The sequence below is a fragment of the Pedobacter fastidiosus genome (assembly GCF_014306625.1).
In the GTDB taxonomy this organism is placed as follows: Bacteria; Bacteroidota; Bacteroidia; order Sphingobacteriales; family Sphingobacteriaceae; genus Pedobacter; species Pedobacter fastidiosus.
Window position 1 is genome coordinate 57,672 of sequence record NZ_JACRYL010000002.1, and the last position, 110,844, is coordinate 168,515.

Annotated in this window: 109 protein-coding genes and 2 riboswitches (1 of these 111 cut by a window edge); of the genes, 60 read left to right on the forward strand and 49 right to left on the reverse strand. The window is 35.1% G+C overall.

The features are described from left to right. The 10 genes from H7U22_RS02300 to H7U22_RS02345 all read left to right on the forward strand — a co-directional run. Nucleotides 1-1,650, forward strand: partial view of an alpha-L-rhamnosidase gene (locus H7U22_RS02300; protein WP_187069730.1) — the 3' portion only. 1,089 nt of this gene lie to the left of the window's left edge; the window shows 1,650 of its 2,739 coding nt (coding positions 1,090-2,739); the start codon falls outside the window, past its left edge; the stop codon is at nt 1,648-1,650. Between the two features lie 107 nt (nt 1,651-1,757). Then, nucleotides 1,758-2,423, forward strand: coding sequence for a DUF3826 domain-containing protein (locus H7U22_RS02305; protein ID WP_187069731.1), 666 nt, complete (start codon nt 1,758-1,760; stop codon nt 2,421-2,423). Nucleotides 2,424-2,565: 142 nt separating this feature from the next. After that, entirely contained in the window at nt 2,566-3,702 is a 1,137-nt protein-coding gene (locus H7U22_RS02310; RefSeq protein WP_187069732.1) for a sialidase family protein, read from the forward strand. Between the two features lie 208 nt (nt 3,703-3,910). Beyond that, the gene (locus tag H7U22_RS02315) at nt 3,911-4,204 is read left to right on the forward strand and encodes a GIY-YIG nuclease family protein (RefSeq protein ID WP_187069733.1); all 294 of its coding nucleotides are present in this window, start codon (nt 3,911-3,913) and stop codon (nt 4,202-4,204) included. Nucleotides 4,205-4,232: 28 nt separating this feature from the next. After that, entirely contained in the window at nt 4,233-5,921 is a 1,689-nt protein-coding gene (locus H7U22_RS02320) for an acetylxylan esterase (RefSeq protein ID WP_248284659.1), read from the forward strand. A gap of 155 nt (nt 5,922-6,076) precedes the next feature. Then, nucleotides 6,077-7,006, forward strand: a complete 930-nt coding sequence (locus H7U22_RS02325) for a sugar phosphate isomerase/epimerase family protein (RefSeq protein WP_187069734.1) — start codon at nt 6,077-6,079, stop codon at nt 7,004-7,006. A gap of 6 nt (nt 7,007-7,012) precedes the next feature. Then, complete coding sequence (locus H7U22_RS02330) at nt 7,013-9,595, forward strand: L-rhamnose mutarotase (protein ID WP_248284660.1); 2,583 nt, start codon at nt 7,013-7,015, stop codon at nt 9,593-9,595. Nucleotides 9,596-9,685: 90 nt separating this feature from the next. Then, nucleotides 9,686-10,771, forward strand: coding sequence for a Gfo/Idh/MocA family protein (locus H7U22_RS02335; protein WP_187069735.1), 1,086 nt, complete (start codon nt 9,686-9,688; stop codon nt 10,769-10,771). A gap of 278 nt (nt 10,772-11,049) precedes the next feature. After that, the gene (locus H7U22_RS02340; protein ID WP_187069736.1) at nt 11,050-12,639 is read left to right on the forward strand and encodes a sodium:solute symporter family transporter; all 1,590 of its coding nucleotides are present in this window, start codon (nt 11,050-11,052) and stop codon (nt 12,637-12,639) included. Nucleotides 12,640-12,720: 81 nt separating this feature from the next. Next, nucleotides 12,721-14,886 carry an alpha-L-rhamnosidase-related protein gene (locus tag H7U22_RS02345; protein WP_187069737.1) on the forward strand — a complete coding sequence of 722 codons (2,166 nt, stop codon included), beginning with the start codon at nt 12,721-12,723 and terminating at the stop codon, nt 14,884-14,886. 72 nt (nt 14,887-14,958) lie between these two features. Here the strand turns inward: H7U22_RS02345 and H7U22_RS02350 are convergent, their stop codons facing one another. Beyond that, on the reverse strand, nt 14,959-16,074 hold the full coding sequence (locus tag H7U22_RS02350; RefSeq protein ID WP_187069738.1) for a trans-sulfuration enzyme family protein: 1,116 nt from the start codon (nt 16,072-16,074) through the stop codon (nt 14,959-14,961). 123 nt (nt 16,075-16,197) lie between these two features. Between H7U22_RS02350 and H7U22_RS02355 the strand changes: the two genes are divergently transcribed. The 5 genes from H7U22_RS02355 to H7U22_RS02375 all read left to right on the forward strand — a co-directional run bounded on the left by H7U22_RS02355 (nt 16,198) and on the right by H7U22_RS02375 (nt 20,620). Then, nucleotides 16,198-16,692 (forward strand): hypothetical protein, encoded by a 495-nt coding sequence (locus tag H7U22_RS02355; RefSeq protein WP_248284661.1) that lies wholly within the window; start codon nt 16,198-16,200, stop codon nt 16,690-16,692. Between the two features lie 210 nt (nt 16,693-16,902). Beyond that, complete coding sequence (gene mqnE, locus H7U22_RS02360) at nt 16,903-18,102, forward strand: aminofutalosine synthase MqnE (RefSeq protein ID WP_187069739.1); 1,200 nt, start codon at nt 16,903-16,905, stop codon at nt 18,100-18,102. Between the two features lie 118 nt (nt 18,103-18,220). Continuing rightward, on the forward strand, nt 18,221-18,847 hold the full coding sequence (locus H7U22_RS02365) for a histidine phosphatase family protein (protein WP_187069740.1): 627 nt from the start codon (nt 18,221-18,223) through the stop codon (nt 18,845-18,847). A 209-nt stretch (nt 18,848-19,056) separates the two neighbouring features. Continuing rightward, nucleotides 19,057-19,782 (forward strand): menaquinone biosynthetic enzyme MqnA/MqnD family protein, encoded by a 726-nt coding sequence (locus tag H7U22_RS02370; protein ID WP_187069741.1) that lies wholly within the window; start codon nt 19,057-19,059, stop codon nt 19,780-19,782. A gap of 58 nt (nt 19,783-19,840) precedes the next feature. Continuing rightward, nucleotides 19,841-20,620 carry a Fic family protein gene (locus tag H7U22_RS02375; protein WP_187069742.1) on the forward strand — a complete coding sequence of 260 codons (780 nt, stop codon included), beginning with the start codon at nt 19,841-19,843 and terminating at the stop codon, nt 20,618-20,620. 81 nt (nt 20,621-20,701) lie between these two features. Here H7U22_RS02375 and H7U22_RS02380 read toward each other — a convergent pair whose 3' ends face one another. Further along, nucleotides 20,702-21,019: an HPF/RaiA family ribosome-associated protein gene (locus H7U22_RS02380; protein ID WP_248284662.1), complete on the reverse strand. Its 318-nt coding sequence runs from the start codon at nt 21,017-21,019 to the stop codon at nt 20,702-20,704. Between the two features lie 362 nt (nt 21,020-21,381). Between H7U22_RS02380 and gyrA the strand changes: the two genes are divergently transcribed. The 3 genes from gyrA (at nt 21,382) to H7U22_RS02395 (ending at nt 26,355) form a co-directional block, all read left to right on the forward strand. Beyond that, nucleotides 21,382-23,973 carry a DNA gyrase subunit A gene (gene gyrA, locus H7U22_RS02385; RefSeq protein ID WP_187069743.1) on the forward strand — a complete coding sequence of 864 codons (2,592 nt, stop codon included), beginning with the start codon at nt 21,382-21,384 and terminating at the stop codon, nt 23,971-23,973. 30 nt (nt 23,974-24,003) lie between these two features. Continuing rightward, nucleotides 24,004-25,104 (forward strand): tetratricopeptide repeat protein, encoded by a 1,101-nt coding sequence (locus H7U22_RS02390; RefSeq protein ID WP_187069744.1) that lies wholly within the window; start codon nt 24,004-24,006, stop codon nt 25,102-25,104. Between the two features lie 105 nt (nt 25,105-25,209). Next, the gene (locus H7U22_RS02395; RefSeq protein WP_187069745.1) at nt 25,210-26,355 is read left to right on the forward strand and encodes a tetratricopeptide repeat protein; all 1,146 of its coding nucleotides are present in this window, start codon (nt 25,210-25,212) and stop codon (nt 26,353-26,355) included. Between the two features lie 214 nt (nt 26,356-26,569). On the opposite strand, the gene H7U22_RS02400 is transcribed toward H7U22_RS02395, so the two are convergent. After that, nucleotides 26,570-26,827, reverse strand: a complete 258-nt coding sequence (locus tag H7U22_RS02400; protein WP_187069746.1) for a hypothetical protein — start codon at nt 26,825-26,827, stop codon at nt 26,570-26,572. Nucleotides 26,828-27,045: 218 nt separating this feature from the next. Between H7U22_RS02400 and H7U22_RS02405 the strand changes: the two genes are divergently transcribed. Continuing rightward, nucleotides 27,046-27,744, forward strand: coding sequence for an endonuclease V (locus tag H7U22_RS02405; protein WP_187069747.1), 699 nt, complete (start codon nt 27,046-27,048; stop codon nt 27,742-27,744). On the opposite strand, the gene H7U22_RS02410 is transcribed toward H7U22_RS02405, so the two are convergent. The 3 genes from H7U22_RS02410 to H7U22_RS02420 all read right to left on the reverse strand — a co-directional run bounded on the left by H7U22_RS02410 (nt 27,736) and on the right by H7U22_RS02420 (nt 30,485). Further along, the gene (locus H7U22_RS02410) at nt 27,736-28,086 is read right to left on the reverse strand and encodes a hypothetical protein (RefSeq protein WP_187069748.1); all 351 of its coding nucleotides are present in this window, start codon (nt 28,084-28,086) and stop codon (nt 27,736-27,738) included. The genes H7U22_RS02405 and H7U22_RS02410 overlap by 9 nt on opposite strands. After that, nucleotides 28,087-28,980, reverse strand: a complete 894-nt coding sequence (hemF, locus tag H7U22_RS02415; protein WP_187069749.1) for an oxygen-dependent coproporphyrinogen oxidase — start codon at nt 28,978-28,980, stop codon at nt 28,087-28,089. Nucleotides 28,981-29,255: 275 nt separating this feature from the next. Then, complete coding sequence (locus H7U22_RS02420; RefSeq protein ID WP_187069750.1) at nt 29,256-30,485, reverse strand: MFS transporter; 1,230 nt, start codon at nt 30,483-30,485, stop codon at nt 29,256-29,258. A gap of 57 nt (nt 30,486-30,542) precedes the next feature. Here H7U22_RS02420 and H7U22_RS02425 point away from each other — a divergent pair, with 57 nt between their 5' ends. Then, nucleotides 30,543-30,914, forward strand: a complete 372-nt coding sequence (locus H7U22_RS02425; RefSeq protein ID WP_187069751.1) for a hypothetical protein — start codon at nt 30,543-30,545, stop codon at nt 30,912-30,914. 50 nt (nt 30,915-30,964) lie between these two features. Here the strand turns inward: H7U22_RS02425 and H7U22_RS02430 are convergent, their stop codons facing one another. Beyond that, entirely contained in the window at nt 30,965-31,273 is a 309-nt protein-coding gene (locus H7U22_RS02430) for a phosphoribosylpyrophosphate synthetase (RefSeq protein ID WP_187069752.1), read from the reverse strand. 80 nt (nt 31,274-31,353) lie between these two features. On the opposite strand from H7U22_RS02430, the gene H7U22_RS02435 reads away from it, so the two are divergent. The 3 genes from H7U22_RS02435 (at nt 31,354) to H7U22_RS02445 (ending at nt 33,958) form a co-directional block, all read left to right on the forward strand. After that, nucleotides 31,354-31,839: a DUF4442 domain-containing protein gene (locus H7U22_RS02435; protein ID WP_187069981.1), complete on the forward strand. Its 486-nt coding sequence runs from the start codon at nt 31,354-31,356 to the stop codon at nt 31,837-31,839. A 9-nt stretch (nt 31,840-31,848) separates the two neighbouring features. Beyond that, a complete protein-coding gene (locus H7U22_RS02440) occupies nt 31,849-32,478 on the forward strand; it encodes an AlbA family DNA-binding domain-containing protein (protein WP_187069753.1) in 630 nt (209 codons plus the stop codon). A gap of 112 nt (nt 32,479-32,590) precedes the next feature. Beyond that, nucleotides 32,591-33,958, forward strand: coding sequence for an MATE family efflux transporter (locus H7U22_RS02445; RefSeq protein WP_187069754.1), 1,368 nt, complete (start codon nt 32,591-32,593; stop codon nt 33,956-33,958). Nucleotides 33,959-34,300: 342 nt separating this feature from the next. Here H7U22_RS02445 and H7U22_RS02450 read toward each other — a convergent pair whose 3' ends face one another. The 8 genes from H7U22_RS02450 to H7U22_RS02485 all read right to left on the reverse strand — a co-directional run bounded on the left by H7U22_RS02450 (nt 34,301) and on the right by H7U22_RS02485 (nt 40,588). Further along, the gene (locus H7U22_RS02450) at nt 34,301-35,038 is read right to left on the reverse strand and encodes a hypothetical protein (protein WP_187069755.1); all 738 of its coding nucleotides are present in this window, start codon (nt 35,036-35,038) and stop codon (nt 34,301-34,303) included. A 39-nt stretch (nt 35,039-35,077) separates the two neighbouring features. Beyond that, entirely contained in the window at nt 35,078-35,761 is a 684-nt protein-coding gene (locus H7U22_RS02455) for a pseudouridine synthase (protein WP_187069756.1), read from the reverse strand. A 39-nt stretch (nt 35,762-35,800) separates the two neighbouring features. Continuing rightward, nucleotides 35,801-36,703: a histone deacetylase family protein gene (locus H7U22_RS02460; protein ID WP_187069757.1), complete on the reverse strand. Its 903-nt coding sequence runs from the start codon at nt 36,701-36,703 to the stop codon at nt 35,801-35,803. Continuing rightward, nucleotides 36,703-37,563, reverse strand: a complete 861-nt coding sequence (locus tag H7U22_RS02465) for a bestrophin family protein (protein WP_187069758.1) — start codon at nt 37,561-37,563, stop codon at nt 36,703-36,705. Before H7U22_RS02465 ends, H7U22_RS02460 begins: the two co-directional genes overlap by 1 nt. 29 nt (nt 37,564-37,592) lie before the next feature. Continuing rightward, a complete protein-coding gene (kynU, locus tag H7U22_RS02470; protein ID WP_187069759.1) occupies nt 37,593-38,882 on the reverse strand; it encodes a kynureninase in 1,290 nt (429 codons plus the stop codon). A gap of 65 nt (nt 38,883-38,947) precedes the next feature. Continuing rightward, a complete protein-coding gene (locus H7U22_RS02475; RefSeq protein WP_187069760.1) occupies nt 38,948-39,436 on the reverse strand; it encodes a pyridoxamine 5'-phosphate oxidase family protein in 489 nt (162 codons plus the stop codon). 54 nt (nt 39,437-39,490) lie between these two features. Then, complete coding sequence (locus H7U22_RS02480; protein WP_187069761.1) at nt 39,491-40,096, reverse strand: DNA-3-methyladenine glycosylase; 606 nt, start codon at nt 40,094-40,096, stop codon at nt 39,491-39,493. Between the two features lie 12 nt (nt 40,097-40,108). Next, nucleotides 40,109-40,588, reverse strand: coding sequence for a GAF domain-containing protein (locus H7U22_RS02485; protein WP_187069762.1), 480 nt, complete (start codon nt 40,586-40,588; stop codon nt 40,109-40,111). Nucleotides 40,589-40,758: 170 nt separating this feature from the next. Here H7U22_RS02485 and H7U22_RS02490 point away from each other — a divergent pair, with 170 nt between their 5' ends. Further along, nucleotides 40,759-41,472, forward strand: coding sequence for a DUF3291 domain-containing protein (locus tag H7U22_RS02490; RefSeq protein ID WP_248284663.1), 714 nt, complete (start codon nt 40,759-40,761; stop codon nt 41,470-41,472). Nucleotides 41,473-41,505: 33 nt separating this feature from the next. Beyond that, nucleotides 41,506-41,757 carry a hypothetical protein gene (locus tag H7U22_RS02495; protein ID WP_187069763.1) on the forward strand — a complete coding sequence of 84 codons (252 nt, stop codon included), beginning with the start codon at nt 41,506-41,508 and terminating at the stop codon, nt 41,755-41,757. Between the two features lie 430 nt (nt 41,758-42,187). On the opposite strand, the gene H7U22_RS02500 is transcribed toward H7U22_RS02495, so the two are convergent. The 7 genes from H7U22_RS02500 to H7U22_RS02530 form a co-directional block, all read right to left on the reverse strand. After that, the gene (locus H7U22_RS02500; protein ID WP_187069764.1) at nt 42,188-42,520 is read right to left on the reverse strand and encodes a Dabb family protein; all 333 of its coding nucleotides are present in this window, start codon (nt 42,518-42,520) and stop codon (nt 42,188-42,190) included. Between the two features lie 99 nt (nt 42,521-42,619). Next, nucleotides 42,620-43,117, reverse strand: coding sequence for a YMGG-like glycine zipper-containing protein (locus H7U22_RS02505; protein WP_187069765.1), 498 nt, complete (start codon nt 43,115-43,117; stop codon nt 42,620-42,622). 140 nt (nt 43,118-43,257) lie between these two features. Then, on the reverse strand, nt 43,258-43,980 hold the full coding sequence (locus tag H7U22_RS02510; RefSeq protein WP_187069766.1) for an adenine nucleotide alpha hydrolase: 723 nt from the start codon (nt 43,978-43,980) through the stop codon (nt 43,258-43,260). Continuing rightward, the gene (locus tag H7U22_RS02515; RefSeq protein WP_187069767.1) at nt 43,970-44,656 is read right to left on the reverse strand and encodes an SIR2 family NAD-dependent protein deacylase; all 687 of its coding nucleotides are present in this window, start codon (nt 44,654-44,656) and stop codon (nt 43,970-43,972) included. Before H7U22_RS02515 ends, H7U22_RS02510 begins: the two co-directional genes overlap by 11 nt. A gap of 14 nt (nt 44,657-44,670) precedes the next feature. Then, nucleotides 44,671-45,618 (reverse strand): ABC transporter substrate-binding protein, encoded by a 948-nt coding sequence (locus tag H7U22_RS02520; RefSeq protein WP_187069768.1) that lies wholly within the window; start codon nt 45,616-45,618, stop codon nt 44,671-44,673. Between the two features lie 103 nt (nt 45,619-45,721). Beyond that, a complete protein-coding gene (locus H7U22_RS02525) occupies nt 45,722-46,312 on the reverse strand; it encodes a DUF6580 family putative transport protein (protein WP_187069769.1) in 591 nt (196 codons plus the stop codon). Nucleotides 46,313-46,411: 99 nt separating this feature from the next. Beyond that, entirely contained in the window at nt 46,412-48,274 is a 1,863-nt protein-coding gene (locus H7U22_RS02530) for a TonB-dependent receptor plug domain-containing protein (protein WP_187069770.1), read from the reverse strand. Between the two features lie 97 nt (nt 48,275-48,371). Continuing rightward, nucleotides 48,372-48,564, reverse strand: a riboswitch (cobalamin riboswitch). An 84-nt stretch (nt 48,565-48,648) separates the two neighbouring features. Between H7U22_RS02530 and H7U22_RS02535 the strand changes: the two genes are divergently transcribed. The 5 genes from H7U22_RS02535 (at nt 48,649) to H7U22_RS02555 (ending at nt 53,710) form a co-directional block, all read left to right on the forward strand. Continuing rightward, nucleotides 48,649-49,899 carry a serine hydrolase gene (locus H7U22_RS02535; protein ID WP_187069771.1) on the forward strand — a complete coding sequence of 417 codons (1,251 nt, stop codon included), beginning with the start codon at nt 48,649-48,651 and terminating at the stop codon, nt 49,897-49,899. A 168-nt stretch (nt 49,900-50,067) separates the two neighbouring features. Continuing rightward, entirely contained in the window at nt 50,068-51,855 is a 1,788-nt protein-coding gene (gene lepA / locus H7U22_RS02540) for a translation elongation factor 4 (RefSeq protein ID WP_131561396.1), read from the forward strand. A gap of 117 nt (nt 51,856-51,972) precedes the next feature. Beyond that, the gene (locus H7U22_RS02545) at nt 51,973-52,893 is read left to right on the forward strand and encodes a bifunctional 5,10-methylenetetrahydrofolate dehydrogenase/5,10-methenyltetrahydrofolate cyclohydrolase (RefSeq protein ID WP_187069772.1); all 921 of its coding nucleotides are present in this window, start codon (nt 51,973-51,975) and stop codon (nt 52,891-52,893) included. 133 nt (nt 52,894-53,026) lie between these two features. Continuing rightward, the gene (locus tag H7U22_RS02550; RefSeq protein ID WP_187069773.1) at nt 53,027-53,287 is read left to right on the forward strand and encodes a DUF6364 family protein; all 261 of its coding nucleotides are present in this window, start codon (nt 53,027-53,029) and stop codon (nt 53,285-53,287) included. Nucleotides 53,288-53,290: 3 nt separating this feature from the next. Continuing rightward, on the forward strand, nt 53,291-53,710 hold the full coding sequence (locus H7U22_RS02555) for a PIN domain-containing protein (protein WP_187069774.1): 420 nt from the start codon (nt 53,291-53,293) through the stop codon (nt 53,708-53,710). 103 nt (nt 53,711-53,813) lie between these two features. On the opposite strand, the gene H7U22_RS02560 is transcribed toward H7U22_RS02555, so the two are convergent. Then, nucleotides 53,814-54,149: a Rieske (2Fe-2S) protein gene (locus H7U22_RS02560; protein ID WP_187069775.1), complete on the reverse strand. Its 336-nt coding sequence runs from the start codon at nt 54,147-54,149 to the stop codon at nt 53,814-53,816. Between the two features lie 107 nt (nt 54,150-54,256). Here H7U22_RS02560 and H7U22_RS02565 point away from each other — a divergent pair, with 107 nt between their 5' ends. From H7U22_RS02565 to H7U22_RS02575, 3 genes are read left to right on the forward strand one after another with little or no spacing between them, the layout of a single operon-like run. Continuing rightward, the gene (locus tag H7U22_RS02565) at nt 54,257-54,880 is read left to right on the forward strand and encodes a 7-carboxy-7-deazaguanine synthase QueE (protein WP_187069776.1); all 624 of its coding nucleotides are present in this window, start codon (nt 54,257-54,259) and stop codon (nt 54,878-54,880) included. 35 nt (nt 54,881-54,915) lie between these two features. Next, entirely contained in the window at nt 54,916-56,802 is a 1,887-nt protein-coding gene (locus H7U22_RS02570) for an OmpA family protein (RefSeq protein WP_187069777.1), read from the forward strand. A gap of 2 nt (nt 56,803-56,804) precedes the next feature. Further along, nucleotides 56,805-57,221, forward strand: coding sequence for a DUF6526 family protein (locus tag H7U22_RS02575; RefSeq protein WP_187069778.1), 417 nt, complete (start codon nt 56,805-56,807; stop codon nt 57,219-57,221). On the opposite strand, the gene H7U22_RS02580 is transcribed toward H7U22_RS02575, so the two are convergent. The 3 genes from H7U22_RS02580 to recQ all read right to left on the reverse strand — a co-directional run bounded on the left by H7U22_RS02580 (nt 57,222) and on the right by recQ (nt 61,023). Next, the gene (locus tag H7U22_RS02580) at nt 57,222-57,938 is read right to left on the reverse strand and encodes a YqjF family protein (protein WP_187069779.1); all 717 of its coding nucleotides are present in this window, start codon (nt 57,936-57,938) and stop codon (nt 57,222-57,224) included. A 1-nt stretch (nt 57,939) separates the two neighbouring features. Further along, nucleotides 57,940-58,752 (reverse strand): 3-deoxy-8-phosphooctulonate synthase, encoded by an 813-nt coding sequence (kdsA, locus tag H7U22_RS02585; RefSeq protein WP_187069780.1) that lies wholly within the window; start codon nt 58,750-58,752, stop codon nt 57,940-57,942. Between the two features lie 81 nt (nt 58,753-58,833). Next, the gene (gene recQ, locus H7U22_RS02590; protein WP_187069781.1) at nt 58,834-61,023 is read right to left on the reverse strand and encodes a DNA helicase RecQ; all 2,190 of its coding nucleotides are present in this window, start codon (nt 61,021-61,023) and stop codon (nt 58,834-58,836) included. Between the two features lie 91 nt (nt 61,024-61,114). Here recQ and H7U22_RS02595 point away from each other — a divergent pair, with 91 nt between their 5' ends. Then, nucleotides 61,115-62,083 (forward strand): KpsF/GutQ family sugar-phosphate isomerase, encoded by a 969-nt coding sequence (locus H7U22_RS02595; protein ID WP_187069782.1) that lies wholly within the window; start codon nt 61,115-61,117, stop codon nt 62,081-62,083. Nucleotides 62,084-62,097: 14 nt separating this feature from the next. Beyond that, a complete protein-coding gene (locus tag H7U22_RS02600; protein WP_187069783.1) occupies nt 62,098-63,189 on the forward strand; it encodes a mannose-1-phosphate guanylyltransferase in 1,092 nt (363 codons plus the stop codon). On the opposite strand, the gene H7U22_RS02605 is transcribed toward H7U22_RS02600, so the two are convergent. Next, complete coding sequence (locus H7U22_RS02605; protein ID WP_187069784.1) at nt 63,186-63,935, reverse strand: DUF5995 family protein; 750 nt, start codon at nt 63,933-63,935, stop codon at nt 63,186-63,188. The two genes, H7U22_RS02600 and H7U22_RS02605, sit on opposite strands and share 4 nt — an antisense overlap. A gap of 66 nt (nt 63,936-64,001) precedes the next feature. Next, nucleotides 64,002-64,769: a 23S rRNA (guanosine(2251)-2'-O)-methyltransferase RlmB gene (gene rlmB / locus H7U22_RS02610; RefSeq protein WP_187069785.1), complete on the reverse strand. Its 768-nt coding sequence runs from the start codon at nt 64,767-64,769 to the stop codon at nt 64,002-64,004. 200 nt (nt 64,770-64,969) lie between these two features. Here rlmB and dnaB point away from each other — a divergent pair, with 200 nt between their 5' ends. Next, nucleotides 64,970-66,532 (forward strand): replicative DNA helicase, encoded by a 1,563-nt coding sequence (dnaB, locus tag H7U22_RS02615; RefSeq protein WP_187069786.1) that lies wholly within the window; start codon nt 64,970-64,972, stop codon nt 66,530-66,532. 74 nt (nt 66,533-66,606) lie between these two features. Here the strand turns inward: dnaB and chrA are convergent, their stop codons facing one another. Further along, a complete protein-coding gene (gene chrA, locus H7U22_RS02620) occupies nt 66,607-67,824 on the reverse strand; it encodes a chromate efflux transporter (RefSeq protein WP_187069787.1) in 1,218 nt (405 codons plus the stop codon). A gap of 28 nt (nt 67,825-67,852) precedes the next feature. Continuing rightward, nucleotides 67,853-68,188, reverse strand: a complete 336-nt coding sequence (locus H7U22_RS02625) for a tetratricopeptide repeat protein (protein WP_187069788.1) — start codon at nt 68,186-68,188, stop codon at nt 67,853-67,855. Nucleotides 68,189-68,250: 62 nt separating this feature from the next. Here H7U22_RS02625 and H7U22_RS02630 point away from each other — a divergent pair, with 62 nt between their 5' ends. From H7U22_RS02630 to H7U22_RS02650, 5 genes are all read left to right on the forward strand, one after another. After that, nucleotides 68,251-68,988, forward strand: a complete 738-nt coding sequence (locus H7U22_RS02630) for an electron transfer flavoprotein subunit beta/FixA family protein (protein WP_187069789.1) — start codon at nt 68,251-68,253, stop codon at nt 68,986-68,988. A 76-nt stretch (nt 68,989-69,064) separates the two neighbouring features. Next, nucleotides 69,065-70,033, forward strand: coding sequence for an electron transfer flavoprotein subunit alpha/FixB family protein (locus H7U22_RS02635; protein WP_187069790.1), 969 nt, complete (start codon nt 69,065-69,067; stop codon nt 70,031-70,033). A 53-nt stretch (nt 70,034-70,086) separates the two neighbouring features. Next, entirely contained in the window at nt 70,087-70,701 is a 615-nt protein-coding gene (locus tag H7U22_RS02640) for a bifunctional nuclease family protein (protein ID WP_187069791.1), read from the forward strand. A 183-nt stretch (nt 70,702-70,884) separates the two neighbouring features. Next, complete coding sequence (locus H7U22_RS02645) at nt 70,885-72,270, forward strand: nucleoside permease (RefSeq protein ID WP_187069983.1); 1,386 nt, start codon at nt 70,885-70,887, stop codon at nt 72,268-72,270. 20 nt (nt 72,271-72,290) lie between these two features. Beyond that, nucleotides 72,291-73,412 (forward strand): DUF3667 domain-containing protein, encoded by a 1,122-nt coding sequence (locus H7U22_RS02650; protein ID WP_187069792.1) that lies wholly within the window; start codon nt 72,291-72,293, stop codon nt 73,410-73,412. 67 nt (nt 73,413-73,479) lie between these two features. On the opposite strand, the gene H7U22_RS02655 is transcribed toward H7U22_RS02650, so the two are convergent. From H7U22_RS02655 to H7U22_RS02695, 9 genes are all read right to left on the reverse strand, one after another. Next, a complete protein-coding gene (locus H7U22_RS02655; protein WP_187069793.1) occupies nt 73,480-74,769 on the reverse strand; it encodes a citrate synthase in 1,290 nt (429 codons plus the stop codon). 131 nt (nt 74,770-74,900) lie between these two features. Further along, nucleotides 74,901-75,428 (reverse strand): DUF3347 domain-containing protein, encoded by a 528-nt coding sequence (locus tag H7U22_RS02660; protein WP_187069794.1) that lies wholly within the window; start codon nt 75,426-75,428, stop codon nt 74,901-74,903. Nucleotides 75,429-75,524: 96 nt separating this feature from the next. Then, on the reverse strand, nt 75,525-76,082 hold the full coding sequence (locus tag H7U22_RS02665; RefSeq protein WP_187069795.1) for a hypothetical protein: 558 nt from the start codon (nt 76,080-76,082) through the stop codon (nt 75,525-75,527). A 153-nt stretch (nt 76,083-76,235) separates the two neighbouring features. Beyond that, nucleotides 76,236-76,748 (reverse strand): outer membrane beta-barrel protein, encoded by a 513-nt coding sequence (locus H7U22_RS02670; RefSeq protein WP_187069796.1) that lies wholly within the window; start codon nt 76,746-76,748, stop codon nt 76,236-76,238. A gap of 127 nt (nt 76,749-76,875) precedes the next feature. Further along, nucleotides 76,876-77,793, reverse strand: coding sequence for a tRNA (adenosine(37)-N6)-dimethylallyltransferase MiaA (miaA, locus tag H7U22_RS02675; protein WP_187069797.1), 918 nt, complete (start codon nt 77,791-77,793; stop codon nt 76,876-76,878). A gap of 1 nt (nt 77,794) precedes the next feature. Then, nucleotides 77,795-78,592, reverse strand: a complete 798-nt coding sequence (locus H7U22_RS02680; RefSeq protein WP_187069798.1) for a hypothetical protein — start codon at nt 78,590-78,592, stop codon at nt 77,795-77,797. Between the two features lie 64 nt (nt 78,593-78,656). Beyond that, nucleotides 78,657-79,019, reverse strand: a complete 363-nt coding sequence (locus H7U22_RS02685; protein WP_187069799.1) for a hypothetical protein — start codon at nt 79,017-79,019, stop codon at nt 78,657-78,659. Nucleotides 79,020-79,076: 57 nt separating this feature from the next. Next, a complete protein-coding gene (locus H7U22_RS02690) occupies nt 79,077-80,168 on the reverse strand; it encodes an MBL fold metallo-hydrolase (protein ID WP_187069800.1) in 1,092 nt (363 codons plus the stop codon). Nucleotides 80,169-80,421: 253 nt separating this feature from the next. Then, a complete protein-coding gene (locus H7U22_RS02695; protein WP_187069801.1) occupies nt 80,422-80,961 on the reverse strand; it encodes an RNA polymerase sigma factor in 540 nt (179 codons plus the stop codon). Between the two features lie 241 nt (nt 80,962-81,202). Between H7U22_RS02695 and H7U22_RS02700 the strand changes: the two genes are divergently transcribed. Then, nucleotides 81,203-82,216, forward strand: coding sequence for a LacI family DNA-binding transcriptional regulator (locus H7U22_RS02700; protein WP_187069802.1), 1,014 nt, complete (start codon nt 81,203-81,205; stop codon nt 82,214-82,216). 20 nt (nt 82,217-82,236) lie between these two features. Here the strand turns inward: H7U22_RS02700 and H7U22_RS02705 are convergent, their stop codons facing one another. Then, nucleotides 82,237-83,178 (reverse strand): helix-turn-helix domain-containing protein, encoded by a 942-nt coding sequence (locus H7U22_RS02705; RefSeq protein WP_187069803.1) that lies wholly within the window; start codon nt 83,176-83,178, stop codon nt 82,237-82,239. A gap of 101 nt (nt 83,179-83,279) precedes the next feature. On the opposite strand from H7U22_RS02705, the gene H7U22_RS02710 reads away from it, so the two are divergent. Both H7U22_RS02710 and H7U22_RS02715 read left to right on the forward strand, forming a co-directional pair. Next, the gene (locus H7U22_RS02710) at nt 83,280-85,364 is read left to right on the forward strand and encodes a TonB-dependent receptor plug domain-containing protein (RefSeq protein ID WP_187069804.1); all 2,085 of its coding nucleotides are present in this window, start codon (nt 83,280-83,282) and stop codon (nt 85,362-85,364) included. Between the two features lie 35 nt (nt 85,365-85,399). Continuing rightward, nucleotides 85,400-86,434, forward strand: a complete 1,035-nt coding sequence (locus H7U22_RS02715; protein ID WP_187069805.1) for an HmuY family protein — start codon at nt 85,400-85,402, stop codon at nt 86,432-86,434. 205 nt (nt 86,435-86,639) lie between these two features. Here the strand turns inward: H7U22_RS02715 and H7U22_RS02720 are convergent, their stop codons facing one another. Beyond that, the gene (locus H7U22_RS02720; protein ID WP_187069806.1) at nt 86,640-87,644 is read right to left on the reverse strand and encodes a hypothetical protein; all 1,005 of its coding nucleotides are present in this window, start codon (nt 87,642-87,644) and stop codon (nt 86,640-86,642) included. A 212-nt stretch (nt 87,645-87,856) separates the two neighbouring features. Further along, a riboswitch (SAM riboswitch) is annotated at nt 87,857-87,967 on the forward strand. A 286-nt stretch (nt 87,968-88,253) separates the two neighbouring features. Here H7U22_RS02720 and H7U22_RS02725 point away from each other — a divergent pair. The 3 genes from H7U22_RS02725 to H7U22_RS02735 all read left to right on the forward strand — a co-directional run bounded on the left by H7U22_RS02725 (nt 88,254) and on the right by H7U22_RS02735 (nt 92,114). Then, nucleotides 88,254-89,570 carry an O-acetylhomoserine aminocarboxypropyltransferase/cysteine synthase family protein gene (locus tag H7U22_RS02725; RefSeq protein WP_187069807.1) on the forward strand — a complete coding sequence of 439 codons (1,317 nt, stop codon included), beginning with the start codon at nt 88,254-88,256 and terminating at the stop codon, nt 89,568-89,570. Nucleotides 89,571-89,609: 39 nt separating this feature from the next. Continuing rightward, nucleotides 89,610-90,668 carry a homoserine O-acetyltransferase family protein gene (locus H7U22_RS02730; RefSeq protein ID WP_187069808.1) on the forward strand — a complete coding sequence of 353 codons (1,059 nt, stop codon included), beginning with the start codon at nt 89,610-89,612 and terminating at the stop codon, nt 90,666-90,668. Between the two features lie 201 nt (nt 90,669-90,869). After that, entirely contained in the window at nt 90,870-92,114 is a 1,245-nt protein-coding gene (locus H7U22_RS02735) for a homoserine dehydrogenase (RefSeq protein WP_187069809.1), read from the forward strand. Nucleotides 92,115-92,187: 73 nt separating this feature from the next. On the opposite strand, the gene H7U22_RS02740 is transcribed toward H7U22_RS02735, so the two are convergent. The 3 genes from H7U22_RS02740 to H7U22_RS02750 form a co-directional block, all read right to left on the reverse strand. Continuing rightward, nucleotides 92,188-92,532 (reverse strand): hypothetical protein, encoded by a 345-nt coding sequence (locus H7U22_RS02740; RefSeq protein WP_187069810.1) that lies wholly within the window; start codon nt 92,530-92,532, stop codon nt 92,188-92,190. A gap of 2 nt (nt 92,533-92,534) precedes the next feature. Then, complete coding sequence (locus tag H7U22_RS02745; protein WP_187069811.1) at nt 92,535-93,335, reverse strand: type II toxin-antitoxin system antitoxin SocA domain-containing protein; 801 nt, start codon at nt 93,333-93,335, stop codon at nt 92,535-92,537. Between the two features lie 61 nt (nt 93,336-93,396). Beyond that, on the reverse strand, nt 93,397-94,167 hold the full coding sequence (locus tag H7U22_RS02750; RefSeq protein ID WP_187069812.1) for a queuosine precursor transporter: 771 nt from the start codon (nt 94,165-94,167) through the stop codon (nt 93,397-93,399). A gap of 173 nt (nt 94,168-94,340) precedes the next feature. Between H7U22_RS02750 and H7U22_RS02755 the strand changes: the two genes are divergently transcribed. Further along, nucleotides 94,341-95,567, forward strand: a complete 1,227-nt coding sequence (locus H7U22_RS02755) for a multidrug effflux MFS transporter (protein WP_187069813.1) — start codon at nt 94,341-94,343, stop codon at nt 95,565-95,567. 109 nt (nt 95,568-95,676) lie between these two features. Here H7U22_RS02755 and H7U22_RS02760 read toward each other — a convergent pair whose 3' ends face one another. After that, nucleotides 95,677-96,351 (reverse strand): PepSY-associated TM helix domain-containing protein, encoded by a 675-nt coding sequence (locus H7U22_RS02760; RefSeq protein ID WP_222621784.1) that lies wholly within the window; start codon nt 96,349-96,351, stop codon nt 95,677-95,679. Next, nucleotides 96,332-97,855 carry a DUF2271 domain-containing protein gene (locus tag H7U22_RS02765; protein WP_187069814.1) on the reverse strand — a complete coding sequence of 508 codons (1,524 nt, stop codon included), beginning with the start codon at nt 97,853-97,855 and terminating at the stop codon, nt 96,332-96,334. Before H7U22_RS02765 ends, H7U22_RS02760 begins: the two co-directional genes overlap by 20 nt. 339 nt (nt 97,856-98,194) lie before the next feature. Here H7U22_RS02765 and H7U22_RS02770 point away from each other — a divergent pair, with 339 nt between their 5' ends. From H7U22_RS02770 to H7U22_RS02805, 8 genes are all read left to right on the forward strand, one after another. After that, the gene (locus tag H7U22_RS02770; RefSeq protein ID WP_187069815.1) at nt 98,195-99,340 is read left to right on the forward strand and encodes a methionine aminotransferase; all 1,146 of its coding nucleotides are present in this window, start codon (nt 98,195-98,197) and stop codon (nt 99,338-99,340) included. 18 nt (nt 99,341-99,358) lie between these two features. Next, complete coding sequence (locus H7U22_RS02775; protein ID WP_187069816.1) at nt 99,359-100,162, forward strand: nitrilase family protein; 804 nt, start codon at nt 99,359-99,361, stop codon at nt 100,160-100,162. Between the two features lie 54 nt (nt 100,163-100,216). Continuing rightward, on the forward strand, nt 100,217-101,251 hold the full coding sequence (locus tag H7U22_RS02780; protein WP_187069817.1) for a N(4)-(beta-N-acetylglucosaminyl)-L-asparaginase: 1,035 nt from the start codon (nt 100,217-100,219) through the stop codon (nt 101,249-101,251). A 52-nt stretch (nt 101,252-101,303) separates the two neighbouring features. Then, nucleotides 101,304-102,170 (forward strand): YegJ family protein, encoded by an 867-nt coding sequence (locus H7U22_RS02785; protein WP_187069818.1) that lies wholly within the window; start codon nt 101,304-101,306, stop codon nt 102,168-102,170. A 9-nt stretch (nt 102,171-102,179) separates the two neighbouring features. Continuing rightward, on the forward strand, nt 102,180-103,004 hold the full coding sequence (locus H7U22_RS02790; RefSeq protein ID WP_248284664.1) for a copper homeostasis protein CutC: 825 nt from the start codon (nt 102,180-102,182) through the stop codon (nt 103,002-103,004). 185 nt (nt 103,005-103,189) lie between these two features. After that, on the forward strand, nt 103,190-103,714 hold the full coding sequence (locus H7U22_RS02795; protein WP_187069819.1) for a hypothetical protein: 525 nt from the start codon (nt 103,190-103,192) through the stop codon (nt 103,712-103,714). Between the two features lie 99 nt (nt 103,715-103,813). Then, nucleotides 103,814-104,335, forward strand: coding sequence for a zinc ribbon domain-containing protein (locus tag H7U22_RS02800; RefSeq protein ID WP_187069820.1), 522 nt, complete (start codon nt 103,814-103,816; stop codon nt 104,333-104,335). Between the two features lie 243 nt (nt 104,336-104,578). Beyond that, nucleotides 104,579-105,112: a CPBP family intramembrane glutamic endopeptidase gene (locus tag H7U22_RS02805; protein ID WP_187069821.1), complete on the forward strand. Its 534-nt coding sequence runs from the start codon at nt 104,579-104,581 to the stop codon at nt 105,110-105,112. On the opposite strand, the gene H7U22_RS02810 is transcribed toward H7U22_RS02805, so the two are convergent. From H7U22_RS02810 to H7U22_RS02820, 3 genes are all read right to left on the reverse strand, one after another. Further along, nucleotides 105,109-105,510 carry a DUF983 domain-containing protein gene (locus tag H7U22_RS02810; protein WP_187069822.1) on the reverse strand — a complete coding sequence of 134 codons (402 nt, stop codon included), beginning with the start codon at nt 105,508-105,510 and terminating at the stop codon, nt 105,109-105,111. The genes H7U22_RS02805 and H7U22_RS02810 overlap by 4 nt on opposite strands. 98 nt (nt 105,511-105,608) lie before the next feature. Next, on the reverse strand, nt 105,609-106,190 hold the full coding sequence (locus H7U22_RS02815) for a Crp/Fnr family transcriptional regulator (protein WP_187069823.1): 582 nt from the start codon (nt 106,188-106,190) through the stop codon (nt 105,609-105,611). A gap of 13 nt (nt 106,191-106,203) precedes the next feature. Beyond that, the gene (locus tag H7U22_RS02820) at nt 106,204-107,190 is read right to left on the reverse strand and encodes a D-alanine--D-alanine ligase (protein ID WP_187069824.1); all 987 of its coding nucleotides are present in this window, start codon (nt 107,188-107,190) and stop codon (nt 106,204-106,206) included. Nucleotides 107,191-107,422: 232 nt separating this feature from the next. Here H7U22_RS02820 and H7U22_RS02825 point away from each other — a divergent pair, with 232 nt between their 5' ends. From H7U22_RS02825 to H7U22_RS02840, 4 genes are read left to right on the forward strand one after another with little or no spacing between them, the layout of a single operon-like run. Continuing rightward, entirely contained in the window at nt 107,423-108,196 is a 774-nt protein-coding gene (locus H7U22_RS02825; RefSeq protein ID WP_187069825.1) for a PASTA domain-containing protein, read from the forward strand. Between the two features lie 16 nt (nt 108,197-108,212). Further along, nucleotides 108,213-109,268: an endolytic transglycosylase MltG gene (mltG, locus tag H7U22_RS02830; RefSeq protein ID WP_187069826.1), complete on the forward strand. Its 1,056-nt coding sequence runs from the start codon at nt 108,213-108,215 to the stop codon at nt 109,266-109,268. Then, nucleotides 109,268-109,675, forward strand: coding sequence for an acyl-CoA thioesterase (locus tag H7U22_RS02835; RefSeq protein WP_187069827.1), 408 nt, complete (start codon nt 109,268-109,270; stop codon nt 109,673-109,675). Before mltG ends, H7U22_RS02835 begins: the two co-directional genes overlap by 1 nt. Nucleotides 109,676-109,684: 9 nt before the next feature. Continuing rightward, nucleotides 109,685-110,674 (forward strand): YihY/virulence factor BrkB family protein, encoded by a 990-nt coding sequence (locus H7U22_RS02840; RefSeq protein ID WP_187069828.1) that lies wholly within the window; start codon nt 109,685-109,687, stop codon nt 110,672-110,674. Nucleotides 110,675-110,844: the final 170 nt, after the last annotated feature.

Here is a 110,844-nt window from a genome sequence, read left to right on the forward strand (position 1 = left end):
GATATGGGGCAAAATATGGTGGGTTGGTTGCAAATTAAAGTGAAAGGTTTGCGAGGAAAACAAATCAAAATGCGTTTTGCAGAATCGTTGCAAGCGAATGGAGAACTTTTTACGGCTAATCTTCGCAATGCAAAATGTACAGATTTATATACTTTAAAAGGTGGAGAAACCGAAACCTGGGAACCCACTTTTGCTTATCGCGGTTTCAGATATGTAGAACTTTCGGGCTACACTTACCAACCATCGGTAAATGATTTCGTTGGGAAAATGATTTACGACAACATTAAAACGGTTGGAACTTTCGAAACTTCTGATGCTTTAAGCAACCAGATTTTTAAAAATGCCTGGTGGGGCATCGCTGGGAATTATAAAGGAATTCCGATTGATTGTCCGCAACGTAACGAACGCATGCCTTGGCTTGGCGATAGAGGCGCTGTGGCTTATGGCGAAAGTTTCGTTTTTGATAATGGACGGTTTTACACAAAATGGTTGCAGGATATCAGAAACTCTCAAAAAGAAGATGGTGCCATTCCTGATGTGGCCCCAGCTTTCTGGAGGTATTACAGTGATAACATGACCTGGCCGGGAGCGATGCTTTTGGTTACGGAAATGGTTTACAAGCAAACGGGAGATGTTTCTGCGGTGCGTGATAATTATCCGGCGATGAAAAAATGGCTTTCGTATATGCAAGACCGCTACATGAAAGATTACATTTTAACAAAAGATAGTTATGGCGATTGGTGCATGCCTCCGATTACTATTGAGTTTGGTAGAGGAAAAAGTGCAGATAAAAAATATCCATCGGAACTAATTTCAACTGCTTATTATTACCATTTCACGCAGTTGATGATTCAATTTGGACAAGCAATTGGAAACCAAGAAGACGTAAAAAATTATCAGCTTTTGGGCGAAAAAATTAAGGATGCTTTCAACCAAAAATATTATAACGAAAAAGGATATTATGCCTCAAATGCTTTAACGGACAACATCATTCCGCTATATTTTGGCATGGTTGCAAAAGATAAGGTTGAGGAAGTTTTTAAAAATATTACTTATACTGTTGAGGTTACCAATAAAGGTCATTTAAGTAACGGTTTAGTGGGCATTCAATGGTTAATGCGTTGTTTGAATGATTACGGCAGACCGGATTTGGCTTATACTATTGCCACTCAAAAAACATATCCAAGTTGGGGTTATATGGTTGATAATGGCGCAACAACGATTTGGGAGTTATGGAATGGCAACACCGCCGACCCGAAAATGAACTCGCAAAACCATGTGATGATGCTGGGCGATTTATTAATCTGGTATTACGAAAATCTGGCAGGAATAAAATCAGAAAATGGTGCTTTTAAAAAGATTATCATGAAACCTGAAATGATAAACAGCTTGAATTCTGTTAATGCAAGCTACAATTCTGTTTACGGTTTAATAAAAAGCAGTTATAGCAAAACAGCAAATCAATTTAACTGGAATGTAACTATCCCACCAAATACAACGGCTTTGGTTTACATTCCTGCAAATAATAAAAGTGATGTTTCTGAAAAATTGAAATCAATAAAAGATTTAAAATTTATAAAAATGGAGAATAACAGAGCGATTTATGAGGTTGGGTCTGGAGATTATTCTTTTGTGGTGGATGGAAAATAAATATAAATAAGTCGTCATTGCGAGGCATGAAGCAATCTTTCTCGCAAATGAGATTGCTTCGGCTGATGAAAAATCAGTCTCGTAATGACGATTAAACTATTAAAAGTATGAGAAAAATATTAAAACCATTAATGTTACTAACCTTACTGCTAACCACAGTAAATGCGTTCAGTCAAATAAAGGATGTGGTTGTACCTGAAGAAATTTTAACCAAAGCAAAGGAATTCGTTTCTGCGTTAAACTTAACCGATGCAACTAAGAAAACTGCTGTCGAAACTGTTATCGCTATTCATTTAACAACTATTAGAGATTGGCACAATGAGCATCCTGCATCAACCGTTCCTGACGGAATAAATCCGGTTACAGGAAATAAATTAAGCGATTTGGATAAACAAATCATTGCCGATTCGGCGATGCCGGCAATTGTTCATCAAAATCTAATGGATGGTTTGAAGAAAAATTTATCTCCCGAACAGGTGGAAACGATTTTAGATAAATACACCATTGGTAAAGTGGAGTTTACGATGAAAGGTTATAAAGCCATCGTCCCTGATTTAACCGCTGATGAAGAGGTAAAGATTTTAGGATTTTTAAAACAAGCAAGAGAGCAGGCAGTTGATTATAAAAATATGAAACAAATTTCGGCCATTTTTGAAATTTACAAAACGAAATCAGAACAAATGCTGAACAATAATGGACGAAATTGGAGAGCGCTTTTTAGTGCTTACACTAAAAAGATAAAAGAGGAGAAAGCGAGTAAAGCGAAGCAGTAATGCATTTTATTTCGCCTTATCGTCATTGCGAGGCACGAAGCAATCTCACATCGGTAGCGATTGCATTAAGATTGCTTCGTACCTCGCATCCGATAGCTATCGGATGACGACCATTTATAGATAGTTGGTTAACACAAACTTTATGTTAAAAAGAAAAATATACATCACATTAGGACTTGTCTTCGCAGTTGCAATAACTGCCAACGCACAAGTAGAAAAATGGCAAACTGGAGTCGTGAAGCAAGAATTTCTGTACGATAAAGCACCATTTCCATCATGCCATTCTGCAACCATTGCCGAAACGCCAACAGGTTTGGTCGCCTCATTCTTTGGCGGAACAAAAGAGCGTAACCCAGATGTGGAGATTTACATCAGTCGCTTTGTAGATGGAAAATGGTTGGCGCCGGTTTCAGTAGCGAACGGCATCCAGCCTGATGGTAAGAGATTACCAACATGGAATCCTGTTTTGTATCAGGTTCCGGGAGGAGATTTGTTGCTATTCTACAAAATCGGACCAAAACCATCTGAATGGTGGGGCTTGATGAAAACTTCAAAAGATGGTGGTAAAACTTGGTCTGATGCTAAAAAATTACCCGATGGCTACATCGGTCCGGTTAAAAACAAACCGGTTTTATTAAGCAACGGAAATTTGTTTGCACCATCAAGCAGAGAGGGCGATGGTTGGAAAATTCATTTTGAGGTTACAAAAGATAATGGCAAAACCTGGAGAACAGTCGGGCCATTGCAAGAAAACGGAATTAAAGCCATTCAACCAAGTATTTTGCAATATGGAGACAGGAAACTTCAAATTTTAGCCAGAACAGCAAACAGAGCAATCGTAGAATCCTGGTCTGAAGATAACGGCGAAACTTGGTCAGCGTTAACAAAAACTTCTTTACCAAATAACAACTCCGGAACGGATGCCGTAACGATGAAAGATGGTCGCCATGTGTTGGTTTACAATCATGTTTTGCCTCCCGGTGATTTAGCCAAAGGAGCAAGAACCCCACTGAATGTTTCGGTTTCGAAAGATGGTAAAAACTGGTCTGCAGCACTAATTTTAGAAGATTCGCCAATTAGCCAATACTCTTATCCTGCAGTGATACAAACATCTGATGGTATGTTGCACTTCATTTACACCTGGAGAAGAGAAAAAATTAAACACGTGGTTGTGGACCCATCAAAACTAAAGTTGAAGAAAATTAAAAATGGTGTTTGGCCAAAGTTAAAAGGTTACACCGCTCCGGTTATTACAGAAACTAAAAGTGAAGAACCATGAGAGGAATAAGTCATTTCTTCACCTCATCGTCATCCGATAGCTATCGGATGCGAGGCATAGCTTGTCCCGACTTTTCGGGAAAGCAATCTCATTCTGCAAAGCCAGATTGCTTCAGCTCGCTCATGTCCAGCTTCGCAATGACGACCGCCATAAAGTCATTGCGAGGAGGAACGACGAAGCAATCTCTTTTTAAAATAAATTAACGGAAATGGAAAGAGGCGGATTTGCTTACATCATGACAAATAAAAATCATGCGGTTTTATATACAGGCGTAACGTCTGATTTGCGAAATAGGGTTTACGAACACATAAATAATGTTTATCCAAAAAGTTTTACCTCGAAATACAAATGTTATAAATTGGTTTACTATAATTTCTTTTGGAGCATTGAAGAGGCAATTGATGAAGAAAAAAGAATAAAAGGAGGCAGTAGGATTGCCAAGCTCAAATTGATAAATGAATTTAACCCAAATTGGAATGACCTATTTGAAACATTGGACTAGCTTTTTTAAGTCATTGAAAATAAACACGATGACGAAAATTAACCATTCGATAGAGATTGCTTCGTTTGATGAAAAATCAAACCTCGCAATGACGGATTTATCGATTCAACCCATTACCTCATCGTCATCCGATAGCTATCGGATGCGAGGTACGAAGCAATCTCATTCTACGAGGTCAGATTGCTTCAGCACTCACAAACCCGGCTTCGCAATGACGACAGCCATACCGTCATTGCGAGGCACGAAGCAATCTCATTCTACAGATTCAGATAGCTTCAGCTCGCTCAAGCCAGGCTTCGCAATGACGAGCACAGTGCTCAAGTATGTTGCAACACTATTTTTAGTTTATTTATCTTCCTCAATCAACTCATACGCCCAAACCCAAAACACTGATAATCTCTACAAAAAACCTTTAGTTGATGTTTTAAAAGAAATTCAAACCCGATTCAAGGTTCAAATTAAATATTCCGAACCGCAGGTGAAAGATAAGTGGGTAAACTATGCCGATTGGCGTTTTAGAGCAGATGTTGATGAAACCCTAACGAATGTGCTTACCCCTTTGGATATGAAAGTGAACAAAGAAAAGCTTGGGGTTTATAAGTTGAAAGAGTATGAATATTACCGATGGGAAGTTCAAGATGGCTGGGCATATTTGGATAATTTGGCCTCAAAATACAACGATAAAGCCAGTTGGGAAAAGCGTAAGGCAGAAATCAAACCTGAGTTATATCAGGCTTTAATGTTATCGCCATTACCTGCAAAACCATCATCAAAGCCAATAATTACTGCGAAAAGAATTTTCGATGGTTATTCAGTCGAAAACATTGCTCTGGAGATTTTGCCTGGCGTTTGGATTAACGGCTCACTCTATAAACCATTAAAGGCAAAAGGCAAAATACCTGTGGTTTTATCTCCTGATGGCCATTGGGAAAAGCAACGTTACCGAGCCGATTGCCAGATTCGTTGCGCAACCATCGCCCGAATGGGTGCCATGGCTTTCAGCTACGATTTATTTGCTTGGGGCGAATCGATGCTCCAATTTAAGTATGAAGACCACCGCCGTAGTTTAGCTCAAACTATTCAAACCTTAGGCGGAATCCGTATTCTGGATTATTTTTCTTCTTTAAAAGAAACCGATACAAACAGAATTGGCATCAGCGGTGGCTCAGGCGCCGGAAGTCATTGTATTTTAATGACCGCAATGGATGATAGAATTAAACTTAGCGCACCTGTGGTTGCCATGTCATCCTACTTTTATGGTGGTTGCCCATGCGAAAGTGGAATGCCAATTCATCAATGCGGAGGTGGAACAGATAATGTGGAATTGGCTGCAATGGCTGCCCCGCGGCCACAGTTGTTGGTGTCGGATGGGAGTGATTGGACGGCTCATACACCTGAACATGATTTCCCTTATCTGCAAAAAATGTATGGCTATTATGGTGTAAAGGATAGAGTGGAGAATGTTCACTTACCAGATGAAAAACATGATTTCGGTATCAATAAACGCATTGCGCTTTACGATTTTTTAATCAAGAATTTCAAGCTAAATGGTAATGCTATTAAAGATAAATCTGGAAAATATGATGAAAGTAAAGTAACAATAGAAAAAGAAAATGCTATGTATGTTTTCGGAGATAAAGGTGAGAAATTACCTAAAAATGCCGTAATGGGATTTGAAAATTTGGAGAAATTGTTTCCTTTAAATACAATTAAATAATGTTTTATTCTTGCCGTCATTCCCACGCAGGTGGGAATCTTAAAGCATAAGCAAACCTTATCATTAAGATTCTCAGTCAAGCTGAGAATGACGACCGGTCATGGTTGGTGTTTTAACGAGCTGACAAATAATCATTAAAGCAACAAAAGAAAATTATGCAATATCAAAACAGGAGAACTTTTATTACAAATACCACTTTACTTGCAGGAGCTTTGTTCATTCCGAATCAGTTGCTTATGGCATCTGAAAAGGTGAACAGGTATAAGATTGCCGTGATTGATTTGATGATTCTGAAACGTCAGAAAATTAGTGCTTTGCCATTAGCTAGAGAAATTGGGGCAGACGGTTTAGAAATAGATATGGGCGGTTTGGGGGATAGAGAAACTTTCGACAATAAACTCGCTGACCCGAAAATTCGTCAGGAGTATTTAGAAAAAGCAAAGGAATTAAACCTCGAAATCTGCTCTTTAGCGATGACGGGTTTTTATGCACAATCTTTCGCAAAACGACCAACTTACCAAAAAATGATTCAGGATTGTTTGGATACTGCAAAAGCAATGAATGTAAAAGTGGTTTTTCTTCCATTAGGTGTTCAAGGCGATTTAGTTAAAAACCCGGAATTGCGTAAGCCAATTGTAGAAAGGTTAAAAGTAGCAGGAAAAATGGCCTCGAATGCTGGTGTTGTAATCGGAATTGAAACAGCGCTGGATGCTTCAGGCGAACTTCAATTATTGAAAGATGTGGGTTCTAAAAACGTAAAAAGCTATTTCAATTTCTCCAATGCCATTAAAAATGGAAGAGATTTACACACTGAGTTGAGGATTTTGGGCAGAAAAAATATCATTCAAATCCATGCAACGAATGAAGATGGCGTTTGGTTGCAAAACGATCCAAAAATCAATTTAAACAAAGTAAAAGAAACTCTTGATGATATGGGATGGAAAGGTTGGTTAGTGGTTGAGAGAAGTAGAGATGCTACACAACCAACCAATGTGAAATACAATTTTAGTGCGAATACGAGCTACTTGAAATCAGTGTTTCAAATCGATAAATCGTCATTGCGAGGTACGAAGCAATCTCATTAGGGAATTATGAAAACCAGAAAGATGCAAAGTATAAATAAAAAGAAAATTATAATTAGTTGGTTCATGTCTCCACGAACTAAACTATTTATATCATTTTCACTTCTCGTAATTTTCTTTTCGTTATTATCATTAAAAGCAAGTGCAATAGATATTTACGTTTCAAAAAATGGTTCGGATGCTAACTTAGGTACCAAAGAAAAACCACTTGCTTCACTGCATTCAGCCATTAGAAAAGCCCGCGAATTAAGACGTTTGAATGATTCTTCGATTAAAGGAGGAATCAAAATCATCATTGAAAAAGGATTTTACCAACTTCATGAACCTATAATTCTTCGTCCAGAAGATTCAGGTACAAAAGATAGTCCGACGGAAATTATGGCTACTGAAAAAGTGATTTTAAGCGGGGGTGTAAAAATTAATGGTTGGAAAAAACTAACTGGTACAATTCCGGGATTGCCAAAAGAATCTTTAGGGAAAGTTTGGGTTGCTAACGCTCCCAACTTCCATGGAAATGATTTATTATTCCGACAGCTTTGGATTAATGGAAATAAGGCCATTCGGGCAAAAAACTACAATGGCGATGCTATGGGTAGGATTTTATCGTGGGATAATGAAAACCAAACCTGTAAAATTCCACTTCAAAAAAACGTCAATTTAGCAAATATTAAAGGGATGGAAATGCTCATTCACCAATGGTGGGCAATTGCAAATCTTCGGGTTAAATCGGTAAAAGTTAACGGAAATACTGCTGAACTCTCATTTATGCAGCCCGAAAGCAGAATTCAATCAGAACATCCTTGGCCAGCACCGTGGATTTCTGAAAAAACCGGAAATTCTGCATTCTACCTCACAAATGCTATTCAGTTTTTAAACGAGCCAGGCGAATGGTTTGAAGATTTACAACATCATAAACTTTATTATTGGCCGAAAGCTTCAGAGAATATGCTTAAGGCTGAAGCGATTGTACCTGCTTTAGAAAACCTCCTGAAAATTGAGGGAACGATTGATAATCCTGCTGCTTTTGTGCATTTTAAAGGTATTTCTTTTGAATACTCCACATGGTTGAGACCATCAAAACAAGGGCATGTTCCGCACCAGGCGGGGATGTACATGCTTGATGCTTACAAACTGGACAAAGCCGGTACTCCCGATAAACCCACTTTGGAAAATCAGGCTTGGGTCGGCCGACCGGCATCAGCTGTTGAAGTAACTTATGCGAAAAATACTTCCTTCGAATCTTGCAGTTTTATACATCTTGCCTCAACGGGATTGGATTATAAGAAAGGAACTTCAGACAATGAAATTAAAGGAAATTTATTTAAAGATATTGGTGGCTCAGCAATTTTAATCGGAACATTTTCCGATGAGGCAACAGAAGTTCATTTACCTTACAATCCATCAGATAAAAGAGAAATTTCATCCAATAATAAAATAGAAAATAACCTAATTATCGATGTAACCAATGAAGATTGGGGTGCGGTTGGCATAGGAGCGGGTTATGTTCAGGGTATTAAAATTTTGCATAACGAAATCAGCGATGTTTCTTATTCGGGCATCAGTATGGGCTGGGGTTGGACGAAATTGGAAAATGCGATGAAGAATAATACCATCAGTGCTAACAAAATCCATCACTACGGTAAACATATGTATGATGTGGCCGGGATATATACTTTATCTGCTCAGCCCGAATCTTTCATCACTGAAAACGTTGTCGATAGTATTTATAAAGCACCTTTTGCCCATCTTCCTGAGCATTGGTTTTATCTTTATACCGATGAGGGTTCATCTTCTTTTACGATAAAAAACAATTGGACACCAACGGAAAAATATCTTCAAAATGCCAATGGGCCGAATAATTTATGGGAAAATAACGGACCGAAAGTTGTCGAAAATATTAAGCAAAATGCTGGTTTAGAAAAACCTTTTCAATATTTGTTAAGGGAGAAAGCAATTTATTCCAATCGCGGAATCAATCAAGCAGAAGCTAAATCGGTGGTTTTTGAATTGGTTTTTAAGTCTGATAATCTACCGGGAAAGAATACTTTAGAAACTTTCGCTAAGGAAAATAACCTTCTGCCTAGCTCAATTTATAAGTGGAATAATCGATTGGTTATTTACACTTCCAACTTAAAAGTAGAAAGTTTGCAACAAACTTTGAAACGTTTAGATGCATCAGAAATTAAGCTTTATGATAATCTATTTTACGAATTCAACAGAGAGAAAAACTGCGGTGATAAGCCTGTAGCAGAATGGGATAATATCATTTTATCAGCCAATTTAGTTAACGATGAAAAGATGCAAAAGGAGTATTTAGATTATCATAAAACGCAGTTTGAGAAATGGCCTGAAATATCGAAAGGATTCTGTAATGCAGAATTTCAACGTTTGGCCATTTTCAAAAAGGATAGACAATTAATGTTGATTATCAGCATTCCTAAAGGAAAAAAATTAGATGATTTGAATCCAAAAACAACTTTGAATAATCCAAAAGTAGATGAATGGAATGCAATAATGAAAAAATATCAGGAAGGAATTGAAGGCACAAAACCCGATGAGGTTTGGGTGTTTTTTAAACCGATAGAGCAATAATACACTCGTCATTGCGAGGCACGAAGCAATCTCTCTAAATAGATTGCTTCGTGCCTCGCAATGACGACTTAAGAAATAAAAAATAATATCATGTTAAGATTAGGGATTTTAGGTTTAGGAGAGGGCAGAAGTACAATTTCTGCATCATTGGCGAGCAAAAAATTTAAGCTCATTCAAATTTGCGATGCCAATAAAAAGCTTTGTGAAGAACGGGCTTTGGAGTTCGATTTCGAGAACTGGACAACCAATTACGAGGATATGTTAACTAGTGATAAAATCGATATGATTGCGATTTACACTCCAGACCATTTGCATTTTGAGCACATTAAATTAGCACTCCAACATGGGAAACACGTAGTTTGTACCAAACCTTTCATCGATGATTTATCGCAAGCCAATGAACTTTTAGAGTTGGCTAAAAAATCAAGAAAAAAGATTTTTGTTGGGCAAAGTTCAAGGTTTTTTGAACCTGCCATGCGCCAAAAGAAAGATTTCGATAAAGGTTTAATCGGCGAATTAATCACGATCGAAAGTTATTATCATGCCGATCATCGCTGGTTTTTAGAAAAAGGCTGGTCGCTAAAACAATCTTTCAAATGGTTGTATGGTGGTTTAAGCCACCCAACAGATTTTATTCGCTGGTATATGCCCGATATTGAAGAAGTAATGGGTTACGGAATGCTAAGTAGCGATGGACAAAAAGCGGGACTTAAAAATCAGGATACGATGCACTTCATTTTCAAAGCAAAAGACGGCCGAATTGCAAGGGTAAGTGGCGCTTATACCGGACCAACTCAACCTTCAAGTCGCGATAGTGGCATGAGCTGCATTCTCCGCGGAACAGAGGGTGCTAGTCAAGCCGATTACCATGAATTGCGTTACTCGGTTACGACAAAAACCGGCGAAGAAAAGATTATTACCTGGGGCGATTCTACTTTGAAACATTATTTCCGTTTCGAGGGACAAAGCCATCATGCAGGGGAATATCAAAACTATTTGGATTATTTCGCTGACAGCATCAATAATAAGTTTACCGCTTATCCCGATTTAAAAGAGGGCATCGGCACAATTGCACTTTTGCAAGCCATGGATAAATCGATGGAAACAGGTTTGCCGGTAAAAATTGATGATATTTTGAAAGCCAATAACATTACAAGGGAATCGATAGGATTGTAAAATTTTGCAACTAAAACATACAACGGTCGTCATGGCGAGGTACGAAGCAATCTAATTAGAGAGATTGCTTCGTACCTCGCCATGACGGGACGCTTTAAAGGCCATAGCACAGATTCTTCGTTAAGCTCTCAACCGGCCTAACAAATTTTTGGGGATGCACTGTCAAAGCCAATGCAGAAACTTTAAAACAAAAATTTTAAGCCGGCAATTTTGTTTCTTTTGTTGTCAAAAGAAAAAAAGCCCGTCTGGCTAGGACAATTACTAACCAAATAAACCAAATGGGAAACATTGTAGAACGATTAACCAGCCTTGATTACTTCATTGTAGTCGCGTACCTCATTATTCTGATTATCATCGGGTATCGGGCTAGTTTCTCAAAGAAAAAAGGTGAAGATGAAACCTTATTCCTCGCAAATAAATCACTAAACTGGAGTAGTATTGGCTTTAATATGTGGGGCACAAATGTTGGCCCATCTATGCTGTTGGCTTTTGCAAGCATTGGTTACAGCACAGGCATTGTGGCGGTCAACTTCGATTGGTATGCCTTTATATTTCTGTTCTTATTAGCGATTGTTTTTGCTCCAAAATACCTAGCTGCAAAAGTGAGTACCATGCCCGAATTTATGGGCAATCGTTATGGCGATTCTACTCAAAATATCCTCGCTTGGTATGCCTTAGTTAAAATTTTAATATCTTGGTTATCACTAGGCTTATTTGCTGGAGGATTTTTAGTTCGCCAGATTTTAGGTATCCCAATGTGGCAATCCGTTACAGTTTTGGTCGCTTTTGCAGGTTTATTTACTTTTTTCGGCGGATTAAAAGCCATTGCAAAAGTGAACGTTTTCCAAATGATTTTATTGATTGCGGTTTCACTTTCCTTGATGCTCTTGGGCCTGCATAAAGTAGGTGGAATCTCAGCTCTGTACGCTAAAACACCCACACATTTTTGGAACTTAATTCAGCCGGCTAGCGACCCAAAATATCCCTGGTATGCAATTTTACTAGGCTATCCGGTTGCAGCGGTCGCTTTTTTCTGCACTGATCAATCTATGGTTCAATCGGTTTTAGGTGCTAAGAATTTAAAGCAAGGTCAGTTGGGTGTGAGCTTTATTGGCTGGTTAAAAATACTTTCATTGCCCTTATTTATCGGAACAGGAATTATATGCTACGTGCTTTTTCCAAACCTGAAAGACCCGAACGAGGCTTATATGACCATGGTTACTAGCTTATTTCCGCCAGGGATGAACGGTTTGGTAATTGTAGTTTTGATTGCCGTTTTAGTGGGTACCATCGGTTCCTCTTTAAATTCATTAAGTACCGTTTTTACAATGGATATTTATGTGAAGAAAATCAATCCGCAGGCGAGCAACAAACAAATTATTCGCATTGGCAGATGGGCAGTTGTTGCTGGTTGTATCTTTGCCGTTGTTGTGGTTTTGGCCATCGATAATATAAAAGGATTAAATTTATTTGATGTTTTTCAATCGGTTTTAGGTTTTATTGCACCGCCACTTTCGGTAGTATTTCTGCTAACGGTTCTTTGGAAAAGAACCACCAGAAAGGCAGTAAACTTTACACTTTCAATAGGTTCAATATTGAGCTTAGGAACCGGAGTAACCTATTTATGGATTTTACCACCCAATAAATATCCTTTCTGGCCACACTATTTAATGCTGTCGTTTTTCATTTTTGCAGGATTACTCATCATCGCAATGTTGATTTCCATATTGGATAGAACGCCGAGTATTTACACGATAAACGAGGAACATCAATCGAACATTGAGAAACCGGATAGGGCAGTTTGGATTTCGTGGATTGCACTTGCTATTGTAATGGTAGCACTTTATATATTCTTTAACGGTCACTAAAATATAATTAACCACAGATGAAAAGGATGAACACGGATAAAAATCTGTGTAAATCTGTGGTTAAACCCTTAATTAAATAATATGAAAAACTTCAAAAAAATACTTTTACTATCAATTCTTACTTGTTTTATCGCTCCAGTTTTTGCCCAAAAAGCATCATGGATTTGGTATCCGGGTGATTTCGATATTTACATGAGCAACGTGATGCAGAACCGAAGAACGGAAAGAGGCTCGTTTTTTCCAGTCTTCTGGAAAATGGATAGCCATTACGTTTTGGTCGATTTTCATAAAGAGTTCAATCTTACTCAAGCCGAAGAGGTTAAACTTTTTGTTGAGGGAACTTATAACGTTAAAATCGATGGTCAGGCGATTTCCGGTTTTCCGAAAAGCATTCAAATCCCGGCAGGAAAGCATAAATTGAGTTTGAAAGTCTATAATCAAGCGCATGTTCCCGCAATTTTTGTTCAAGGAAAAACAATTGTTTCTGATGAAACTTGGTTATCAACTTTTGAAGATAAAGAGTGGATTGATGCCAGCGGAAAAACGTCTGATAAATCGGGAACAACTTTCGTTTCAGCGGGTTCGTGGAACTTAGGCGACCCAAATAAACTACCATCGCAATTCAAATTGCCGGTAGTTCCGCAATCTGCTGTAAAAACTGACAAAGTAAATAAGGGAGCAATTTCTGATTTCGGAAAGGAAACTTTTGGATTTATAAAAGTGCATGGCTTGAAAGGCAAAGGCAGACTAAGCATTTACTATGGAGAATCGAAAGAAGAAGCTTTATCGACTGATAAATGTGAAACTCTGGATTACCTCGATATTGATTTGGCTGAGAAAAAAGATTCCATTATGCCACTTTCAAAGGCATTTAGGTATGTAAATTATCAATCGGAGGGTTCGGTATCTGCAGATTCTGTTTCCATGCTTTACGAATATGCACCTGTTACCGAACGTGGAAGTTTTAAATCGTCAGATGCGGAACTTAACAAAATCTACGATGTAGCTAAATACACTTTTCACTTAAATACCAGAGAATTTTTTATCGATGGCATAAAACGTGATCGCTGGGTTTGGAGTGGCGATGCTTATCAAAGTTATTTAATGAATTATTATTCGTTTTTTGATGCACCAACTGTGAAAAGAACTCTCCTTGCTCAACGCGGAAAAGATCCGGTTACGGCGCACATCAATACCATTATGGATTATTCGTTCTATTGGTTTTTGGGAATTTATGATTACTACAAATTTACAGGCGACGAAAAATTTGTAAAGGATATCTACCCGAGAATGCAATCATTAATGACTTACATTGATGGAAGAAAGAACAAAAACGGTTTATTAGAATGGATGCCAGGCGACTGGATTTTTATCGATTGGGCTGATAAATTAAGCAAAGATGGCGAAGTAAGTTTTGAGCAATTGTTGTACGCTAGAAGTTTAGAAACCATGACCTTATGCGCTAAACTTGCAAACGATTCGGAAAGCGCAACCAAATACGATAAGCAAGCAAAAGAATTAAAAGCGAAGATTTTTGAATTGTATTGGAACCAAAATAAAAGCGCTTTGGTTCACAGCAGAATTGATGATAAGCAAACCGATAATGTAACCCGGTACGCCAATATGTTTGGAATTTTCTTCGATTATTTTACACCTGAACAAAAGTTGGCCGTTAAAAAGAATGTACTTTTAAACGATAATATTGCGAAAATCACCACACCTTATATGCGTTTCTATGAGTTAGAGGCATTATGCGCCATGGGTGAGCAACCTTATGTCTTAAAGGAAATGAAAAGTTATTGGGGCGGAATGTTGAAACTTGGAGCAACTTCTTTTTGGGAAGAATATAATCCTGATAAAAAAGGAACAGAACATTTGGCCATGTACGGCCGACCGTTCGGAAAAAGCCTTTGCCACGCTTGGGGTGCGAGTCCGATTTATCTTTTAGGAAAATATTATTTAGGCGTTCAGCCTACAACAGCAGGTTATGAAACCTACACCATCGAACCGAATTTAGGTGGTTTAGAATGGATGGAGGGTAAAGTGCCTACAGCCAACGGAGATATTTCTGTGTATTGTAGCAAAAAAGAAATCAGAGTTTCATCTGCTACCGGGATAGGAAAATTGAGGATTAACAGTAAAACAAAACCAGTAGTCAAAGGTGCAGAAGTTAAAGAAGTTTCGAAAGGTGTTTATGAAGTTAAGATTGAAAAGGGGAAAGCTTATAATGTAAGATATTCAGGGTAATTTCAATTTTTTCATTCTTTTGTGCCTTTTGTGGTAGATGTTTTTACTACGAAAGGCACAAAAGTTTGGAGTTTAAGCAAGCGCCTGTTCTAAATCAGCAATAATATCATCAACATGCTCTAATCCAACAGAAATTCTAAGTAAATTTTTAGGTGTTTTACTATCTGGACCTTCAACAGAATATCTATGTTCTATTAGACTTTCTACACCGCCTAAACTTGTAGCTTGAGCAAATAATTGAACCTTATTTACCACCTTACTAGTGGCTTCAACATCGCCTTTAACCAAAAACGACATCATCCCACCAAAGTCCTTCATCTGTTTTTTAGCTATTTCATGCTGAGGATGGCTTTCTAAACCTGGATAAAAAACAGCTTCAACATTTGGGTGATCAACTAAGTATTGAGCAACCTTTTTTCCATTTTCGCAATGGCCTTTCATTCGGTAAGCCAGAGTTTTTATGCTTCTGCAAAGTAAAAAGCAATCAAATGGAGAAGGAACTGCGCCTCCTGTTTGCTGAACATTTTTAATCTTCTCCCATAATTCGTCTTTTTTTGCAGTAACTAAAATTCCACCTAACACATCGCTATGTCCGCCAAGATATTTTGTACTGCTGTGCATAACGATATCGGCGCCAAGCAAAATCGGGTTTTGCAGAATAGGGGAGGCAAAAGTGCTATCGCAAGCTAAAGTAATGTGGTGTGCTTTCGCAATTTTCGAAATTTCCTCAATATCCGTTACCTTTAATAATGGGTTAGAGGGTGTTTCAATCCAAATTAATTTAGTGTTTGGTTTTATAGAACCTTGTATCAGATTCAAATCAGTTTGATCGATAAAATCAAATTCTAAAGTTTCATTAAAAATGGTTAAAAGTTGTTTTTTAATACCCCAATACATATCATCAGGAGCAATTATATGGCTTCCAGGCTTTAGGGCTTGGAACAAGCTCATCCCACAATTATTACCAGAGGCAAAAGCAGCTGCATCTTCACCATATTCTAATTTTGCCACGGTGTTTTCTAAAGCAGATCGATTTGGGTTGCTTACTCTACTATACATATGTCCGCCTGGATAGCCACCATTTTCATCACGAAAAAAAGTTGTCGATAAATTTATCGGTGGAGTTACATCACCAGTTGTACTTTTAACAAGATTAGAGGCGTGAATAGCAAGGGTTTCGGGTTTCATGGTAATTTAGCTTTATTCGAATTCTTTCGTGGTGCAATTTAATAATTTGAGGCTAATTTTAAATTGTAATTTGTTTTGGCAAGATTTATGTGTTCTATTTGACGAAATTTAAATTAAACAAAAATGAAAAGATTATTTATAGATATCGCAATTGCATGTTCTACATTAGTAATGTTACAAAGTTGTAACACGGCAAAAAGAGTAACTGCAGGCGTAACCGGTAGCAGAGGTACAGTTGTTCGCGAATGGGTAGTGAGCAATGTTGCTTTAGATGGCTTACCTGATGGAGCTGTACAAGGTTTGTTCGGTGAAAAATCATACAAATGCTTTCAAGGAAGTACATGGAATTTAACCAATAGCGGCAACGGTTCTTATACTTTACCAGCTTCTAGCACTTGTGGATCTGTAATGCAGACTATTTTTTGGTCGGCAACACCGAAAGAAGAAACATTCCAATTCAAGAAAATATTCGAAGGCGATAAAGCTAAAAACGTTACAGAAGGTTATCGTTTAGTATTAACTGAACTTTCTAGCACACAGATGGTGATGAAATCTCCAATTGAGTTTGGCGGTAAAACAGCAAACATCATTTTGACTTTCGTTCCAGCTGCAAGATAATTTCATTTACCTATGAAATACAATGCGAAAGCACTTCTGAAAAGGGGTGCTTTTTTTATTGGTTAATTTGTTCAATAGTTTATTGTATCATCGGCTAGAGCGCTTAAACTAATGACAAATGATCCAATGAACTAATGAACTTTCTGTTTGTTACAAGAAAATGATTTTCAAATCGCCTCAATATTGTATTTTTGTTCAAAATAATTCAGAATGAATACAACTGAGCAAGTTGAAAAAATATTAGCTGATACTTCATTATCAACTGAACTACAAAACATAGCACACAAAGTCCTCCATAAAGAACGGATTACTTTTGATGAGGGCGTTTATCTTTACAAGCATGCAGAATTAGGTTATCTGGGTGTTTTGGCTAATTTCATCCGCGAAGAAAAGCATGGCGATAAAACTTATTTCAACAGAAATTTCCATTTAGAGCCTACAAATCTTTGCGTTTACGATTGTAAATTCTGTTCTTATTCTCGCTTAATTAAACAGAAAGAAGAGGGTTGGGCTTTAACAATGGAGCAAATGCTCGATATTGTTAAAAAATATGATGCTGAACCCGTAACCGAAGTTCACATTGTTGGCGGTGTTTTGCCACAATATGATGTCGCTTTTTATTCTGCGCTTTTTACTGCGATTAGAGCACATCGTCCTAAACTACATATTAAAGCTTTAACGCCTGTTGAATATCACTACATTTTCAAAAAAGCAAAAATTGATTATGCCACAGGCATGAAATTAATGAAAGAAGCTGGTTTGCAATCTATGCCTGGCGGTGGTGCAGAAATTTTCCATCCAGAAGTTCGTGAGCAAATTGCCAAAGATAAATGTACTGGCGAACAGTGGTTGTCGATTCATGAAGAATGGCATAAATTAGGAATGAGAAGTAATGCAACAATGCTTTATGGTCATATAGAAGAATTTCATCATCGTGTAGATCACATGGAAAAACTTCGAGAGTTACAAGACAAAACTGGTGGATTCCAAACTTTTATTCCATTAAAATTCAGAAATCAGAACAATCAAATGAGCAATGTTCCTGAATCTTCCGTTATTGAAGATTTAAGGAATTACGCCATTGCCCGTATTTACTTAGATAATTTTGATCATATTAAAGCATATTGGGCAATGATTAGTCGGGAGACTGCTCAATTATCTTTAAACTATGGTGTTGATGATATCGATGGTACGTTAGATGATACCACAAAAATTTATTCAATGGCCGGTGCTGAAGAGCAAACGCCAGCAATGAGTACCCGCGAATTGGTGAACTTAATTAAACAAGTTGGTCGAAAAGCAATAGAACGCGACACTTTATATAATGTAGTTACCGATTTTGAAAACGTTGTTTTTGAAGAAGAAAAAAAACCGCAATATTATAAGTTGCCAGTCGTCAATCAGGATTAATTTGATTTAATGATTTTTAGGATTACTGAATCTAAAATCAAATTTTATCCAAAAAAAACTAATATTCAATATTTAGCACGTGCTAAATTATCATGATAATCTTTAAAACAGTAAAATTTTGGTCAAACACATTTATATCATCCGCCACGGCGAAACGGAACTTAATAGACAAGGCATAGTACAGGGTAGAGGTATAAATTCTGACTTAAACGACACTGGCAGAGCACAGGCAGAAGCTTTTTATCAAAAATATGCAGCTATTCCTTTTGATAAAATCTATACATCTGATTTAAAACGTACCTGGCAAACGGTTCAAAAATTTATTGATTCTGGCTTACCTTGGGAAAAACTTTCTGGTTTAGATGAATTGGCTTGGGGTGTTTGGGAAGGAAAACCCAATTCAGAAAGTGCTCGAGATGCTTTTCGTGAGATGTTAAAATCTTGGGAAGATGGCGATTATTCTGCTCATTTTGAAGGTGGTGAAAGTGTTCAGGATGTTTACGAACGCTTAAAACAACCGATGGAAGTTTTATCGACAAGACCAGAAGAAAAAACCGTTTTACTCTGCATGCATGGTAGAGCAATGCGTGTTTTCCTTTGCTTGTTGTTGGGAAAACCTTTAAGCGAAATGACTGAATTTCCACACCAAAATACTGTTTTGTATAAAATGGGGTTTGAGGATGGAAAGTTTGCAGTTCTTGAATTTAACAGTGCTGTTCATTTGGATGGTTTGGTAATCGGGTAAACACCAAAATCTAACGCCTCGGTTCGTGTCTCCACCAAATGAAATAGGTTAATGGTTTGTGAGGATACGAATCATGCTAGACGGATGCATAACCAACTCGTCATTGCGAGGCACGAAGCAATCCTACTATTTTAGCTATTCGCGAGTGCTATAAGATTGCTTCATACCTCGCAATGACGGTAATATTTTGAAAAAATTATAATAACACCTTGGATAAGATTAAAATATCGGCTGTTGCTTACACCAACACCAAAGCTTTTATATACGGATTAGAACATTCGGACATCATTAATAAAATTGATTTAAGTTTAGATATCCCTTCAGATTGCGCTGCTAAAGTAATTAGTGGTCAGGCAGATATAGGTTTAATGCCAGTTGCAGCAATTCCGTTAGTACCAAACGCAAACATTGTTGCCGATTACTGTATTGGTAGCGATGGTGCCGTAAATTCGGTTTTCATTTTCAGTGATGTACCCGTTGAAGAAATTAAAACCTTGAGATTGGATTCTCATTCCAGGACTTCGAATAATCTCGCCAAGGTATTACTCAAATTTTACTGGAAACAAGATGTAGAATTTACCACAGATCTAAACGCAAAAACCGATGCTATCGTTTTAATCGGCGACAGAACTTTCGGTAAAAAGGACGATTTCGCATTTGCTTATGATATGGGAGCGGAGTGGAAAAATTTTACAGGTTTGCCATTTATGTACGCTGCCTGGGTAGCGAATAAAGAAATTTCTCAAGAATTTAAAGATGAATTCAATGAAGCTTTAAAATTTGGTTTGGAACACAGAAAAGAAGTTTTGCAAGATTTGCCTCAAACTGATAATTTCGATTTAAAAGATTATTTATATCACAAACTTCAATTCGAAGTTACAGAGGATAGAAAAAAAGCTTTGAATTTATTTTTGGCGTATATTCAGGAGTTATAAACTGAATAGCTTTTTACGAAATCTAATCTTAAATTAGCATAAAAATCTGTTTCAAAGAATGCTTAATGAACTGAAAATTACTCCTGTTGATTTACTTGAAGATTATTGCTCGCAAGTGGATGATGATTTACAGGTTAAATTTGAGAATTTAAAGGATGCAGAGATTTCAACTGAATCCTTTGACTTTTATACTTCTGTGTCAGCGATTGCGTCTTCACGTATAGAGGGAGAACAAATGGAAGTTGACAGCTATATTAAGCATAAAATGCTCAATATCGAATATCAGCCTGATTTAGTTCAAAAGCCAAATGATTTATACACGGCTTATTTGTATGCTCAACATAATGATTTGACAGATAAAAATTTTTTGAACGCCCACAAATTAATAAGCAAGCATTTATTGCCAGCAAATAAGCAAGGAGTATATCGAAAAGGCAATATGCTTGTTACGGAGCACAAAACTGGTAGAATTCAATATGAGGCGGCGCTCGGAACTGAAGTGAAAAATCTTTCTGAAATCCTATGGCATGATATTCAAACACTTTTTCAAACGAAACTTAGCTACCAACAGGTGTTTTATTTTGCATCCTTTATTCATATTGTATTTGTCAATATTCATCCCTTTGAAGATGGAAACGGCCGAGCTGGTCGATTATTGGAGAAATGGTTTTTAGCTCAAAAACTTGGATATAAAGCATGGTATCTTCAAAGTGAGCTAAATTATTATTCAAATGTCAATGAATATTACAGAAACCTAAATAGGTTGGGTATGTTTTTTGAAAAGCTTCATTATAACAAAGCAATGCCATTTTTATTGATGTTACCGAAATCACTTTGAAGATAATTTTTTTATTATCAAAAAGACAATCTCTTGTAAAGATTGTCTCTCTGTAATGCATTTAGTATAGATTCAAATAAATTAATGAGCTTTCATTTTTCCAGCTACTGTTTCCAAACTGCTTTTCAGTTTAGTTAAAGCACCGCTAATGGCTAAATCGTATGTGTTTCCCAAATTTGAAACTGCAATGGGTTCCTTGCCAGCAATTTTTGCTTCTAGTAAACATCTCTTATCATCCAAACCATCCTTACTTCCATTCTCATCAGACAGATGAACCTCTAATCGAGTAATCAAATCGCTAAATCTGCTTAATCCTTCATTAAGTTGAGTTTGAATTTTATCTTCGTATTCTTGGTGTATTGTTAAATTTTTGTCGGTGTTCAGTTGGATCGTCATCATATAAATATTTAGGTTAAATAATATGTAAAATAACAAATGGTAGCACAAAACGTTTCAATTGGAAAGTCATAATTTATAACAGGTTGATTGTTAGATTACTTATTATTATATTAATAATTCTTTTACTTTATTTAACGCCTAACCAATTATCAGTAGAAATTGATTCATTTTGAAAACCATCACGTCGCCATAAAATCGCTAAAAGCAGCCTTCATTTAATTAAAAACATTTTAGGGTTTCGGAACCTAAGTTTGAGGTTAAAACTTTTCCACAATGCCTTATTTCGGCATAATTTTGTTAAATTCGCAAGGTTATAACAATACCTTTTTAAATATCGTTTTTGATAACGAGAATAATAATTTATGGCAGAAGATTTAGAAAATCAGCAAAACGACAAAATCATTCAAATAAATATTGAAGAGCAGATGAAATCGGCCTACATTGACTATTCAATGTCGGTAATTGTATCAAGGGCTTTGCCTGATGTACGCGATGGATTGAAACCGGTGCACCGCCGTGTTTTATATGGTATGCTCGATTTAGGTGTAACAAGCAATAAGCCACACAAAAAATCTGCCCGTATTGTGGGTGAGGTTCTAGGTAAATATCACCCACATGGTGATGCATCTGTATATTTTACCATGGTTCGTATGGCTCAAGATTGGAGCTTACGTTACCCGATGGTAGATGGACAAGGAAACTTTGGCCATATTGATGGTGATTCGCCAGCTGCGATGCGTTATACTGAGGCACGTTTCTCTAAAATTGCAGAGGAAATGCTTGCCGATATCAACAAAGATACTGTAGATTTTCAGTTAAACTTTGATGATACCCTACAAGAACCAACGGTTTTACCGGCAAAAATTCCTAACCTTTTAGTTAATGGATCATCGGGTATTGCGGTTGGTATGGCCACGAATATGGCGCCACACAATTTAACCGAAGTTATTGATGGTGTTATTGGATACATCGATAATAGAGATATTACGATTGAGGAGTTGATGAAGTTTGTAAAAGCTCCAGATTTCCCTACAGGCGGTATTATTTACGGATATAATGGTGTAAAAGAGGCATTTGAAACTGGTCGTGGTCGTATTGTGATGCGTGCTAAGGCAGAGATTGAAAGTGTTAAGGATCGTGAAGTAATTATTGTTACCGAAATTCCTTACCAAGTAAATAAAGCCAACATGGTTGAGCGTACAGCTGAACTGGTTAACGAGAAAAAATTAGAAGGTATTTCCAACATTCGTGACGAATCTAATAAAGATGGTATCCGCATTGTTTACGAAATTAAACGCGATGCAAATGCCTCTATCGTTTTAAACAACCTATATAAGTACACGGCTTTACAAACATCTTTCAGTGTAAATAATATTGCATTGGTAAAAGGTCGTCCGCAAATGTTAAATCTTAAGGATTTAATCATGCATTTTGTCGATCACCGTCATGATGTGGTTGTTCGCCGCACCAAATACGAATTAGCAGAAGCCGAAAAACGTGCACATATTTTAGAAGGTTATTTAATTGCTTTAGATCATTTAGATGAAGTAATTAAATTAATTCGTGCATCAGAAACTCCAGAGGAAGCCCGCGTTGGCTTGATGGAAAAATTCGGATTGAGCGATCTTCAAGCTCGTGCGATTTTGGATATGACGCTTCGTCGTTTAACAGGACTAGAGCGTGATAAAATTAAAGAAGAATATGCTGAATTGATGAAAACTATTGAGCATTTGAAATCTATTTTAGCCGATGAAGGTTTGCGTATGCAAATCATTAAAGATGAATTAGCAGAAATCCGTCAGAAGTTTGGCGATGAACGTAGAACAACAATCGTTCACTCGGCAGAGGATATGAGCATGGAAGATTTCATCGATGATGAAGAAGTAGTGATTACAATCTCTCACGAAGGTTATGTAAAACGTACGCCAGCAACAGAATTTAGGGCGCAGGGTAGAGGTGGAAAAGGATCGAAAGGTAGTAACTCAAGAAATGAAGATTTTATTGAGCACATGCTTATTGCAACTAACCACAATTATATGTTATTCTTTACCGAGGCTGGAAGATGCTTCTGGTTAAGGGTTTACGAAATTCCGGAGGGTTCGAGAACAAGTAAGGGCAGAGCGATTCAGAACATCATTAACATACCGAAGGATGAGAAAATTAAGGCATACATTAAAGTTAAAAACCTTAAGGATCAAGAATATTTAGAGAATAACTTCATTATTATGTGTACTAAAAAGGGTACCATTAAGAAAACTTCTTTAGAATCTTATTCTCGTCCACGTGTTAATGGTATTAATGCAATTAACATTAATGATGGCGATGTATTATTAGAAGCTTGTTTGACTAACGGCGAAAGCGAAATTGTAATGGCTTTACGTTCTGGAAGAGCAATTCGTTTTAATGAGAAAACCGTTCGCCCAATGGGTAGAACCGCTACTGGAGTACGTGGTGTAAGACTTGCACATGATAAGGATGAAGTTATTGGCATGATTGCTGTAAACAATCCAGAGGTTACGGTGTTAGTTGTATCAGAAAAAGGATACGGAAAACGTACTGATATTGAAGATTATCGTGTTACAAACCGTGGCGGTAAGGGTGTAAAAACTATTAACGTAACAGAGAAAACCGGGCAATTGGTTTCTATAAAAGATGTTACTGATAGCGAAGATTTAATGATCATTAACCGTTCTGGAATTGTAATTAGAATTCCTGTATCGGCTTTAAGAGTAATGGGACGTGCAACACAAGGTGTTCGTTTAATATCTTTAAAAGGTGATGATGAAATTGCATCAGTTACTAAAATCGACCATGAAGAGGATGAAGTAGAAGAGATTGATTTAGCAGATGTTTTGGTGGTTGATGGCGAAGAGTTAGAAGCAGATCCAACTGTCGAAGCCGATGAAGCTGAGAATGAAGACGAATCAGATAATGAAAAGGAAGACGAAAATTAATCCAATAAATAGAAATAGAATAATAATTTTATGAAAAGAGTAGTTCTAAGTATAATTTTAGCAGGTGTAGTTAGCTTTGCATTTGCTCAGAAAAGTGAGATTGCAGAAGCAAAAAAGTCTTGGGGACTTTTTCAATTTTCAAATTCAAATGCATCAACAACTTTAGATAAAAAACTAGAGTCATTAAAAGCTGGTCTTGCACATACAGACAAAGCAATAGCAGATGAAAAATCTAAAATTCTGCCTGATGCTTGGTCTTACCGTGCCTTAATGGCTTCTTCAATCGCTGTATTAGATACAGTGAGCTTTGAAAATGCAGATGCAAATATTAAGATTGCTCAAGAAGCACTTGTTGAGGCGAAAAAACTTGATGTAAAAGGTACAGAAAAAGAAAATATTGCAACTTCTGAAACCAACATTGCAAATGCAGTTAGAAATGGTGGGGTAATCGCTTACAACAAAAAGGATTACAAAGCGGCATATGCTAAATTTGTTCAATCTACAGTTCTAAATCCTCAAGATACTGCAATGTATTTGAATGCAGGTATTGCGGCTAGAAACTTAAACGACTATCCAAATACCATCACTCAGTTTAAAAAGGTAATTTCTTTAAATTCTCCGCAATCAAAAGAATTGTATGCTGAATTAATAGACATTACCTTAGCAAAACAAAAAGATACAACGGCAGGGTTGGAAATTTTGAAAGAAGCAATTGCAAAATATCCTGAGAACGCAGATTTTATTAAATCTGAGACTCAGATCTATATCAATAGAGGAGATGCAGCTAAATCGGAACAAATGCTAAACGCGTTGGCTATTAAAGAGCCTACCAATCCAAATTATCAAGTTCTTTTAGGAAATATTTACTTTACACAAGCATTAAAATTACAAGCAGATCGTAATAAAATTGATGCTAAAAAAGTTAAAGAATTTAATGAAGTAACTACCAAGATGAATGGTTTATTAGATAAATCTCTACCTTATTATAAGAAGGCGGTAGAGATAGACCCTAAAAATGCAGGAGCTTTGGAAACCCTGAAAACCATTTATGCTTTCAGAAACGACACTAAAAACTACGACGAAATTAAAAAGCGTCTAGATGCATTACCTAAGGAATCACCTAAACAGTAATTGCAAATCATAAAAAAAGACCTCTGAAATTTCGGGGGTCTTTTTTTTATGTTTATTTTTACGGTATCAGTTAGTTTCAATCCTAATAGATTTCAAATTTATCCTATGCAAAATCGTTTCAAACTTTCCTTTATAATTTTAGCTTTTGTATCTTTCAATGCTATGGCCCAAAAAAGCCAGATACTCGTTGCACGTAATGCTTTAGGGAAATTACAAGCTTCTATAGCTAATAAAGAAGATGAAAAGAAGCAACTAAACATTATAACAGAAGGCTTAAAATCTGTCGAATCTGCGGAGAATGATCGAAAAACTAAGAACTGGTCAGAAACTTGGTCTATCAAAGCTTACCTAACATCTTTTGCTTCCATAATTGATACCGATCCAAATAATGCCGATAAATATTATACTACAGCGCTAGAAGCGGTTAAAAAAGCTAAAACGCTAGATAAATATGAAGATAATTCTGGTTTGATTAAGGCTTCAAACCATAATATTCTAATTAAAAAACAAGATAAAGGAACTTCTGCATATTTCAATAACGACTTTAAAGAAGCTTATGAAGATTTAAGAGAGGTGAGTGATAGCTTTCCGGCAGATACCTCTTTGGCTTTAAACACAGCTATTTGTGCCTTAAATATTCAATCGTATGATGAATCCGTTAAGTATTTTAAAAGAGCGCAAGAAAATGGGATTAGAAATCCTTCGGTTTATCAAAAGCTGGCACAAATGTATGTTGCTAAGTTTGACAATGAAACCGCAATAAAAACTTTAGAAGATGGTTTGGCTTTAAATCCATATAATCATGCTTTGACAAATGATTATATCAATCTTTTATTAGACACAGAAAATTACTCGAAAGCTACAGGACTTATTGAGAATAACCTAAAAGTTGAAAAAGGAAGTAAATTATTATATTTTCTTTACGGTTATTTACAGCAAGCAGGCGGAAATAATTCTACTGCAATTTTAGCTTACGATAAAGCTTTAGCCACAGATCAAAATTATTTTGATGCACTTTACCAAATGAGTTTGGCATATATTAATACAGCTAACGAAACGTTAAAGAAAAATGAAGTGGATAAAGCTTCAAAATATAATTCGCTAATTAACCGGGCACAATTAGCTTTGCAACGGGCAAATGAGATTAACCCGAATGATAAGAAAACAGCTCAGTTGCTAATCGATATTTACACACGTAAGAATGCTCAAGATAAAGTTCAAGAGCTTCAAAGAAAACTACAGGAATTTTAGGAGAGACAAATTGTGAAGAGAAGGAGCGATTGATTAATAATCAACTTAACATAATATTAATTATAGGACAAACTACACTTGTTAAATATAACGCTTTCTCAGTACCAATAAGTATTGCATGAATTCAATTCAAACTAAAATTATTACCCACAAAAAAAAGCATAAACAAGGTTTACGCTTTCGATAATTTATATTTGGTTAAATATTTTATAATTTACTTTCCTTTAATATCGTCTATAAAAGTCTCTATATTTTGAATGAAATTGTTTTTGCCATTATTCCAAGTTCCTGGTGAGGATAAATCATTAATAATTTCATTAACTTGATCTGATGGAACTGGATTTTCAGCTAAATTTCCTAAGTTTTTAAATTCTTTAACTAAATTATAGGAATTCATATCGCCATATCCTCGAAGATGTTTAACCTTGGCTAAAAATGAACTGAGCATTTGGATTTTTTCTAACTTTTCCATACACAAACATAAAATAAATCTTATTAATACTACAAAAATTCTTTCAATTTGCGAACTTTTTGACTTAAGTCAACAACTTATGCCAAAGGCACTTATTTTATTCCAATCGTGTTTGTTTTTTTCGTTTAATGTTAATAAAAAGAGCTTTATTTTAACCTTTCATATCAAATAAAATATCTATTTAAAACATAATATTAAATTACTTGTTCAAATTCTAAATGTACGATGACTATAATTTTCAGCAGGCCACTGCCCTCCAAATAGAACTTGCAAAACAACTTAAATTTAAGTTAGTAGAAAATGTTACAACTATTGGCGGAGCTGATATTTCCTTCAATAAAAATAGCTCAACAATGTTTGCCGGAATTGTAATTCTGAGTTATCCAGAAATGGTTTTGAAATCTTACGCTCTGGAAACTTTCGAAACGGACTTTCCTTATAAGCCCGGATTTCTGGGCTTTAAAGAAGTTCCAGCCTTATTAAAAGTTTGGGATTTAATTCCGAACAAACCAGATATTTTAGTTTTAGATGGAAATGGAATCCTTCATCCCCGAAGGATGGGCGTTGCATCACATTTCGGAATCCTTGCCAATCAGCCAACTATCGGTTGTGCAAAAAGCATCCTTTACGGTGATAATCATCTTCCTGCAAATTCTAAATATGCTACCGCTGAGATTAATAGCAATAGTGATCTTTTAGGTTTCGCCTTAAGAACAAAAGAAAAATGTAAACCTGTTTATGTTTCTGCTGGGCACTTAATTACTCAAGTACAAAGTTTAGAAATTATTAAAAATTGTATTGGAAATTATAGAATTCCTGAGCCTACAAGAAATGCTCATGAAACGGTAAATGCATTTAGACTGGGAGACCTAAAAGCTGGATATCATGAGGTTAATCAGCCCTTAACTTTATTCTGAAATTAATGTGCAGTTTTCTAAGTTCCCATCCCAAATTTCATTTCCGTTTGTCGCGATTTCAAGAAAATCCATTTTTCCATTAGTAATATCTAAACAATAAGTTAATTCATTTTTTAAACTTGGAGTGATTAGTTTCTGTTCGGCACTGATCAAAGCATTAACAAATTCTTCTTCATCAAATTCTTTCAGATAACCGAAATTAACATATAAACCTATTCCAGTAGTCTTTCTAGATTCTACAGTAATAAAATCTACGTGCGATTTCAAAAAACCAAATTTCTCTGTATTACCGTCAATCAATGTATTTAACAGCAATAATTCTTTTTCTCCCAGTTCGGCCATTTAAATCCAGTTTATTCCTTTTTTAAGTAATTGCATAGTTTTGTATTCTTCAGAATCTACTTCAGGCTGAACATTATAACCCCAATTTGCCTGAGGTGGTAAACTCATTAATATAGATTCTATTCTTCCATTAGTTTCTAATCCGAATTTTGTTCCCGAATCGTAAACCAAGTTAAATTCTACATATCGGCTTCTCCGTTGATATTGCCATTGTTTTTGAAGTTCTGTAAAATCTTTATCCCTATTTCTATCGATTAACTCGGTATAAATTGGAAGAAAAGTATCGCCTATTGTCAAAGAGAAATCCAAAATTTGTTGCCAGGATAAATTGGTATTATCTGGTTTTAATCGATCATAAAATATTCCGCCTACGCCACGGGTTTCGTTACGATGTTTTATAAAGAAATAATCATCGGCGTGTGCTTTAAATTTAGCGTAGAAATCTTCACTATGTTCGTTGCAGGCTTGTTTTAACTTGTGGTGGAAAAAGCGGGCATCGTTTTCGAAAACATAGTGTGGCGTTAAATCAATTCCTCCACCAAACCAGCGGGTTTCTTCATTCAATTCGAAATATCGAATATTCATATGAATTATTGGAACCATAGGATGATTCGGATGAATAACAATGGAAACTCCAGTTGCAAAAAAATCATCTTCGGTAACATTAAAAGCTTTTTTTATAGCTTCGGGTAACTTGCCATAAACTGCAGAAAAGTTGACACCACCCTTTTCGATTACATTACCGTTTTGCATAATCCGCGTACGGCCTCCGCCCCCACCGTCTCTCTGCCAAATTTCTTCTTCAAATTTTCCTTTCCCATCAGCAATCTCTAATCCCCTACAAATCTCATCCTGAATTTGCTGATATTTCTCCGCTACTTCTTCTTTGAACATGGTTATTGATTATTTAACTATACAAATTTAAAGCTATTCGTAGAGCAAAGCTGATTTAAGTTTAGATAGTACATTTTATTGACAGTTGAGAAAGATTTGATCAATCAAGAAGTTATTCAAAGTAATCCATCCACTAAGTTTTGACGACTTTAATAGCATTTTAGAAAAAAGTTGTCAAAGCTAAAAAAGCTCAAGGCAATTGATACATCAGGGTTTTGACAACTTTATTAGCGCCATAGAAATAAAGTTGTCAAAGTTTAAAATTCGGCGGAGTATTACTCTTCTAAATAATCTAAATCTTTATTAAAACTCTCTTTAAGTTGACTAAGCGCAAACATTGCAATTATTGTTAGCACAGCCATAACTATGAATCCGGCTGTAACATTGCTGTATTTAGCAGCTAAATATCCAAAGAGTAAATTGATTGGTATAAGTGCGCCACGAACAAAATTAGGTGCTGTAGTTGTAACTGTGGCACGAATATTCGTTCCAAACTGTTCTGCAGCAATGGTTACAAACGTAGCCCAGTAACCAACTGAAAAGCCCATAAATAAACAAATCCAGATAAAACTAGCTCCAGATAAACCATAGCTCGTTAAATACACAATTACACTAACAACGGAAAGGCAGTGAAAAATGAAAACAGTCTTTCTTCTTGATTTTAAAATTTGAGCTAAAAAACCAGTCACTACATCACCAATGGCGATACCAAAATAAGTAAACATAATTCCTTTTCCAGCATCAAGGGTTTCTGTGGCATGGAGCTCCTGACCAAATTCTCGGCAGAGTGTTACCAAAATTCCAACAACAAACCAAAGTGGAATACCGATAAGAATACAATATAAATATTTAAGTAATCTTTCTTTGCTGCTGAAAAGCATAAAAAAGTTTCCTTTTGATACTTGTTTCTGATTGGCTGCATGTTTAAATAAACCAGATTCGAAAGTGCCCACACGCAACAAAAGCAACATTAAGCCCATTCCGCCTCCAACAAAATAGGAGGTTTGCCAAGTAAAGTTTTCTGAAATAGTTGCCGCCGCCGCTGCTCCTAATAATCCGATTCCGGCAACGATCATTGTTCCATAACCACGCTTTTCTTTATCCATCGTTTCGGTAACCAGGGTTATCCCCGCTCCTAACTCTCCCGCCAATCCTACACCCGCAATAAAACGGATTAAAGCGTAGCTATTTACTGTGGTTGCAAAACCGTTCGCAATATTGGCTAAGGAATATAATAAAATAGATCCAAACAAGACTTTTATTCTCCCCATTTTATCTCCAAGAATTCCCCAAAGAAGGCCTCCAAGCAATAAACCGAACATTTGTACATTAATAATGAAGATTCCGTCAGCCTTTAAATCAGTAGCAGAGACGCCAATTTCGGTTAGACTTTTAACGCGTACAACGGAGAATAAAACAAGATCGTAGATATCTACAAAGTAGCCTAGGGCAGCTACAATTACCAAAAAAACAATATTACGATTGTTGGTTGGTTGGGGATTCATTCTTTTCTATTTGGTTTATTTGCTGAAAGTACAAATAACCACAAATAAAAAAAATAGTTGTTAAACAAAAAAGCTCCCGAATTAATCGAGAGCTCCTTAACTGCCTACATTGGAGGCATTTTTTTTGTAGTATCAGGTGGCATTTTTGTTGTCGTATCTGGCGGTGTAGTCGTTTTAGTTGTATCCGCTGGAGTTGTCATTGTAGAATCCATTTTAGTACTGTCCGTTGAGCCGGCCATGTTTTTAGATGAATTGCATGCTGAAGTGGCTATCATCAGAGAGCCAGCAAAAGCAAGACTTAAGATTATTTTTTTCATAGTTTTTTTATTGTTATCTATAATCCTAACAACCTTGTTATCATTTGGTTTTAATTTTTTTATCCAGAATTTCGAAAAATTGTTAATCGAATTGATAAACTTCGCTTCTTAATCAGCTTAAAACGCTCTAAATCATTAATGGAAATTAATAGTTTAAGCAGATTATTCATGATGAATTTTCAGTTTATTTAGCAATTCTGGCGAAACGTTTTCTGCATAAACACCATAACCATCAACTAAAACACCTTTTAAATTACCAACGGCAGATGAAATGGCATAAACTACAGAACTATCTGCGGGATCTGTCATTCCCTCAAATCGATATACTTCCTCAATTTGAAACTCTTCTGGCATTAGTAGTAAGTCTATCTCTTTACACTCCAAAGCTTCGGGTGTTAAGTTAAAATCCAAGTTATAGCCTCGGCTATCTAAATCGGCTAAAGCCGCGGTAACAGTATCGTAAACGTGCATGATTCTAATTTACTAAAATATTACTTAAACATCATCCATAAAACTTTTAAAGGTGCTAAATGTTTCTGATATTAGTAAATATGATTATATCTCAAAATACCCTTAAATGGGTAATGCGCCTTTATCCTCCACTATTTTTCCAGCGCATTTGGGTTCAGAAATTCGATAATGGTTTTAGAAGCTGTACCGTAAAACTGAGCAAAAGTTTTTTGAATAAAAACTACAATGGCTCTATTTTTGGTGGAACGATTTATGCCGCAACGGATCCTTTTTATGCTTTATTATTTGATCAACTGTTACAGCGGCAGGGCTTTAAGGTTAGGGTTTGGTTAAAAAGTGCATCGATCCAGTATTTAAAACCTGGCCGGTCTACTTTATATTTTACCATTACCATTACTGATGAGATGCTGGCGGATGCAGAAAATGCGTTGAAAACTGTGGGGAAGTTTGTAAAAGCTTATCCTATGGAAATAACCAATAAGCAGGGTGAGCTTTGCGCAACTGTTATGAATGAAGTTTATGTAAGAAACCTGCATCAAGGCGAAACGCCACGTGTTGCTTATTAATTTGAAGATATGGCGAGTATAAAGAGTTTGATTTTGCAAGGAGAGGGTGTTCGGTTGGACTTTAAAAAAACCATTACAAATACAGAGAAAATTGCAAAAAGTTTGGTAGCATTTGCCAATAACAAGGGTGGAAAATTGTTAATTGGTGTTGCAGATGATGGTTCTATAAAGGGAGTTAAATCTGAAGAGGAAGAGAAATATATGATTCTTACCTCCGCTCACCAGTTCTGTAAGCCTGCAATTGAGCCAAATTTTGAAGAGATTTATGTAGATGACAGGCTGGTGCTTGTTGTTAATATACCAGAAAGCGATACCAAACCACATTATGCTTTAGACGAACATAAAAAGTGGTGGGCTTACATTCGGATCGATGATAAAAGTGTCCTCGCCAGTCGGATTATTGTTGATGTTTTAAAACAAGACCACAAAAATAATGGTGTGCTGATCTCCTATTCTGACAATGAAAAAAAACTTCTTGAATATTTGGAGCAAAACGAAAAAATTACATTAAAAGAGTTTAGCAAACTGCTTCGGAGCTCATATAGAAAAGCCCAAAAAGTTTTGGTTAGTTTGATACTAACGAATGTAATCAAAACTCATACCTCAGAAAAAGAAGAGTATTTCACTGCTGTTAAATAAGCTTATTTAGCTTTCTAGATCCTAAATCTGAAAATAATTCTAACAATCAATCAAAATTAACTTTTGGTTAATTCTCTTTTTTGAAGGTTAAATACCCGACCTTTGCAAACTTATGTTATCTACAATTTACGCCAAATATAAACCTTACTACAAAGAAAATCTTCATCTGGCTTTGCCAATTGTGGGTTCTCAGATCGGTCATACATTAGTTCAAATGGCCGATAGTGTTATTGTTGGCCACTTTACAGATACCACTCAACTTGCTGCAGTTTCTTTAGTAAACAGCATATTTATTTTGATTTTGGTAATCGGTTTAGGGATTTCTTATGGCCTAACTCCACTTATCGCTCAGGAAAACGGAAAGCAGAACTTTGCAGAATGTGGCAAGCTTTTATCCAACAGTTTAATCATTAATATTTTAGTTGGAATTTTTCTTTATGCACTGGTGCATTTTGGCGTTTTATTGGTGATTGATCACTTAGACCAAACGCCAGCAGTAGTTAAATACGCGAAACCATATTTGGGTTTACTTTCAATTTCTATTATTCCTCTGTTAATTTTTCAAACCTTTAAACAGTTTGCAGAAGGTTTAGGCTTTACCAAGCAAGCCATGTTTGTTTCGTTATGGGGCAACTTAATTAATATAGTTTTAGGGATAATTTTTGTGAAAGGAATGTTTGGAATAAAATCTATGGGGGTTAGCGGCGTTGGATGGAGTACGCTAATCGATAGGGTTTTAATGGCAATCGCCATGAGTTTTTATGTATTAAGATCTGAGAACTTCAAAAAATATCTCGTTACATTTAAAGCCACATTTATCGATAAAGTTAGGACTATAAAAATTACAAAAATTGGAATGCCTGTGGCCATGCAATATTCCTTTGAAATAAGCGCTTTCAGTGGGGCCGCTATTTTAATTGGAACAATTGGCGCTGTAGAGCAAGCTGCACATCAAATTGCAATTAGCTTGGCCGCAATGACCTATATGATTGCCAGTGGTGTCGCATCAGCAGCTACCATTAAAACAGGTAATAACTTTGGTAAAAAGAATTTTGTCGATTTACGTCGATCAGCCATTGCAAGTTACCACGTGATCATTGTTTTTATGAGTTGTACAGCGCTAATTTTTGCTTTAGCACACAACTTAATGCCTTTTATTTATACAGAAGATTTGAATGTTGTTCCTATTGCAGCCCAATTATTAATTATAGCAGGCTTTTTTCAACTTTTTGATGGTACCCAAGTTGTGGGCTTGGGTGTATTACGTGGTTTGGGCGACGTAAACGTTCCTACTTTCATTACTTTTCTGGCCTATTGGGTAGTTGGTATTCCAGTTGGTTATTTGCTTGGTTTTAAGTTTGGACTAGGCGTAAACGGAATTTGGTATGGATTAACCTTTGGATTGCTAACAGCCTCTATTCTATTGTTTTTGAGGTTTCAGAATAAAACGAGGGCTTTGAATAATCATTCGATTATTTAATGTTTTTTTTGGAAACATAAGGTTCTGTAATTCTTTGCCGATCTCAATCCTGTTTTTCGCTAAATCCCCGATAGAAAAATCGGGGGATACCGCTTCAACCAGGTTTAGGAATCAAAAGATCCCTTTTCCCTCAGAAACGCTATTTGCCTAACCATTGTTTCTTAAGCATAAGGGCATGTGTAAACCTTATAGAACGGAAAGCCCACAGCCCTTTTTTGGGCGAGGACTTGCAGTGATAGAAGGACGAACATTAAAACAAGAACAGGAATTGCTTTCCAAATCCTTAAAAAGATAAATTGTATTTTAATTTCAAGAATAGCACTAATATATTAGCGAGTAGCACTACTGCTTTCCTCCAACATTAAAAATCAGACCAATCGTAAAAATAGAATTCCCTGCAGACATATAATCTCGATTCTTCAATCCAATATTACTGCTGGTTGTGTATTGAAGCTGGATTATTTTGCTCAGTTGCATCCGTGTAAAAAAGATTGGCTCAAAGAAAATATTGTCTTCCTTAGGCTGAACAACACCATTCAAGAAAAATCTGTCCATTTTTACATGACTAATTCTTAAAGCGGTTCCGTAATTTATAGGAAAATTAGTGCCGAAAAGCTTTAAATTATTTTTCTTTTTTGAACTGTAATTCACTTGAAGAAACGATTTTCGGTAATCAACTTCCTGCAATTGACTGCTCACCAACACATCATTTTTAAAATCTCTAAAGGTAATATCACTCCACCCCTTACCTACACCGGCATAAATTTCAATAATTCTATTGTTATCTGGACCAAAAGTATCAAAGTAACCGCCTCCTATTTCAATCAATTTATGGCTAAAATCCTTTGCTTTTCTTTCGCTGTTCATTGCCGAACCACTAAATAGAACTCCGATATGATCTGAAACTGCATAAGCACCATTAATACTGGTATTGCCTTTTAAGGAGATATGTCCGCCACCGCTAAATTCGCCTTGTTTACTTAACATTGGCGTATTGGGTACATTAGGCATGTAAACGGAAGAGCAACTGCTTATAAAAAGCACTAAAACTGGGAAAGCTAAACGTAAGGATTTATTCATAGATTTTAATATAAACACATTTTGAAGATAAAAATTGTGTTAAAGTTCCATATTCATTATTTTCATTACCCGCCTAAACTCATCGTGCAGGTCTGCTTTTAAATGTATTTTATCAGAAGTAATTGGATGGGTAAAACTCAATTCGGATGCATGGAGAAGCATAGTCGTCATGTTCCATTGTTCTAAAAAGAATTTATTCTGTTTATTACAGCCATGAGTTCTATCTCCAATAATCGGGTGTAAAATATGGCTGAAGTGTTTTCTTAATTGGTGCATCCTCCCTGTTTTGGGTGTAGCTTCAACTAAAGAATATCTAGATGTTGTGTGTTTTCCAAAAGCCACATCAACTTCTGCTCTTTGAAGCGTTCGAAAGGATGTGAAAGCTTCTTGAATGGTTCCATTTTCTTTAGTTAACGGATAATCAATATCCATAGAATCTGGAGCAAAACCTCTCAATATAGCAAGATATTTTTTATTGGTTTCTGCATTCATAAATTGCTGTTGCATAGCAGTTTCAGATACCTTATCAAAAGCAAAAAGTAATATTCCGCTTGTTTTTCTATCCAATCTATGCACAGGGCTAACGTGTTTCCCAATTTGATCTCTTAACATCTGTAATGCAAATTCAGTAGCATCTCTTGCAATTGAGGATTGGTGAACCAACAAACCATGAGGTTTATTAATGGCGACTAAATATTCATCCTGATAAATTATCTCCAACATAATCGGCGAAGATAACAATATTGTATTTGTTTTATTTCTCTAATTAAATAAATCAAAAGCAAGTCTGTAGGTATTGCAGTGTGCATCAACAATATCTTTTATATCGGTAGAATACCCACCACCCATGCTCACTTGCACTGGCAGGTTCTTGTTTTTGCAGGTTTGGAGCACAATTTTATCTCGCTCCTTGCAAGCTTGCTTAGATAATGACAGTTTCCCAAGCTTATCTGTAGCCAGCACATCTACACCAGAAAGGTAAAAGACAAAATCAGGTTGTGATTGCTCAAAAGCTTTCTTAAGATTAATTTCTAAAAGATTAAGATATTCCTCATCCTCAACACCATCATTTAATGGAACATCTAAATTTGAGATTTCCTTTCTGAAAGGAAAATTCTTATCGCCATGCATGGAAAATGTAAACACCCTAGACTCCTTTTTAAAAATTTCAGCTGTGCCATTTCCTTGATGTACATCTAAATCAACAATTAAGATTCGGCTAGCTAATTGCTTATTTAATAAATAATTAGCACAAATTGCCTGGTCATTCAATAAACAAAATCCTTCTCCCCAATTGCTCCCTGCATGATGTGTACCGCCTGCTACATTAAATGCTATTCCATTTTGTTTTGCAAAGATTGCGCATTCAATTGTTCCCTGCGTAATCCTCAACTCCCTTTCAACAAGCTGTGCGCTTAATGGGAATCCTATTCTTCTTTGTTCTTTCGGCGATAAAGTTAAATGCTTTAATTGCCCCCAATAGTTTTTATCGTGCGTTAGTAAGATTAAATCTTCATTTACAGCATCGGGACTAAACAAATTTTCTTGCTCTATAGTACCTTCATGCAAAAGTTGCTCAGGAATAAGCTCATATTTAAGCATCGGAAAACGATGCCCTTCAGGTAAAGGATGCGCATAAATGGGATGCCAGGCAATTTTAATCATTAACTCAAAATCTCCTCTACATGCTTTTCAATATTGTTGCAAATTGTATCTACTGGTAGGTCGTTAGCATCGTTTCCAAATGGATCTTCTATTTCTTCAGCTATAAGCTCCAAACTCGCTAATACATAGAGAATAAAGGGAACAATTAGCACCAAAAAATAACCCAAACTAAATACCCATCCTATAGGAATTGTTAATACATAAACGAATATAAATTTTTTAATAAAAGCGCTGTAGGAAAAAGGGATTGGAGTATTTTTAATGCGTTCACAACCTCCACAAATGTCAGTAAATTGGTTTACATCATTTGTTAGCACAATCAACTGTTCTTGAGAGAATAAGCCCCTATTTAAAAGCTCATATAACCTCGTAATCATACTGCTGGCAATTTGGTTTGGAATGTGCTTTCCGTCTTCAACCTCAATAAGAAAACTGTTTTTGCCGAAGTACTTTTTTTCTCTAAGATGCTCCTTTAACGCAAATGCATATTTTGGAATTCCATATTTAAAAAAGCGAACATCTTCTTCTGGTAGTTTTAAAGCCTTAATTTTCATTGCAAAATTGCGACTAACATTTGTAAGAGATCCCAAAAGCTTTCGTCCATCCCACCACCTATCGTATGATGTATTTGTTCTGAAAACCAGCAACATGGAAATCACAAAGCCCAAAAGACTATGCATCATTCCAACATTACTAACATAACTGCTTTTTGAAAGTTGAAAAACATTTAACTCAAGAAAAGCAACGATACCGGAGAAAACTGCTACACTAAGCATTAAAGGCCATAATTTTCTAAAAGTATCTGCCTTATGAATGTGAAATATAAAAGTGAACCAATCTTTGGGATTATAGTTGATCATATTTGAATATTGATTTTATAACTTATTGGTTAAAGAGCAAGTACTTTTTTACTCACTTCAAGTAATGCTTTTCCTGTTAGGTAAAGATCTTCGTAAGAATTATAAAGCGGGATCGGACTTAATCGAATCACATCTGGTTCTCTCCAATCACCAAGTACATGATTAGCAATCAATCCATCAAAAATTTCTTTACCTTTTTCTTTTGCAATGATGGAAAGTTGTGCGCCTCTATCTGCTGGATTTTCAGGTGTTATAATTCTGTATTGTTCAACTCCTAAATCTTTATTTACTTGATTAATAATAAATTCTAAATAGCTAGTTAAAGTAATACTTTTATTTCTTAATGGTTCTATAAAACCGGCAGACTCGAATATTTGAAGTGATGCATGGTAAAGCGCCATTGGCATAACCTGTGTGCAACTGATTTGCCAACCATCTGCTCCAGCTTCAGGAATAAATCCCTTTTCCATTTTGAAGCGTTTGTTTTCCTGATAACCCCACCATCCTGCAAAGCGATTTAAATCACTTTTAAAATGCTTTTCATGTACAAAAATCCCGCTAATGCCACCAGGACCAGAATTTTGATATTTGTAAGAACACCAACAGGCGAAATCAATGTCCCAATCGTGAAGTTTAACAGGAACGTTTCCTGCGGCGTGTGCTAAATCAAAACCAACAATAGCGCCAACTTCATGGCCCGCTTCCGTTATAGACTTCATATCAAACCATTGTCCGGTGTAATAATTAATTCCACCAAAAAGAACTAAAGCAATTTCATCACCATTTTCTTTGATTTGCGCAATGATATCTTCAGTACGAAGTGTTTCTTCACCCTCTCTTGGAAAAACCTCTATAATTGCATCTTTTGGATCGTAACCACGAAACCTTACCTGACTTTCTAGGGCATATTGATCTGACGGAAAAGCACCGCCTTCCATTATAATCTTATATCGGCTTCCTTTGGGTTGATAAAAACTAATCATCAACAAATGAAGGTTAACCGTTAAAGTATTCATTGGACAAACCTCAGCTTCTGACGCACCAACCAATGGCGCCATCAATTTTTTGAGCTCTTTATGGTAAAACATCCAAGGCTCTTTACCTTCAAACCAACCTTCTACTGCATAGTTTGCCCAGTTGTCTAACTGTCCTTTAAGTACTTCTTGCGCTACTTTAGGCTGTAAACCCAAAGAGTTACCACACAGATAGATAAAATCTTTTCCATTCGATTTTGGAAACAAAAATTGGTCTCTAAATTTGCTTAAGGAGTCATTATCATCCTGAGCCTTTGCAAAAGCTAAATTATTTTCGAAATTCATTGCCTCAATATTACAAAAAAAGCAGGTATTGTTTCCAATCCTGCTTTCTAAGAAATAATATTTATTTAGAATTTCATGGTATCGTGTTTTCCTAAATCTGGTGTATCGCCAGTAACAAGTGCTTTTAGCGTGCTAAATAAAACAACAATTTTTGATGAGGATGAATCCCAATACTCTGCTTCATCTGGAGTTACTTTAATCAAAATTAATCTAGGATCTTCAACTCCATCAGGAAACCAAGCTTTAATAAATGGAGAAAAATAAGCTTCTGTTCTCACTTTGTCATCAACTAACTCTGCTTTGCCCTTTACCGTTAAATAGGTGTTTTTAGATGGATCGCTATAAGCAAGGAGGACATTGTTCTCTTTAGATATTTCTTTTGATTTAGGAGAATATTCATTGGTGTAGAACCAAATACTGCCGTCATCTTCTATTTTGGCAGTTCCCATTGGCCTGCTCCCAAACTCATCGCTTACAGAAAATGTAGTGAACATACAAATACGAACACTTTCTGCCATCTCTTTTAAAATTGATATATTTTTCTCGTTTTTCATCTTATAAGTATTTGAATGAAAAACAGGATAAACCAGAAAATGTTTGCCGTAAACTTAAATCTTGTTTGGTTTGCTTACATATTTGTTGCCTTTTACAAAAAATCTCCATGGCAATAAAGCATGTTCTTGAGCATAAGCAATTCCTACTCGTGGCGAAATTGAAATTTCATCATCAGAAAATTTAATTGACTGATCTTCAATCCAGATTTCCGTACCATTTAAATTTTTAGCATTAAAAGATCTGTCAATCCCCAAAGCTTTTGAAGCAGAGCCAGGGCCTGATGAAATTGCACTTTTTGTAAATGGCATATTCCTGCGCTCCTCCATGATCTCTTTTCCCACTAAAGGCTCAATTGCTCTGATAAGGATGGCATGAGGCTCATCTTTAATAGAGCTAACCACGTTAAATAAATTGTGTATTCCATAACACAAATAAACATAAGCAACGCCACCCTCACTATACATAGTTTCGGTACGGCTAGTTCGTCGACCACCGTAGGCGTGAGAAGCTTTGTCCTTAACGCCAAAATAAGCCTCAGTTTCTACAATAATGCCAGCCGTAATTTGATCATCAATTTTAGTATACAAAACCTTTCCCAGCAAATTTTTCGCTAGAAAAACAGCATCTTGATTCAAATAATATTCTGGCTGTAATTTCAAAATCTTCTTAAACTAATTGTTTAATAAAAGTTTTATAACTTGCTCTAAATAAAATTGATCTGTAATATCAAAGTGGTTTAAAAACTCACTATCCACATCCAAAACCCCTATCACTTCACCATCCTTTATCAGCGGGAGAACAATCTCTGACCTTGATGCTGAAGCACATGCAATATGTCCAGGAAAAACATCAACATCAGGAACAATTAACGTTTTAGCTTCTGCCCATGAAGAACCACAAACTCCCCTGCCTTTCTTTATTCGAGTACAGGCAACTGGCCCTTGAAAGGGCGCCAATACGAGTTCTTCACCTTTTACCAAATAAAAGCCTACCCAAAACCAATTAAACTGTTCTTTCAATGCAGCGGAAACATTAGCCATGTTGGCAACAAAATCTGTCTCTCCGCTTAATAATCCTTCTATTTGAGGAATTAAGGATTCGTATTGTTGTGGTTTAGTTGCGGTTTTATTAATAACTAGATCTTCTGCCATCAGATTATACATTAAGGATATGAAGCAAAGTTAATCATCGCAATCAGATTTATGGTTTATCTCTTTCATTCAATAAAAAATTTGCAATTGCATTACACAATCCAGATTGGAAGATGAACTTTCCAACATTCTAGTATTCCATCTATAAATTGAAATCAAATTCATTAATTTTGACCAAATTAATCCCATTGAGCATGATTGTAGCTTTAACTATAACCAAATACCGTACTGCCAACATTATATTTGGATTTATTGGAATGGCAATTTTGCGTTTTCCACTATGGTTAAATAAAAAATGCTCTTTCTGGAAATTAATGGGAAGCGGAAAGGATGCTCAAGTTGATTTAGCCCCAGATTTCAAACATTGGGCTATAATTACCATTTGGGAAAATAAATCTGATTGTGATGATTTTTACAAAAATTCATTCCCAATAAAATGGTTTAGATTTTTTGGAAAAGAAGAATTTACGATATTCCTTAATCCTTTAACTAGTCATGGTTTATGGTCAGGTATAGAACCATTTAAGATAAATAAAAACTCAAAATTAACAACTGGTAAAATTGCTGTAATTACTAGAGCGGCAATAAAATTTAATAAAGTAAAAGAGTTTAGAGATAACATTAAAAGAGCAGCAGTTTCAATGAGAAATGCACCGGGTTTTATTCTTTCGGCAGGAGTAGGTGAAAATCCTTATTTTGATCAAGCTACGTTTTCCATTTGGGAAGATGCTGAAAGTATGAAAAACTACGCTTACAAATCCTTTGATCACGCTGATGTAATTAAACTCACTAGAGAACGAAAATGGTATTCTGAAGAGCTATTCGCACGATTTGAGATTATAGATTGTAGAGGAACTTTAAACGGACAAGCCATCAAAATTTAATTGATATCACTAAAACAGTAAATAAAATTATAAATGAGAGTTATAGCAGAGCTTCCGCATCCAGAATGTAAGATTACAATCTTCTCCATGAATCAAAAATATATAGTAAAATTTGAACAAGGCACTTTTGAACAAAGTTACAAATTAGCTGAAATGGATTTGAGTGGAGGAGGTGTGAATGATGTTTTCGAAATATTAGACGAGGAGTTTATCGCGACTGTTATTGAGCGATTTAAATCTATGCGATCAGACTTTACATTGGCATACAAAAGGCATCAGTTCTAGATATTTTAACTCAGTAACTAATTGATATACAGCAATAAAAACAAGCGTTCAGAATTATATTTTGATTTTTAAGATATTTTAAGCCTAAAATAATGTATTTTAATACACAGTTAATTTATATAGAGCAACATAAATATCTGATATATAAATAATTATTAAATTTAACAGAATTTAATTCTGAGTATCAAAACTGCCAAATATTATAAAGGTTTGAGGATTTTTAACCTAAATTTGAATTTTCATCCTGAGCTTGTCGAAGGATTAGCAAAGGATAAATTTAAGGCATTTCGACAAGCTCAATTTGACAAAAGTCTATAGAAAAATTGATTTATAATACAGCTTGAAAATTAAGTCATCTTCAACCCTTCTAAATTTTTGGACAGAAGATGGACTTAATATCTTAAAACCACTTAAGAAATTCCGTTTCAGTTTAAGAGATTAAAGTATCGTGAACAACTACTCTGTACCAATTTTTCGAAAACTTTTCTACCGCATCAAGATGAATTTTATCTTCTTGATAAATATTGTGTTCTTCCAAAGAATCGAAAGTTAAGGTTAGCGAATAGGTGAAAGAATTATCGGTTACTGGGCGAACTGGAGTGTTAGCGGCCAAACCATAACTTAATGTTTTTATATAAGTAATCTTTTTGAGTGCTTCGAAAAAATTGGCGAAGTCTGCTACTTCTGCTTTGGTAAGTTGGGGTTTGAGCCAGAACATTACAAAATGCTGAATCTGTCCTCTTTTAGTTGTTTCTATCTGCATGATTAATTTAAAATCTTTTAAATATATAAAACGATTTTTATTAGGCACAAAAAAAGCGGTTATGAAATCATAACCGCTTCAATAAAGGATAAAATCATATTAGTTTTTAGGTTGCACACGACCTGATTTTCTGTCTTCGCCTCTACCGATTAAATAACCGCCACCAGCTCCAACTAAACCACCAATTACGGCGCCTCTACCTTTTTTCTTATCAATTAATGCTCCGCCAACTGCACCTGCAACGCCACCGATTACCGAACCTTTAGCGGCGTCACTCCAGCCTTTTTTCTTGGCTGTAGCTTGTGTACCACCATAAGTGCTAGACGAAACTCCAGAACCTGAACTTGCGTATGATGCAGATCTTGCGCCAGATCTTCTAGCAGCAACTAAAGCAGCTTCTTGTTTAGCTTGCTCGGCTTGTTGTTGTTTAGCAATTTCTACTTTTTTAAAGCTATCTAAGCGCAAACTGTCTTTTACAGCTTTAACTGCCAATTGTTTTTCTGCTTCTTGTTGTTTTAATGCTGCTTCTTCTTTTGCTTTATTGTTACAAGCAAACATAACAGAACTTAATGCGATTACTACAAATATCTTTTTCATAACTTTAGTTTTAATTTATGAATCTTGCTTAGCTTTTGATCACCTAACCTTAGCCAAACAGGTTTCATGGGATGTGTTTTTTAGTTAATACAGATACTAAAGAAAAAATGATGCCAAAAAGTTTTAAAATTTAATTTTTTTTAAATCAAATCGGAATACCAAAAGCCTAGTTCATTATTAACATCCTCACTATTAGCACCTAAATCGCCGTTCTGGTTAGGCGTATTATATGTTCTAAATACCATCTCTCCGAGTTCAAAATTGATCTTATTTTTAAAAATCGGGCCTTCAAAGGCAAAAGTATGGAATTCTCCATTTTCTCCACATGGATCAATATCTACTGGCAAAGATTGGATTAAATCGCCGGTAATTACTTCTCCACAAATGTATTTAAGCTTCTGTTGCGCACAAACAATGATTGTTTTATAGTTCAGTTTTAAGAATTCATCAATCAGCAAGTTGGTGTTTTTGCCCCAAAGTGGAAAAATGGCTTGTAATCCAACTTCAGAAAGTTTTTCCTCCCGATATTTTCTTAAATCTTCCAAAAAGATATCGCCAAAAATAGAATGTGTAATTCCTTCCGCTTTAAATGCGGTTAACCGCTCGTACATCATTCGATCGTAAGTTTCCATATCAGGCATATCTGGAAGCCTAATTTGAATTAGTGGAATGCCAATACTTTCAGCTTGCTTTATCAATAATGACTCGCGAACACCATGCATTGAAACTCGATTGTATTTTTCAGTTACAGTGGTGATCAGATATTTAATTTCAATTTCTGGATCTTGAAGCGCATAGTGAAGTGCCAGAGTGCTATCCTTGCCACCGCTCCAGTTAAAAATACAAAGCTTTTTATTGTTCATTTAAAAGAAGTTCTTTTAAAATACGTAAACCTTCCACGGCTCTTTCTTCAATTTTGATGACATTTTTATAGCGCCTAACCTCAGGTATGACAGGGTCAATAATATATTTAGGCACTAAAGAAGGAATAAAATCGATTAAACCAGCAGCAGGATAAACTGCCAATGAGGTGCCAATAAGAACGAATAAATCGGCCTCTCTGCAGATTTCGGCTGCTATTTCTATCATCGGAACAGATTCTCCGAACCAAACAACATGCGGCCTGAGTTGAGAGCCCAATTCGCAGAGCTCTCCCATTTTTAATTCTGAACCCTTAATATCGTATGTTAAATTGGCTTTTCGATCAGATTGGGATTTAGTAATAACTCCATGCAAATGTTTTACCTGAGTAGATCCAGCTCTTTCATGAAGATCATCTATATTTTGCGTTATAATTTCTACCTCGAAATATTTTTCCAATTCCGCCAGTATTTCATGTGCTCGATTTGGCTTGGCGGCGAGAACCTGTCTTCTGCGCTCATTGTAAAACTCTTGTACCAATTCTGGATTTCGCTCCCATGCTTCTGGTGTTGCAACATCATATACATTGTAACCTTCCCAAAGTCCGTCAGAATCTCTAAAAGTTTTTAAACCACTTTCTGCGCTAATTCCTGCACCCGTTAAAACAACTAATTTCATTCTAATTATTTAGCTTACTTATTCGCAAAGACTTTCTGGTTTATATATTCTGAATAATTAACAAACTTTTTACTTATCCGTTCATCTGGCGTAAAAATTTCTGGATGAAACATGCAAGCTAAAGCCTCAATACCTTCTACCAATGTTCCAACACTTGGTTGGGTAAACATATCAAAGTCGGCTACATAAACCTGGTTATTTTTTACAGCTTCCAAATCTTTCCATCCAGGTTTTTGAATAAGGATTTCCATCTCTTCCATACTTCTAGTTACATCAAACCCACACGGAGCGACAACCAAAACTTGAGGATTGTATTTCAAAATCTTTTCCCATTGATTAACGATAGAATCTCCAGCAGGATTTGAAAGCATATCTACCCCACCGGCGGCAGCAATTTGAAACGGAATCCAATGCCCACAATTGTATATAGGTTCGATCCATTCCATTAACATAACACGTTTTAAAGGTGCTCGGTTCGCTCTCAATTTATCTAAAATATTATCAGTCGTTTTTTGAAGTCCGGCCAAGTACTTTAAAGCAACTTCTTCCTTTCCCAAAGCTTTAGCAATAGTTATTGCGCAATCAAATACATCTTGTAAATTATTTGGCGATAACGGAACTAGTTTCGGTTGCTTACTCAGTTTCATAACGGCGGTTTCCGTACAAACAGTATCGATGTTGCAGACTTCGCAAATGTCTTGAGTAAATACAATATCTGGCGAAATGCTTTCCAACAATTCATCATCAACCCAATATAAACTTTTACCCTGTGCTTTTGAAGCGGAGAATATCCGATCGATTTCTACGCTTGTATAGTTTTTCCCTTCCAAAATACACCGTACAATTTTAGGAAGGTCTGTTGCTTCTTTTGGGCATTCGAAAGTAACACCATAGAGATGTTCCTGTAAACCCATATCGTAAATCATTTTGGTGGCGGCAGGTAAAAAAGATACAACTTTCATAATGGAATATTGGCTAAAGGTGATGATGATTTAAATCTAAAGTTAAAAAAAATCCCCTTTTGAATAAACAAAAGAGGATTTAAAAATTTATTTTGATTGTAAATTACAATTTTTGCGTTTGTAATTTCAACACTGGATATTTAGCTTTTAAAATTTCAAAAGCACCAAAAAGAATTGCTCCATAAATTATCGTTCCTTCTAAAAATCTAATTTCGAAAGGAATTGCTTTTTCTAAGCACAACCAAAAACCTGCTAAATCTTGTGTGTAAGCTGGGTTTTTAAACCATACAGGGATATCGGTTACAATCCAATGGATAAAAACAATAACCAATGTTGATGAAAGTAATGTAATTGCATTGATGTTTTTCAACAATACTCTACCAACTAAAACCATTAGCGCAAATGCACCATAAACCCAGTACCAACCTTCGTATAAAAAGCCATTACTGTATTTGCTGAAAATCGTAGTAGAGAGTATAAAATCACTCAAAAATAAACTCAACAATGGAAATGCAAACGCTTTAAGATTATCTTTAAAATATGCTCCACCAAATAATGCTACAGCACCTATTGATGAAAAGTTAGCGAATTGTAAAGCATCAGAATTGAAAGTTACCAGCAAACGGAAAACCGTTAAAACCAATATCATCAATAATAATATCGCAGTACGTGGATTAAATTTTAAGTGTGACATGTTTTTTAGTATCAAGTATTTATTATCAAGTCCCAAAGGGATGCCTTTGGCATATCAAGACTTGAATTGTGTTCAAACTTATTACAAAGTTATATTTTCTTATCGTATATTAAAACTTACGCCTGTATTAAAGTTGAAACCTAAGCTGTTATAACCGATGATTTCATTATACTTTTCGTTCAAAATATTTTTAGCGTCGAAGAAAATCTTAACTCTCTTTTTTGCTAAAGCATATTCAGCATAAGCATTTAATAGTTTATAGGCTGGTAAAGTTTCTACTTTGTAAGTGCTAAAGTTACCATCGGTACGGTTTCCGAAATATCTATAATTAGCGCTAACATATAAATTTTCAGTAGCCTGAACACCAGCTGTTAATCCAAAAGTATGTTTTGGTCTGCGGAAAAGGTAGTCTGCAATTGCATTATCAACGAAGTTAAATTCATTTCCTTCTACATATGAATAATATCCATTGATGTTGAAAATACCGATTTTAACCGCTGGCTCTACTTCAAAACCTTTAGTTTTCTGACTGATCTGATTAATATATCCTGCCGGATAAGCGTAAATAATGGCATCAGTTAAATCACGTTTGAAACCTGCTACTCTTAAAGTAAATTTCTCATCCGCAAAATTGAAGTTTACCCCTGCTTCGTAATTTTGAGATTTCTCTGGTTTAAGACTCAAATTAGCGCCAAACTGACCGAAAAGCATGCTTAATGTTGGAATTTTGAATGCTGTTGACACTGTTCCAAATAATTTAACTTCTTTAATAATGTTGATGCTTGGGGTTATTGAATAAGTATAGTTTTCTCCATATTGTTCATGTTTATTATAACGACCACCAACTTCTAAATTAAATACGCTTAAATCGTGCAAGAATAATGATCCGTAAGCAGCAAAAATATTAGTTTCTGGTTTATTCGTACCTGATGTTAGTTTCATCACACGGTTATCAATTCCTACCAATAAATCTAACTTGTTTCCAAGCTTTTGATTATAAAATAAATCGATTAACGAGATTTTACCTTGGCCAACACTTGGAAAAGAAGTATGAGAATCATTTAAAGTACTTTCGTAACTGTAGTTTAAAGTAACTTTACCCGTGTTAAATTCATATTTAGCATTTGTTCCGGCAGCTACGTTTTTTAAAATGGAATAGTTATTTGCATCAGCAAAAGAACCACCATCAAAATTATAATTGCCACGGAAATAACGCACAAAAGGATTAATTGAAAAGTGTTTATCCAATTGGATTCCAAAATTCGCGTTTACACCATCACTTTTAAAACCGTCTTTATCGAATACTGTTGTGTTGCCAACTGGATTTGCTGCTTCTGATATTCCATCGGTTTTATTGTGAGTATAGTTTACGTTATAAGAAAAACCTTCTACCGCACCATTTAAACCAATTGTTCCTTTGTAGGTTTCGTAACTACCAGCACTTGCCACGCCATAAATGGTATTTCCTTTTGGTCCGCCTTTTTTAGTAATGATGTTGATTACACCTCCAACAGCATCAGATCCATAAATAGTTGATTGTCCACCTCTTAAAATCTCGATGTGATCAATTTGATCGATTGAAAATAAACGTAAGTCGAAAGCGCCACCATTTCCTGATGGGTCATTTTGAACAATTCCATCAATTAATACCACCGCATAAGCACTTCCCGCACCGCGGAAAAACACAGATTTGTTTTGCCCAGGATTACTGCTAGAACCAGCAACAATGATTCCTGCTTGCTCGCTAATTAATTCTGGAAGAGATTTACCATGACTGCGATCTAAAGTTTCTCTACTAATGATAGATACTACTTTACCGGTTTGTGATTGTTTTTGATCGTTTTTTGTTGCAGAAATTACAACGTCTTTAAGTTTTAAAGTGTCTTGAGCACTAGCCAATTGACTAATCGTTAATTGTGCAAACCCTAGGCCAGCTACAATTAAAATTCTTTTTTTGTTCATTTGATTGTGAGTTTTACCCACAGCCAACAGATTAGAAAAGGAAATGAAAATACGTAAACGTTATGTACCTCAATCCTAGCTTCAATCCCCGAAAGCTATGAAATTATACGCTAAGGCAGGTCTTCTGACTTGCTCCCGATTTTTTCTGCCTTCCCGTTTAGTTATTGAACAGTGGCATTTAGATTGAAAAATCGTTAAAGAGCTTACAGCTGCGGGACAGTTGCAGAATTACACTGCATTCCCTTTTAATCCCGATTGTAAAGTCGGGAACCAAAAGCGCTGCAAAAGTAGTAAAATAAAGGGTACTGTAAAATGGATGTTGGATTATGGCTTTATTCCGTCAAAATTTTAACTTTAAAAATCAATCCTATATCATGAAAAAATTAGTTTTCTTTCTATTTTCTTTAATTAGTTTATCGGCTATGGCTCAAAAAACAGATACGATTTTCTTGCATAAATTAATGGAATCGAAACCTGAACTTTTTCAATCCGTTCTAAACCATCCAGATAAAAACCAAGTTCAGATTTTATATACTCAAGTAAATCGCGATGCGAAAAACGTCCCTCATTTTAAAAGCTTCAGTTACAATCTTAATCCAAAACACTACTTCTATCCAGCCAGTACGGTAAAACTTGCTGCAGTAGTTTTTGCTTTAGAAAAAGTAAATCGGCTAAAATCTACTGGCTTAACGGTAAAAAGCACGATGATAACGGATAGCGCTTATAAAGGACAAACTAAAGTTTTGACCGATACTAGTGCCAAAAATGGTTTGCCATCCATTGAACATTATATCAAAAAGATTCTTTTAACCAGTGATAACGATGCTTTTAATAGATTATTCGAGTTTATTGGCCGAGCAGAAATTAATGCCAAGTTGAAAAAAGATGGTTTAAATGAGAGTAGAATCTTGAACCGGCTGGCGATCGGTGATGCTGGAGAATCAGCAAAACACACGAACCCAATCAAATTTTATAATGGAGATAAGGTGGTTTATAATCAAGAAGCGCAGTACGATCCGAAGGAATATGAATTAGATTTAACCAACTTGGTGATGGGAAAGGGTTATATGGATAGCACAGATAAATTGGTAAATAAGCCGTTCAATTTAGCGGACAAAAACGCTTTCGCTATTAACGATCAACAAAAATTGATGCAGAAGTTAATTTCTCCTGAGGCTTTTCCCCTTAAAGAAAGGTTTAATTTGACAGCAGAAGATTATGAGTTGATTTACACTTATATGAGTAAGTTCCCTACTGAAAGCGGATATCCAAAGTATGATCCAAGAGAATTTTGGGCAACTTATGCTAAGATGTTATATTATGGAAGAGAAAAGGATGTGGCATTGGACCCGAACATTAGAATATTTAATAAGTACGGCGATAGCTATGGTTTTATTATTGACAACTCTTACTTCGTTGATTTTAAAAATGGAATCGAATACTTTTTAACAGCCGTTATTCAAAGTAATGAGGATGGAATTTTTAACGATAATAAATATGAATACGATACGGTTTGTTTTCCATTTATGAAAAACTTAGGCAGAAGTATTTACGAATTAGAACTTAAAAGAAATAAAAAGTACAAACCAGATTTGAGCAAGTTTAAAATGGATTATAGAAATTAGAAAAAGGATCTATATTTTTAAGAAGACAGCCTAAAGAAATCTAAAAAATCACTGCTTCTTCTTTTCGAATCAGCATTTTAATGGTAATTATTTCAGTCTGAAAATATTGGGATTTCGATCTATTCAACATCTTACATTTTCCATTAAAAACTATATCTTTGCGCAAAGATGAAGCATATACGTAATTTTTGCATTATTGCACATATAGACCACGGAAAGAGCACTCTGGCCGATAGGTTGTTAGAATATACCGAGACGATTTCTAAGCGTGAAGCGCAGGCGCAATTGCTCGACAACATGGATTTAGAGCGTGAGAGAGGCATAACGATTAAAAGTCATGCCATACAAATGAACTACAAAGTTGGGGATATTGAATACAATTTCAACCTGATTGATACTCCAGGACACGTAGATTTTTCTTATGAAGTTTCTCGTTCTATCGCTGCTTGCGAGGGTGCTTTACTTATTGTTGATGCATCTCAAGGGATTCAGGCTCAGACGATTTCTAATTTATATTTGGCTTTAGAGCATGATTTAGAAATCATTCCAATTTTAAATAAGATGGATTTGCCTGGGGCAATGCCTGAGGAAGTTAAAGATCAGATTATTGATTTAATTGGCTGTAAAAGAGAAGATATTATTCCTGCATCTGGTAAAACCGGACTTGGGATTCCTGATATTATTCAAGCCATTGTAGATCGTGTTCCTGCACCTGTTGGCGATCCAGAAGCGCCATTACAAGCACTAATTTTCGACTCAGTTTTTAACTCTTTCAGAGGTATTATTGCTTACTATAAGGTGGTAAATGGTCAGATTAAAAAGGGAGATAAAGTTAAATTCATCAATACTGGTAAGCAATATTTAGCAGATGAAGTTGGCATTTTGAAACTAGATATGTCACCAAGGAGCGTTGTCAAAACCGGCGATGTAGGTTACATTATTTCAGGGATTAAAGAAGCTCGTGAGGTTAAGGTTGGTGATACTATAACAACTGTAGAAAGACCATCTTTAGAATCTATACAAGGTTTTGAAGAAGTTAAACCAATGGTTTTTGCAGGTATTTATCCAGTTGATACGGATGAATACGAAGAATTGCGTGAGGCAATGCACAAGCTACAACTGAATGATGCATCGATTGTTTTCGAGCCAGAAAGTTCTGCAGCTTTAGGCTTTGGTTTCCGTTGCGGATTCTTAGGTATGTTGCACATGGAAATTGTTCAGGAACGTTTAGAGCGTGAATTCGACATGACGGTTATTACAACCGTTCCCAACGTTTCTTACATTGCACACACTACAAAAGGCGATGAATTTATAGTAAATAATCCATCAGATTTGCCAGACCCAAGTAAATTGGATTCGGTAGAAGAACCTTTCATTAAGGCAAATATTATTACCAAGGCCGAATTTGTTGGTCCTGTAATGTCGCTTTGTATTCAAAAAAGAGGAACAATTATCAACCAATCTTATTTAACATCTGATAGAGTTGAATTGATTTTTGAAATGCCCATGGCTGAAATTGTATTCGATTTTTACGACAAGCTGAAAACGATTTCCAAAGGTTATGCCTCTTTTGATTACCATCAAATCGGTTACCGAAAATCGGACTTAGTTCGATTGGATTTATTATTGAACGAAGAGCCTGTTGATGCTTTATCTTCATTGATTCACAGAAGTAACGCTTACGATTTTGGAAAGAAAATTTGCGAGAAATTGAGAGAATTGATTCCGCGTCAGCAGTTTGAAATTAAAATACAGGCGTCAATCGGTGCTAAAGTTATTGCCCGTGAAACGCTTAGTGCTTTACGTAAAGACGTTACCGCTAAATGTTATGGTGGCGATATTTCGCGTAAACGTAAGTTATTGGAAAAACAGAAAAAAGGTAAAAAACGCATGCGCCAAGTTGGGAATGTAGAGATTCCACAAAGTGCATTTATGGCGGTTTTGAAATTGGATTAACCCCCTAGCCCCCTAAAGGGGGAACTCAAAACAAGTTGGAAAGGCTTGTTGCAGAACAAAGTGGTTACTAATTGGTTTTTCTTTAAAAAAAATATAAACATATTACGAGCAAGTTGTATGAACGATGGAAATTCAAGTTCCCCTTTAGGGGATTTAGGGGTACTATTAGATGGTAAATACGTATCAGAAAAAGTTAAAATTCAAATTGCAGAAGAAGCTGCAGAATTTTTGAATACAACAGGCAGAAAGCCACACTTGGTTGCCATTTTAGTGGGTAACGATGGCGGAAGCGAAACTTATGTTGCTAGCAAAATGAAAAACTGTGAAAAGGTAGGATTTAAATCTTCACTCCACAGATATGATAATACAGTAACTGAAGCTGAATTATTGGCTAAAATTGAAGAAATTAATCAAGATGCTGATGTTGATGGGTTAATTGTTCAGTTGCCTTTACCAAAACACATCGACCCAGAAAAAGTTACTGAAACGATAGATTATCGCAAAGATGTGGATGGTTTTCATCCTGTTAATTTGGGTAGAATGATGCGTAATTTGCCTTGTTTTATCCCCGCAACGCCTTATGGTATTTTATTGATGTTACAGGAATACAATATTGATACCACCGGAATGCATTGCGTTGTAGTTGGTAGAAGTAATATTGTAGGTAGCCCGATGAGTATTTTAATGGCTCGTAATGCCAATCCGGGAAACTGTACTGTAACGCTTACCCATTCACGTACAAAAGACTTAAAGGAACAGGTTTTACAGGCTGATATTATTATCGCGGCTATTGGTAAGAAGAACTTCATTACTGCTGATATGGTTAAACCTGGTGCAATTATTATTGATGTAGGTATTAATCGCGAAACTTCTACGGAAACAAAATCTGGATTTAAGCTTTATGGAGATGTTGATTTCGAAAACGTAGCGCCAAAGGCATCTTATATTACGCCTGTTCCTGGTGGCGTAGGTTTAATGACCATTGTTGGTTTGCTTAAAAATACTTTAGCATCAGCGAGAAAAGAAATTTATTCTTAAGCTACAAAATTAAAGTTTAAAGCTCATACTACAAAATACTAAAAACCAACTCAAATATTGAGTTGGTTTTTTACGTATTAATATTTTTACTTTCACGTGTAATTATTATATTTGTTTATATAATAAGAAGATAATGGATTCGAAACTAACTTTAAGCTTTAACCAAGATGTAGTTATTAAGGCTAAAAAATACGCCGCTGATAACAATATTAGCTTATCGCGTTTAATTGAGCATTTACTAACTCAGGTTACTGCCAGTGATTATAAATCATTAGAAGATTACCCTATTTCTGATTGGGTGAGCATGGTTGCAGAGGGCGAAGTAGAATATAAAAAAACTGTTAAGGCTGGGCGTAAAGCATCAAAAGATGAATTCTTTTCTTCTAAAAAGTAATTGATGAAGATATTTTTAGACGCAAATGTATTGGTTTCAGTGCTGAATAAAGAATATCCTCTTTTCACTTATTCTTCGAGAATTTTAAGTCTTGCATCGCATCCAAAATTTGATGTCTACACCTCTCCTCTTTGTTTGGCTATAGCTTTTTACTTTGCAGAAAAGAAACATAAATCGCAATTAGCGAAACAGAAAATCGATTTGCTTTGCCAGCACATTAAAATTGCTGAAAATCTCTCAAGAGGTGTTTCTGAGACACTTTCAAATAAATCTATTCATGATTTTGAAGATGGATTGGAATATTATGCAGCCGAATCTGTTGATTGTAAATGCATCATTACAGAAGATATTGAGGATTTTTATTTTTCGGATATTGAAGTGTTGAATTGCCAAGCGTTTTTTAAAAGGTATTTGTTAAATTAAATATTCCGTCAGTTGAAACTGACGGCAAAGAATTGGAAATCAATTAAACAGATTTTCAACCCTGCAAAATTTCCTTGCCGTTTACTTTTGTCAACGGATGATATTACCCCCATAGCTTACTCCACCAGCTCTCTTCAAAACCAACATATAATCCATCCTCTCGTAATTCGGTAGGATAAATATTGATGTAATCTCCCTGTCCTTCTGCTCCCCTTCCAGTTTCTAAATTGTATTCGTAACGATGAATAGGACAGATTAGATTTCCATTTTTACACCAACCACCATCAAAGTGTCCTCCAGCATGAGGACAGTAAGATTGGGTTGCAAAAATTTTATCGGCATTGTTAACTATACAAACTTGCCTACCATCTACTGTGATTGTTTTTATCGAATCAATAGTTGGAATTTGTGCTTTATTTAGAACTTTAAACCATCGCATATTGCTAAAATACGGCAAATAAATATCAGTGTTATTTCATCTTTGCATTAAATTTCGAAAGAGGAACCACTACACCATATTTTTTTAGGATATTTGCATCCTCAAAAATGAAACAAGAAATACCAGAAGACGGCACATTACTTCCTTTAATGGAAGAATTTTATACCATACAGGGCGAAGGATTTAATACAGGAAAAGCGGCTTATTTTATTCGTTTGGGTGGTTGCGATGTAGGCTGTCACTGGTGCGATGTTAAAGAGAGTTGGGATGCAAACTTGCACCCATTAACCCTCTCAGATGTAATTGTTAATAATGCTGATCGATTTCCTGGAAAGGCAGTTGTAATTACGGGCGGCGAACCGTTAATTTATAATTTAGATTATTTAACCAATAAGTTGAAGGAAAGAGGAATTTTAACATTCATTGAAACTTCAGGTGCTTATCCCCTTTCTGGTAATTGGGACTGGATTTGTTTATCACCCAAAAAATTTAAGGCTCCTCGTCCAGATATTACGCCCTTTGCAAACGAACTTAAAGTTATCGTATTTAATAAAAGTGATTTTAAATGGGCTGAGGAATACGCAGCAATGGTTTCTCCAACTTGTAAATTATACCTACAGCCCGAATGGTCTAAATCAAAAGAAATTACACCAATGATTATCGAATATGTGATGGCAAACCCTAAATGGGAGATTTCTTTACAAACGCACAAATTTTTAAATATTCCATAAATAGTTTACATTAGCTTTAACCAAATGTTAGTGTAATGAAATTTTGCTTATTCCTATTCTTTAGCGTACTGAGCATTTATTGCTTTGGCCAAAGTTCTCCTAATAAAAAAGCACAAAACTTTTTTGAAAAGGCAAATCCATCTTTACAAAAACAAAATTATGCAGAGGCGGCACAGTTTTTAGAAAATGCTGTTCAAGCTGATCCCCAATTTCAAACAGCCTTTATAATTTTAGGAGATGTTTATAGAATTTTAAAGAAATATTCTGAAGCGAAATCTTCTTATCAAAAAGCAATAGCAATTAATAAAAATGTTCAACCCGAAGTAATTTATGGATTGGCAGAAGCTGAATTTGCTACCGCAGATTACATTAAAGCCAAGCAACATTTTGGAGAGTTTTTAGCAAGCGATAAGTCTTCAGATAAAAATAGAAAGGCTAGAAAATATCTTTTGGATTGTGATTTTGCATCAGAAGCAATTAAGAAACCCGTAAAGTACACGCCAAATAACTTGGGGCAAAATGTTAATACCACTGATGCTGAATATTTCCCAGCGTTAACTGCAGATGGAGAAACATTGATTTTTACAAGACAAATAAATGGTAATGAGGATTTTTGGACCTCTCAGTTTAAAAATAATTCTTGGAATTTAGCTACTCCTCTATCTAGCAAAATTAATACAGCTAAATATAATGAGGGTGCTCAAACAATTTCTCCTGACGGCAAATATCTTTTCTTTACAGGTTGCAATCGCCCTGATGGATTAGGCCGTTGCGATATTTATGTATCCCATCGCGAAGGTAAAGATTGGGGCGAGCCTTATAATGTTGGCGCACCTGTAAATTCTGAATATTGGGAATCGCAACCAGCAATAAGTCCTGATGGGAGAACACTTTATTTTATAAGCAATAGACCTGGTGGTTCTGGAGGTTACGATATTTGGAAAAGTACCATTACTGAAGATGCAAAATGGGGACCAGCCATAAACCTTGGGCCAGAGATAAATACTGCTTACGATGAGAATACGCCTTTCTTACATGCGGATGGTAAAACCCTATATTTTTCATCTGATGGTTGGCCTGGCTTTGGAAATAAAGATATTTATTACAGCCGAATGGATGATGCAGGCAAGTGGCAAAAACCTATAAATATTGGCTATCCAATTAATTCTTTTGAAGATGAAAGTGGCTTGGTTGTAAGTGCAGATGGAAATTTGGGCTTATTCTCCTCAAACTTAAAAGATGGTTTTGGGAGTCAAGATATATATAGTTTTGGTATTCCAGAGCAAGCCAAGCCTTTAAAAATCAGTTACGTAAAGGGAATCGTTAAAGATAAGGATAGCCATAAAACAATCGAAAGTAATGTTCAAGTGATTGATTTGAAAACGAATAAAACTGTTTTCGATGATTATACTGATGCAGAGACCGGTCAGTTTTTAGCCGTTATGCCAGTTGGGAGCAATTATATGTTTAATGTTAGTGCAGAAGGTTATCTATTTTATTCTGAAAACTTTGAACTGAAAAGTGGCGATATCAATAAACCCTATCAAATTGAAGTAAGTATTGAAAAAATAAAAGCAGGAGCAAATGTTACTTTAAGAAATATCTTTTTTGATACGAATAAATACAACCTTCTTCCGGCTTCAATTAGGGAATTAGAAATTTTAATTAATTTTCTGAATGAAAACGAAAAGGTGAGCATCGAAATTCAAGGCCATACAGATAATGTTGGAGATGATAATTTAAATGAGAAACTCTCCTTAAACAGAGCAAGTGCTGTATATGAATACTTAATTAAAAACAATATAGATTCCAAAAGACTTATCTTTAAGGGCTTCGGTGAAACAAAGCCCATTGCTGATAATAAAACAGAACTGGGCAGAAAAAATAACCGAAGAACTTCTTTCATCATCACAAAAATTTAAAAATGTCGCAAAATTACAGTAACCATAAAAGATTTTATCCACTATTTCATTTCATCACCATTCCGTTAACAGTTCTTGGTCTAGTTTCAGCTATTTACACGGTTGTGTCGATTCCAAACATTGTTACAGGCCTAATTGCGCTAGCTTTTATTTTGATTCTACTTATTGCATTAATGACAAGAATGTTTTCGCTGAAGGCACAAGATAGAGCAGCAAGAGCGGAAGAAAAATTAAGGTATTTTATTTTAGCTGGAAAGGCTTTGCCGAGTGGATTAAGAATGGGACAGATTCTTGCACTTCGATTTGCTGATGATGAAGAATTAATCAGCTTGGTAGATAAAACAGTTTTAAACAATTTATCTCCAGATGAGATTAAAAAAGACATTAAAAACTGGCGAGGTGATTACCACAGGATATAATTAAAACTTCCTCCCTTTTAATACACTTATTTCGGAGCCCTCTGCAAGTATAACCGAATCTGGTTTAGTACCGGTTAAAAATCTAAAATCATTTCCGTAGTTTACACCGAAATCAACATCAATTGTAAAATCCTTAACCGGATATATTTGCCATCTAGGGTGTTCAACACCATATTCTGATGTTCGATTGGGACCAATTTTTGTATAACCCCAATAATGTTCTGTAATAAATTCCTCTTCGCTGCCAATCGGAATTTCTGTAAGTTTCGAATCTGCTGTAACAGAAAATTTATTCCAGGTTTTATTTTTCCAAAGATAATCTACTTCTATTTGATGCTCTTGCTCTACCCATAAATGTTTCATGGGTAGCGTTTGGTAATTTTCTTTGTAAATGGTATTTGCAACAAAAGTTATAGCGGGTAAAGGAACCATTTCTTTTATAAAGACAGCACCACGTTTCCATACACCATTTTGGTTATACTTAACGTAAAATCTCAAATTAACTTCTTCAAAATTAGTGTGATAAGGAATGTTGAAACCTTTTAATTTTACATTCAAAAACATAAATCCAACCAAACTAACATAATATTTCCCCTGCCAATCATCCAATTCTGTATGCGGAGGAAGATATTTTTTTAAAATTTCGGCATCAACCGCAAATTGGGCCAAAGCCAACTTACGCCATTCTGCGGTTAGAAATACTTTCGGATTTTTCAATTTATAAAATTGCTTGTCTAATTCTGATGAGCTTAGTTAATGTATCTTCTAACAAATCCAAATGCAACATATTTGCTCCATCTGATTTCGCATTTGCTGGATCTGGATGTGTTTCGATAAATAAGCCATCTGCGCCAACCGCTATTGCGGCTTTTGCAATGGTTAAAATTAATTCGGGTTTTCCTCCAGTAACACCACTAGTTTGATTTGGTTGCTGTAAAGAGTGTGTACAATCCATCACAACAGGTACACCAAAGCTTTGCATTTCTGGCAAACCACGGTAATCAACAATTAAATCTTGATAACCAAAAGTATTGCCTCTATCTGTTAAGATCACTTTGTTATTTCCTGCTTCTTTAACTTTCTCTACGGCAAATTTCATTGATCCAGCCGAAAGAAATTGCCCCTTTTTAACATTAACAACCTTTCCTGTTTCTGCTGCCGCGATTAACAAATCTGTTTGACGGCATAAAAAAGCGGGTATTTGAAGTACATCAACATAAGCAGCGGCCATTGCAGCTTCGCCACTTTCATGGATATCTGTAACGGTTGGCACATTAAACTCACGACCAATTCTTTCTAATATTCTTAATGCTTTTTCATCACCAATGCCAGTAAAAGAACTGCCTTTACTCCTATTTGCTTTGCGATAAGAACCCTTAAAAATATAAGGGATTTTAAGTTTATCAGTAATTGAAATAATCTTTTCAGCAATTCTCATGGCAATATCTTCACCTTCTATCGCACATGGACCAGCCATTAAAAAGAAATTTCCTGATTCTGTATTTTTTATTTTATCTAAATAGTTTAACATGTATAATGTATTATGGATAATGGATAATGGGAAAATAAAAAGATACATTATCCATCTTACCGATTCCATCTTCCATCAACCCTAGTTTCCTAGTTCTGACATGAATTTTATTCTCATCAATTGAATTTCTTCTCTGGTGTAATCGGTTTCGCCAAGTTCATTTAAAGCCTCATCTATCGAATCGCTTTCAGCTGCTCTAAAATAATCGAACACCTCATCCTGTCTATCATCATCGATTACTTCATCAATAAAGTAGTTGAGATTAAGTTTTGTTCCAGAGTTTACAATAGATTCTACTTCTTTTAAAATTTCCTCGTAAGTAATACCTTTCGAATCTGCGATATCTTCCAAGCCGATTTGTCTATCTATGTTTTGGATAATCGAAACCTTCATCTGCGATTTATTGGCCTGAGTTTTAATAATCAAGTCAATTGGACGCTCAATGTCATTATCATCCACATATTTCTTGATCAGCTCAATAAAAGGCGTTCCAAATTTCATCGCCTTGCCAGATCCCACACCAGAAATCTGACGGAGTTCTTCCATCGTAATCGGGTAATGCGTACACATTTCCTCTAAGGATGGATCTTGAAAAACTACAAATGGCGGAACGCTTTTTTGCTTTGCAATTTTCTTACGTAAATCTTTAAGTAGCAACAAAAGTTGATTGTCTAATGTGCCAGAGCCATGTTTTACCTCATCTTCATCATCATCGGCAACACTTTCTATTGGTTCATTTAATAAAAATTTAAGACTATAAGGGTTAATTATGAAATCTCTTCCTTGCTTAGTTAACTTTAATAAACCGTAATTATCAATATCCTTAAAGAGATAATTGTTAAGTACAGCCTGGCGAACAATTGATTTCCACATCAATTCACCATCCTCTTTACCAATTCCAAATTCTGGTACTTTACTGTGTTCGTAAGCGATGGTTTGAGCAGTTTCCAAACCTAAAAACACATTTAATAAGTGAACATCGTCAAATTTTTCGCCTGTAGTTTCAATAAACTTCAACAAGGTTGATAGATGCTGTTCTGCATCAAATTGTTTTTTAGGTTTTTTGCAATTGTCGCACATGCAATTACAACCTGTTTCGTTAAAGTTTTCGCCAAAATAATGAAGAATCTGTTTACGGCGACAAACGCCAGATTCGGCATAATCAATAACTTCTTTTAAGATTTGAGTACCAATTTCACGTTCGGAAACCGGTTTGTCTTTCATAAACTTAGCAAGCTTATCTACATCTTTTTGAGCGTAGAAAGCAATACAAACGCCTTCGCCTCCATCACGGCCAGCTCTACCAGTTTCCTGATAGTAACCTTCCATACTTTTAGGTACATCATGGTGAATTACAAAACGAACATCAGGTTTATCAATACCCATTCCAAAAGCAATTGTTGCAACAATTACCTCAGCATCTTCCATTAAGAATCGATCTTGCGTATCGGCTCTTACTTTTGGATCTAAACCCGCATGGTAAGGCAATGCACTAATTCCGTTCAGATTTAAAGCCTCAGCAACTTCCTCAACCTTTTTACGACTCAGACAATAAATTATTCCAGATTTCCCTGGATTTGATTTAATGTATTTTATAATTTCCTTGGTAATATCTCTTTTCGGACGGATTTCATAAAACAAGTTTGGTCTGTTAAATGATGATTTGAACAGCGTTGCCTCCGTCATTCCAAGATTTTTAACAATATCTTGCTGAACCTTTGGAGTTGCTGTAGCCGTTAAAGCAATAATGGGAATATTATCACCTAAACCACTAATAACCTGTCTAATCTTTCTATATTCTGGTCTAAAATCATGCCCCCATTCTGAGATACAATGCGCTTCATCAACTGCAACAAAAGAAATTTTAATTAGATTTAAAAATTCAATGTTCTCTTGTTTGGCCAAAGATTCTGGTGCTACGTAAAGTAATTTAGTATAACCACTTAAAAGGTCAGACTTAACTTGAGTAATTTCGGATTTGTTTAGAGATGAATTAAGAAAATGAGCTATACTGTCATTTCCACCAAAAGCCCTTAATTGGTCTACTTGGTTTTTCATTAAAGCAATTAACGGAGATATCACTATTGCAGTTCCTTCGCTCATTAAAGCAGGTAATTGATAGCATATAGACTTCCCTCCGCCCGTTGGCATAATAACAAAAGTGTTATTGCCTTCTAAAATATTTGTTATGATCGACTCCTGATCACCTTTGAAATTATCAAACCCGAAAAAATTTTGCAGGTTATCAAATAACGACTTTTTCACGTCCATTTTGTGTAATAAAATATGCGATGCTATTTTTGTATCCAAAATAACATAATTTTACAAGAATTTCAAGTATTAACAGACAATTTTTTTCTCTTTGAAAAGTAAAAAATCAATTATCCAATCCGCTGTGCGAACTTTAGAGCTCGAAGCAGCCGCAATTTTAAATGTTGCGAAGAACATTAACGATGATTTTGAAAAAGTGGTATCAACCATTTTACAGTGCAATGGTCGCGTTGTTGTAACAGGAATAGGTAAAAGCGCCATTATTGCACAGAAAATTGTTGCAACATTTAACTCTACGGGAACACCTGCAATATTTATGCATGCGGCTGATGCCATACACGGAGATTTGGGAATGATCCAAAAAAATGATGTGGTTATTTGTTTATCAAAAAGCGGAAATACCCCGGAAATAAAAGTGCTTACTCCTCTTTTAAAAATATCTGGTAACAAATTGATTGGCATGGTTGGAGAGCTTAATTCTTTTTTGGCTGATCAAGCAGACATGATTTTAAATACTTCAGTAGAAAAAGAAGCTTGTCCGCACAATTTAGCCCCAACAACCAGCACAACAGCGCAATTATCCATGGGCGATGCACTTGCAGTTTGTTTATTGGAGTGTAGAGACTTTAACGAATCTGACTTTGCCAAATATCATCCAGGTGGTTCATTGGGCAAGAAATTATACTTAAGAGCGAAAGATTTAGCGCTTTCTAATGAGAAACCATCTATAAGTCCCACAGCATCCGTTAAGGAAGCTTTAATTGAAATTAGCAAAAACCGTTTAGGCGCAGTTGCTGTTATTGATGCTGAGAATAGAGTTATTGGTGTAATTACCGACGGAGACATTAGAAGAATGCTCGAGAATTATTCAAATATTGAGCATTTAAAAGCTGAAGATATTATGGGCAAAAACCCAAAAAGTATTCAGTATGATGCACTTGCGGTAGATGCACTTAATTTAATTAAAGAAAATAACATTACACAGTTGTTAGTTCTAGAACAAAATACTTACTTTGGCATCATCCATTTACACGATCTTCTTAATGAGGGAATCGTGTAGTTTTAACTTATATAATGAATAAAGATTTTTATGCCTTAATTATGGCTGGTGGCGTCGGAAGTCGCTTTTGGCCGGTTAGCAGAACTGAATACCCTAAACAGTTTATTGATTTTTTCGGAGTTGGCAAAACCTTAATCCAAAGTACATACGATCGGTTTTTAGCAATCTGTCCACCAGAAAATATATTTATTGTTACCAATGAAATCTATTCGGATTTAATTAAAGAACAACTTCCTCAATTAAGCGATAATCAGATTTTAGCCGAGCCTTTAATGCGGAATACGGCTCCATGTGTTGCTTATGGAAGTTTAAAAATTTATGAGCTAAATCCTAACGCAACTATTGTTGTAGCGCCCTCTGATCATACAATTGCCAACTTGGATGGATTCATTGCCTCAATAGAGCAATCTTTAAGTGCCGCTTCAAAAAACGATTGTCTAATCACTTTAGGTATTAAGCCTAATCGCCCAGATACAGGTTACGGTTATATTCAACATACCGATTACGTTTTAAATACAGATGCTGATCTTCATAAAGTTAAAACCTTTACAGAAAAGCCAAATCTCGAACTGGCAAAATCATTTTTATCAAGCGGAGATTTTCTTTGGAATGCTGGAATTTTTATCTGGTCGGCAAAATCGATTCTAAGTGCATTTGAAAAACACTTGCCAGATATGTACGAAATTTTTAATGTCGGTCGTACAGAATTGAACGGCGATGGAGAAAAAGCATTTATTAATAACGCCTATTTTCAATGTACCAACATTTCAATAGATTTTGGAATCATGGAAAAGGCAGATAACGTATATGTTCTTCCTGCAGATTTCGGTTGGTCGGATTTAGGAACATGGGCTTCAATTTACGAAATGGCCGATAAAGATTATGTTGGTAATGCAGTTATTCCCGCAGAACAGGTAATTATGTTCGATTCATCAAACTGTATGGTAAACGTACCTAAAGATAAATTGGTAATTCTTCAAGGCTTACACGATTATATTGTGGTAGAAAACAATAATATGTTGATGATTTGTCCAAGAAATGAAGAACAGAGAGTAAAGGAATTTGTGGCTGAAGTGAAATCTCGCTTTGGAAATAAATTTATTTAGTCTTTTAAAAACTTAATAATTTCGCCAACATCGGTTGGCTCAAACGCCCTAATTGTTCTCAATAAAAAACCTTGAGAAAAATTAGGGTTTTTGATGTTATTTGCCACAATGGCAATCTTCGAATCTAAAGTATTGATATAAGGATTGTACATATTGGGCAAAACTGTAGAAAGACCAACCGCATTTACCCAAGCGGTATTTCTTGCAGTGGTAATGCTAAAATTTATTACAGATTCCTTGCTCTTATTATCGATGTATGCCAGCATTTTCATTGGCAAACAAATTTCTTCCAAATCTTTTTGAACGATGTTAATTAAGCTTCCGATAATATCATTAATAAGGTCAAAATCTTTCTTCATTAATTGAATATCCAAACCTTTGCAAGTCTCGGCAGCTGCAACACCGAGATCTAAATTAATATGAGCATTCATCCCCAAAAGAAGATGTTGAATAACAGTGTAAGGTTGAGAAGTTGCATCAAAAGCAATTTTCCAAGATGAAGTGGTTGCAGTATTTTGCGATTTACAATAATATGCGTTCAGATATCGATTGGCAAAGATTACATCGAGCTTTTCCATTCTTGCCCCGTCTACAAACATACCATCAATAATTCCTTTCTGCACCGCAATAGTCATTTTGCGATATAAACAAGCAAAATAACCTAAGCGGGATTTCTTCACTAAACTTTCATTGATAATGTCATCGAGTTTAGTAATTACTTCAGCAATGGTTTTAGCGGGGAGCATAATGATCAATTTCTAAATAAAAGTACATAAATATACTTCCTATTACGAAATTGCGGCTCAAAATTCTTACACAGTTCTTTGTCTTACAGCCTCATACAAAATAACACCTGCTGAAACCGATACATTTAAAGATTCTATTTTTCCGGCCATTGGGATTTTTGCCAAATGATCGGCAACCCGTAAAAGTTCGTTAGAAATTCCTTCATCCTCTGATCCCATTACGATAACGGTTGGCAGCGTATAGTCAGGAGCATAAATTAAGTCGTTGGTTTTTTCTGTGCAGGCTACAATTTGCAATCCACTTTCCTGTAAAAATAAACAGGTTTTATGAAGATTTGAATGTCTACAAATCGGAATACTAAATAACGCACCTGCTGACGTTTTTATGGCATCTGCATTAATTTGTGCAGCATTTTTTAAAGGAACAACAATTGCATGCACACCAACGCAGGCAGCCGTTCTGGCAATTGCGCCCATATTTCGAACATCAGTAACACTATCCAAAACCAAAATTAAGGGAACCTCTCCTTTTTCAAAAATTGTAGGAACAATGTCTTCAATATTTTGATAGGTAATTGGCGAAATTACCGCAATTACTCCTTGATGGTTTTTTTGCGACATACGGTTCAATTTTTCAACCGGAACCGAATTTAAAGGAATAAGTGTACCAATTAAAAGCGCTTTTAACTCTAGAAATAATTCACCAGCTAATCCGCGTTGCAAATAAATTGTTTCAATATCTCTCCCTGCTTTTACAGCTTCAATTACGGCTCTGATACCAAATACAAATTCATTATTTTCTTTTACGCGTTGTGGTCTTCTAAAATTATCCATGTTTTTAAATTGTTAGGCAAAAGTAATTCAAATAAATGTTTTACCCCTAATCTATCTCATCCTTATTAACATTTAATTGTTTAAAAATTTTTGTGAATTTCAAAATCCTCAAAAAATTAATCTGATTATGCATCAATTTGTTAACAAACTGCTAGGAACTTGTTAAAACAATCGGGGCAAAATTTAACTACTTTTGTTTTATGAGTAACGATAACGAACAGGGCGGAAAGAATAGCATTATATCCAGAAAAGCCAGACTTGGCAATACGGTAAGTTCTATGGGCAAATTGCCTCCACAAGCATTGGATTTGGAGGAGGCTGTTTTAGGCGCATTAATGCTTGAAAAAGATGCTCTATCTGCTGTAATCGATATTTTAAAGCCAGAAATTTTTTATCAGGAATCTCACCAGAAAATTTTTGAAGCCATCCATTTATTGTTCGAAAAATCAAAACCTGTTGATATTTTAACCGTTACAGCACAGTTAAGACAGCTTGGCACCTTGGAGATGGTTGGCGGTGCTTATTACATTACTAACTTAACAAACCGTGTTGCATCTGCAGCAAATATTGAATACCATGCAAGGATTATTTCTCAAAAATACATTCAAAGAGAATTGATCCGTATTTCTACAGATATTATTACGAATGCTTATGAAGATACAACAGATATTTTCGATTTATTAGATCACGCAGAGAAAGGATTATTTGATATCGCACAAAATAACTTGCGTCGCGATACGCAAAAAATGGACGATATTATTAAACAATCCTTAGCTACGCTGGAAGAACTTAGAACCAAAACCGATGGTTTAACTGGTGTACCGACAGGTTTTACAGGCTTGGATAGAATTACCGGAGGTTGGCAAAAACAGGATTTGGTAATTATTGCTGCTCGTCCTGCAATGGGTAAAACGGCCTTCGTACTAACCTGTGCGAGAAATGCATCTGTAGATTTTCAAAAGCCAACAGTAGTTTTCTCTTTGGAGATGTCTTCCGTTCAGTTGGTTAATCGTTTAATATCTGGCGAAGCTGAAATTGAACAGGAAAAAATTAGAAAAGGAAATTTACAAGAATGGGAATGGCAACAGATGCACAGCAAAATTGGCCGTTTAACTGAAGCCCCACTCCTAATTGATGATACACCAGCACTAAATATTTTTGAGTTTAGAGCAAAATGCAGAAGATTAAAATCTCAATACGACATTCAATTGGTTATTGTAGATTATTTGCAGTTGATGCACGGTAAAGGTGAAGGAAAAGGTGGCGGTAATCGCGAGCAGGAAATTGGTAGCATTTCAAGAGCGTTAAAATCTGTAGCCAAAGAGTTAGATGTTCCTGTTTTGGCATTATCGCAGCTGAGTCGTGCTGTAGAAAGTAGACCTGGTTTACAAGGTAAAAGGCCGATGTTATCTGATTTACGTGAATCTGGATCGATTGAGCAGGATGCCGATATGGTGCTTTTCTTATACCGTCCAGAGTATTATGGCATTACGGAAGATGAACAAGGTCGTTCTCAAGCGGGTATTGCCGAGGTTATTATTGCAAAACACCGTAACGGTGAAACTGGAATTGTACCACTTCGATTTGTTGGAAAGTTTGTTAAGTTTACCGATCTTGAAGAAGATTTTAGTGCGCCAACATCATTTGCTGCTGACAGCCCTTCTTCGGGAATGTATCCTTCTCAAGATTTTGAAAAACAAAGTAATGTAATTATACGCCCATCAAAAATGGATGATTACAACGATGAAGAACCACCGTTTTAAGACTAAAATAAAATTTAACAAAAAAGGGAAATGTGTTTTGCATTTCCCTTTTTTGTTAAGACAAAATTTACTTTTTAAAAAAGATAGCCAATAAAAATCCCAATTAAAACAATTATTGGAGGACTTACTTTGGTGAAATTTAGCAAAAGAAAAGTAGCAACCATAATGCCTAAAAACAGCCAATTAAATCCCATTGGAATAAGTAAAAGCACAAACGCAGCAATTATAAAACCTACACTTACGGCGTTAATTCCAGATAAGCTATGCCGAATTCTTGAGATTTTTTTCAAGTCATCCCAAAATGGAACAATAAATAAAACCAAAATTAAGCCAGGCAAATTAATTCCAATTACTCCGATTAGGCCTCCCAAAATTTGTCCCCAAACTCCATAACCAAAATTTTTCATGCTTAATGCACCAAGATAACTGGTAAAAGAAAATGTGGGTCCGGGAAGCGCTTGCTGCAGTGCATAACCCGATAAAAAACCCGATGCCTGTAAGTAGTGTTTCATTTGAACAAACTCTGTAAACATCAGCGGAACGAGCACTTGTCCACCACCAAAAACCAAGATTCCATTACGATAAAAATTTTCCAGCAAACGAATGGGTAAACTAAATGGCGATGTACGATTAATGATGGCGCCTACCAACGCAAACAAAAGTAAAGCACCTAAAAAGTAGATTAATTTCTTCGGGTTGATATTAGAAAATAGTTTTACTCGTAAATCTGTTTCTTCTCTTGGCGTTTCAATGGCCGAAGAAATCATTCCGCCTACTAAAATTGCAATTGGAAATACATAAGCGTTTCTGAGTACAAATGTTGCAACAACAGATCCAACAGCTAAGAAAATAGAAACTTGTGTTTTTAAAACTTTGTTGCCCAATTTATAAGCACCGTACGCCACTATTCCGAGTGCTATTGGCTGAATATACTCAAGAATATCATTAAATTTTTGTTTTTGATCTAGCAACGCATAACTAATGGCGGCAAAAGTCATGATTGCAGCCGTTGGCAAGATCCAAATGAAGAAAGTGATTATGGCTAGTTTGAGTTTTCCCACTTTCCAAGCAATACCAACTAAGGTTTGGGTAGATGCAGGCCCAGGCAACACCTGTGCTAAGGCATTTAACTCCAATAACTCTTCCTCGGAAATAAATTTACTGCTGTGAACAAAATACTTTAAAAGCAGTGCTAGATGAGCCTGTGCACCACCAAAAGAGGTAAATGTAAAGAAGACAACATTTCTTAAAAAGAGCCATTGCTTTTTTGCTGCGATAGGTTTTAGCTGCATTTAGATATAAGCCTTTAAAAGTTTGAGTTTAATCATCTTCATAATCCATTCCAGAAGCAGTATTAAAAGCACCCTGTAACTCTGAAAAAGCATGCATATCTCTTTTGTTTCTAGCCACTTCCATTCCCTTGGCATAAACCTTTATCGCCTTGTCTTTTTGATCATCTTTTTCATATAATTTACCTAAATGATAATAAGTTCCTACATAATCTGGATGTTTATCGGTTAATTGAAGGTAAAAAGAATAGGCTTTTTCTTTATCATTTTGGGCGTTATACTCTGTGGCTAAGGCATATAGTATAAACGGATCGGTTGGATCATTTTCTAAAAACTCTAATAACTTACTTAAACGGGTAGATGACATTTTATTTCCTTGCTTTTTTAATTAAATTTGCAGAAAGACCTTATATATTAAACATAATACATATGAAAATATTAGTTTGTATCAGTAACGTGCCAGACACAACGACAAAAATAACTTTTACTAACGATAATACCGAATTCAATACTGCAGGAGTACAATATATTGTAAATCCTTATGATGAAATTGCATTATCGAAAGCTATTGAGTTAACTGAAGGTGGTAAAGGTACGGTAACTGTAATTAATGTTGGCGAAGCGAGCAACGATCCAACAATAAGAAAAGCGTTAGCAATTGGTGCTGATGATGCAGTAAGAGTTAATGCAGCACCTCGTGATGCTTACTTTGTAGCCAAACAAATTGCAGAATATGCAAAGGATAAAGATTTCGATATCATTTTAACTGGTCGCGAATCAATTGATTATAATGGCAACCAAGTTGCGGCTATGGTTGGTGAGTTTTTAGACATACCATCAATTTCAATTATCAAAAAATTAACTGTTGATGGAGATTCTGCAACTTTAGAAAGAGAAATTGAAGGCGGTAAAGAAGTAGTAACGGTTTCTGGTAAATTTGTTGCAAGCTGTGCTGAAGGTGTGGCTGAACCAAAAATCCCGAATATGCGTGGAATTATGAGTGCCAGAACCAAGCCTTTAAATGTTATTGAAGCAGTTTCTATCGAAGAAGTATCCAAAGTAACCAAATATGAAACTCCTGCACCTCGCGGTCAAGTTAAATTGGTTTCTGCAGATCAAACAGAGCAATTAATTAGCTTACTACATTCAGAAGCTAAAGTGATCTAAACAGAACTTCAAGCAAGAAATAAAAATAATCAAATAGTTTACACAAGTCCTTTTTTAAGGATCTAGAAATAAATATATGTCAGTATTAGTATATGTAGAACAAGCTGAAGGTAAATTCAAGAAATCTGTTTACGAAGCTGTTTCTTATGCCAAAGCAATTGCAGATCAACAATCCACTAATTTAACAGCAATTTCTATTGGTAATGTTGCCGATAGCGAATTAAAGGAATTGGGTAAATATGGTGCATCTAAAGTTTTAAATGTAAGTACAGATCAATTAAAAACTTTTGTTAACCAAGCGTATGCAAGTGTTATTGCAAATGCAGCAGAAAAAGAATCAGCAGATGTTGTTGTTTTATCTAACTCTTTCTCTGGAAAAGGATTAGCGCCAAGAATTGCAGTAAAACTTAAAGCAGGTTTAGCAGATGGAGCTGTAGAATTGCCTACAACAGATGGTAAGTTTGCAGTTAAAAAAACAGCTTTCTCTGGTAAGGCATTTGCTATAACAGAATTAACCTCAGCAAATAAAGTTATTGCTTTAAATCCGAATGCTTTTGGCGTAAAAGAAAATGCGACTGATATTGCAATTGAAAACTTTACTGCCGATGTTAAACAATCGGATTTGGGAGCTGTTATAAAAGAAATTGTAAGAGCAACGGATAAAGTCTCTTTGCCTGATGCTGAATTAGTTGTTTCTGCAGGTAGAGGTTTAAAAGGACCAGAAAACTGGGGAATGATTGAAGAATTGGCGAATTTATTGGGCGCTGCAACAGCTTGCTCAAAACCGGTAAGTGATGCAGATTGGAGGCCACATTCTGAACACGTTGGTCAAACAGGAATCTCAATTAGTCCGAATTTATACATTGCTATTGGAATATCTGGAGCCATTCAGCATTTGGCTGGAGTGAGTTCTTCTAAAGTAATTGTAGTGATCAATAAAGATCCTGAAGCACCATTTTTTAAAGTGGCAGATTATGGTATTGTAGGCGATGCTTTTGAAGTTGTTCCTAAATTGATTGAAGCATTAAAAGCGCACAAAGCCTAAATAGCGTTAAACCTCGCGGGTTTTATAAAATTTGCTGGGTTCGAAACATTAATATGAAAAAAGTTAAATTAGACATTGTAGGATTATCTTACAGCCAAACCCAATCTGGCGCTTATGCTTTGGTATTGGGTGAAGTGAATGGCCGTAGGCGTTTACCTATTATTATTGGCGCTTTTGAGGCTCAGGCCATTGCGATAGAAATCGAAAAAATGACGCCAAGTAGGCCATTAACTCACGATTTATTTAAATCGCTAGCCGATACCTTCAACCTGAGCATTCAAGAAATTATTATTTACAACCTTGTAGATGGTGTTTTTTATGCGAAGTTAATTTGTACAGATGGCAAAAGCACGCATGAGGTTGATGCCAGAACATCCGATGCCATTGCACTCGCTGTGAGGTTTAATGCGTTAATTTATACTTACGAATTTATTTTGGCTTCTGCTGGAATCGTAATCGAAGGAAATGATTTTCTATTTTTAGAAAATATGGACAGTATTGCAAAAGAACCTGATGCGGATAGTTTGCCTACATCAACCAAACAACAAGGTTTTGGTGATTTAACATTGGAAGAATTACAACAAAAACTGCAAGAAGCAATTGCTGATGAAGCTTATGAAAAAGCGGCGAGGTTAAGAGACGAACTGAACAAGCGAGGAACTTCTTAGCAGAACGGTTTTTTTTATCTAAATCCTTAACTCTAAATGCTTTTTTAAGAAATCCTTATAGATTAAAAGCTAAAATTTAAAATGACCCAAATTGTTTAAAATAATTTGGGTTTATTTTTGAATTATGTTTTAAAATAGTTCTATATTCAGCTTTTACTTTCAAAATTCAAACAAAACTATATGATGAATGTTAAGTTTCGCTTAACCATAATGAGCTTTATGCAATTTTTTGTGTGGGGCGCTTGGCTAATTACGATTGCAAATTATTGGTTTGGAACAAAACAATGGGATGGTACTCAATTTGGTGCTATTTTCGCTACAATGGGTTTTGCATCGCTATTTATGCCAACTTTAACTGGTATTATAGCCGATAAGTGGGTTAATGCAGAAGTTTTATATGGCATACTTCATATTTTATACGCCTGTGTGTTGTTTTATTTACCGCAAGTAGAAAGCCCAAATGCTTTCTTTTGGACAATATTATTGGCAATGTGTTTTTACATGCCAACCATTTCGCTAAGTAATTCTATTTCATACACAACATTAAAGTCTGGCAATCTTGACGTAGTTAAAGATTTTCCGCCGATTAGAGTTTGGGGAACTGTAGGTTTTATTGCAGCAATGTGGATTACAAACTTAACTGGTAATAAAGCAAGCGCTTACCAATTTTATATTGCAGGTTCTGGAGCACTTTTACTGGGCTTATACGCTTTTACCTTACCGAAATGCAAACCAAGTAAATTAATTTCTGAAAAAGCTTCATTAATGCAAACCTTAGGTTTAGAAGCATTTAAACTTTTTACAGATTATAAAATGGCATTGTTCTTTATATTTTCAATGTTTTTAGGTGGGGCGTTGCAATTAACAAATGCTTATGGCGATGTGTTTTTAGATGAATTTAAGAATTTCCCTAAATATGCTGATTCATTTGTAGTTAAATATTCTACAATAATCATGTCTATCTCGCAAGTTTCTGAAACGCTGTTTATTCTGGCAATTCCATTCTTCTTAAAGCGTTTTGGCATTAAAAAAGTAATGATTATTGCTATGCTTGCATGGGTTTTTCGCTTCGGACTTTTTGCCTATGGAAATCCTTCTGGTAACTTATGGATGATTATTCTCTCTTGCGTAGTTTACGGAATGGCCTTCGATTTCTTCAACATCTCAGGTTCCTTATTTGTAGAAACTTCAACCACCGCAAAAACAAGATCATCAGCCCAAGGAATGTTTATGATGATGACAAATGGTTTCGGAGCAGTGTTTGGAAGCTTGGTTTCCGGTTGGATGATTGATAAATATTTCACAAAGTCTTTCAATACGCTTCAAGATACCTCAGTGTTTGTTGGTGCAGAACCAACTAATAATCACTTACTTGCTTTTGTAAAAAGCCAAGGTGTAAGCATTTTAAATAATGGTACCTTCGATAAAACAATACACATGAAAGACTGGCATAGCATCTGGCTATCTTTTACTATATATGCTTTGGTTATAACCGTACTCTTTGCGCTTCTATTCAAGCACAAGCATACTAGAGCTGAGGTTGAAGCTATTGAAGCCATTAGTCATTAATTATAATTTCGAAATCCCCTATGTCAGCTGGTAAATATAGAAAAGAACACAACTGCTTAAACTGCGGAGCCCATGTAGAGAAACATTATTGTAGCAATTGTGGGCAACCGAATCTAGAATTAAAAGAGAGTTTTTGGGGGTTTATCAGTCACAGTATCGGCCATTATTTCCACTTTGATAATAAATTTTTTCAAACCTTAACCCCACTTTTAACTAAACCTGGGCAGGTAACACTTGATTTTTTAGCGGGCAAAAGAGCTCGGTATATTAATCCGGTAAGCATGTACATTTTTGTTTCGATCGTTTACTTTTTGGTCGTTTATTCTCCAAAGCATTCAGCTAAACAAGATCATGAGCCGATTAAAGCTAATAAAGAGCAATCTGAGCACGTTATGGATAGTGTTAAAAAGGCATTTAAAGTTGCCGGAATGCCAAATAACGCTATAGCTAACAAGACAGTTAATTCAATTGAAAAGGCAATACAGACAACAGATTTTCAAAAACTTAGTTTTCCGCAACAAGAGCTTGAGTTACAAAAGTTAAATGTTAAAAACAATTCTTTGAAATCTGATTCTCTAGCAGAGGTCATTAATGAATTCGAAGAAATTCATAAAGAGAGAAATGATACAACGTATGCTTCATATTTGGTGAGGCAAAAGAAATTGACTCCATCTGATCAGGATAATTGGTACAGGAGAATGATCAAAAAGAGAGCAATCTCAATTGGTGAAAAGTCAGAGGTCATTCAAGAAACTTTAGAACATAATAGGCCAAAGCAGTTTTTCTTACTGATGCCTCTATTGGCATTCTTTATCATGCTAAATTTTAGAAAAAATCACATCTATTATCTAGATCATTTAATCTTTACGATCCATGGGATGACTGCTTATTTCATAATTGAAATTTTCACTCAACCGATTATTAAGCATATTTTTGGCGAAGATTCTATCATTAGCAGTATAATGAATATTGCTGTGTTTGTATTTATGTTTTGGTATATGTTTAAAGCACTTACCATTTTCTACCAGCGCAAAACCTGGAGTACCATTTTTAAGATTTTCATAATTTTACTATTATATGCAATTGCGTTTAAACTAACAGAAATGGTGATGATTAATTTGATTTATTACGTAGCAACATAAAAATCATTAAACATAAAAAAACCTCTCGATTTAATTTATCGAGAGGTTTTTTCATTTGAAAATACAGTTACTTTCTATCTTTTATATCAACAAATTCTCTATCCGTTTCACCTACATAAATTTGGCGTGGGCGACCAATTGGCTCTTTGTTTTCATGCATTTCTTTCCATTGTGCAATCCATCCCGGTAAACGACCTAAGGCAAATAGTACCGTAAACATTTCTGAAGGGAAACCTAAGGCACGATAGATAATTCCAGAATAGAAATCTACGTTTGGATATAATTTACGATCGATAAAATATTGATCTGTTAAAGCGGCTTCTTCTAATTTTTTTGCAATTTCTAAAATTGGATCATCTATACCTAAATTTTCTAGAATATCATCGCAGGCTTTTTTAATGATTTTAGCACGAGGATCGAAGTTTTTATAAACTCTGTGGCCAAAACCCATCATTCTGAAAGAATCGTTTTTGTCTTTGGCTTTGTTGATCCATTTTTCAGTATCTCCCCCATCTGCTTTAATTAATTCAAGCATATCAATCACCGCTTGGTTGGCGCCACCGTGAAGTGGACCCCAAAGTGCTGCGATACCAGCTGATATTGATGCATAAAGATTACAATCTGAAGAACCAACAATTCTTACAGTAGAAGCCGAACAATTTTGCTCGTGATCTGCATGTAGAATCAACAATTTGTTCATTGCACTTACAACGATCGGATTTACATCATAATCTTCGGTACGCTGTCCAAAAGTCATCCAAAGGAAATTGGTAACATAGTCATATTTATTTTTTGGATAAATAAGCGGATGACCTAACGATTTTTTATAAATGAAAGAAACGATTGTAGGTAATTTTGCCAACAATTTAATTATGGTTAAATCTTGTTCTTCAGCAGTTTGATTAGGTTTTAAACACTCAGGGTAAAATGTAGAAAGAGAAAATATTAACGAACCTAACTGACCCATTGGATGAGATCTCGATGGATAACCATCAAAGAACTTTTTCATGTCTTCATGGATCAAAGTATGTTTGCTAATCTCACCTTGAAAACCTTCAAGCTCTGCTTGAGTAGGCAAATTTCCGTACACAATTAGATAAGCAACTTCTAAGAAGCTAGATTTTTCTGCAAGTTGTTCGATAGAATAACCTCTATATTTCAGAATTCCTTTTTCTCCATCTAAAAAAGTGATTTTACTTTTCGTAGATCCTGTATTTTTAAAACCAGTATCTAATGTTATAAAACCTGTTAAATCTCTTAATTTTGAAATATCAATGGCCTTTTCGTCTTCTGTTCCTGTAATTACTGGCAATTCAATCGTCTTACCATCAACTTTAATCTCTGCAATATCTGACATATTATTGTATTGTGTTTATAGCTTCTAAATTATATAAAAATTAGTATACATGCATAGCAAATCTGTTAAATTAATGTGAAATATTAGTCAAATAGACGTAACAATCATGCTTAATTAAACCCAATTATTTTCTATTTTGCTTTTATCTCTTCAACCACTCTCCCACACTCTAGCATATTTTTTCCGTAATAAGGATTTTTAATCTCCTTTTCTGTTGATAACCAATCTCCCCCATCACCTTTATTTGCCATTGGGCAATGCTGAACGTAAATGGTTCCGGTAGATACATCTGTATTTTTAAATAAAGCGATTAAATCTGCACTCAAAACTGTAAAATCTTTTCTTTGAGATTTTAAATCAGCAACTGATGAGATTTTCTTAGCCACATCCGCCGTCATTTCGCAACCTTTATAATCAGCTAAACTTGTTTGTAAAGAAGAAGCTGATTTTTGTACTCCGGCAGAATCAGATTTTACAAGGGCATTTTTAAGATCGATATACTGTGCAAAAATTACTCCTGCTTTTTCATTTTTTAAGGACACTGTATTTACAGCAACCGAATCTTTAATAGTTGAATCTTTTGATACTACTGATTTTTTCTCTGCTTGATTGCAGGCCATTAAAGTAGCTAGTATGGCGATTCCGAATATTCGTTTCATGCTATTTGGTTTTGTGCTCAAAATAGCAATTAAAATATTAAAACAATAAAAAAAGCCCTACAAATTGCAGGGCTTTCAAAATATATGATGATTAAATTATAGTTTGAAGTTATAAGCTATTCTTAAAGCGTATTGACCAGTTTGTCTGAAATATGTTGTCGATCCACTATCGTTAACATATCCTTCATATCTTACACCAAGATCTAATCCATTGTTCCACTCATAACCGAAACCGCCTGTGTAAATAAAATTAGTTTTTGCGCCATCTTGAATTGCAATACCTGCACCGGCCTCAGTTGCTATGTACATTCTTTTAATCGCAAAAACTTTAACACCACCTTTAACTGGAATAAAATCTGGATCTAAAGAATTATTTTTACCCATTAGTTTTGTGTAACCACCAGAAGCTGTAATAGCAACATCTTTTGTTAAGTCCCATTGTAATTTCAAATCAGCGCCATAAGCGTAATCCATTGGAGATTTGTCTCTAAACAAACCACCACTAATTCCTACTCCAACTTTAAATCCCATTCCACTATCCATCATTGTAGAAGTAGTAGACATTGTTTCAGTGGTTTGTGCCTTTAAATTAGTTGCTGTAAATAATGCAAGTGCAGCTAAAGAAGTTGCAAAAATTTTAGTAATTGTTTTCATGTTAAGATAATTTAAGTTATTAATTAAGGGTTTTGCTATATATACGAAAGAATATACAGAATGGATTTTTTAGTTTTCATTTTTTTCAGAATGTTTTATAACTAAAAAATCCCCCAAGTTATTGGAGGATTTTGGTATTCAAGTAAAGAGTTCTTACAAACTGAAACCGTAAGCTAAACGAAGACCGAAAAATCCAGTACTCGTACTGTTTTTAGCAAGTCCTTCATATTTAACACCTAAATCTAAGCCATTACTCCAAGCATAACCAATAGCAGGAGAATATACAAATGATGTTCCTGAACCTTCTTTAGTTCCGAAGCCAGCACCAAGCTCAGCTAAACCATATACTCCAGCTCCAGAATCGTTAAAGAAATACTTAACACCGGCCTTAACGGGAATATAACCATAACTAGGGAAATCAATGCCTGTATTCCCAATTTCTTTTCCACTTAAATGTGTATATCCTGCGGTGATTGGAATAGATAATTGTTTATCGATATCAAATTGGTAACGTAAATCTGCACCGAGAGCTACACTATATGCATCGCTAGTTGGTATGCCAGCAGTAATTCCTACTCCTAATTTTGATTGTGCATTTGCATTTGTAGTAATAAATAGTGCTACAACAGCTGCTGAAGTAGCAAGAATTTTAGTAATTGTTTTCATTTTAAATATATTATTTTTTGAGTTAACTAATATACTGCCACAATTACAAAACCTGTGCCAAAAGGCCTTTTTAAGCAGCTTTTCACGTATAAATATGTCAAACCAAGCTCATAAAATATTATAAATTTTAATCTAAAACTTTTTCAATTATTTCGTGTTTTAAGAGGTTAAGATTTTCCGATGCATCAAGCCAATTAATTATAACCCCATCTTTTTCCATCTTTCTAAAAAAGGTATTCTGTCGCTTTGCATATTGGCAAATTGCAATCCCGAGTTTTAATTTTAGTTCGTCAAAATTCAGATTACCACCTAGATAGTTAACAATAAACTTATATTCTAAACCATAAAAAATTAAAGTTTCTGCTGATACACCATTATCAAGCAATTGTTCAACCTCTTGGATCATTCCATCTGACAGCCTTTTTTCTAAACGATCTATAATTTTAGCTCTAGTTACCTCAATCTGATTCTTAAGTCCAAAAATTATAGGTTTTAAAATTGGTCTTTCTGGGACTTCGATAGAATTGTGTTTCAAAAACGCTACAATTTCAATTGCTCTTATTAATCTTTTTTTAGAGGACAGATCAAACTTATCTATATTAGTACACTCAGAATGAAGTTTTACAATTAATTCTTCTTTTGATAGAGGCTCAAGATTATTTCTTAAGTCTTCATTCGCGGGAACCGCAGTATAAGGTTGATTTTGCAATAAGCTATGAATGTACATTCCCGTACCGCCACATAAAATCGGGATTCTTCCTCTTTTAGTAATACTTTCAAAGGCATCAAAAAAATCATTCTTGAAAGCATCTACATGATATCGTTCTCCAGGTTCGAGTATGTTTATTAAATGATAAGGAATGGATTTATCGCCAATTTGGTATTCAGCTAAATCCTTCCCAGTACCAAGATCCATTTGCTTAAATATTTGCCTGCTATCTGCACTGATAATTTCACCATCTAAATCGTTGGCCAAAGTTACGGCCAGTTTGGTTTTCCCAGACGCTGTTGCCCCTAAAATTATAATTAGATTATGATCGGTCATGCTAAAACTTCAATAAATATTTTAAGCTTCCAGTATTGAAAACTGAAGTGTCATTTTCTTGCTGTAGATTCTTTATTAATTCACGATCAAGGCTTTCATTTAATGTAAAAAACTGCGGTGCTAAAGAATCCGTCTGCTTAAAGCCTAATTTTATATAAGCCTCTCCTGCCGACCAGTCTTTATCTGCATAAGTCATGATATCATTAGGCTTATATAAGTCATAAAAAGCAGAAATTAATTTGCTTAATCCGCCCGTTACTGAAAAACCAGCCCTAACAGCAAAGCGAATGAGCTCGGCAGATTTATAATTTTCGGTGTGATTCATTCTTCTCAAAGCCGAAAATGTAGCAACTGCAACCAATTCATCGTTAAGGAATAATCCTAATTTATAGCGACTGCTTACATAGCCTTGTAGGTGGTTTGTATTGATAAAGCATTCGGCAACTGGTTTGGTTAACTTTTCTATTTTGGTTTTTCTTCCGTGAATTTTAGTATTTAATCCAATAATAGATTTTAACCGGGCCAAAACCTGTATCTTTTTTGTTAACCAAACATCTTCCCATAAATGAATAAGCTTTAGGTTTTTAAGGGAATAGTTTTGTTGAAGATTAATAAGAGTTTCTGGACTTGAAGGAGTGTTGAGATTAATTAGATTAATAATGAGGCCATTGATATTAATAAATTGAAATCCATCTTTTTCTTCATAAACGGAATGAATTCCATTTTCATTTATCGCTAATAGAACCTCATTATGCCAATTTTTAAGCTGATAAGTTTTTTTAGAAATGGAATTCTTCAATCACAGTTAATTTTGTACAGGTTTGAGAAATATCAAAGCTGGCACAAATTTAATCAACAGGATATTAAATCCACTCTTTTTCTTTAAAGTTGTTGTGAACAATTTCAATCAGAACTTCAATTTCTTTAAGCTTTTCATCATCCAATTCTGAAATTGATAGCCCAGAGTTATCATCCCCAAAGCTTTGCAAATCCTGATTATTCGCATTAAATTCAGAAGTATTTAGCTTAATCTCTACGCTACTTCCATTAATATAAATGCCTGCAAAAAAGCGTTCTGTAATTTTTTCACCTTTTACCTCAATATTTTTTTCGCTATATAAATCATAACCATTCTCTGAGTTTTCATGAACAGTATATCCGCGAGTAGCATAAGGTTGTAGTCCAGCCCTAATGGTTTGAAAAATTTCTACAAGGTCTGTTTTCATAGTTGGAGTTTGCATATATAATTAAACACAGCAACCCAACTATTGTTTAAATTTTTGTTAATCTAGCCACCACTTTTGAACAGGCTTATTTTGATTTAAAATAATGGTTTCACCTAGTTTTGGCGTAACGATTGGGAAGTTCTGTTTCTCTGCCTCAGCAACAACTCTAGAAATTGGTTCATCCCAAGTATGCATAGCCAAACTGAATTTCCCCCAATGCACTGGCATTAAAACTTTTGCTTTTAAATCCTTTGCGGCCTCAACTACTTCTTCTGGAAACATATGAATATAAGGCCAATAGGCATTATATTGTCCACATTCCAATAGCGCTAAATCGAATGGACCATGCGCTTCACCTATCGATTTAAAGTGGGTATCGTATCCAGAATCTCCACCTAAAAAAAGTTTATATTGATCAGTTTTCAGCACAAATGCCGACCAAGCTGTTTGGTTTCTTTTAAACTTGCGTCCGGTAAAATGCCTTGCAGGCAAAGCAGTAAAATTTAAACCATCAGCCAACGAAATTGACTGATTCCAAGTAAGCTCATTAATTTTGTTTGCTGATATTCCCCATTTTTCCAAATGAGAACCAACGCCTAAAGAGGTTACAATCTGCGTGGCTTCTGGTGCAATTTTTAAAATACTTTGGTAATCCAAATGATCGTAATGATCATGAGTAATCAGTAAAACATCGATATTTTTAAAATCAGACGCTTTTATAACCTCAGTTCCTGGAAACGCCTTACTCCCAATAAACGAAAATGGTGATGGCGTTCTACTAAAAATGGGATCAACTAAAATCCTTTGTCCATTAATTTTAATTAGATAAGATGAATGACCAAACCAAATTATTTCAGGTTCATCACTAATTTGCTTTTCTTTTAACGCTGGAGTAATAAATTCGAGTGGTTTCGTTGGAATTCGATTTGGATGCTTTTCGAAAAGAAATGCACGCAAAACTTTAAAAAAACTAACTCCTTCTGGCTGCATCGGAGTTATCGATAAATTTTGAATTGCGCCATCACGATAGTTTGGCAACTGTTTAATTTTATTTAGCCTTTCACCATTTGGTAAAGTTCCAAAAACAGGAAGATTGGTTACAATAAAAAATATCGCGACAAGCGCCATGAGAATATAAATAGCTAACATTTATTAAAAAATTTTAGCCAATGTACGAATACAAAATTTATTAAACTGTTAGCCAAATATCCTTTTTAGCTGGATATTCTTAACTATTAAAAAAAGATCAAGAACAAAGGTTACGGTAAATTTTATACCTTTATACGGGTTTAAAACATTATAGCTTAGATAACTTACTGTTTTGCAGTTTAGAATTTATTCTTTACGGCATGGTTAATTCCAAAACCTTTAACGGGAAGTGGTACGAACACTTCTCGTTTTTTTATGCCCTAACCCTTGTTCTTAATCTTTGATAAGCCATTTGGAGTTGATTTTTTATAGTCTGTTCTGAAAGCGAAAGTCCAGTTGCAATTTGTTTTATTGAAAGTTCTTCCTCTTTTTTTAAGTTATAAATCTCTTTCATTCTGGGTGGCATCCTTTCAATTTCTCTGTTTATAATATGCTTTAGTTCTTTTTCAATAATGATATTTTGAGCATTTGAGTCGGATACGATTCCAAATGAAGACAGGCTGATGATGTAGCGAGAACGGACCTCGTCTTTTTCGTAAAACTTTAAAGTTTTATTTTTTAGAATAGCATACAAATAAGCCAGAACACTTTCCTTAGGATTTATTGTGTCCAATTTATCCCAAAAAGATATAAATGAATCTTGAACCAAATCTTGCACCATGCTTTTGCATTGACCTTTCTTTACAGCATGCTGATAAAGAGTGTTCCAATATGCATTAAAAACCATTTGAATAGCTTTGTGCTTATCGCATTTTACAAGTTTAAAAAATTCAGTTTCCAGCGTATTCTTCATACAGTAATTTTAAAATACCCTTTAATTAAAAGGCCATTTAACTATTAATTATTGGGGAGTTTTCATTCCAAACTATAATATCAAACGCACTTAATTTTCTCCAATTATGCTCGTTTTATTCATCGAATCTATATATATTTATATATTGCGCCGAAGAAACAAGCTAAAAAAAACACGCAAACGTTTGATTAAGCTAATAAACTACCCCTACTAAAAATTTTATATTGTTTTAATAATTAAAATGCAATCGAAACCCACAACGATAAAGGAAATCGCCAAAATTTTAAATATTTCTCCATCTAGTGTTTCTAGAGGTTTACACGATCATCCAAGTATTGGTGCCGTTACCAGAGAAAAAATTAAGCAATTGGCCAAATCGCTCAATTATGAACCAAATAATACAGCGATTCTTTTTCAGAAAGGGAAAACCTATACTATCGGTGTAATTTTACCTGAACTTTCTGAACATTTTTTTTCTACAGCCATTTCTGCAATTGAAGATGAGCTTTTAAAGAAAAACTATACTGTAATTTTTGCTCAATCTCACGATAGTTACGAACAAGAAGTTAGATTAGTAGAAAAGATGAAAAACCAACGTGTTGATGGACTCTTAGTTTCCATCAGTAAGGATACTTCTAAGTTTGATCACTTTGAAAAACTCAGCTCTTTTAATATTCCAGTTGTATTTTTTGATCGGATTCCACCTTTTAAAAATGTGCACTACGTAGCTTGTAGTATAGAAAATGCAACAATCAAAGCAGTAAATTTCCTGTTAAAAAAGGGTCATAGAACTATTGCAATGATTAATGGACCAACCACTTTATTTGCGAGTAACGAGCGTAAAGATGGTTATATGCAAGCCATTACCTTTAACCGTTTAAAGTACGATCCATCGTTAATTGTTAATTGCGATTTAACTGAACAAGGCACTATTGATGCTGCAAATCAATTTATAAATCATAAAAGAAAACCAACTGCCATTGTTGCTTTTAATGATTATTTGGCACTTTTTTTAATAAAATATCTAAAAAAATTAAATATTATTCAAGATTTTGATTTGGTGAGCTATGCCAATTTACCCATCATTAGCTATATCGATAACTCTCCCATTGCGTCGGTTGAGCAATATCCATATTTGCAAGGACAAAAAGCTGCAAACATTTTGCTCGATTTAATAAATGCACCTAACGCAGAAAACCAAGCCTATTACAATACAATTGTAGAATCGGATTTGGTTATAAACGAAGACAAATAATTTTAAATCAAACGTTTGCGCTAAGTTTCTTTATTCCTCTTTAAGCTACTGGGTAAAATATTATATTGTTTTTTAAAGGCTACAATAAAATGTTGCGCATTTTTATATCCAACCAGAAAAGAAACCTCTCCAACGGTCTTTTTTTCTATAGATAATAATTGATGCGCCTTATCCATTCTAAGTTTGTATAGATAGCCAAATACCGTATTTCCTGTTATTTCCTTAAACCCCTTTTTAAGTTTGTAATCATTAATCCCAACCTTTCGTGATAACTCGATCAACGAACTTGGCGATTGTAAATCGTCTTCAATTAATTTTTTAGCCAACAAAATTTTCTTAATGTCATCCGCTTTTAAGGAAATTATTGCTCTTGATTCCTTTTTATTAATAAACTGAATAACCAGTTCGAAAATTTTCGATTCTATAAATAATCGCTTAATTCTTCCCTCATATTGGTGATTAATTAGGCTATGCAGAATTAACGCTATTTCAGGAGAAATGTAAATCTCTTTAAATGATGAAAGGTTTGGATCGAATTCTTTATTGGTAATTTTAAAGAAATAAGCTTGAGTAAGCTGGATAAAAACACATTTAACCTCTTCATGAACTCGAAAGATAACTTGATTCATTTTACCTAAACTCACATCTTGTTGATCTTTACCTATAGATAGAAATCGTTTTTTATGCAGATCAAAATATTCAGCTTCTCCCTCTAAACAGAACAGAAACCCAATATGATTTTGGCTTAATTCAAACTTAAACTCAGTTAAACTTGCACAACTAATTTTTACAATACTGATGTGAATACCCTCAAACCACTTTTCCTTAATATTTATACTATAATCTTCTTCTACTAAATGGGCTTGATGTTCATCTATATCATTTCCACCATTAAAATTTCCAGGGTAAGTATTTTCAAACAAAATCTTTTTTGTGGTATGGTCCGAGAGTTTAATTTCCATAATTATTAATCCGTTTAACGGCATAAATTATCCGTTTGGCGTTATCTGCATAATCTGATTATCTACAAATTTGCATAATTATTTATAATTAGTCTAAATAAATGAAGATATATTTATCAATTGCTTTATCACTTTGTACAATTTTGGCTGTTGCACAAGAAATTAAAGTGGATACCACGAGGGCAAAAGATTTGAAAGATGTTGTTATCACCGGTCAGTTTAGCCCGCAAACTTTAAAAAATTCTGTTTACAATGTTCGAACAATAAGTGCAGAAAAAATAAGTTTGAGGGCAGCCACAAGTGTTCAACAAGTATTAAGTACAGAACTTGGATTTCGTTTTAGCAACGACTTAATGCTTAGTACATCCGATATTCAATTGATGGGAATGACAGGCAGAAATGTTAAAATTCTTTTGGATGGAGTTCCGATGGTTGATCGTTCTGATACGCGAGAAAGTTTAAATCAAATCGATATTAACACGGTTGAGCGGATTGAAATTGTAGAAGGGCCAATGTCTGTCGTTTACGGAACCGATGCTTTGGCAGGCGTAATCAATATCATTACTAAAAATGCAGGTAAATCTTTATTAAACATCAGTGCTCGGGTTCAAGAAGAAACCGTTGGCAATGAATATGAAGCTATCAGCGGAAAGGGTTCTCACATACAAAATCTAAGTGCAAGCTGGCAGAACAGGGGTTGGAGTGTTTTAGCCGGATTTACACACAATGATTTTGGGGGCTGGAATATAGGCTCAAGTACCACGCCTAGAGAGGAGGTTGATGCAGAAATAGCTGCAGGAAATAGATGGAAACCAAAAGAACAATGGTTGGGCAATACCAAAATTGGTTACAGAAATGCAAAATTTAACATCTGGTATCGCCTAGATGGTTTAGAGGAAACGATTGATAGTAGAGGTGGAATGAATACCCTAAACTATAAGGCGGTATTTCAAACCTACAAAACCAACAGATCTACCAATCAGCTTCAATCAGAATGGAATTTGAATGATAGGTTACAATTAATAGCGATAGCTGGATATACCAATTTAAAAAGGGCTACCAAAACTGTAAATCACGATTTTACTACGAATATTGAAACCTTAAGTACTGAGCTAGGCACTCAAGATGTTGCTAAATTTAATGCTTCAATTTTTAGAGCCACCGTACTTTATAAATTGAATAATATGGTTTCTTTTCAACCAGGTTTTGAGTTTAATCGCGATGCTGCAAGTGGCGCAAGGATTAGTGGATCACCATCAATTAATGATTATGCATTATTTATTTCTTCGGAAATTAAGCCTGCAAAGGGAATAAACATCAGGACAGGGTTAAGGTTTATCAAAAACTCAGTTTATGATGCACCTCCAATTATCCCATCTTTAAATACAAAATTTAGTCTAAATGATGATTTAGATTTTCGAATGGCTTATGCAAGAGGATTCAGATCTCCAGCATTGAGAGAACTTTATTATGATTTTGTAGATGCGAGTCATAACATTTTTGGCAACCCAAACTTAAAGGCAGAAGAATCAAACAGTTTTAATGGTTCGTTGGCTTGGGCTGGAATTCATAGCCAAGAATTACAATTTCGCTCTACCCTAGCCGGATTTTACAACCAGTTTAAAAACAGGATAACTTTCGCACAATCTGCAACTGATGCTTCAGTTACCACATTAATTAATGTTTTAAACTACAAAACGCTTGGCGGTACATTAGATAACACCTTCATTTATAAAAACTTAAACGCTAATGTTGGCATTTCCTATATCGGAAGGTATAATGATTTATTAGAAACTGATGCCACCCTCGATATTCCAGAATTTAGTTGGGCTCCAGAACTTACTGCAAACTTGAGCTACTCTTTCCCTAAAATAAATGGCAATATCAGTTTATTTTATAAATACACAGGGAACTTACCAAACTATCAATCTACTACGTTAAGCGGCGTACAAACTTTAAAACTTACTGAAATTGGTTCATTTCACCTAGCAGATTTAATGCTTAACAAGAACATCTATAAATATATAACCTTAAATGCAGGTATAAAAAACCTATTAAATGTAACCAAATTAACCAATACATCAACAGCAAGTGGTGGCGCACATAGCACAGGAGGTTCTGCTGTGCCATTTAGCTATGGAAGATCTTATGTTTTTGGATTGATTTTCAATTGGAATAAAAATTAATAACAGATAAAAATTAAATACTTAAAATTTAAAAAATGAATAAATTAAACTCAATTACTGCGATCGCATTGTTAATGTTCACTTTTAGCTCTTGTAAGAAAGATACTGAGGAACCTATAATTGTTGTTCCGCCAAGCGATGGCAGCACCCTAACCCTAAGTGGAAAAACCACTGAATCTAATTATGCAAATATTGTGTTTGCGGATTTTAGTACAGACAAACAAAGCGCTGTTGATAGAAAAAGTTTCAACTTTGGCTTAACTTCTGACAGCAGATTTAGAGTTGTACTCAATGCATCTTATCAAACAACGGCTGCAGCAACATCTAAAACAGATATTACAACCGTAACAGTAGCCGATCCTGGAACGGTGGTAAACTTGAATCACGACATAAGCGACCCTCTTACTGTTTCATTGGTTGATTATTGGGATGGTGACATTACAAAAACGGCATTTGCAGAAGTAAGCGCTACAGATGCTGAAAATAAAGTTTATGTAATCAGTTTCGAAGGTAGTAAGGATAAAGACAAATGGTTTAAAGTTAAGATTACTCGTAATGGAACTGGTTATAAAGTTCAGTATGCAAGACTGAATGAAACCACTATTAAAACTTTAGATGTAACTAAAAACGCAGATTATAACTTGGTTTTCGTTTCATTAGAAAACAATAAAACAGTTTTGGCGGAACCCGTTAAAGCTGGATGGGATATCTCTTGGAGTTACAGCACTTATAATTCTGGATTAGGCTCGCCTTATTGGTTTCAAGATTTTATTTCTATTAATAATTTAGCTGGAGTTTCTGCTGCAGAAGTTGTTGCTACAACTACACTAACTTATACGAGTTTTGCTGAAACCAATATAACTGGCTTAACCTTTCTTACTACAAGAGATGCTATTGGTAGCAAATGGAGAGTAACAACCGGAACAGGTATTAAAACAGATCGTTTTTATGTTGTTAAAGATATTGCTGGAAATGTTTACAAGCTCAGGTTTATAAGTATGGGTGTAGGAAGTGATGGTGGAGAACGTGGTAAGCCTGTTTTCGAATATAAATTAATTAAAAAGGGATAAAGGTTTTCTCTCTTTCTAATTTTAGATAATATGTTTTGTTAGTTGGATAAATGCCTTTCGCGATGGAAGGCTTTATCTTTTAAAGGGTTTTTTACAATCTTTTCTTTTAGAGCGGATGTAGCCAGCTCCCAATTTTTCTTTGGGGCTACAGCAAAAAACGGGATATCAAATCCCTAAGAATTACAATGCCGCTCATTTTAAAAATCTATTTAGGATTACAAATCGTGGTTAATTTTAATCCGTAATTAGGATTTAAAGGTTCATTAGTTTGTGCCAAGCGCTGAGAACCTGTATTTGCTGGACAAGCTATATCTCCAGCAGCATCATAAATAATTTTGGTTCCACTTGCAATTAATTCTTTCGGCACATAAACCTGCACTTTCGTAATTGAATAGCCTGAAGGGAAATAACGAATATAATAACCATCAGGATGTTTGGTCCAAATACCGCTGGGAACATCACTTCTTGGTGGCGCCATACCAGCTATAATCGCATATTTTTCCATGTCAGCGTAAGTGTAATTTCCTGAGGCTACAAGTTGGCGAATGTTATTTTCGGCCTCAAAAACAGCCTTAATTCCTGAGGGAAGTTGATCTTTAGCTTTCTCCATTACATCGAATGGTAAAACGCCTAATGCACCACCTTCTAATTGTGTAAGTTGTTTGGTGGTTAATAATTGTATTGCTGTTAATTTAACCTGACCAGAGTAATCGGCAAATTTTGTTCTGGCAATAATTGTCCACAATAAAACTTGAATATCGTGTTGTTCTACATCTGGATGCTTTTCGGCACTCTTTAAAATAGAGATTACAATTTCTTCTTTCGGGCCCAAAACAGGCGCAAACATATAACCATCTCCTTTTGATGGTGCAAAAGTTCCTGCTTTAAGGCAGTAACTTTTATTTGTCATTTCGTACAAACCCGCACAAAGTACAAAACCACCATCCGGATTTTTAGGTAATAAATACAAAGGTTGTGCCTTCTCTTTTGCCTTAAAATCTGGCATCATCTCCCCTTCTCTATTCACATCTTCAAAAGCTGTAGTAATTGCGGCTGGTTGCTTTAATAATTTATCTACCCCTAAAGCTTTGGCGCCTTGTGATGCGCCGACTTTCAATAATTTATCTTTCAATCCACCAAATTGAGCATGGACAGTAGAAATGCCAAGCAGAAATAGTAATGTGATGCAAGCTGATTTTACGTTTTTCATAGTTAATTAAGATTAGATAGGTATCACAAACTTAAAATTTTTAAGATTAATTCTTTATTAAATAAACAAAATAAGTTTACTGAGCAAAATTACAAATTTGATTTACAGATAGTTATTTGTTTTTCAAAATATAATTTTGTTGTTTGAAATATATTTCAGACATTTGGAATATTATTTGGTGAAAGCTAAATAAAAGTCAATCTTCACAGGTTGATTTATAAAGAAGTGGCGAGAGACTGGCTCTGTGACCCACTGGCAACCCTCAGAAAGAGAAGGTGCCAATTCCTGACCAGATAACATGGTGTTATTTGGAGATATAAATTATTAACTTGATGAAAACATTAAATCTTCAATCGCTAAGCGAACCTAGTTTGAACCTTAAAAAGGTAGAAAATTCTGTTTCTATTATTTGTTGCCCTGCACAAGCCATTTGCTGTATGTGCTGTTGCATGCAATAACTTCAAAAATCTTCCTTTTTTGTTTTTCAAATTGGAAGGTCCCGATAAATCGGGATACGCCCTGCACTATTTTTTTGATTTTCAGCTTTATGATTTTCTTTAAAATTCTGAATTATTCATTCAACCATCACTTCATTCAATCTTTAAAAAAATGTCAACTTCATATAAATTTGAAACCTTACAATTACACGCTGGTCAGGAAATAGATCCAACAACTGGTTCTAGAGCAGTTCCAATCTATCAAACCACTTCTTACGGATTTAAAAATGCCGAACACGGTGCTAATTTATTTGCCTTAAAAGAGTTTGGAAATATCTACACTAGGATTATGAATCCAACCAACGATGTTTTTGAAAAGCGTATTGCAGCATTAGAAGGCGGAGTTTCGGCATTGGCGGTAGCATCAGGTCAGGCGGCACAATTTATCGCATTAAATAATATTCTAGAGGTGGGTGATAGCATTGTTTCATCTTCCCATATTTATGGTGGAACCTACAATCAATTTAAGGTTGCATTTAAACGTTTGGGCATTCACGTCGATTTTGCAAACCCAGATGTTCCTGAAGAATTTGAACAAAAAATTACAGAGAAAACAAAAGCAATCTATTTAGAAACCATTGGCAATCCGGCGTTTAGCATTCCAGATTTCGAAAAAATTGCTGCGATTGCGAAAAAGCATGATTTGCCTTTCATAGTTGATAATACTTTTGGGGCTGGCGGTTATTTATTTAAGCCTTTAGAGCATGGAGCAAATATCGTTGTAGAATCTGCTACAAAATGGATTGGCGGACATGGAACAAGTATTGGTGGCGTTATCGTAGATGGCGGAAATTACAATTGGGGCAATGGAAAATTCCCTCAATTTACAGAACCATCAGAAGGATACCATGGCTTAGTTTTTAATGATGTTTTTGGAATTGGAGGTCCTTTCGGTAATATTCAATTTATAATACGTGCTCGTGTTGAAGGATTAAGAGATTTAGGTCCTGCGCTTTCACCATTCAACTCTTTTTTATTGCTTCAGGGTTTGGAAACTTTATCACTTCGTGTTCAACGCCATGTGGATAATGCTTTGGAATTGGCTACTTGGTTAGAGAATCATCCTTTGGTTAAAGAAGTTCATTATCCTGGTTTAGCGAGCAGTAAATATAATAATCTAGCAAAAAAATATCTTAGTAACGGATTCGGCGCAGTGCTTTCATTTGAATTAATTGGAAGCAAGGAAAATGCGACTCAAGTAATTGATAGCTTAAAATTGGTTTCTCACTTAGCCAATGTTGGCGATGCAAAAACTTTAATTATTCAGCCATCGGCAACTACGCACCAGCAGTTAAGCGAAACGGAGCAATTGGCTGCTGGCGTTAAACCAAATGCTTTGCGAGTTTCTGTTGGCATAGAGCATATTGATGATATTAAGGCAGATTTTGAACAGGCATTTGCCACAATTGGCTCTGCTAGCAACGCTTAATATTTTTCGATCCGAGATTTAACAACAATATAATTTAGAATGAGCACAGTATCCACATATAGTTATCCCAAACAATTTAAATTAGAGAACGGAAAAAAAATACGTAACCTTCAAATTGCATATCAAACTTATGGCAGGCTAAATGCTAAAAAAGATAATGTAATTTGGGTTTGCCATGCCCTAACGGCTAATTCAGATGTATTTGAATGGTGGGAAGGATTATTTGGTCAGAATTCACTATTTAACCCGAATGATCATTTTATTATTTGTGCCAATGTTATAGGTTCAAATTACGGAACAACTAGCCCTTTAAGCACCAATCCAGTTACAGGCTTACCATATTATTTGGCTTTTCCACAGTTTACCATTCGCGATTTCGTTTCTGCACATCAACTTTTAGCAACCCATTTAGGTATTGATCATATTAAGGTTTTAATTGGTGGTTCTCTAGGTGGTCAACAAGCAGTTGAGTGGAGTATTTCTGAGCCGAATAAAATTGAAAATTTAATTTTAGTTGCCACAAATGCAGCTCATTCTCCATGGGGAATTGCATTTAATGAAAGTCAGCGATTGGCGATAACCTCCGATCGTACTTTTTTTGCGAACAAACCAAATGGAGGTAGTAAAGGCTTAAAAGTGGCACGGAGTATAGCGCTTTTAAGTTACAGAACTTACAGTGCTTATGGAAATACACAAGTTGAAAGCGTTAATGATAAAACAGACAATTTCAGGGCATCTTCCTATCAGAATTATCAAGGCGAAAAATTAATAAATCGCTTTAATGCTTACAGTTATTATTATTTAACCAAAGCAATGGATAGCCATAACGTAGGTAGAAACCGTAAAAGCATTGCCGATGCTTTAAGACTTATTAAAGCAAATACTTTGGTAATCGGAATTGAAAATGATGTTTTATTTCCACTTTCAGAACAGAAATATTTGGCAGATCACATTCACGGAGCCGAATTCTGTGCTTTGCATTCTGATTATGGTCATGATGGTTTCTTAATCGAAACTAATGCCTTAACTAACATCATCGGAAATTTTATAAAGGAAAGCAGTAATAAAAAGATCATTCAACTTCAGCATACAGCGTAAAGTTTAAGGTATAAAGTATTACTAAAAGATTAATTAACCACAGATAAAAAGGATGAACACGGATAGAAATTCAAATTTTTATCTATTTATTCGATCAGTGGTAAAACAAAATAAAAACATAAAATAAATTTAAAGTAGCCAAATGATTTTTAAGTATCCTCTCTGGATACTTGATACTCGCTACTTGATACTATAAATAACATGAGTAAGAACTTAAAAATTGGTTTATTTGGTTTCGGAGTTGTAGGACAAGGTTTGTTGGATATTATTCAAAGCCAGAACTTAAACTTGGAGATTATTAAAATTGCGATTAAAGATCCAAGAAAAAAACGTAGCCTAAATAAAGATTTATTTACCACTAACCGTGATGAGATTTTAGACAATTCTGAAATTAATACTGTTGTTGAGTTGATTAATGATGCAGATGCAGCTTATGAAATTGTAACTAGAGCACTTAAAAGCGGTAAAAATGTAGTTTCGGCAAACAAAAAGATGATTGCTACGCATTTGAAAGAGTTGGTAGATTTACAAAAAGAGTACGGTACATCACTTTTATATGAGGGTGCGGTTTGTGGAAGTATTCCGATTATCCGCAATTTAGAAGAGTACTATGATAATGAATTATTCCATGCATTAAGTGGTATTTTTAATGGTTCATCAAATTATATTCTATCGAAAATTTTCAATGAGAATCAAAGTTATGGCTCAGCTTTAAAAGAGGCTCAAGATTTAGGTTTTGCAGAAACTGATCCGATTTTGGATGTAGGAGGCTATGATCCTAAATATAAACTCGCAATTGCTACAGCTCACGCTTACGGTTTGTTTATCAACCCAGATAATATTTTGAATATTGGGATCCAGAATCTTTCACAGTATGATATCAATTATGCGAAAGAAAAAAACTTCAAAATTAAATTGGTTCCTACGGCGAGAAAGGTAAATACAAAACAAATTGTTACCTACGTTTTGCCGAAGCTTGTAGCCAAAGATGATTTCTTGTACAATGTTGAAAATGAGTACAATGCTGTAACCGTTCAAGCAGCATTTGCAGATAAACAATTCTTCTTTGGTAAAGGCGCTGGAGGTCATCCAACTGGTGCAGCAGTTTTATCGGATATTGCTGCTTTGCGATATGATTACCGTTACGAGTATAAAAAATACCATCAGGAAAACGGTGTAACGCACACAGAAAATATTTTATTGGAAATTTATTTGCGTTTTGCCGATGAAGATTTAATTACGCTATTAGAATTTGATAACATCAGCGAACGCTATTCGGCTAGTAGTTATAAATATGTTATCGGAACGGTTAAGTTAGAAAACCTAATTAAAAATCGCGATTTGCTTTTGGATGAGGCTGTATTTATTGCCTACACCGGAAGACAGATTTATAAAGAAGAAAAAATTTCTACCAGTAATTTTGCCGAAGCAGAAGCTGTTTTATAATTTTTTTAAGGTTAATTTTTTTTATTTGTTTTGTTGTTAAGCATAAAGGTCGGAGCGAGTCCGACCTTTTGTGTTATTTAAAACTATCTAATATTCTTTGCCTATCCTCGTTTTCCTTATCGTTTTTATGATAAAGCTCAATGAATACGATCTTTTTATCATTAGGAAAATATGCATAAATTAATCTCAAGCCCGAGTTTACTCCTCTTCCTTTTAAGCTATCACAAGTAATCTTTTTAACTTTAATTACACAAGTCAGTATTCCTAGATTGTCAATTCTAAAACTAAAAGGATTTCGGTCATCAGGTTTAATCCTCAAAATAATTTTTACATCTTCAAGATCGGAATTAAGACTTCGATATTTTTTTAAAAGCTTTTTTAAATCTCTTTCAAATTCGCTAAGTGCTTCAAACAGCATAACTAATCGTTTTCATCCTCATCGTAAACCCGAACAGAATAAGGAAGCTCTCGATAAAAAGCCAAATTGTAACTAATATTTTTACCTTCTTCTGTAACTTCCCAAGGCAAATCTTTATGAGAATAATCACTTATTGCTGTTGCAGACCAATCACTCATTTGCTGGATAACCTTATCAATGACATCCTTTTCACTTGCTTTTAATTCGATCAGATTAGCCTTTTCTAATGGTAAATATCGTTTTTGAGGAAAGCCTTTATATTCGGTTTTTATTCTTTGAATTTGATTTTCGCCAATCATTTGATTCAAAATTGAATCTAGCTTTTGCGGAACAGGACCATAGGGAAGTTTTTTATACGCCGCTCCTGTTAAATGTTCCTCATATAACTCGTAATAATTAAAATCAGAAAAATAAAGCAATTTGTATAAGACTGTTTCGCCAACATTTGGCTTGCCGGCACAACGCTCCAAAATGTAAAGTAAAATGTTTTTAAACTTATTTACATTTAGCGTTGGAACAGAGATACGCTCTGTAATTTGATCGGGATTTAAATTTGAGGGAACTTCTAAATTTTGAGTAGCATCAAAATCTTTAGACATAAAATCATCTAAAGAAAATCCAAATAAAGCTGATAATTTTTGAAGTTCAGTTAAACTCAAACTCCTATTCCCTAATTCTAATTGTGTTAAAGATGGCCGTGAAATGCCGATATTTTTAGCTAATTCGTCTTGAGAAAGCCCTCTTTTTGAGCGCAAGCCGATAATACGTTCTCCTATTTGTTTTTTTGAAATTTCAAAATCCATAAACAAAAATACAAATAGTTTTAATATAAAACAACACTATGTTCGATAATAAAACATTTATTTATCCCCTACCAGCCATATCCATTAGCTTATGAGCTAAATCTTTGCCCAAATATCCATCGATAATTCTATGTACGATATAAAGAATTGGTGTCATTAAAATGGCAACAATAAATTTATAAGTGTAGCCTACCAAACCTATTGCGAATACCTGTTGCCAACTGTAATGATATTGCGGGTTTATGTAGAATGCGATAAAAATTACTACAAAACTATCCACAAACTGAGAAACCAATGTGGAGCCAGTTGCACGAAGCCATAAAGCTCGCTCTCCAGTAATTTTCTTGATTCTATGAAAAATAACTACATCAACCATTTGGCCAATAATAAAGGCGGTAATTGAACCTACAATAATCCACATTCCTTGACCAAAAATGCCTGCGAAGGCATTATTCATATTTAAATCTTCGCCATTTATGTTTTGATGAACCCAGAAATCTGCTGCACTTAAATGCATAGATCCCCAAACGACAAGAAAGGCAAATGCGATAAGAATGGATGTTAAAATGGATAAGAACCTAACTTGCTTAACGCCAAAATATTCGTTAATTATATCTGTCATGATGAAGATGATTGGCCAAGTCAACACGCCTGCAGACATTACAAATGAAAGATGCGGAACGCCAAATAAATTAATATCGAGCTTATTAAACCCGAGCGTTTCCTCTACACTAAATAATTTAACTCCAATAAACTCTGATAATATTGCATTTGCCACAAAAAAACTACCCAAAATGAGTAATAAACGGCTTTCTTTCGTTTTAAAAGTCATAGACCATAAATCTAAAAATAAAATACTTCAGATTTACAGACGAAAACATGAATTTTTATAATTTTCAAATTATTTACAATGATGTTACTCCTTTTTACAATCATTCGACCTTAAAAATAGTTTAAGAACTTAAATCTCCCAATCTTTGCGACTTCAAAAAATCGGAAATCCTTATGGCTAAGAAACAGCACTTCTATCTCATTTTAATTTTGGGCTCCTTAGCCGCGTTAGGTCCATTTTCGATTGATATGTATTTGCCGGGCTTTATTGATATTGCCAAAGATTTACACACAACAGAATCTGCCGTATCTCTTTCATTATCAAGCTTTTTTATTGGAATCTCTGTTGGGCAACTTTTATATGGACCACTGCTAGATAAATACGGCAGAAAGAAACCTCTTTATTTTGGTTTAGCGCTTTACATTGTTGCATCGATTGGCTGTTTGGCGGTTACAGATGTTAATCAATTAATTTTTCTCCGCTTTGTACAAGCAATAGGAAGCTGTGCCACAGCAGTAGCATCTGTTGCAATGGTTAGAGATTTATTTACGGTAGAAGAAAGTCCGAAAGTTTTCGCATCTCTAATGCTTGTAATTGCAGTTTCGCCAATGCTTGCACCAACAGCTGGAGGTTATCTAATCTCTGCTTTGGGCTGGAAATACGTTTTCGTGTTTTTAGGTTTTATGGCTGTTTTGATGTTATTAGCCACCATTTTTAAATTGCCCGAAAGCTACAAACCAGATCCCAGTTACTCTTTAAAACCAAAACCTATTTTAACTAATTTTCTCCTCGTTTTAAAAGAACCTCAATTTTATACTTATGCTTTAATTGGCTCGATAACCTTTTCTGGTTTATTTGCTTATGTATCTTCATCTCCAACTGTTTTTATGAAAATTTATGAAGTAAGTAAAACAGGCTATGGATGGATTTTCGCTTTATTGTCTGTTGCTTTTATTGGCTCTAGTCAAGTAAATAGCCTAATATTGAGATGGTTTAGCAGCAAGAAAATTGTAACCTGGGCTTTAGTTGCTCAATGCATTTTCAGCTTAATATTTTTGCTCTTCGCTTTAAACGATTGGTTAAACCTATACTCAACGATTGGTTTTATAGCGCTATTTCTTTGCTGTTTAGGCTTAATAAATCCAAATGCAGCTGCGCTATCTTTAGCGCCATTTAGCAAGAACGCTGGGAGCGCATCTGCATTAATGGGCGCTTTGCAAATGGGATTAGGTGCTTTAGCATCGGTAATGGTAAGTTTATTTAGCGAACATTCTGTTGTGCCGATGCCATTAGTTATGACAATTGCAGCATTTATAGCCTTATTTTGTTTGCTAATTGGAGGAAGATTTATCAAAACCGAAATAGAAGCTTCTGCCGATTCTGCGGTTATTGCACATTAATTTAGTTTTACCACAAAGGCACGAACTACACAAAGAAGATTACTCCAACTTTGTGTAGTTCGTGCCTTTGTGGTAATCTTTTTTTATAGATGCCGCCTCAACAAATTCTTTAAGGAACAAATATCTTATAAATTAGGTAGCAAGCTACTGTTCCCACTGCTGCAATTATAAATCCACTTAATCTCTTTTTCTTGATGAAACAGATTAAAATGATCCCTGAGATAGACACCAAAGTCATTAATACAGCAGAGATATCAATAATCCAAGACCAAGCCTTACCGGAGTCCCGTCCTTTATGCAAATCATTTATAACTGCAAAAACACCTAATCTGGTTACTGTCAATTCATACTTTCCTGTCTCACGATCAACAAAAGAATCTGCGATATAACCCGGACCGTTAAAAGTCATGCTACATTCGCGATCGTCTATTCTAAAATCGCTCAACGCTCCCTTAACCTGATGTTTGTTTCTAAAGTATTCTACCAATTGCAACTTGTTAATTTTAGTTGTATCTGGTTGGTTTACCCATTTAATATTCACATTTCCAGAGTCTTTAGTTACTACTTCTTTACCAGATGTAAACCAATCTGCATGATTTAAAGTTAAACCAGACACAGCGAAAAACAATAATATGGTAAAGCTTACCATTGATAAATAAATGTGCAACCAACGGGATAAACCAGCTAAACGCTTTTTACCCTTGCCTTTTCCACTTTCCTTTTTTACTGCCTTTTTCCCTAAACCAGAAGGCGCAGCAATTACATTACTTTTTTGGGGTTGCAATTTTTCTGTAGTCAAGAGATGCTGAAGCTAATTCTGTATTAGGAGTTAATTCTACTTTTTTTGCCGAACCGGTAAATTTCATTGTTTGAGAAAGAATTTGATAAGTTCCATGTTCTCTGGCAACCTCAATGTAAACGGTGTACGTACCAGCTTTAACTAAGTTTCCGCTGTCGTCTTTACCATCCCAAGCTAGGCTATATTTTCCAGGACCGCGAGTTGCAGAACTTGTAGAGCTTAATTTACCTTCAGCACCTTTTTTAAATTCATCACCGTTTGTACGTGTCCAAGATTTTAAATCTGGTAACCAACGCGGTTTGTTATACCAAAGAGCAAGGTTACGAACGGGTGATTTTGCAGCATCTTCTACCCAAATAGCAACAAATGGGCGACGAACTCTCATTCCTTCAATTTGTGCAATTTCTAAATTTACTACCAATTCGTATTTAGGATTCCAAAGTTTATCTGCTTTGGTATTGGTGGTTGATAGAGCAACTGGCTTTTCTACTTTTATTTCATATTTAGACCAACCTTTACTTTTAATTTCATCACCATTTTTGGCAACCAACATATATTCTACATCATTTCTTGTAGAAGCCAATTGTTGAATTTCTTTAACAGATAATATATTAAATGAAGTTGCTAATGCACCAGCTTCGCTAGCGTTTGGTGCAATTACAGTTGCACTAATAATTTCAGAAACTGGATTTCCGTTACGTGGATCAACAATATGAGAATACCATTTTCCATTTACGCTAAAACCTCTGCGGTAATTTCCGCTTGTAGCAACAGCCATATTTGAAACTTTAACCGTAGTTAAGGCTATATCATTTTCGGCATCTGCCATAGGGTTTGCAATTTCTATACTTTCTGATTGCGATCCTTTTACAACCATATCACCACCAATATTTACGACAACGTTTTCTATTCCTGTTGTGTGGATTGCCTTATCTGCAGCTTTATTAATGATGTAACTTTTAGCGAAAGAATTCAAAGCTAAGGGAGCATCATCCAAACGTGTAACAGTTTGGGATTTTTCATCCAAAACATAATGCTTTTGCTTTACCGTATTTACCGCAGTTTGTAATTCAGATCCAGATGGCAAACGATTTTCTATTGATGCCTTCTTCCAAACTTTAGAAATCACTTCTGCTGATGCATCTAAAGCGCCATTAGTTAAAGTTTTATAATTTTCAAAAGCTTGTAAAACTTCAAATAAATCAGAAGAAATTTTTGTAGTTTGATTACCATTTTTCATCCACTTACTAAACTCGCTATCTGTTTTATAAGCACTTAAAACGTTATCTAATCGATCAATTTCCATTAAAGCATTATTTTCGGCTTGATCAGCATCAGCTTGATTTGAAGCTTTAAATTTTAACTCTAAAGATGTTCCCAATACATTTTCGTAGTTGGATACAAAAGTTCGTGATGCTTTCTTGGGCGTTACAAAGGCAGTTGCCGTAACAACAAGTAAGCCAATGGTAAGTATGTGCTTAAATTTCATAAAATGAGAAAAGTTTATATTATTTTGCAAATAAAAGGCTTTATTTGGATTAATTATAGATAACGATTAAATATATTTGAAATGATACAAAAATAACCTGTTCTGCATTTTGATTCTTTAACAATGGCTAATTTTTTTGCCACTTAAACCCGACCGATTGAAAAACCCGCAAGCTCGATTTTTCTTCGAGCGAGGATTTGTAAAAAGGGCGGGAATGTAATTAACCTATTATTTACTGCTATTGCTTTCCAAAAAATAAATTAAGTATTTAAACTTAGAATCAAGCATTAAGGGATATGCTTTAATCTTTCAAGCTTTTTTTCCTATTTTCGCTTATAGATGTTGAATATACAATCGAAACTTCCCGGCGTTAGCACAACCATTTTCTCGGTAATGTCTAAACTCGCCACAGAATACAATGCAATTAACCTTTCGCAAGGTTTTCCCGATTATGCATGCGATCCGAAACTAATTGAGTTGGTTAATAAGGCAATGAAAGATGGCTTTAACCAGTACGCACCAATGCCTGGTTCTAATTTATTAAAAGAGAATATAGCCGAAAAAGTAGAAAAACTTTATCAGGTAAAATATAATCCAGATACTGAAATAACAGTTACCGCTGGCGGTACACAGGCTATTTTTACGGCTTTGGCCACAATTATTAATCATGGAGATGAAGTAATTATTTTTGAACCTGCTTATGATAGTTATGCCCCAACAATTAAACTGTTGGGTGGTATTGTGAAAACTTACGAACTGGCTCCACCCGATTACGGCATTGATTGGGAGATGGTTAAAAAGTTATTTACAGCCAATACAAGGATGATTATTTTAAACTCTCCTCAAAATCCTACCGGAAGTATTTTATCTACTGATGATATGCAGGCTTTGATTAAGCTGATAAATGGAACGGATATTTTGATTTTAAGCGATGAAGTTTATGAGCATTTAATTTACGATGGACAGAAGCATGAAAGCGTTATGCTTTACCCAGAATTACGCGAGCGAAGTTTTATTGTAGCTTCTTTTGGGAAGCTTCTGCATGCCACCGGCTGGAAGTTGGGTTATTGCTTGGCACCAGAAAAATTAACTGCTGAATTTAGGAAAGTACACCAATTTAATGTTTTTAGCGTTAATAGTGCAATGCAACAAGCAATAGCGACGTACATTAAAGAGCCAGACAATTATACAGGAATAGGCAATTTCTTTCAACAGAAACGAGACTACTTTAGAACACTTTTAGCGGATAGCCGGTTTAAATTATTACCTTGTAACGGCTCGTATTTTCAGTGCGCTAGTTATAGTAAAATCAGTGATGAAAGCGATAAAAATTTCAGTATTAGGTTATTAAAAGAATTTGGAGTAGCCACCATCCCAGTTTCGGCATTCTACCAAAAAGGTACCGATCACAAAATCATCAGGTTCTGTTTTGCTAAAGAAAATTCGACACTTGCTTTGGCTGCAGAAAAATTAAGAAATGTTTAACATCCCAAACAAAAACATATGGAAGCACCTGTTTATACTCAAATAGAAAACCTGAAAGTTACCGTTTTTCAGGCTTATCTTTTTTGGGAAAACATTGAAAAGAACCTTTTAAATTTAGCCCTGCGCCTTTCTATGGGTGTTAGAGAGAAAACGGATTTAATTGTATTACCAGAAATGTTTAACAGTGGTTTTAGTATGAACGCTGAAGCTTTGGCCGAAGAAATGGGTGGAAAAACCATGCAGTGGATGCAAAAAATGGCCTACCAATATAATTGCATCGTTACCGGAAGTTTAGTTATAAAGGAAAACAATCAATATTTTAACCGTTTAATTTGGATGGAGCCCAATGGTGAACATCAACATTATGACAAGCACCATTTATTTGGTTTAGGTGATGAAGATAAAAACTTTACTGCTGGTCATGATAAGTTGATTGTACAGCTTAAAGGCTGGAAAATACGTTTGGCCATTTGTTATGATTTGCGTTTTCCAGTTTGGCTAAGAAACCAAAATGAAGAGTACGATATTTTATTACTTATTGCCAGTTGGCCAGATAAACGTTCGCTTCATTGGAAAGCACTTATTACGGCTAGAGCCATTGAAAATCAAAGCTATGTAATTGGCGTTAATCGCGTTGGTCATGATGGCAATCAGGTTTATCATAGCGGTCATTCTATGTGTATAGATCCTTACGGAAGTACAGTTTATTATAAACCAGAAGATGAAGATTTGTACACTTTTAGTATAAACTACGAAGAACTGGTAAAAATAAGAAGGCAATTCCCTTTCCTTCGAGATGCTGACCAGTTTACGATTAGTTAGCAATTTAAAATATTCAGTTTACCAAAATAATCGATTAAAGCAATTCGTCTAAAAATGTTTAACCGTCGTAAATTTATTAAAGCCTCTGCCCTTTCGGCTGGCTTATTGGCTTTGGATAAAACCAGCATGGCTGATGTTTTACCTACAAACCCTAAAACAGCAAAAAACTTTCCGATTGTAATTTCTACATGGGATTTCGGCATAGCGGCAAATGCCGATGCTTGGAAAGTACTTTCAAAAGGCGGACGGGCGTTAGATGCCGTTGAGCAAGGCGTTTGGGTGCCCGAAGCAGATGAAAAAAATCAATCGGTAGGTTACGGTGGTTTACCAGATCGAGATGGCCACGTTACACTTGATGCCTGTATAATGGATGAATTTGGGAACTGTGGTGCTGTTTTAGCACTTGAGCATATTAAACACCCTATTTCTGTAGCACGTAAGGTGATGGAAAAGACCCCACACGTAATGCTTGCTGGAGATGGAGCCTTACGATTTGCTCTGGAACAGGGATTTAAAAAAGAAAACCTCCTTACCCCTGCCAGCGAAAAAGCTTGGAAAGAGTGGCTTAAAACTGCGAAGTATGCTCCAGTAATGAATGTTGAAAATAAACTTTACGAAAAGGCAGCACCTCAAAAACTTCCTGGCAACCAATACAATCACGATACCATCGGGATGTTGGCTATAGATGATAAAGGAAATATTTCTGGCGCTTGCACTACAAGCGGAATGGCTTATAAATTGCATGGAAGAATTGGCGATAGTCCCATTATTGGTGCAGGTTTATATATTGATAATGAAATTGGTGGTGCAACATCAACTGGTGTTGGAGAAGAAGTAGTAAGAAATGTAGGTTCTTTTTTAGTAGTGGAGCTTATGCGCCAAGGTTTTACGCCTGAGGCTGCTTGTAAAGAAGCGGTAATGCGAATTATAAAGAAGAAACCAGAAACAGCAAAAAATATTCAAGTGGGTTTTCTCGCCATCAATAAAAATGGAGAATATGGCGCTTATGCCATTCAACAAGGCTTTAGTTATGCCGTTTGCAACGCCGAAAAACAAGACCTTTTAATTAAAGGAAAGAGTTACTATTAATTAGACAAAGAATCATCCCAAATCAAATTTTCTAAAATTAATTAAAAAAAGAATGGGATTACTATCTAAAATTTTTGGGAAAAAAAATGTTGAAGAACGTCAGGGTGAGCCAGATATGGTTTATGTACCCAACGAAGACGAGCGCATGAATTGGGCGATTGAAAAGGCTAAACTCACACTATGGTACTTTGAAGAAAACCTTGCAAATCCACAAGAACATCAAGTTTACTTCTCTGTTAAAGTTCACATAATAGATGGTGAAAACAGCGAACACATTTGGCTAACTGAGCCACATTTTGATGAAGAGGGGAATTTATATGGTACAATTGGAAATGAACCAGTAAATGTATCTACGGTGAAGCTAAATCAAAAAATCGGAATTGACAGAAATTTAATTTCTGATTGGATGACAATTGAAAATGGGCGATTAATTGGTGGTTACACAATTCGAGCAATTAGATATGGGGTTCCAGAAAAGGAAAAACCAGCATTTGATAATAGCATCGGTTTGTATATTGATGAAGGTGTAGATCATTTTAAGGCAGATTTAACCACGCCTGAAGGTGCCATTTTATCCATAGAAACAGCTTACAGCAATAAAAATCTTGATGCAGCAATTGATTGTAAAGATTTTTACGAGGAGGCGAAAGTAATGCTTGCAAGCATGAAAATGGATTTTGATGAAGAAATAATCAACAATACAGCCGAAGTTTTAAAGCTTTCTTTCATTAATAATATAGAGGAACATGGCTTCCCTGATTTTTCTGGAACTCAGTCTGCCTTTCCTGAAAGAGAAAAGATTCATGACAATCATTATGTAATAACTGAAGTTTGTTGGTTTCCCGATGGCGGTAAATCTGTTCAAAAACTCAATACTTTCAAATCAGCAAATGGATGGAAAGTTTTAGGACCAGTTTAAACTTTGCCTTTGATTGGAAAACGAAGTGATGGTAGAAATAAATGTTTTATGAATCTTGAAATGACTGATAGAAATTCAAAGTACTCTTTAGGAAGTTTGGGCTTAGAAGTCTGTGCGAATGGTTATGAATCTGCTTTGGCTGCTCAAGAAGGTGGCGCTAAACGCGTAGAATTGTGTGATAATTTAGCTGAGGGTGGAACAACACCGAGCCATGCACAAATTGCATTGGCCAAGAGAAATCTATCTATTCAAGTATGGCCAATTATACGTCCTAGAGGTGGAGATTTTTTATATTCTGAGTTAGAATTTGATCTTATTAAAGAAGACATAAAAATCTGTAAATCATTAAATTGTGATGGCATAGTTATCGGATTACTTAAAGCTGATGGAAGTATTGACAAAGAGCGATGTGCTGAGTTAATTGAGCTCGCTAAACCAATGCCTGTATCATTTCATCGGGCTTTCGACATGAGTAATAATTTAGAAAAATCTTTAGAAGATTTAATTGAATTGGGAATTGCTCGTGTTTTATCTTCTGGTGGTTCTTCATCTGCGATTCAAGGAGCTGATACTTTAGCAAAGTTAATTTTACAAGCCAAAGGAAGGATTACTGTAATGCCTGGTTCCGGTATAAACGAAAATAATTTACAGGATTTGATTGATAAAACAGGCGCAACTGAGTTTCATGCTTCAGCAAAAGAATTTGTAACAAGCAGAATGGAATTCAGAAATATTCATACAAAAATGGGTAATATTGAAGACGAATATCAATATGAGCTAACTTCAACAGAAAAAGTTAATAGCCTGGTTAAAATAATTAATCACAATAGATAAGCTCAATCCATGTCTCTTGGTTTACAGGACTTCCACAAGATTTCGATTTTCATTCCCGCTAGTGATATTTTTATAAGCTAGAAGCAAATCTTCTGCAGTTCTGATTTTTTTTATAAAAACCACAATCTTTTAATATTCAGATAATTAAGTATATTTAATAAACCAACTTAACTAAATTAATTATTATGAAAAAATTCTCATCTCTAATGTTAATTGCTTTGCTTTTTGCTGCTTGCCAAAGTAAAGAATCCAGCGGTACTGATACTGCAAAAGCGGATACCACTAAATATCCCTATACGCTTAAAAAGGTAAGTAATTGGGAAATGAACTCAGATACCAAGAACTTAATGGCGGCTACAACACTAATTAAAACCTTCGAAAACCTAGACACGACAAATATGAGCAAGGTTTTAGCCGATAGTGTTTGGTTTATGCTTGATGGTTATAAATTTAAAGGAACTAAGCCTCAGTTTTTGAAAGAGATTCAAATGGAATTTGGCAAAATGAAAAGCTTTAAAATTCAAATGGAAGATATGGAATCAGTAATTAGTAAAGATAAAAGTGAAGAATGGGTTAGTCTTTGGTATCATCAAATATCCACCACAAAAGATGGAAAAAGTGATACCGTTAGTTTATTTAACGATATCAAATTAAAAAACGGAAAAGTAGAAGGATTATCTGAGTACGTTCAACATCCTATGAAAAAATAGAATTATCAATTTATTTAGGAAACGAGGAAATTATTTCCTCGTTTTTTTTGCTTTGATTTTTTACTACTCTATATTTATAGAAATTTTAACACTCACATCATGGAAATTCCTACTCATAGCTTTTGTAATGCTTGCTATAAAGCATACGCACCTAATGATTCTTTTTGTAACAGCTGTGGATATCCACTTCAAGGTACTCCACAACAACAAGATTTTTTCATTTCGGAAAGAACTGTAAAAGAAATCGATTTATCATCAATGAATGAAGCTGTTAGAAAAGCAGGAAACTCCCTCTTTTGGATTGCTGGCCTAACTGCATTGTCGTTTCTTTTTATTTTAGCCACTGTGGCCGAAGAAGATAGGTCTTCAATTTTAATCGCAAACACATTTTTGGTGGTCGCTTTTTTAGCACTTGGTTTTTTAAGTAGGTCAAAACCAACAGCTGCCTTAATTTCAGGTTTATCTCTCTATTTAATTATCCATATTTTAAATGCGATTGATAATCCCTTAACGATATTCTCTGGGATAATTTTTAAAGTAATTATTATAGGTTATTTAATAAAGGGCATTAAAGCAGTTCTAGATGCCGATAAGTTGAAGAAAGAGCTTAATATAGACTAAGTGGATCAGGAAAATCTTTCATTTAAACTTTGTCAAAGCTGTCAACAGGAAATTCCATTAAGCAATAAATTTTGTACCAATTGTGGTCAATCACAAGTGATAATAGATGGGCAGTTCCACGAAAAAAAATGGCTGAATCTGCAACAAGTCGGCTTATTTTTTTTGGTTGAAATTTTATGCTGTGCCTCAGTTTTTCTCGTAAAAGAACACACACTATCTTTCCTATATTTTATTGATGGAGTTATGGCAATTTCTGCCGTTATTTTCTTTGGCTACAGCTGGGCAGAGAATAAGGTTATTCTTAAATGGCCAAGTTTCTCTCTACAAAAGCTAGCAGGACTTATAATTGCTACAATTCTAGCCTCGATAGTCGTTACATTCCTCGTTGATCACTTAAATAGAGATATTTTAAACAAAGAGCTTTCTTATTATTCAATTTTTGAGTTTCACAAATATGGAACTTATTTAATGTTTGCTTCAATGGCTTTATACCCTGCAATTTTCGAAGAGCTTGCTTATAGAGGTTATTTAATGCAGAAATTATTGACCGTTGTAGATGAAAAAGAAGCAATTTATATCTCCTCCATATTATTTTTTATTATTCACTTTAGCTTTTTGTCCATTTTCTGGCTCCTTCCATTTGCGCTATTTTTAGGATATCTCAGAATCAAAACCAAAACAATTTGGTATGGCGTATTTGTGCATTTCTTTTTTAACCTAACCGCTTGTTTTTTGGATCTTTTCCCTTTAGAAGATCTTTATAAAATGATTTTCTAATTTTTTTTATCGCCACTTCCTGGAACATAACCAAGTCCTGGAGTTAACCAGTGTAATAGAATTACTCTCGAGTAGCGATAATTAATTGGCGATAAAAGTAGAACTCCAGCCAAGATTAAGCCAACATAATACCAAAGGTTTTCGTAAATTAAGGGCAAGCCTAAAATGTAGGACGCGACCCCAATTGTAATAATTTCTGCAACATTCATGGCGTAACTTACAAACATGGCAACATAGAAAAATCCTGGTTCACGCTCAAATTTAAGGTTGCAGTAAGGGCAGTTTATGTTTGTCTTCTGCAATCGGAAAGCATAAGCACTGCCAGTAAAAATATCGCCTTTTCGGCAACGGGGACATTTACATTGTAAAACAGCTTGAAATTTAGATAGCTCTGCCATAATTTTTTATTTGATGGTGCAAATGTAAATATTAGTAACATGCTAAAACATGACTTACATCATATCATCAAACCTTTTTCTTCCTGAAATAGTTTGAATCAGATTTTGACAATCTTGCCTCGTTTTAATTCAATCAATTTCTTATCAGCAAGCAACTTTACACCTCTAATTACAGTTTCAACACGCAAACCTGTCATATCCGCTAATTCCTGTCGCGTTACCGCTAAGGTAGAGCCAGCCTCGATATCATTAAAAAGATAGTGGATTATCGTAAGCAATCGATGTTCGGCCTTCTCATTAGCCAATTCTTCCAACATCATCGATTTATAAAAAAGTCTATTGCTCAAAACCTTAATCAGATCCATACTAAAATTCGGATCTTCTTTCAGTAGTTTTAAAAAGTCCGCTTTTGCAACAGGAATAATCTGAGAATCTTTGTTTGCAATGGTATAAGCCAAATAAGGTCGATTAACTAAAACTGCGGGTTCTCCAAAATATTCACCAGTTTTAAAAACGCCTTGAATAAATTCTTTGCCCTCATCGCTAACCGTAACCATCCTTATTTCGCCACTTTTAATAAAGTAAACAAATCTCGGTTTTCCGGCAGGTTCATAAATTATCGAATCTTTTGGATATTCTTTAACTGCAAATCCACGATCAATTAATTGTTGAATATCCATGTTTAATGGTAGCTTAACCTAAAGTTTCTTTCATCAAACGTGAATAAAATTCTTTAAGCGTTAAGCCCATGGCTGCAACTTGCTGTGGAATAAAACTGGTAGCCGTTTGACCAGGAATTGTATTAATCTCGATAAAAAAGAATTTGCCAGTTTCGTGCTCCAAGAAATAATCAATGCGGACTACTCCCCTACAATTTAACTTTTTATAAACATCAGTAACCACTTGATGAACCCTTACCAGTTCCTCATCATTCATGCGGCCAGGTGTAATTTCTTCAGTTGCTCCAGGTGTATATTTTGCTTCGAAATCAAAAAATTCATTCGCAGGAATCACTTCGGTTGTTGGGAGAACGGTAACTTTTCCTTCGGCGCCAAAAACACCAATGGAAAATTCTCTTCCGCTCACAAATTCTTCAATCAAGATCTGATCATCTTCTTTAAAAGCCTTTTCCATACCAATTTCTAAATCATCAGCATGTTTAACTTTGCTCATTCCGATACTACTTCCACCGCTATTTGGCTTTACAAAATAAGGCAATCGTAAATCTTGCTTAATTTTATTTAAACTATGATTCCCACCTTTAAAAATCTGAACCGATTTTGCTGTATATAAATTATCAATTCCCTCTACAATCGCTTTTGTATATCCTTTATTCATCGTAATGGACGATGTTAATGCATTACAAGTGGTGTATGGAATATTGAGCATGTCAAAATAGCCTTGTAATTTCCCATCTTCTCCCGGCGAACCATGAATCACAATAAAAACACCATCAAATTTAATTTTGCGACCTTCAATCATCAAAGAAAAATCGTTTTTATCAATTTCTATTTTAACAGAATCGGCAGGCTCGTAAAACCATCCTTTATCATTAAGCATAATTTTGTAAACGTCGTATAAATCGGCATCAATATTTTGAGCGATTGTTGCCGCACTTTTTACTGAAACAACCCATTCGCCTGTGGTACCGCCTGTTAACAATGCAATAGTTTTCTTCATGTGGAGAATCCTTTATTAAATAGAATTTGATTATAAATATATCCCCAAAAATATAAATATCTTTGTGCAATCCTTAATTTTGATGGCTTGATTATTGAATTAAAAAACAAGTAATAGAGATTATTATTTTAAATAATAATGAACAGTGTTTTTTAAGCCCTTAATCATTCCCTATTCAATAATTAAATTAATTACATTTGAGTTTGTACGCATAACACCAGAATTAAGATTCATGTCTAAATTTATAGATTATTTAAAAACCCGATCATTTAGAAACAACGTTTTCGCCGCTATTATTACCGTAGTTGTGCTTTTATTAATTGCCTTTTTTAGTTTGAGATATTACACCAAACATGGCGAAGGATTAAACGTACCAATGGTTAAAGGCTTAACATTTGAGCAAGCTGTTATTAAATTGGAAGAAGCTGGATTAAAATACGAAGTAGATTCGGTTTACATTATGGATCAACCCCCAGGTATTGTAATTGATCAAGATCCTGATCCAAATACTTTCGTTAAAGACAATAGAACAATCTATTTAACCATTAATGCGGGTAAAACTCCGAATACTAAATTCCCCGATATCGAGTTTAAATCTTTAAGAGAAGCACAGGCCATTATAGAGAGCTCGCGATTAAAACTTGGAGATACCACTTATAAGCCTGATGTGAGTAGAGATGTTGTGTTGCAGGCATCATTTGGTGGTCAGCCAATTAAAGCTGGGCAAATTATCCCTGTCGGTTCTAGAATTGATTTAATATTAGGCGATGGTCGCGGAAGTGAAGAAGTAGATATTCCGCAATTGGTAGGTTTAACCATGGATGAAGCCAAATTTAGTTTAAAAGGCTCGAATTTAGTTTTGGGAACAATAATTTACGAAGGCCCAATAACCGACAGTGCGAATGCTATAATTACCAAGCAAGACCCAATGCTGGTCGATTCCTTAACAAAAGTTTCCATAGGAACGCACATTAACATTACCCTATCTAACAAACAACAACCATAATACGTAGAATACAAAAATGACTGAAGTAGAAAAAAAGAGCATGAGTGCTGGTAAAAAAGTAACCCTTACCATTGCTGTTGTAGTTATATTGATTGCTGGCTATTTTGCCCTAAACCTATATAAGGTTTATTTTGCCCCTAATGTTACCGAAAATCAAAAATATTTATACATTAAAACAGGAAGTAATTTTGATACTTTAATTGATGGTTTAAAGAAAAAGGACATTGTTAGAAGTGTATCTTCTTTTACCACAGCAGCAGAAAAAATGAATCTTGTTGCTAACGTAAAACCTGGTCGTTATCGCTTAAAGAAAGGAATGACAAATCGAACTTTAATCAACATGATTAAGGCTGGGAATCAAGAACCTGTAAAACTGAAATTTCAGAACATCCGTAAAAAAGAAAATTTTGCTGCTTACTTAGCGAGTAATTTGGAAGCCGATTCTTTGAGCTTCATTAATGTTTTGGATTCTACTGCGTTGATTAGCAAATATGGTTTTAATCAAGATAATGTTTATGCCATGTTTATTCCGAATACTTATGAAATGTATTGGAATGTTTCTCCTGTTGATTTCTTTGAACGCATGCATAAAGAATATGATAAATTCTGGAATGCAGAGCGCAAACAAAAAGCGGCAGCTTTAAATTTAACTCCAGCTCAGGTTTACACATTGGCTTCTATTGTTGATGCTGAAGCGCTTTACGATAAAGAAATGCCAATTATTGCCGGCTTATATTTAAACAGATTAAACCGAGGAACTTTGTTGCAGGCTGATCCAACAGTAATTTTCGCCAATAATGATTTTACGGTTAAACGGGTAACAAACAAACTTTTGCAAGTTCAGTCGTTGTACAATACTTATAAATATGCTGGTTTGCCTCCTGGACCTATCATGATGCCGAGTATAAATGCTATTGATGCTGTATTAAACCGTGAAAAGAACGATTACATTTATATGTGCGCAAAGGAAGATTTTTCTGGATTCCACAATTTCGCAGCTACAAAAGAGCAACATGAAATTAATGCAAAAAAATATCGCGAAGCTTTAAACAAAAGAAACATTTTTAAATAATGTATAGCCACAGTACAAAAATTAGGGTTCGTTATGGTGAAACAGACCAAATGGGCTATATGTATTATGGAAATTATGCTCAGTACTATGAAGTTGGCCGTGTAGAAATGTTGCGAAGCCTAGGCATGAGTTACAGTTCTATGGAAGCCGATGGAATTATGATGCCTGTGTTAGAACTCAAATGCAAATACATTAAACCTGCCCTTTATGATCAGGAAATTACTGTTAAAACCATAATTAAGGAACTACCTGGAATTAGAATTTTTTTCGAATATGAGTTATATAATGAGAAAGAAGAATTAATAAACTTGGGCTCCACCACCCTTGTTTTTGTTGATATGAAAAAGAACAAACCTACAACTCCGCCTGAAAACTTTATGGAAAAGCTTTCGGTATTTTTTAATTAATAGCTACAAATGGAATGGTTACACAAGCAACTCCTAAAACTTAAAATCTATTCAAAATTTATTGAATGGACGAAGTTTTGCGTTTTGCCTGGTTTTAGTCCTCTTCCGCTTTACACTGTCGCTACTTTCTTTTTCAAGGAAATCGGTAAAGATTCTTTGGTAAACAAATCTTCATCATTAGCCTATAGCTTTATGCTGGCCATTTTCCCTGGCATTATCTTCTTATTCACTTTAATTCCATTTATCCCAATTAAAGGCTTCCAAGATCAGTTATTGAGTTTAATTGAACTTGTACTTCCTCATAACGCTTATGATGCCTTTGAAACCACTTTAAAGGATATTATCAAAAACCAAAATAGCCGTTTACTTTCCTTCGGATTTTTCTCTGCAATTTTCTTTGCTACGAATGGGGTTAAAAACTTGATGAAAGCATTTAATAAATCTTCCCTAATAATAGAAACCCGAGGCTGGTTAAAACAGCGTTTCATCGCTTTAATTTTAACAACTGTAATTTGTTTTTCTATTATAATTTGCATCAGCGCAATGGCATTAGGAGAAATCCTATTAACGTATATAAAAAACGAACTTCACATTAAAGATAGCCTTGTCGTTTACGCCATCCAATTTACAAGATGGGCGCTATTGGCTACTTTGTATTTTATCACCATTTCAATTTTGTATAGATATGGCCCATCGCATACCAAAAAATGGAGGCTTTTTAGTGCTGGTTCTTGGTTGGCTACAATTTTGGCATTTATTACCATCTGGGGATTTTCATTTTACATTAATCACTTCGCTTCATACAATAAAGTTTATGGATCAATTGGAACTTTAATCGTTATAATGATCTGGCTTTACTTAAACTCTCTAATTCTTTTAATCGGATTTGAGCTTAATGCAAGCGTTGATGTGAGTAAAAGGAGTGTTAAAATCATCCGTCCAACCTTCAATTTGTTCAAAAAAACGGCTCCAATTGAGGAAAATATTAGGAAAAAATAACTTTTTCTATCTCTGTGTTAAGCAATTATCAACTTTTCTAAAAAAAATCGTCAACACAGTTTGCAGATTTGAATCGGATTTGTACTTTTGTCGCGGAGAGTTGGCAGAGTGGTCGATTGCGGCAGTCTTGAAAACTGTTGACTTGTTAAAGGGTCCGCGGGTTCGAATCC

Coding starts and splice junctions, on each gene's coding strand:
- H7U22_RS02325 (WP_187069734.1), top strand. CDS start 6,077: ATGCAATATCAAAACAGGAGAACTTTTATTACAAATACCACTTTACTT.
- kynU (WP_187069759.1), bottom strand. CDS start 38,882: ATGAATTTCGAAAATAATTTAGCTTTTGCAAAGGCTCAGGATGATAAT.
- H7U22_RS02575 (WP_187069778.1), top strand. CDS start 56,805: ATGTCGCAAAATTACAGTAACCATAAAAGATTTTATCCACTATTTCAT.
- H7U22_RS02690 (WP_187069800.1), bottom strand. CDS start 80,168: ATGTTAGCTATTTATATTCTCATGGCGCTTGTCGCGATATTTTTTATT.
- H7U22_RS02735 (WP_187069809.1), top strand. CDS start 90,870: ATGAGTAAGAACTTAAAAATTGGTTTATTTGGTTTCGGAGTTGTAGGA.
- H7U22_RS02660 (WP_187069794.1), bottom strand. CDS start 75,428: ATGAAACGAATATTCGGAATCGCCATACTAGCTACTTTAATGGCCTGC.
- H7U22_RS02715 (WP_187069805.1), top strand. CDS start 85,400: ATGAATAAATTAAACTCAATTACTGCGATCGCATTGTTAATGTTCACT.
- H7U22_RS02430 (WP_187069752.1), bottom strand. CDS start 31,273: ATGCACGTTTACGATACTGTTACCGCGGCTTTAGCCGATTTAGATAGC.
- H7U22_RS02730 (WP_187069808.1), top strand. CDS start 89,610: ATGAGCACAGTATCCACATATAGTTATCCCAAACAATTTAAATTAGAG.
- gyrA (WP_187069743.1), top strand. CDS start 21,382: ATGGCAGAAGATTTAGAAAATCAGCAAAACGACAAAATCATTCAAATA.
- H7U22_RS02815 (WP_187069823.1), bottom strand. CDS start 106,190: ATGGATATTCAACAATTAATTGATCGTGGATTTGCAGTTAAAGAATAT.
- H7U22_RS02535 (WP_187069771.1), top strand. CDS start 48,649: ATGAAAAAATTAGTTTTCTTTCTATTTTCTTTAATTAGTTTATCGGCT.
- H7U22_RS02305 (WP_187069731.1), top strand. CDS start 1,758: ATGAGAAAAATATTAAAACCATTAATGTTACTAACCTTACTGCTAACC.
- H7U22_RS02630 (WP_187069789.1), top strand. CDS start 68,251: ATGAAAATATTAGTTTGTATCAGTAACGTGCCAGACACAACGACAAAA.
- chrA (WP_187069787.1), bottom strand. CDS start 67,824: ATGCAGCTAAAACCTATCGCAGCAAAAAAGCAATGGCTCTTTTTAAGA.
- H7U22_RS02390 (WP_187069744.1), top strand. CDS start 24,004: ATGAAAAGAGTAGTTCTAAGTATAATTTTAGCAGGTGTAGTTAGCTTT.
- H7U22_RS02420 (WP_187069750.1), bottom strand. CDS start 30,485: ATGAATCCCCAACCAACCAACAATCGTAATATTGTTTTTTTGGTAATT.
- kdsA (WP_187069780.1), bottom strand. CDS start 58,752: ATGTTAAACTATTTAGATAAAATAAAAAATACAGAATCAGGAAATTTC.
- H7U22_RS02740 (WP_187069810.1), bottom strand. CDS start 92,532: ATGCTGTTTGAAGCACTTAGCGAATTTGAAAGAGATTTAAAAAAGCTT.
- H7U22_RS02755 (WP_187069813.1), top strand. CDS start 94,341: ATGGCTAAGAAACAGCACTTCTATCTCATTTTAATTTTGGGCTCCTTA.
- H7U22_RS02685 (WP_187069799.1), bottom strand. CDS start 79,019: ATGAAAACAGACCTTGTAGAAATTTTTCAAACCATTAGGGCTGGACTA.
- H7U22_RS02410 (WP_187069748.1), bottom strand. CDS start 28,086: ATGGCCGAACTGGGAGAAAAAGAATTATTGCTGTTAAATACATTGATT.
- H7U22_RS02570 (WP_187069777.1), top strand. CDS start 54,916: ATGAAATTTTGCTTATTCCTATTCTTTAGCGTACTGAGCATTTATTGC.
- H7U22_RS02400 (WP_187069746.1), bottom strand. CDS start 26,827: ATGGAAAAGTTAGAAAAAATCCAAATGCTCAGTTCATTTTTAGCCAAG.
- H7U22_RS02495 (WP_187069763.1), top strand. CDS start 41,506: ATGAGAGTTATAGCAGAGCTTCCGCATCCAGAATGTAAGATTACAATC.
- H7U22_RS02605 (WP_187069784.1), bottom strand. CDS start 63,935: ATGCTCCCCGCTAAAACCATTGCTGAAGTAATTACTAAACTCGATGAC.
- H7U22_RS02340 (WP_187069736.1), top strand. CDS start 11,050: ATGGGAAACATTGTAGAACGATTAACCAGCCTTGATTACTTCATTGTA.
- H7U22_RS02395 (WP_187069745.1), top strand. CDS start 25,210: ATGCAAAATCGTTTCAAACTTTCCTTTATAATTTTAGCTTTTGTATCT.
- H7U22_RS02810 (WP_187069822.1), bottom strand. CDS start 105,510: ATGGCAGAGCTATCTAAATTTCAAGCTGTTTTACAATGTAAATGTCCC.
- H7U22_RS02315 (WP_187069733.1), top strand. CDS start 3,911: ATGGAAAGAGGCGGATTTGCTTACATCATGACAAATAAAAATCATGCG.
- H7U22_RS02355 (WP_248284661.1), top strand. CDS start 16,198: ATGAAAAGATTATTTATAGATATCGCAATTGCATGTTCTACATTAGTA.
- rlmB (WP_187069785.1), bottom strand. CDS start 64,769: ATGGATAATTTTAGAAGACCACAACGCGTAAAAGAAAATAATGAATTT.
- H7U22_RS02695 (WP_187069801.1), bottom strand. CDS start 80,961: ATGAAGAATACGCTGGAAACTGAATTTTTTAAACTTGTAAAATGCGAT.
- H7U22_RS02765 (WP_187069814.1), bottom strand. CDS start 97,855: ATGAAATTTAAGCACATACTTACCATTGGCTTACTTGTTGTTACGGCA.
- H7U22_RS02330 (WP_248284660.1), top strand. CDS start 7,013: ATGAAAACCAGAAAGATGCAAAGTATAAATAAAAAGAAAATTATAATT.
- H7U22_RS02525 (WP_187069769.1), bottom strand. CDS start 46,312: ATGTCACACTTAAAATTTAATCCACGTACTGCGATATTATTATTGATG.
- H7U22_RS02460 (WP_187069757.1), bottom strand. CDS start 36,703: ATGATTAAAATTGCCTGGCATCCCATTTATGCGCATCCTTTACCTGAA.
- H7U22_RS02770 (WP_187069815.1), top strand. CDS start 98,195: ATGTTGAATATACAATCGAAACTTCCCGGCGTTAGCACAACCATTTTC.
- H7U22_RS02745 (WP_187069811.1), bottom strand. CDS start 93,335: ATGGATTTTGAAATTTCAAAAAAACAAATAGGAGAACGTATTATCGGC.
- H7U22_RS02440 (WP_187069753.1), top strand. CDS start 31,849: ATGGCGAGTATAAAGAGTTTGATTTTGCAAGGAGAGGGTGTTCGGTTG.
- H7U22_RS02795 (WP_187069819.1), top strand. CDS start 103,190: ATGAAAAAATTCTCATCTCTAATGTTAATTGCTTTGCTTTTTGCTGCT.
- mqnE (WP_187069739.1), top strand. CDS start 16,903: ATGAATACAACTGAGCAAGTTGAAAAAATATTAGCTGATACTTCATTA.
- H7U22_RS02435 (WP_187069981.1), top strand. CDS start 31,354: ATGATTATATCTCAAAATACCCTTAAATGGGTAATGCGCCTTTATCCT.
- H7U22_RS02840 (WP_187069828.1), top strand. CDS start 109,685: ATGGAATGGTTACACAAGCAACTCCTAAAACTTAAAATCTATTCAAAA.
- H7U22_RS02520 (WP_187069768.1), bottom strand. CDS start 45,618: ATGAAAGTTGTATCTTTTTTACCTGCCGCCACCAAAATGATTTACGAT.
- H7U22_RS02800 (WP_187069820.1), top strand. CDS start 103,814: ATGGAAATTCCTACTCATAGCTTTTGTAATGCTTGCTATAAAGCATAC.
- H7U22_RS02780 (WP_187069817.1), top strand. CDS start 100,217: ATGTTTAACCGTCGTAAATTTATTAAAGCCTCTGCCCTTTCGGCTGGC.
- H7U22_RS02550 (WP_187069773.1), top strand. CDS start 53,027: ATGGATTCGAAACTAACTTTAAGCTTTAACCAAGATGTAGTTATTAAG.
- H7U22_RS02455 (WP_187069756.1), bottom strand. CDS start 35,761: ATGTTGGAGATAATTTATCAGGATGAATATTTAGTCGCCATTAATAAA.
- H7U22_RS02655 (WP_187069793.1), bottom strand. CDS start 74,769: ATGTCAGATATTGCAGAGATTAAAGTTGATGGTAAGACGATTGAATTG.
- H7U22_RS02530 (WP_187069770.1), bottom strand. CDS start 48,274: ATGAACAAAAAAAGAATTTTAATTGTAGCTGGCCTAGGGTTTGCACAA.
- H7U22_RS02545 (WP_187069772.1), top strand. CDS start 51,973: ATGAACGATGGAAATTCAAGTTCCCCTTTAGGGGATTTAGGGGTACTA.
- mltG (WP_187069826.1), top strand. CDS start 108,213: ATGACTGAAGTAGAAAAAAAGAGCATGAGTGCTGGTAAAAAAGTAACC.
- H7U22_RS02350 (WP_187069738.1), bottom strand. CDS start 16,074: ATGAAACCCGAAACCCTTGCTATTCACGCCTCTAATCTTGTTAAAAGT.
- H7U22_RS02710 (WP_187069804.1), top strand. CDS start 83,280: ATGAAGATATATTTATCAATTGCTTTATCACTTTGTACAATTTTGGCT.
- H7U22_RS02700 (WP_187069802.1), top strand. CDS start 81,203: ATGCAATCGAAACCCACAACGATAAAGGAAATCGCCAAAATTTTAAAT.
- dnaB (WP_187069786.1), top strand. CDS start 64,970: ATGAGTAACGATAACGAACAGGGCGGAAAGAATAGCATTATATCCAGA.
- H7U22_RS02450 (WP_187069755.1), bottom strand. CDS start 35,038: ATGAATAAATCCTTACGTTTAGCTTTCCCAGTTTTAGTGCTTTTTATA.
- H7U22_RS02515 (WP_187069767.1), bottom strand. CDS start 44,656: ATGAAATTAGTTGTTTTAACGGGTGCAGGAATTAGCGCAGAAAGTGGT.
- miaA (WP_187069797.1), bottom strand. CDS start 77,793: ATGACCGATCATAATCTAATTATAATTTTAGGGGCAACAGCGTCTGGG.
- H7U22_RS02625 (WP_187069788.1), bottom strand. CDS start 68,188: ATGTCATCTACCCGTTTAAGTAAGTTATTAGAGTTTTTAGAAAATGAT.
- H7U22_RS02725 (WP_187069807.1), top strand. CDS start 88,254: ATGTCAACTTCATATAAATTTGAAACCTTACAATTACACGCTGGTCAG.
- H7U22_RS02505 (WP_187069765.1), bottom strand. CDS start 43,117: ATGAAAAAGATATTTGTAGTAATCGCATTAAGTTCTGTTATGTTTGCT.
- H7U22_RS02345 (WP_187069737.1), top strand. CDS start 12,721: ATGAAAAACTTCAAAAAAATACTTTTACTATCAATTCTTACTTGTTTT.
- H7U22_RS02835 (WP_187069827.1), top strand. CDS start 109,268: ATGTATAGCCACAGTACAAAAATTAGGGTTCGTTATGGTGAAACAGAC.
- H7U22_RS02405 (WP_187069747.1), top strand. CDS start 27,046: ATGTACGATGACTATAATTTTCAGCAGGCCACTGCCCTCCAAATAGAA.
- H7U22_RS02500 (WP_187069764.1), bottom strand. CDS start 42,520: ATGCAGATAGAAACAACTAAAAGAGGACAGATTCAGCATTTTGTAATG.
- H7U22_RS02670 (WP_187069796.1), bottom strand. CDS start 76,748: ATGAAAACAATTACTAAAATTCTTGCTACTTCAGCAGCTGTTGTAGCA.
- H7U22_RS02465 (WP_187069758.1), bottom strand. CDS start 37,563: ATGATCAACTATAATCCCAAAGATTGGTTCACTTTTATATTTCACATT.
- H7U22_RS02475 (WP_187069760.1), bottom strand. CDS start 39,436: ATGAAAAACGAGAAAAATATATCAATTTTAAAAGAGATGGCAGAAAGT.
- H7U22_RS02640 (WP_187069791.1), top strand. CDS start 70,087: ATGAAAAAAGTTAAATTAGACATTGTAGGATTATCTTACAGCCAAACC.
- H7U22_RS02705 (WP_187069803.1), bottom strand. CDS start 83,178: ATGGAAATTAAACTCTCGGACCATACCACAAAAAAGATTTTGTTTGAA.
- H7U22_RS02560 (WP_187069775.1), bottom strand. CDS start 54,149: ATGCGATGGTTTAAAGTTCTAAATAAAGCACAAATTCCAACTATTGAT.
- H7U22_RS02310 (WP_187069732.1), top strand. CDS start 2,566: ATGTTAAAAAGAAAAATATACATCACATTAGGACTTGTCTTCGCAGTT.
- H7U22_RS02445 (WP_187069754.1), top strand. CDS start 32,591: ATGTTATCTACAATTTACGCCAAATATAAACCTTACTACAAAGAAAAT.
- H7U22_RS02485 (WP_187069762.1), bottom strand. CDS start 40,588: ATGGCAGAAGATCTAGTTATTAATAAAACCGCAACTAAACCACAACAA.
- H7U22_RS02720 (WP_187069806.1), bottom strand. CDS start 87,644: ATGAAAAACGTAAAATCAGCTTGCATCACATTACTATTTCTGCTTGGC.
- recQ (WP_187069781.1), bottom strand. CDS start 61,023: ATGGACGTGAAAAAGTCGTTATTTGATAACCTGCAAAATTTTTTCGGG.
- H7U22_RS02665 (WP_187069795.1), bottom strand. CDS start 76,082: ATGAAAACAATTACTAAAATTTTTGCAACTTCTTTAGCTGCACTTGCA.
- lepA (WP_131561396.1), top strand. CDS start 50,068: ATGAAGCATATACGTAATTTTTGCATTATTGCACATATAGACCACGGA.
- H7U22_RS02750 (WP_187069812.1), bottom strand. CDS start 94,167: ATGACTTTTAAAACGAAAGAAAGCCGTTTATTACTCATTTTGGGTAGT.
- H7U22_RS02645 (WP_187069983.1), top strand. CDS start 70,885: ATGAATGTTAAGTTTCGCTTAACCATAATGAGCTTTATGCAATTTTTT.
- H7U22_RS02785 (WP_187069818.1), top strand. CDS start 101,304: ATGGGATTACTATCTAAAATTTTTGGGAAAAAAAATGTTGAAGAACGT.
- H7U22_RS02820 (WP_187069824.1), bottom strand. CDS start 107,190: ATGAAGAAAACTATTGCATTGTTAACAGGCGGTACCACAGGCGAATGG.
- H7U22_RS02375 (WP_187069742.1), top strand. CDS start 19,841: ATGCTTAATGAACTGAAAATTACTCCTGTTGATTTACTTGAAGATTAT.
- H7U22_RS02565 (WP_187069776.1), top strand. CDS start 54,257: ATGAAACAAGAAATACCAGAAGACGGCACATTACTTCCTTTAATGGAA.
- H7U22_RS02805 (WP_187069821.1), top strand. CDS start 104,579: ATGGCAATTTCTGCCGTTATTTTCTTTGGCTACAGCTGGGCAGAGAAT.
- H7U22_RS02335 (WP_187069735.1), top strand. CDS start 9,686: ATGTTAAGATTAGGGATTTTAGGTTTAGGAGAGGGCAGAAGTACAATT.
- H7U22_RS02775 (WP_187069816.1), top strand. CDS start 99,359: ATGGAAGCACCTGTTTATACTCAAATAGAAAACCTGAAAGTTACCGTT.
- H7U22_RS02320 (WP_248284659.1), top strand. CDS start 4,233: ATGACGAAAATTAACCATTCGATAGAGATTGCTTCGTTTGATGAAAAA.
- H7U22_RS02600 (WP_187069783.1), top strand. CDS start 62,098: ATGAATAAAGATTTTTATGCCTTAATTATGGCTGGTGGCGTCGGAAGT.
- hemF (WP_187069749.1), bottom strand. CDS start 28,980: ATGTTCAAAGAAGAAGTAGCGGAGAAATATCAGCAAATTCAGGATGAG.
- H7U22_RS02650 (WP_187069792.1), top strand. CDS start 72,291: ATGTCAGCTGGTAAATATAGAAAAGAACACAACTGCTTAAACTGCGGA.
- H7U22_RS02825 (WP_187069825.1), top strand. CDS start 107,423: ATGTCTAAATTTATAGATTATTTAAAAACCCGATCATTTAGAAACAAC.
- H7U22_RS02635 (WP_187069790.1), top strand. CDS start 69,065: ATGTCAGTATTAGTATATGTAGAACAAGCTGAAGGTAAATTCAAGAAA.
- H7U22_RS02510 (WP_187069766.1), bottom strand. CDS start 43,980: ATGAACAATAAAAAGCTTTGTATTTTTAACTGGAGCGGTGGCAAGGAT.
- H7U22_RS02555 (WP_187069774.1), top strand. CDS start 53,291: ATGAAGATATTTTTAGACGCAAATGTATTGGTTTCAGTGCTGAATAAA.
- H7U22_RS02380 (WP_248284662.1), bottom strand. CDS start 21,019: ATGATGACGATCCAACTGAACACCGACAAAAATTTAACAATACACCAA.